Raw genomic sequence first — 106,626 nt, 5'->3', positions numbered from 1 at the left:
TTTAAAGAAGTCGTTAAAAATATATAGAAGAGATGAGTTATCTGGAAACTACAAGAGATGTCTACCGGGAAGCTGCATTAACGCCCGATGTTGGGCTTTGCTGTACTACCAATCCTGTGTGGGAACTTCCCGGCTTAAAAATTCCGCAAATAATGCAGGAAATGAATTACGGATGTGGGAGTACAGTGCATCCACGGGATTTGGGAAACAATCCTAAAATCCTTTACGTGGGAGTGGGGGGAGGAATGGAATTACTACAATTCGCCTATTTTTCTCGTCAAAAGAAGGGAGTTATTGGCGTAGATTCTGTTTCGGAAATGTTAGATGCTTCCAGAAAAAATTTCACCGAAGCCGAAAAGCAAAACCCCTGGTTTAAATCAGAATTTATTGATCTTCGAAAGGGTGATGCACTTTCTTTGCCCCTGGAAGATGAAAGTATTGATGTGGCAGCACAGAATTGCCTGTTCAATATTTTTAAGGCTGAAGACTTGAAAAAGGCGCTCGAGGAAATGTATCGGGTTTTAAAGCCTCACGGACGGTTGGTGATGAGTGATCCCGTTTGCGAACAAGGGATGAACGATGAACTTAGAAATGATGAGCGCCTGCGGGCTTTATGCCTTAGCGGAAGCCTTCCGCTTAATGAATATGTGAAAGCCCTCACCGATGTTGGCTTTGGAACTATAGAAATAAGAGCGAGAAAACCATACCGAATTCTTGATCCAAAGAATTACCCAACTTCAGAATTGATTTATATTGAAGCGGTGGAAGTTGCGGCTATAAAAGACCCTATGCCGGAAGACGGTCCTTGTGTGTTTACAGGAAAAGCTGCGATCTATTACGGAGAAAATGATTACTTTGACGATAAAAAAGGACACATCCTGCTAAAAAATCAGCCGCTGGCTATTTGTGATAAAACAGCCGGAGATTTGGCAAAGCTTGGCAGAGACGATATTTATATCAGTGAATCCACCTTTCATTATGATGGAGGAGGTTGCTGCTAAAACCGAAAAATGGAGCATATAGTCATTATTGGCAATGGGATTTCAGGGATTACCTGCGCCCGGCATATCAGGAAAAACTCTGATAAACGTGTTACGGTGATTTCTGGGGAAAGTGATTATTTCTTTTCTCGTACCGCTTTGATGTATGTGTATATGGGCCATATGAAATGGGAGCATCTTAAACCCTATGAAGACTGGTTCTGGGAAAAAAATCGGATAGAACTCAAAAAAGCCTGGGTTGAAAAAATAGATTTTCAGCAAAAAAGACTTTATTTCTCTTCTGAAGAAACTTTGAATTACGATAAGCTGGTACTGGCAACCGGTTCGGTTTACAATAAATTTGGTTGGGAAGGTCAGGATTTAAAAGGTGTACAAGGTTTGGTTTCCAAGCAGGACCTGGAACTCCTGGAAGAGAACACTCAAAATTGCAAAAAAGCCGTTATAGTTGGCGGTGGACTTATAGGCGTTGAACTTGCTGAAATGCTGAAAACCAGAAATATTGAGGTCACTTTTTTGATTAGGGAAAAGGCCTTTTGGCAAAATATACTGCCTATGCAAGACGCCAAAATGATCTCAGCACACGTGAGATCTCATGGTGTTGATCTTCGTCACGAAACCCATCTCGATAAAATTATTGGTGATGAAAACGGTCGAGTGAAAGGGGTGATCACAGACTCAGGCGAAGAGATTGAATGCGATTTGGTAGGCCTCTGTGCCGGAGTAAGGCCCAATATTGATTTTTTAAAAGATTCGGAACTCGAAACCGAAAGAGGATTCCTGGTGGATGAATATTTAGAAACTAATATCAGTGATGTTTATGCCATAGGTGATTGTGTGCAACTAAAAGAGCCCCAATCTAATCGGAATTCGATTGAAGCTGTTTGGTACACCGGAAGGATAATGGGGGAAACCCTTGCTCAGACCCTTACCGGAAATCCAAAAAAATATAATCCCGGGAATTGGTTTAATTCGGCGAAATTTTTTGATATTGAATTCATGACTTATGGGAAGGTTTCGGCAGATCCTCCAAAGGGCGAATTACATTTTCACTGGCAGCATAAAGATAATACCAAGGCCATTACTATTGCATTTGAGTCAAATAGTAATAAATTCTTAGGTATTAATACTTTCGGGATTAGAATGCGTCACGCTGTTTTTGATAAATGGCTGAATGAGAACCGAAAGATAGATTATGTTCTGGCCAATTTAAAGCAAGCCAATTTCGACCCTGAATTTTATGATAGTTATGAAAAGGAAATTTTCAATAGTTTTAAAGAAGATCTAAAGCACGTATGAGTAAAATACAGCGAAATATGTCTTTAACAGGTGAGGCCCCGGCTAAACTTTCGGGAACTCAGAAACTGGCTAGTGCAATAGGCCTGATAGGCTTATTTATTCTGGTACTGGCCCTGGTTAATGTGAATTTTCCGAATAAAACTTTATTTTTAAGTCTCTCGCTTATCTTGATGACTGTCGGGACCGTGATCTTCGCTAACGATCTGTATCGCGGGAAGCACATGGGGATAAAGAACGACGGCGTGTGGTTCAAGTCCATGACAGGCCGCGGCCTTTGGGCCTGGATTACTGGAATCGCGCTTACCTTATTTTATATTGTACTGTACTGGTATCCTGAATTTTTAGGCCTTACGGCAGAGGGTTCTAATACCGGAGTGATCTCACTTTTCGATCCTTTAAGTCACCTTATTAATGGTGGTCCGGCGAGTCAGTGGTTTGTTTACGGAACGCTTTATACGCTTGCTATTTTCATCTTTGGCTATAAGTTTATTCTGAAATACCGTCATAATCGCTACGAAGTTCTTCGTACATACTCTGTGATGTTCTTTCAACTGGGATTTGCCTTTCTGATTCCCGAAATTCTTGTCCGGCTAAATCAACCTTATTTTAATCCTACTAATATCTGGCCTCTAAATTATGATCTTTTTGCCGGATATAAGGTTGACGAATTCCTTTCCGCCGGAAATCTTGGAGTGTTTATGCTGGTTTTGGGGCTGTTAGCTATTTTCGTGATCACCCCGATTTTAACTTATAAATACGGAAAACGCTGGTATTGTAGTTGGGTTTGTGGTTGCGGTGGTCTGGCCGAAACGGCTGGGGATCCTTATCGACATCTTTCAGATAAATCCCTTTTTGCCTGGAAGGTAGAACGTTGGGTAATACATAGTGTGCTTGTTTTCGTAGTTGTGATGACCATAGCGGTGGTGTATTCATTTTTGGGAGAAAATTCCGGTGAATTCTGGTTGACCCGGGATGTTTTCCTTTGGGGAACTGCCGGCTTTCTTACCTTATTATTTGCGGCTATCATGATCTTCAAGCGAAAAGAATTGGCTAAGGATGCTAAATATGGCGCTGTGGGTTATCTTGTTATAATTCTCTCCATCATTGGGATTAATTATTTTAGTGGAAACGGGAATATCTTTTTCTTCCCCGGATACCAGCTTCGGCAATGGTACGGATTTTTAATTGGGGCAGCCTTTTCTGGGGTAATTGGTGTTGGCTTTTATCCTATCTTCGGAAACAGGGTTTGGTGTAGATTTGGTTGCCCTATGGCGGCAATCCTTGGAATGCAGCAGCGTTTGTTCTCAAAATTCAGGATCACCACCAACGGTGGCCAATGTATTTCCTGCGGAAACTGTTCCACCTATTGTGAAATGGGAATTGACGTACGCGCTTATGCACAAAAAGGCGAGAACATTGTGCGTTCCAGCTGTGTAGGCTGCGGAATTTGCTCTGCAGTTTGCCCTCGCGGAGTGCTCAAACTTGAAAATGATTCCCCACAGGGAAGAATAAATTCAGAAGAGGTTCTGCTAGGAAATGACGTAGACCTGCTCGATCTGATAAATCAAAAAAGTCGGTAAGCTCCCTACCTTTACCGGGCTTTCAGTTTAAATTTTTGTATTTCCGGAGTCCCTTTGTTGATAGGGCCTCCCGAACATCTTTGTTGTTGTTTTGTTAAGACATGATGTGGGTTACAAAAAAATTGATATACTTTTGCAACTTTAAAATGCAGTATTATGGCAAAAAATTTAGTGATCGTTGAGTCCCCGGCAAAGGCCAAAACTATAGAAAAGTTTCTTGGTAAAGACTATAAAGTAGCTTCGAGTTTTGGGCATATCGCCGATTTGCCTACCAAAGAACTTGGGGTGGATACAGAAGGGGATTTTACGCCTAAATATATTGTCTCCAAGGATAAAAAAGACGTTGTTAAGAAATTAAAGAGCCTTGCCAAGAATGCCGAAATGGTCTGGCTGGCAAGTGATGAGGACCGGGAGGGAGAAGCAATCGCCTGGCACCTTGCTGAAGAGCTCAATCTTAAGGACGAAAAAACTAAACGTATAGTTTTTCATGAGATAACGAAATCAGCTATTCTTAAAGCTATCGATAATCCGCGGAAAATAAATTATAACCTGGTAAATGCTCAGCAAGCCAGAAGGGTTCTGGACAGGCTCGTGGGGTACGAACTTTCACCGGTATTATGGAGAAAGGTGAAAGGGGGACTTTCAGCCGGAAGAGTGCAATCGGTGGCTGTTCGATTGATCGTGGAGCGGGAAAGAGAAATCCAGGATTTTACTCCGGAGGGCTCCTTCAGAATAGATGCTGAGTTCACTACGGAAGACGGAAAATCCTTTAAAGCAAAACTTCCGAAGAATTTTGAGACCAGGGAAGAAGCTGAAGCTTTTTTAAAAGAAAACCTCGGTGCTAACTTTAAAGTAGCCGAACTCACTACCAAACCCGCTAAAAAATCACCGGCACCGCCCTTTACCACTTCTACATTACAACAGGAAGCCGCCCGAAAGCTTTACTTTTCGGTAAGTAAGACGATGACGATGGCCCAAAGACTTTACGAGGCAGGTCATATAACTTATATGAGAACCGATAGCGTTAACCTTTCAGACGACGCTAAAAAAGGTGCTAATGCTGAAATTCTTAAGGCTTACGGAGAGAAATACGCGAAAACACGGAATTTTAAAGGAAAGACAAAAGGTGCACAGGAAGCTCACGAGGCCATTCGCCCAACCAGCTTCGAAAATCATACGGTTAATGCCGACAGAGATCAGCAGCGTTTATATGAGTTGATCTGGAAACGTGCAATCGCTTCTCAAATGAGCGAAGCCCAATTGGAGCGTACCAACCTTAAAATAGAAGCCAATAAACACGATAAACAGTTCACAGCGAATGGTGAAGTGATCAAATTTGACGGTTTTCTAAAGGTTTACCTGGAAGGACACGATGATGAAGAGACCGAGGAACAAAGCGGAATGTTGCCGGCTTTAAAGGAAAATCAGAAGCTTTTAAATAATTACATAACCGCCACCGAAAGGTTTACACGTCCACCATACCGATATACGGAAGCCTCTCTTGTTAAAAAACTGGAAGAGCTTGGAATTGGCCGGCCGTCAACTTATGCGCCTACAATTTCTACTATTCAGAACAGGAATTATATCGATAAAGGCTCGGTAGAAGGAACAGAGCGCGATTATACTCAGTTTGTTCTTTCTAAAGAGAAGATCTCAGAAAAGAATTTAACCGAAACCGTGGGCAGCGATAAAGGCAAGCTGGTCCCTACGGCAGTGGGAATGGTAGTGAACGATTTCCTTGTTAATCATTTTGCGAACATCCTGGATTATAATTTCACCGCGAAGGTGGAACAGAATTTTGATGATATTGCTGAAGGTAATGAGGAGTGGACCAAGATGATGAAGGATTTCTACAAAACCTTCCATCCGCAGGTTGAAGATGTTGCCAAGAACGCTGATAGAGAAGTAGGGGAACGAATTTTAGGAAAGGATCCTGAAACCGGAAAACCCGTGAGTGTGCGTTTAGGAAAATTTGGGCCTATGGTTCAGATTGGATCAGTTGAAGATGAGGAAAAACCCAAATTCGCCAGCCTGAGTCCAGATCAGACTTTAGATTCCATAACCTATGAAGAAGCCATGGACCTATTCCAGCTTCCGAAGCATTTGGGAGAATATAAAGGAGAAGACGTTGAGGTGAATAACGGCCGTTTTGGACCTTATGTGAGATTCGGCAAAAAATATGTTTCGCTGGCAAAAGGAGAAGATCCCTTAAGTGTAGAGTTTGATCGTGCTATGGAACTTATTAAGGAAAAAGAAAAAGCCGATGCTCCAATTTATGAATACGACGGAATGCCTGTGCAAAAAGGAGTAGGTCGATTTGGTCCATTTCTAAAATGGAACGGAATGTTCATCAATGTAAATAAGAAATACGATTTTGATAATCTCTCAGACAATGACATTGAAACTCTAATTGAGGACAAGATTCAAAAAGAAAAGGATAAAGTGATCCACAATTGGGAAGATGAAGGGATAAGGGTAGAGAAGGCTCGCTGGGGGCGCTCTAATATTATTAAGGGGAAGACGAAAATTGAACTTCCTAAAACGGTGGATGCTACTAAACTAACACTTGAGGAAGTTAAAGATATCCTGGAAAAAAAGGGAGGAAAAAAGAAAACAGCAAAGAAAAAGGCTCCGGCGAAAAAAGCAGCTACTAAAAAGACTGCTGCTAAAAAGAAAACTACCAAAAAGAAATAATTTATGGATTTAGAATTTCTGAGTCCCGTCAACCCTGAAATAATTGAAGAATTGTCAGGGGGAAACAACCAGGCTATCAATGGTAGTCTGCAAATACATAGTGAAAGTGCTGGCTTACCCGAGCTGGAAAATGTACAGATAGCACTGGTAGGTGTTAAGGAAAACCGGTTGAGCGAGGAAGGCGAAAATCCGCTTCATTTTAATAATATCCGAAGAGCATTTTATAGTCTTTATCCCGGGAACTGGCATTTGAATATGGTTGACCTTGGAGATATTGAAAAAGGTGATTCTGTAGAAGACACCTATTACGCTCTTCAGAATTTGGTGTCCGGTTTGGTGAAAAAGGATATTATTCCAATAATACTGGGAGGAAGCCAGGATTTAATTTATGCTCAATATCGCGCCTACGACACCCTGGATCAAATGGTGAACCTGGTAAATATAGATCATAGATTCGACCTTGGCGATGCCGAGCAGCCTATAAGTAATCATTCTTATGTAGGAAAAATCGTAGTAAATCAGCCTTATAATCTTTTTAATTATTCTAATTTGGGATATCAGACCTATTTCAATTCGCAGGATGAAATAGAATTAATGGATAGGTTGTTCTTCGACGCTTATCGCCTGGGAGAAGTAGTTAATAATATAAGCCTCGTTGAGCCGGTAATGAGAGATGCCAATTTGGTAGGAATAGACCTGGGTGCGGTTAATGCTGCAGATTTAGGTGCCGGAATTTCGCCGAATGGTTTTGATGGCAGAGAAATTTGTGCGCTATCCAGATATGCTGGAATCAGCGATAAAGTTTCCTCCTTTGGGCTGTATGAATATAGCCCTGGAATGGGGAGTCAGGGTGATATGCTGGTAGCCCAGATCCTGTGGTATTTCATTGAAGGAGTAAATTACCGTACCAATGAAAATACTATTTCGGCAAAAAAAGAGTTTATTAAATATCAGGTACCTATAGATGATGAGGTTCTGGTGTTTTATAAAAGCCCTCTGAGTGGGAGATGGTGGATAGAAATACCTTTTCTTGCAAATGTCAATACTAAATTAAAACGCCATACGTTATTACCTTGCAGCGAAGAAGATTACATGGAAGCTTGCAACCAGGTGATCCCCGAAAGATGGTATAAAGCCAAGAGAAAAAACGAAGTTTAAACAAATTTCAGACACTAATTGTATTTACTGTATTTTTACCGAAATTATTGTTTTTTAAAAAATAAATAGATAGGTTTACTGCCGTAAAAGCAATATGTCTTAACCTTAAGAGAAATTATGAAGAAGTTTATTTCGCTAATTGCTGTTCTTGCCTTGCTTTTTAGTTGTGGCCGGGGAGACCGTGGGCAGCTGGTGGGTGCGAAAGGGAAAAAATGGAATCCGGAGAAACCTTACGGTATGACATTAATCCCAGGTGGAGCTTTTATCATGGGGAAATCTGATGATGATATCGCAGACCAAAAGAACGCACCTCCAAAAACTGTGACCGTTCGGTCATTCTATATGGATGAAACCGAAATCACTAATGCGGAATACCGCCAATTTGTAGATTATGTAAAAGATTCAATCGTTAGGGTTCGTTTAGCAATAATGGCTGAAGAAATGGGAGAAACTCCCGGGAATGACGGAATTGGGGAATATGCTTTTGCAGATGCAGATACCGATGACCTTAGCCCCTACGAGGAATATATGCTTAATTCCTATGGTACAGGTGGCCCTACCGATGATTATGAAAATCGAAAACTTAATAAGGATGTGGATATAATCTGGGATACCGAAGATTATCCTGATGTTTATTATGCCGAGGTGATGGATACTATGTATATTCCGATGGAGGAAGTATACAATGGCCAGCGTACAATTGATGTTAAAAAACTTAAGTTCAAATATTCCTATATGAATATTGAGCAGGCGGCAAGAACTGAAGGGAACAGAAGTGATTTTATTCAAAGCGAAGAAATTGCCATCTATCCTGATACTACTGTCTGGATAAAAGACTTTAACTATTCCTATAACGAGCCTATGCATAATGATTATTTCTGGCATAGTGCTTTTGATGAATATCCCGTGGTAGGAGTTTCCTGGAAACAGGCCAAAGCCTTCACCCAGTGGAGAACTTTTTACCATAATGCCTACAGGCGATCTAAAGGAGACCACAATGTGCCCTTATATAGACTGCCAACTGAGGCGGAATGGGAATATGCAGCCCGGGGCGGCCTAGAAGGAGCAACATACCCATGGGGTGGTCCTTACGCAAAGAATGACCGCGGATGTTTTATGGCAAACTTTAAGCCTTTGCGGGGCGATTACGCCGCAGATCAGGCGCTTTATACCGTAGAGGCTAAATCTTACGACCCTAATGACTACGGGTTGTATAATATGGCAGGGAACGTATCAGAATGGGTGAACTCCTCTTATGATCCTGCATCCTATCAATATATGTCTTCAATGAACCCTACCGTTAATAACGAAGAAGACATGCGCAAAGTGGTGCGCGGAGGATCCTGGAAAGATGTTGCATACTTCCTGCAAGTTAGCTCCAGGGATTATGAATATGCAGATTCTGCAAGAAGTTATATTGGCTTCAGAACTGTACAGGATTATTTAGGTACAGATGTTACCCTCAACCAACCCAACACTAATTAACCCGGAACTATAACCTATTTTAAAATAAAGAAAATCTAAATCCCTCTTAATTATGGCAAATTCAAGATCCTCAAAAAAAATAACCAATATGGTGTACGGTTTAGGTGCATCTATTGTAATATTAGGAGCGCTTTTTAAATTAATGCACTGGCCTGGTGGTAACCCTATGCTTATTGCAGGACTTATTGTTGAAGCTCTGGTTTTTGCATATTCAGCATTTGAACCGGTAGACGATGATCTTGACTGGTCTTTAGTTTATCCTGAATTGGCAGGAGCAACTGCCGCCGATAATAGAAAGCAATCCATGGTTGTTGAAGAAGAGAAAGAAGCAGAAGGCCTTTTATCTAAAAAGCTTGATGAAATGCTTCGGGATGCTAAAATAGATGCAAATCTGATGAGTAGCCTCGGAGAAAGTATTCGAAACTTTGAAGGAGCAGCTAAAGGAATTGCTCCTACAGTGGATGGTATGGCTTCACAGAAAAAATACAGTGAAGAGCTTACCATGGCTGCCGCTCAAATGGAAACTTTAAACAATATTTATAAAGTGCAGGTTGAATCGGCCTCACGACAGGCTGAGATCAACCAGGAAGTTGCAGAAAACGCTGGTAGGCTAAAAGATCAAATGGATTCGCTGGCAACCAACCTGTCTTCTCTTAACGGAGTTTACGGTGGAATGCTTACAGCTATGAATGGTAGGGTGACCACTAATTAGTTTAATTAAACCCAACGAGTTATCCGAAATTTTAAACAACAAAACTAATTAGCACATGGCGTCTGGAAGACAAACACCAAGACAAAAGATGATTAACCTAATGTATCTGGTTTTCATCGCGATGATGGCATTAAATATGTCTAAGGAGGTTCTTACGGCCTTCGGACTTATGAACGAAAAATTAAATGCATCAAATATATCTACCACTGAACGTAACAATGCTTTTATGGCAGGCCTTGACGCCAAAGTCGATGAGCAACCTGAAAAATACGTAGAGATTAAAGAAGATGCTGAAAGAGTTCACGAACTCTCGCAAAACCTTAATGATTATATCGAAGGCATAAAGAACGAATTGCTGGCAGAATATGATGAAGAAGGGAAAAGCAATTATGAGGCTATGGACAGGTCAGATAAACTGGACAATATGTTCTTTGCCAGTGGAAGGGTTAGTCCTAAGGGAGAAGAGTTCCTGGAGCAGATAAGAGTCTACCGTGAAGGAGTAATCGAAATAATAGGAGATGATTATCAACAAATTGCTGAAGAGGTTGCTGAGGAATTTTCTACTGAGGAAGTAACCAATAGAGAGAACGTAACTCAACCATGGCTAATGTATCATTACCAGGGTTATCCTTTGATCGCTTCTTTAACCAAGATGACGCAAACCCAATCTGATATTAAAACAACCGAGAATGATATTCTTTCGGCTATGTTGTCCGGGCAGTTACAGAGTGAGGTCGCAATGACCAACTATACGACTTTGCTTGAGACTCCAAGGTCTGCTTATTACCAGGGAGAAACTTTTGATGGCTCTATTGTACTGGGAAGAAAAGATGCTACCACCAAACCTAACAGGGTTGAATTAAGCCTTGATGGACGTGAATTAAGCGAATCTGACTATACCATCGAAGATGGTAGGGTAGTGTTAAATGTGGATGCAGGAAGTGCCGGGCAACATAAACTTGAAGGGAGTCTTATTTTTGTGGAAGGCGGAGAAGAAACTGTTGTTCCTGTAGAGCAGGAGTTTTCTGTAATTCCAAAACCTAATGCGGCTACAATATCTGCTGACAAGATGAATGTTCTTTATCGTGGGGTACAGAACCCGCTTACCATTTCTATGGCTGGAGTGCCGGATAATAACGTGAGTGCATCAGCTCCAGGTTTAAGAAAGACTTCAGGAAGCAGCTATATGATGGATGTTACCAGTCTTCAGGCAAGAGAGGTTAAGATTAATGTTACGGGAACTATAGATGGGGAAAGCTATCCTTCAAGTTCGACTTTTAGAATAAAAGATATTCCTCGTCCTGTTGGTACAGTGCGTGGTGAAGACGGCGCAGTAAAGATGCAACGTAACAGTCTTGAAGTGTCCAGCATTGGAGCCGCTTTACCTGATTTTGACTTTGACATCGATCTAAATGTTTCCGGATTCAGCTTTAAAGTTCCTGGACAACCAACTATCCAGGTTAATGGAAGTCGTCTTGATGACAGAGCAAAAGCTGCCTTGAGACGTGCAGGAAGAGGAGAGAACGTCACAATATTTGATATCAATGCGCGTTTATCTAATAATTCCGGATATATGCTGAAGAAAGTAGCTCCTGTAGTAATTGAGCTTACTAATTAATAAAAATTATGACCATGAGCTGGAGAGGATTATTTGCTATAACACTGGTGTTTTTCACCACAGTTTCCTTTGGGCAAACAAACATTCTGAACGCTAAAAGCCCTGATGAGATCGGTGAACCAACCGAAGCTCAGCTTTTAAGCGATCTTAATGATGAACCCCTGGAATATGGCTATATTGAAGACAGAGATGTACTTTGGTCTAAAAATGTATGGGAGATCATTGATCTTGATGAGCGGGTAAACTTCCCATTGTTTTACCCAATAGACACTAATAATATTGGTGGAAATCGTCGAGCTCTTTACGATGTTTTGATGAAAGGTATAAAGGATGGTACAATTGAAAATATATATGCCGATTCTTATTTTACCGAAAAACGCTCACTTAAGGACATTGAGGCAACTCTTTCTAAGGTTGACACTACTGATCTCGGTATTGAACAATATAATGCCGGTGAACAGGTAGACGAACAGTTTATAGATAGACGTGATCTTACCGCTGCTGATATTGCTGAATATCATATCCGTGGGATGTGGTATTTCGATAAGCGTCAGGCTGAATTAAAGTATCGTTTACTCGGAATTGCACCGGTTGCGCCAGATGTAAACTTCATCGATTCAGGCCAAACTGACCTTGTTGAGCTTTTCTGGGTTTGGTTCCCTGATGCCCGTGAACTGCTACACGAACACCAGGCGTTTAGCGGAGGTAACAGCTCACAAAGTTTAAGCTTTGATCATTTGCTTAATGCAAGGCGGTTTAACGGGATTATTTATCAGGAAGAGAACGTCCAGGGAGACAGGCAAATTAACGATTATATTGTAGATAATGCCTTCATGCAGCTTCTGGAATCTGAACGTATAAAAGAACAAATTCGGAATTTCGAGCAGGATATGTGGAACTACTAATGAAGTTCCTTATCAATATAAAAAAAGCGTCCTTTTTACGGACGCTTTTTTTATTGGGATAAATATTAAGTTTCGGAGTTTCCCTGAGAAGTTTTATTTTTAAGCTATGTTAGACTATATAATTGTTGGTTTAGGGCTGAGTGGGATTTCTCTCTGTGAGCGACTTGAGGAAAACGGATTAAGCTATAAGGTATTCGAAGGGGGTACTCAACAAGCCTCTGTGGTAGCAGCCGGGCTAATTAATCCGGTTATTCTGAAACGATTTACTCTGGCCTGGCAGGCCGATAAGCAACTTGAAATTGCAATTCCATTCTACAGGAAAATCGAGGAAAAACTTCAGGTTAGATTGTTTTATCCCCGGAAGATTTACAGAAGATTCAATTCAGCCGAAGAACAGAACAACTGGTTTTCTGCCGCCGATAAGCCTGTGCTTTCAAAATTCCTGAACACTGATCTTAAACAGAAATTAAATCCCTGTATTGAATCTGATTTTGGATTCGGGGAAGTTCTGCATACAGGAACGGTCGATACAGAATTAATGATATCAGAATACGGAAATCATCTGAAAAAGCAAAATGTGATAAGTTTTGAGAATTTTGACCATCAGGCCTTAAAAATTGAAGAAGACCATGTGGATTACAATGGTTTAAAGGCCAGGAATATAATTTTCTGCGAAGGTTTCGGTTTAAAAAAGAACCCCTATTTTAATTATCTTCCATTAAATGGCAATAAGGGAGAATACATTATAATTTATTCAGAAGAACTTCAAATGCAGGAAATTGTAAAATCCTCAGTATTTATTATTCCAATGGGGAATAATCTCTACCGGGTTGGAGCGACCTATAATAATGGCGATAACACTCCTGAAACTACTGAAAGTGCAAGAGAGGAATTAACCCGGAAAATTACCGCACTATTTAATTGCAAATTTGATGTGGTAGACCAGGTTGCGGGAATAAGACCCGCGAGTAAGGACCGTAGACCACTTGCGGGACAGCACCCTGAGTATAAGAATTTGTATTGTTGCAATGGTTTTGGAAGCAGGGGGATGCTTATAGCCCCAATGCTTTCAGAAGAAATGCTTCACCTAATGGAAAAAGGAAAAGCACTACCGGGAGAATTTGATTTGGCCCGATTCACAAAAAAGCATTATTCAGTCTGATGTGTTTTACCTGCGTCTTTTTTATAATTCATAAAGAAATTGATCCAGATATTTCTGGAAAGACGCATTATCACCGGCATAAAAACCACCAGTGTTCCAATGATTGCCCAAAATGAGACCAGGAGTCCGGCATCAAAAAAAATGTGGGAAATGATAAATGCAGCCACTGCAAAAGCAATTCCTACCGCATAACTTACGTACATGGCACCATAAAAAAATGAAGGCTCTATCTTATATTTTGTGCCGCAGTTGGAACAGCGTTCATGCATCTCAAAAATACGGTTTAGTATGTATGGGTTGTTTTCTTTGTACATACTTTCCTCGTGACAAACGGGGCAAACACCAAATAAAATACTATATAACTTTTTGCCTTTAAGGAATTTCATGTGTTTGTAATTTTTTTCCCAAATGAGGAATTAGGCACAGGCTTATAATCATATTCCTGTGTGCTGCCAATTTTGGGTCCAGCAGCATGCTGGATTCATCTCGTTTTTTTTGCAAGGTAAATTTAGGCATATTTGCAAAAATAAAAATCATAAATGCTTAATATTCATAATCTGTCCGTTTCCTTTGGCGGCGAGTACCTTTTCGAAGAAGTAACCTTTAGATTAAACGGCGGTGATCGCGTTGGTCTGATTGGAAAAAACGGTGCCGGGAAATCTACGATGCTGAAGATCCTGGCAGGAGAACAGGAATATGACGGCGGGCAGATAGCAAAGGATAAAGAGCTCAAAATAGGCTTTTTAAAACAGGATATAGACTTTGTTCAGGGTAGAACTGTAGTGGAGGAAGCCCAGCAGGCTTTTGTGGAGATCAAGGCTCTTGAGAAAAAAATAGATCACATCAATAACCAACTTGCTACAAGGACCGATTATGAGAGCGATTCTTATTCAGATCTCATTCAGGAGTTAAGCGAAGTTACTCATCAGTATGAGATCATTGGAGGATACAACTATCAGGGAGATACTGAAAAGGTACTGTTGGGACTTGGTTTTAGCCGGGATCAATTTGATAAGATTACCGATACTTTTTCCGGAGGGTGGAGAATGAGAATAGAACTGGCAAAGATCCTGCTTCAGAATAATGATATTTTATTGCTGGATGAGCCTACCAACCACCTCGATATTGAAAGTATTATCTGGTTGGAAAGCTTTCTTAACAATTATCCGGGATGTGTGGTAATTGTATCACACGATAAGATGTTTCTGGATAATGTAACCAACCGAACCATTGAAATTTCACTGGGAAAGATCTATGATTTCAAGAAACCATATTCACAATACCTTGAGCTTCGCAATGAACTCAGGGAGCAACAGCTGGCTGCCCAGAAAAATCAGCAAAAAGAAATTGAGCGAAATGAAAAGCTTATAGAGAAATTCAAAGCGAAGGCATCAAAAGCCTCTATGGCCCAATCGCTCGTCAAAAAGCTGGATAAATTAGATCGTATTGAAGTAGATGAAGATGATAATGCTGTAATGAGTATTAATTTCCCGGTTTCAGTGCAACCAGGAAAGGTGGTTATTGAGGCTGAACATGTTGGAAAAGCTTACGGCGAAAACCAGGTCTTAGAAGATATTAACCTGCTCATAGAGCGCGGTAGCAAAATAGCTTTTGTAGGACAAAACGGCCAGGGTAAAACCACCCTGGCAAAGATCATCGTGAATGAAATCCCTCATACTGGAAAATTAAAATTAGGGCATAATGTACAGATTGGGTACTTTGCCCAGAACCAGGCCGAATACCTGGATGGAGAGAAAACCGTACATGATACCATGATCGATGCGGCAAATGAAAAAAACCGAAGCAAGGTTAGAGATATTCTTGGTTCCTTTTTATTCAGAGGAGAGGAAGTAGATAAAAAAGTAAAGGTCCTTTCGGGAGGGGAGCGCAACCGCCTGGCGCTTGCAAAATTATTGCTTCAACCCTTCAACGTGCTGGTAATGGATGAGCCTACCAACCACCTTGACATCAAATCTAAAAATGTATTAAAGCAGGCTTTAAAGAGTTTTGAAGGCACCTTGATCCTTGTTTCTCACGACAGGGATTTTCTCCAGGGACTTTCAAAGACAGTCTATGAATTCAAAAACAGGAAAATAAAGGAATATCTTGGCGATATCGACTTTTACCTGAATCAGAGACAGGTCGAAAATATGCGTGCTATAGAGAAAAAAGATGAAGTTGCACGGGTAGCAAAGAGCAATCAGCCGGATGAAGGAAAGCAATCTTACAAGGATCAGAAGAAATTAAAATCCCTTCAGAATAAACTCAGTAATACCGAATCCAGGATCGGAAAACTGGAGAAAGAGATCAAGGAAAAGGATGCTGAGCTTGCCACAAATTATGAAGAGGTAATGGCCAAACCAGATTTCCTTGAAAAGTATAATAAGACGAAGAAGGAACTGGAAGAACAGATGCAAAAATGGGAAGAGCTACAGGAAAAACTGGATCGTTATGCATAATTTATAAATTGTTTATTAAACTATCTAAGGCTTTGTAAGTCTAACCGCCGTATGGATTTAAGAAAAATTATTCTTTCGATTTTAGGGATATTGCTGATTATTCTGGCAGTATTTGGAGCTAAAGCTATTATAGATAGTAATGTACAGGAGGTTCCCCCCGCAAGGAAAACTGTGAAAAATGTATTTGTTAGTACGGTGAAAAATGGGCCGGTACCCATAATTATTCCCGCTAACGGAAATGTAACTGCTCTGAAAAAACTCGAACTTTATGCTGAAGTACAAGGCGTATTCCGGTCAAGTAGTAAAGACTTCAGACCGGGTCAAAAATATTCCCGTGGGCAGGTGCTTTTAGATATTGATTCTGAAGAATATTACGCTGGAGTCCTTTCTGCGCGGAATGAATTATACAACGCCATTACATCTATAATGCCTGACTTAAGGATGGATTATCCGGAAGTTTTTGAAAAATGGCAAACTTATTTAAGTAATTTCGACATTAATAAATCGGTGCCGCCATTACCTGAATTAGATTCTGAAAAGGAAAAGTACTTCATCACCGGTCGCGGCATTGTTTCAGCTTACTACGAGATTAAGAATCTTGAAGAGCGTTTAGTTAAATTTACTATGCGTGCCCCTTTTGATGGAGTTTTAACCGAGGCTACTGTTAACCCCGGAACTCTCATTCGTTCAGGACAAAAATTAGGGGAGTTTATAGATCCATCGGTTTATGAACTTGAGGTAGCCGTTCCAAAAAGATTTTCAGATCTCCTGGAACAAGGAGAGGATGTTAAGCTACAGAACCTGGAGAAAACCCAGACTTATACCGGAACCGTTAGCCGAATAAATGCAAGGGTAGACAGAGAATCCCAAACCATTCAGGTTTTTATTCGCGTAGAAGATCCCGAAGTTAAAGAAGGAATGTATCTGGAAGCGAGTTTGGATGCCCGTGAAGAGGAGAAAGCTATAGAAATTCCCAGGGAACTTTTAATAGATCGTTCTAAAGTTTATGTGGTAAGAGACAGTATTCTGGCCCTTCAGGAAGTTGAACCTGTATATTTTGCTTCAAAAAGCGTTGTGATCAAAGGGCTTGAGGATGGAACCAAACTGATCTCTGCCCCGGTACCCGGAGCTTATCCCGGGCAGGTAGTGCAGATTCAGCAGGAAGAAGACACAACTAAAACCCTTTAGTGGTGAGAAAATTAATTAGTTACTTCATAAAGTACGAGGTTGCCGTTAACGTGGTTATCCTCGCCTTTGCGATTTTTGGCTTGGTTGGGATCTTCAGTTTGAATTCCTCTTTCTTTCCTCTGGAAGATTCAAGAATCATAAATATTAGTGTGAACTATCCCGGATCTGCTCCTGAAGAGATCGAAGAGGGAATAATTCTTAAGATCGAGGATAACCTTAAGGGGCTTGTTGGGATTGACAGGGTTACCTCTGTGGCTCGTGAAAGTGGAGGCTCGATCACTGTAGAGATAGAACAGGGAGAAAATATTGATGTGATGCTCACCGAGGTGAAGAATGCAGTAGATCGTGTCCCCACTTTTCCCGGCGGGATGGAGCCACTGGTTGTTTCTAAACAGGAAAGGGTGCGCCCTTCCATAAGTTTTGCTATAAGTGGGGAAGATGTGCCATTGGTGACCTTAAAACGCATTAGCGAGCAGATAGAGAACGATCTTAGAAGAATAGATGGGATTTCCCAGATAGAAATATCAGGTTTCCCTGAAGAAGAAATTGAAATTGCCGTTAGCCAGAATGATCTTTTAGCCTATAACCTTACTTTTGCGGAGGTTGCACGTACAGTTGCTTCGGCTAATATATTGAGCACCGGTGGAACAATTAAAACCGATGCTGAAGATTATTTAATTAGAGCAAACAGCCGTTCCTATTATGCCGATGCTCTTAATGATCTTGTGGTGCGTTCTTCGGAAAGCGGACAGATCACAAGGCTTAGCGATGTAGCCACCGTACGTGATCAATTTAGTGAAACGCCTAACGCTTCTTTTTTCAACGGAAATACTGCGGTTAATGTTTCAATTAGCAACACCAACAACGAAGATCTTTTATCTGCAGCTTCGGCAATAAAAAAATATGTAGCCGATTACAATTCCAAAAGTAGTAACATACAGTTGGATGTGGTTTCAGATTCCTCTATCACTTTGGGGCAGCGTACCCAACTTTTATTGGAAAACGGGGCGGTGGGAATTCTTTTAGTAATTTTCTTCCTTGCTCTTTTCCTAAATATCCGCCTGGCATTTTGGGTGGCCTTTGGTCTTCCTATTGCCTTTCTCGGGATGTTTATTTTCGCCGGCCAGTTTGGGGTAACTATAAATGTACTTTCCTTATTTGGGATGATCATCGTGATAGGAATTTTGGTTGATGATGGGATTGTAATAGGGGAGAATATCTATCAGCATTACGAAATGGGGAAATCACCAGTTCAGGCTGCCCTCGATGGAACTATGGAAGTGGTGCCTCCAATTATTTCAGCGATAATAACTACGATTCTCGCTTTTTCGGCCTTCCTGTTTCTTGATAGTCGGATTGGAGAGTTCTTTAGCGAAGTTTCGACAGTAGTGATCCTCACATTAGCTGTTTCTCTGGTGGAGGCGCTGATAATACTTCCGGCTCACATTGCACATTCAAAAGCACTACAGCGAAAAACTGAAGAACCCGGCAAGAAAAAAACAGGCTTCTTCAGCAAAATGCGCGAAATAAATAAGATTGGAGACCGCATTATGCGTTACAACCGGGATAAATTTTATAGCCCGGTCTTAAGATTTGTATTACGACAGCAAATTCTTTCCCTGGGAATATTGGCCTCAATTCTAATCCTGACTATTGGTGCAATTGGAGGCAACTGGATTAAAGTAAGTTTGTTTCCCAGTGTTGCCAGTGACAGAGTGAGTATTGATCTTTTAATGGCTGAGGGTGTTAATCCGGCCAGGACAGACTCAATTATAACCATGGTGGAAGAAGCTGCCTGGCGTGTGAACGAAGATTTTACTGCAAGACAAACCGATAATATTTCGGTGATCGAAAATATAATAAAAAGGGTAGGACCAGGAAATAACAAAGCTTCTCTGCAGGTTAATTTATTACCCGGGGAGGAAAGAGATTTTAGTTCTCCTGATATTACAAATGCCATTAGAGAAGAAGTAGGGCCGGTTTTTGGGGTGGAGAACCTCACCTTTGGTTCCGGTGGAAATTTTGGGGGAGATCCGATATCGGTTTCCTTGTTGGGTAACAATCTCGATGAACTTGAAGCCGCGAAAGAGGAATTAAAAGCAAACTTTGAAAATAACCCTCTTTTAAAAGATGTTAAAGACAACGATCCCAAAGGGATTAAGGAGATCAATATTCAGTTAAAAGATAACGCATACGCCCTTGGTCTTGACCTAAGTGAGATAATGCGACAGGTGCGAAATGGATTTTTCGGAACCCAGGCACAACGTTTTCAGCGGGGACAGGATGAGATAAGGGTTTGGGTTCGCTACAACCGTGAAAACAGGTCGTCTATTAACGACCTTGATGATATGCGAATTACAACAACTTCCGGAAACCGGGTGCCTTTTAATGAGATCGCTACCTATGAAATTATAAGGGGAACAGAATCCATAAGTCACCTCGATGGGATGCGCGAAATAAGGGTGAGTGCAGATATGGAGGATCCAAACGGTAGCTCTACAGATATCCTTTCTGATATTAGAAATAATGTGATGCCGGATCTATTGTCAAAATATCCCAGTCTGGGAGTTTCTTATGAGGGTCAGAATCGAGAGGCCAACAAATTGACGAATTCTGCAAAAGGTGTACTTCCGGTAATTCTATTTCTGATATACGCCACGATCGCCTTTACCTTCAGAAGTTACAGTCAACCGTTTTTACTGATGCTAATGATTCCTTTTAGTATTATAGGAGTGGCCTGGGGCCACTGGATCCATGATTTCCCTGTGAATGTACTTTCGGCTTTAGGAATTATTGCTTTAATAGGGATTATGGTGAATGACGGACTGGTACTTATCAGTAAATTCAATGGTAATTTGCGATCGGGAATGAAATTCGAGGATGCCTTGTACGAAGCCGGAAGAGCAAGATTTAGAGCTATTTTTCTTACCTCGGTAACCACTATTGCAGGAATGGCGCCTCTGTTACTTGAAAAGAGCAGACAGGCTCAATTCCTTAAACCTATGGCCATCTCCATTTCCTACGGAATAGCTATCGCCACGGTTTTGACTCTTTTGCTACTGCCATTGCTATTATCAATCAGTAATAATATTAAAATTGGAGGAAAATGGCTGGCAACCGGAAACAGGGTCTCGAGTGAGGAGGTTGAACGTGCAATTAAGGAACAAAAAGAAGAGCATGAGCATGAAGAAAGAACTTAGGTTTACATTTTTTATTATTTTTTTAGTTGTATTCCAGGTTTCAGCTCAGGAACAGGAGGTTATTACCAAAGAGGAAGCTATTACAAGAGCCCTGGAGAATAACTTCGGAATAAAGATCGCCAGGAATCAGGTGGAGATCGCAGAGAACAATCAGGGGATACTTAATTCTGGGTATTTGCCCAGGCTTTCCGGACAGGCCGGTGCAGGTTATGATCTTAATGATAGGCTTACAGAACCTGAAGATCGTGAAAATGTAGATCAGCAAGGTATTGAAAGTAACAGGTATAATGCCTCTATTAATGTTGATTATACACTGTTTGACGGTCTCGGAAGGCTTTACAATTTTAAAAGTCTGAAAGAACAGTATGATCTCTCGCAGCTTGAAGCCAGGGAAACCATAGAAAACACCATCCTGCAACTCATGAGCGTATATTATGAGATCGCTCGTTTAACGGAGAATATCGAAGTTCTGAAGGATGTATTAGAAACTTCAGAAGAACGTGTCACCAGGGCGCAGTACCAGTTTGAGTACGGCCAAACTAACAACCTTGCAATATTAAATGCCAGGGTAGATGTTAATAACGACAGTATTAATCTTTTGGAAACCCGGCAGCAACTTCATAATACTAAACGAGACCTGAATGTATTGCTTGACAGGGAAATTACGGATAAGGAATTTGTGGTAGATACCACGGTTAATTTCTTTCCTGAACTCCAATTGGAGGCTTTCGTAGATGAAGCCTCTTTAAATAATGTGTCTTTGTTGCAGATAGAGAAAAATCTGAACATCAGCGATTATGATATTAAGATAAGCCGGTCGGGCTACCTGCCCACAATTGATCTTACCGGTTCTTACGGCTGGAACAGGAACAGAAGTGCTGCAACTGCCTTTTTTCCTGGAAGCACCACCACCACCGATGGTATTTCAGCCGGGGTTAGTCTTAACTGGAACCTCTTTGATGGAGGAAGAACCAGCGTTCAGATTCAAAACGCAAAGATCAATTATGAGAACCAGGAGCTGCTTAAAAATCAAATTGAGCTTGAGGTAAGACGTAATATAGCAAATGCCCTGGGGAACTATGAGAATAAACTTTATATCTACCGGGTTCAGGAAGAAAATGTAGCTACCAACCAGGATAATTTTGAACGCTCGGAAGAACAATTCAAACTCGGACGCATCACTTCAATTGAATTCCGACAAGCCCAGGTCAATCTTCTTGACGCACAAACCAGTAAGAACCTTGCCAAATATGATGCTAAACTCGCAGAACTGGAATTGCTTCAGCTTACCGGGCAGTTACTAAATATTGAGTTATAATGTTTGAACAATTTTTTCAATGTCCATATTGCTGGCAGGAAATTTCGGTATTGCTCGATCCTTCGGTTAGCCGCCAGACTTATATTGAAGACTGTGAAAACTGTTGTAATCCAATTGAGATTAAGGTTTCATTCGTGGATGGAGAATTAATTTCTTTTGAAGCGATGAATATTGAGCAGTAAAAGTTTAAATTATTCTTAAGCAGTCTTAGATTTGGTTTTCTTTTTTTAACTTCGGAAGCATCCTAACCATTTGTATTACAATGGAAAAAACTTTCGAATTTGCCCAAAATGTTGTTGGTTTCATTATTAATGAAGAAATTAATCAACAGAAAATAGAGGAGATCCTATCAACGATAAAAAACCGCTTAGAAGTGGTGTCTCCCATTTGCTTGTACCTGGAGGACGAATCTGACCAGGGTATTTCAGTAAAAGCTTTTTTGAAGGCTTTAGAATTCAACTATTCCCATTCGCGGGATTTACAAAAGATCGCGGTGGTTACGGATGATAAAGTGTTTCAAAAATCAATGGAAATAAAAGATCTGTTGGTTTCTTCGAAGGTGAAATCCTTTGAAAAAAAGGAACGACTAAAGGCGATGAATTGGGTGATGGAATAATTACAAAAAAAGCTTTGGAGAATTATAAAATGACTGTATATTTGCAGTCCAATATCGCGGGATAGAGCAGTAGGTAGCTCGTCGGGCTCATAACCCGAAGGTCACTGGTTCGAGTCCAGTTCCCGCTACTGTAGAAGACAAGCCACCCTTTCGGGTGGCTTTTTTACTTTTAGAACCTTTCTCGCCCTTTGCTATATCTGCGATTACAGAGATTAAACTGTTCTTTTTTTTTTGATTCCATATTGCCTTGTTTCAGAATTTATGATTAAACCATCCCTAAAAGATATTTTATTCACAGCAGAAAAATGAGGGGGTTATAATCTTCGTTCTTCAAAAGTTTGAGTTTAAGAACTTTCTGTACATTTGTTGGTCTAAACAATTTATTTAGAAAACTGCTCGAACCCATGACTCAAAATCTACCAGAACAAATTCTCCGGCAGTTTCAGAACGGGTTAAACCATCTTCCAGATTTTAAAAACGAAGAAGAGGAAAAGATTTTTCTTCAGTTACAGAAATACAATTTATTGTATGTAACCCCCGATGGTCAATTTAAGATAACAAAAAGAGGGCAAGAGGCTTTAAAAGGCAACATTGAAAAACATCTTTCTTTAGAAAGATTTGAAGAAAGATTAATTAGAGACTCCTTCAAAAAAAGTTCAGAGCAAAAAATTCTATTATTAGTCATTCTTCCTGTAATTATTCTCATTGTAATTTTTATTTTATTATCCAATTTCTTTAATTGGGAAATTAGTTAATTTGATTAAACTGAATTGACCAACAAGAGTTTTCCGGAAACCAAAAAACCGCTATTTATAAAAGATATATTTGATACCTACGTAAATTCGCAAATGATGAGATATGCCATTTCCTATGTAAGTACTGCAAATCCTAATCTTAATGAAGAAGATATTGCAGACCTATTTGAGCAAGTAAATAAGTTTAATAATAGTCATGATATAACTGGTGTTCTTCTTTATGCGGAAACTAATTTTTTTCAATTAGTAGAAGGTGAGAAAGAGGTGGTTAAGAGTCTTTATTCTCAAATTGAAAAAGATTCACGACATAATAATATTATCAAGTTTGTTGATAGGCCCGTTGACAAGCCCGCATTTGATGGTTATATAAGTAGATTTGTTACCGATACCAGCAAATTAGATAGTTCAAATTTAGACACCTATCAACGCCACGTTGAGGTTTTAGGCCCAGCTGAACGGAAAGCTGTTGAAAGAGTACTTCAATCAATAGCAGGAGAATAACTATTATTACTGCTTTAAAAGTAGAAAGGTGAAAAACACGTCACCGTTTTGGAGTTTAATCCTCTTGGTGGTTGGCTACGGTGGCCTTGTAATTCTTTTAACCGCACGAATCAAATATCCAATTCTTATCTCTAACCACTGATAATAATAAGTGATTCTAGAAATACTTAATCTAAAATTCTGGTTCGACAGTAATTTCCTTATACTCTTTCTCCATTTCGAATAAGTTTATAGGCTGCTTATTCAAAAGGTATTTATCGAAAAAATTGGTTAAAAGTGAATTTGTAATCTTATAAGCCCTGAATGGAGCTATACTTCCCGCCTCATTTATAGCAGAAAAATTGACCATCAAAGGGAGATCCATAAAATTGGAATGTCCAGAATTTTCAATTTTAATATTATAAAAGTCGGCATTGCTTTTATTTCGGAACGCATGTTCATTAAAATTTGGTTGCTCCTCAGGCCAGTCTGAAGATATATAGGCAAAAGGTTTATTTAAAGTGCTATTTACCATAGGGCCCCATTGAGTACCATCTATATTTATTGCAGCTTTAACTCGATTGTCCTCAAGTAAAACCTGGCCTGCTGCAGCTCCGCCATGCGAATGACCCAAAACACCAATATTTGAATTAATAATTTGATTTCTTAAGAATGAGAAGCTCTCATCATTTTCTAAATGATCTATGACCGAAGAAATATCTTTACTCCATCTTTTAATACTTTCAGCTGCAATGTAATCCTCCAGTAAGTCTTTAACTGCCTTAAATTCTTCTTCAGGATTTTCTGCCTGTTTAAATTCCTGGGTGGCATTCCACGCCATTTCTGCCATTTTCTGGTTATTATTTAAGCTGTCATAGGTAGTATTATAAAGCTTTAAATTTCCGTCTGGAAATACTGAACCTGTGCTTTCATAAGTATGATTGATGTTTACAACAATGTAACCCTGGCTTACTATTTCTTCAATAAGCGCATAGTAACCAAAGGCTTTAGAATAGTGTCCGTGAGAAAAAATTATTACCGGAAATTTCCCTTTTGCAACTTCCGGACTTCTATAGGTGTTAGTTTTTATAAGGTCTAAATAATTCATGGTCCATCCGGGTAAACCATATTTCTCAGCAAAGCCAAGTCTATTTCCTTCATCCAGGTATTTTTCCTTGCTTTCATCTGCACTCTGGGCGGGATACCAGACTTTAACTATTAATTCCCTCTTATCATCTTTATTAAGAGTTATTAATTCCGGCCTATCGGTTTTTATATGAATATACTTTGAGCCAATCTCAAGGTTACCGGTGGGCGTGGGTAATTTGAAAACAGGTAAAATAATAGGTAAAAGCCAACTAAGTATTAAAATAATTACCAAGCCGGACGTAAGAAATATCTTTACCAATAAATTAAATTTCCCAAATATTGGTTGTTTCAGCAATACAAGTAGAACTCCAAGGACTATTAAATATCCCGGAGTCATTTGCCATCTGGCTCCTTCTAAAACTAAATGCAAAAGGAAAATAATTCCTATAAATAATGCAAAAATTTTCTTCTTTGGAGTTTTGAGCTTAAGTAAAAATAAAATTGGATAGGTAGTAGTAATTACCAGTAAAATAATCTCGAAAAATCTCATCGTTCTTGTTTTAAACAAACATACTGAGGAGTTCTCCTAATTTTATATAAATGATAATGGACAAATAATGGACAGGATTTTAATCGGTTGAACTTGATATATTTAAAAGGTAAATATCTAAATCATCCTTAGCTTGTAAGCCAATTTTTTTCCTTAATCTATAACGTGCTTTATTCACACTTTCCGGGGTGATGTTTAAAAGCTCACTCACTTCTTTTGCGCTCAAATTCAAACGGAGCAGTGCGCATAGCTTTATTTCATTCGATGTAATATTTGGAATAATTTTCTGAAGGGATGATGTAAAATCAGGATATATTTTTTCAAAATCTGAAAAGAAAGTAAGCGTCTCAGGTTCGTGCCGGTTGTTTTTTGCTATTTCTCTGAGAGATACCCTTAGATCAGATTTTAACTTCTGATTGTTCTTCTCTAATTGAGTTTCCCTACGTTGTGAAATTTTCTTTTCTATTTTGTCAAAGCGATCACTCTTTCTATCAAATTTGAATTGCAGCCGTTCCATTTGTTTTTTCCGGAGTAAATAAGGGATAGCTATAAAGCCTACTATAAATAGTCCCAATCCGCTAATAAACAAGATGCTAAAAACAAACCAGGTATCGGGATCAACTCTAAACTCCATTCTTAATATCAACGTAGATTTTCACCAAAGTAGGAGTTCTGGAGGAATAGCAACTATTTGGCAAAAGAATCGGATTCACTTTCAATATAGAAAAAAATAAAGCAATTTTCTCTTTCATTCTTTTTTATCAGATAATAAACTCAAGCACTTTTTTTTTCGAATCAACCTGCACCCGATTAACGAAACATTCAAAAAGGAGAAAAGAAATACAAAATGAACAAGTGCTGTAACTGTGAGCAAGCCGTTTTACAGTTGGCCGCAAAAAATAAACAAACGCGCTATCGCGCCTAAACATGATCAAACTTCTGCCAGAAAGTTTTTTTATTCAAAATAATACAGATTATCATTCCGAACAAGAAGGATTCTGAATTTTCAGTAATTCTGTAGCCGCATTTAACGAAATATAAATATTTTCCTTATCAGGAAATATTAACTTTAGGTGTTTTTCTCCTGAGAAGTTTACTTTTTCAGAAGGAATAGTCCGAAGCAGTTTAATTTTTTTATGGAAGATATATTAACCTTTCTCGATTCCCTTTTTGGTATTGAAGCCGATGAGCTGGAAACAGTTCATGTGCTCAGCAGAACTGTAGTGATCTATATTGTTGGTATCGCATTGGTAAGGATTGGTAATAAACGTTTCGTAGAAAAAATGACAGCCTTCGATTTTATTCTCTCTATTATAATAGGATCTTTATTAAGCAGAGCAATTACCCGCTCTGATCTTTTTTTTAAACTGATTCTTGCAACCCTTTTACTTATTTTAATCCACTGGGTGTTTTCAATTTTATCAGTGAAATTTACGCGGTTTGGAAACTTAATAAAGGGCGCTGAAAAGATTGTAGTTGAAGACGGGGAAATTAAATGGGAGGCTTTAAAAAGCAGCCACCTTAGTGAACAGGACTTAATCCAGTCACTCAGGCTGAATACAAATAGTGGGGATATCACCAAAGTAAAAATTGCCCGGTTAGAGCGCAATGGAGACATTAGTTTTGTGCTTAAGAAAGAACAAAAATAAAATCATAATATCTAAAGAGTACAAGCACCTAAATGGTACTTTTTTTTTATTTACAAATGCTGATATGATCTGAGGATGATTTTTTATTAAAGGTTTTTCATTTGTTAAAAAACTAGTTATCAGTAAATTAGGGGAAAATCACCCTTGTATTGAATTTGTTGATTTTATACTTTTAAGGAGCTTGTTAATTTGTAATCACTAAAGTTCTTTTATTATGAAAAATTTCATCCACAAAATCGCAGTCCCCCTGTTTTTGATGACATGTCTTCTAGTAGGCTGTAATAATGATGACGATTCATTACAACTTATGGATGAAGAAGAATTTTTAACCGCCAAAGTAGATGGAGTAGATCTGTTTGTGCAAGGTATGGAAGGAATTATTTCCTGTGAAAAATATGTTACTCATACTGGTAGTACGGATATCCTGTTCAAAGTTGGAACGGTATCCGATGAAAGTATTGAATTTCGGATTTCTAATTACATTGGGAATAATTTCTATTCTTTGGGCAGCAGCTCTTTCCAGAACAGCTGGATTAAGTACCGACAAGGAGATGGAGAATGGCTTAATGTTAAAGGAAATTCTCAGGATATCATTGAGATTATAGAAGACGACGGGAATTATCTTACCGGTAGGTTTTCTTTCCAGGGACATAACCAGACTGATCTTTCAAGAAAGCTTATTTCCGAAGGAAATTTCAGAGTAAAAATTGATTTCTAAGGCAGGATAAAAGTAGTATTAAGCCCATGATCATATACGATCATGGGCTTTTTTTATTCCATTAAGTTAACAAAATCCTATTTTTCACCTTAAGAAGTATAAACCTGATTTAATATTACCTTTTTCTTAATGATAAACTCTAAATTAGAGAGTAAATTTTAAACTTACCTCTATGAGCAATTCATTACAAGATAAAATTTCTATACGGCTTCCGGTTAAGATTGGCTTTAATGTTTTGGATAAGGCCTTAAGGGATAAAATGATAGGCGAGCGAATAGAAACTGAGGATAAGGATGGCGAGGTAACCAGCTATGCAGAAATCCTGGATGCGGCCCTTATAAAGAGCGGGAAAGAAGGCTATGATCTCGCGTTGGATATTAAGTTTAAAACTCTCACTTCGCTATTTAAAAACAAAGAAGGACGCATCCATCTTCACTTAGCAATTGAATTTGATACCGGGGAACAGGAAATAATGGTCAAAGACTTTAAACTCGAAGGGAAAAGTAACAACTGGCTAATGGATAAGAGCCTTCAGGCGGTGGCCAATACTTTCATATACGATAGAATAAAAAATAAAATGAAGCTGGATTTCTCTCCACACATCGAGAAACAATTAAGGGAGATTAATCAAAAACTGGAGGAGAAGATAAAACCATCTGAGGAAATTAGCCTGTCTGGTTACCTTGAAAATTTTAAGATTGTTGATATTATCCCCGGAGAAAGTTTATTTCTTATTTCAATAGAGATCGAAGGTTTTGCCATTGCGGAACTTATTAAAATCCCTGCCGACAAAATGTAAATTTGGAGGTATAAAAAAGAGCCGCATTAGCGGCTCTAATAATTATTCTTCCCTTACCTGGGAAATTCTTTCGTCTATATACTTAAGCGGTTCATCCCCCATAAGGTCAAATATTTCCAAGGCTCTTCGCATAGTTTGTTCTTCTTCCATTTGCTCATTTACAAACCACTGCAGGAAGTATTCAGTTGTAAAATCGTTTAGTTTCCTGGCTTTTTGAACTAGGTTGTGTATACTTTTGGTAATTTCTATTTCCTGGTCGAGGGCAGCTTCAAATATCTCTTCGAGCGAATTGAAGTCGTGCATCACTTTTTTTATTTCAGGAGAATAGGCAGTACCACCGTTATCATTTATAAACTTGAAGATCTTCAACATGTGCTCCCGCTCTTCTGAAGATTGATTATAAAAAAAGCTGGCACTATTCAACAATCCGTTATGATCACACCAGGAGGCCATTGCCAGGTATGCAGAAGAGGAAACTGCTTCCTTTTCTATCTGCTTATTAAGCATATCCATAATTTCTACATTGATGCTTAATTTCTGTCTTACAATATCTTTCATAATACTTTTTTCTAAAATTAGCCAAAATGCAATTAAGCACCTAATTTTCAATAGAATTTAGAAAGATTCTAAAGCAGGTTTAGGCTGTAGCGGTAAGAAGGGAATTGAGCTCAAGCATAGCAAAAGTACCTTGCATTAATTCTTTTAGTGCAATACATTCAAGAGTACCAAAAATGAGAATATGGGAACGGTTGCACAAAACCAGAATTTCAATACCGTGTTTGTTTTTTCCGCTAAAATGAGCATCGAGGTCTATGTTTTTGACTTGTTCCCTAAAGGCAAGCAATTGGCAAAAGCTAAGCTTAACTGTTTTATGCTCAAACTCAATATAAAAAACCCGCGAATTATCGCATTGGAAAGAAGTGAATTTTTGGGCCTTATAAAGTGTGTTCATTCTAACGCCAAAATTAAATCTTATTTAGAATTATTCCAAATATTAGATCTTAATTTGCCGCTTAATTTGTTGATTTAACGAAATAAAAGTTTCGGTTCTGGAAACCCCGTCAATAGCCTGAATATTTTTGTTTAAAACCTGCATTAAATGTTCGTTGTCCCTGCATAGTATTTTCAGAAAAATAGACCAGTTCCCGGTGGTATAATGGCACTCGATAACTTCTGGTATTTCATTGAGCTTTTTTACCGCCTGTGGGTTACTCACGGCCTTATCTAAATAAACCCCCACGAATGCCATGGTTTTGTAGCCCAGCACGCGGGGGTCTATAATAAGTTTAGAGCCTTCGATCAAGCCACTTTTTTCCAATTTTCGTAAACGTTGATGAATAGCTGCTCCCGTAATACCAATACTCCGGGCAATTTCCAGGATAGGCTTTTTGGCATCTTCCATTAAATGATTCAGAATGGTCTTATCGATACCATCTACAACTACATTTTCGTTTACTACTTTCATTAAAAGTGATTTTTAGTAAGGCTAAAATAACTATTAATTGCCTACTTCTCCAAAGGGGTTATATCCCAGGTATTCAGATTCTTTCTCCTTGAAAATAATATCATGCTTCTCAAGTTCTTTTAGGATAGGTTCATAAACCTCTTTTTTAATTGGCAATTGAACCCCAGGAGTGCTAATTTCTCCATTTAAGATCTTGATGGTCGCAATCGCCACAGGTAATCCCACAGTTTTGGCCATGGCGGTTTCGGTTTGATTTCTACCAATATGTACCATGGTAGAATCTATCTGTTTTTTCTCTCCGTTTAATTCATAACCGAATTTATGATACATCACGATCATATCCTTATCGTCGGGAGCAAGAGACCACTTATCCATAAGTATCTTCTGAAGTGCCTGTGCCGGGGTGGCGTTTTTAATTCCTATTTTCTTTTTATCGTTGAAGATATCCAGTTCAAGCAATTTCTCCCACATCACATCGTCCTGATCGATCTTTAAATTATGCCGAAGCTTAAGCTCTACAGAATCGGTTGGAGAGTAGGGTAAAAAGGAATTCACGAAGTCACGATAGCTCATATTTTCAGAATCGTGCATCGTAAAACTATCATCGGTCATACCTAATTGAACAAACATATTCCAGGCACGGCTAAAGCCTACTCGTCTAATAGTTCCGCGGTAAAGCGTTAAGATATCTTCCAGTCCGTAAATGCTCATATAGTCCAGGGAATTTCGGTTAGCATATCCCTCAAATTTCCCATAGCCATCAATATGAAGAAATTCAGTTCTTCTGAATAATCTATGGTAAGGAATGAATTTGAATTTTCCTTCCTGAATAAATTCGGCAACCCCACCTTGACCTGCAACCACAACATTTCTGGGGTTCCAGGTAAATTTGTAATTCCAAAGGTTGGTGTCGCTTTCAGGGGCCACAAGACCTCCGGTAAATGACTCAAACATGAGCATTTTCCCGCCTTTATCCCGAATTCGGTCTATAACCTGCATAGCACTCATGTGATCTATGCCTGGATCAACTCCAATCTCATTCATAAAGACCAGGTTGTTTTTCTTTACCTCCTCATCCAGGGCTTTCATCTCTTTGCTAATGTAAGAGGCGGTGACCATGTTTTTTTTGAATTTCACACAATCCCGGGCTACCTCTATATGAAATCGGGCCGGGAGCATGGATATTACAATATCGGCATTTTTAATGGCAGCTTCCCGGCTCGCAGGGTCAAAGACATTCAGGGCAAGGGCTTCACAGCGTTTATGGTTTTGGGTGGCTTTTTGTGCAGTTTCAAGATCCATATCTCCAATTCTTAGAAAAAGATCTTGTGATTCCGCATTTTCAAGCAGGTGGTTGATAAGCACGGAAGTAGATTTTCCCGCACCAATTATTAAAATTTGTCGCATAAAATAAGTTAATTTTGTGTAGTGGTAACGAATGTATTAAATCTTTACTTCATAAAAAATTAAAGGATGAACAAGCAATTTTTGGTTGCCGGAAGTATTTTTGGATTTCTGGGTGTTATAATAGGTGCTTTTGCCACTCATGGGCTAGGTCCGTTACTGGAGGAGGCTTCGCTAAAATCTTTTGAAACAGGAGTGAAATACCAAATTTATCATGCGCTCTTACTCCTGATTATTGGTGGGTTTAAAATTCCCGGTCTTAAAAAATTAACAGGTGTTTTTTATCTCCTGGTGGTCGGGGTGATTTTATTCTCGGGTTCCATATATCTTCTGGCCACAAATGACCTCACACTCATCGACTTCAGAAGCATTGCTTTGATTACGCCAATAGGGGGGTCGCTGCTTATACTTGCCTGGTTGATTTTAGGGATAAAATTTATTTCGTTAAAAAATGAATAAAATAAGAGAGCAGACTCCTTATTCCGCATAAGATTTATAATTTTGTAAGCCTAAACAAACCACACACTTAATAATTTATGTTCGCAAACACCCAAATTACGAAAACGATTTCGTTAGAGGAGTACGGGATCAAAGACGCAAAACTTCACTATCAATTAAGTCCGAAAGAATTACATCGAATTACAGTTGAAAAGGGACAGGGCGTTGAATCCAGTTCTGGAGCCTTAGCCGTGAACACCGGGAAATTTACCGGTCGTTCTCCAAAGGATCGGTTTATTGTAAAAGATGAAATTACCCGAGACAAAGTTTGGTGGGGAGATATCAACATCCCGTTTGAACCACAGAAGTTTGACCAGCTGTATAAAAAGGTCACAGAGTATTTGTCTGGAAAAGAAATTTATGCCAGGGATGCCTATGCCTGCGCTGAAGATAAATACAGGTTGAACATCAGGGTGGTTAACGAATATCCCTGGTCCAATATGTTTGCCTACAATATGTTTTTAAGACCTGAAGAAAAGGAACTTAAAGATTTCAAGGAAGATTGGCTTATTCTGAATGCTCCGGGCTTTGAAGCCGATCCGGAAGTGGATGGTACCCGGGCAGAAAATTTTGCTATTCTGAACTTCAGTAAAAAGATCGCTTTAATTGGAGGTACCGGTTATACCGGGGAGATCAAAAAGGGGATTTTTTCAGCACTTAATTTTATTCTTCCTGTAGATAAGAACGTGCTGCCAATGCACTGCTCGGCGAATGTTGGGGATGATGGCGAAACAGCTATCTTCTTTGGTCTTTCAGGAACAGGAAAAACCACACTTTCTGCCGATCCGCAGCGAAAGCTTATTGGTGACGATGAGCACGGCTGGACCCCGGAAAATACTATTTTCAATTTTGAAGGAGGATGTTATGCTAAAGTGATCAATCTTACCGAGGAAAACGAACCGGATATTTATAAAGCGATTAAACCGGGAGCCATTCTGGAGAATGTAGTTTTGGATGAGAAAGGGGAGGTAGATTTTCAGGATACTACAATAACTCAAAATACAAGGGTAAGTTATCCAATATATCATATTAAACATATCAAGGAGCCTTCTGTTGGAAAGAATCCAAAGAATATTTTCTTCCTTACTGCCGATGCTTTTGGTGTGCTTCCTCCTATTAGTAAATTAACTCCTGGACAGGCTGCATATCATTTCATTAGTGGATATACCGCGAAAGTTGCAGGAACCGAAGCAGGAATTGATGAGCCCTTACCAAACTTCTCAGCATGTTTTGGAGCTCCTTTTATGCCGCTTCATCCAACACGCTACGCAGAAATGCTTAGTAACAAAATGAAAGAAGAGCAGGTTCACGTTTGGTTGGTAAATACCGGCTGGACCGGCGGCCCTTATGGCACAGGAAACCGAATGAAACTTCAATATACTAGAGCTATGATAAGCGCTGCCCTGGAAGGAAAACTTGAGGAGGTGGAATATACCAAACATGAGATTTTCGGTTTGAATATGCCGGTAAGCTGTGAGGATGTTCCTGCCGAAGTCCTTAATCCGCGGAATACATGGAAAGACAAAATGGCTTATGATAAAAAGGCTAAAGAGCTCGCCAATTCTTTCAAATCGAACTTTAAGAAATATGAAGAGAACGCCAATCCTGAGATTCTTGCAGGAGGACCCGTTTCGTGATTTTTTAATTAGTTAAATGGATAAAAAAATCCGGTGTCATCAATGATACCGGATTTTTTATTAAGAATAAATGGAAGCTAATTAAGCGTGTTTCTTATTAACCTCATTAATATATTTTTGAAGCGCCATAGTCATTGAAGGAGTTTCGGGAGTTGGTGCTTTAATATTTACCGTTAAACCATGGTCCTTGGCTGCTTTTATAGTAGTGTTCCCAAAAACCGCAATGCGGGTATCATGTTGCTTAAAGTCAGGGAAATTCTCAAAAAGTGATTTAATTCCGCTAGGACTAAAGAAAACCAGAATATCATAAGTTACATCCCGCAAGTGAGAAAGATCGCTCACCACGGTTTTGTAGAAAGTAGCCTGTTTCCAATCTACCCCAAGTTTATCAAGAGTTTTTGGAACATCTGGTTTCAGCATGTCTGAGGAAGGCAGGAGAAACTTTTCGTTTTTATATTTCTTTATGAGGGGAGAAAGTTCGGCGAAACTTCTTTTCCCAACATAGATCTTCCGCTTACGGTATACCACATATTTTTGCAGGTAATAGGCTACGGCCTCGCTCAAGCAGAAGTATTTTAAAGTATCAGGAACTTTAAAGCGCATTTCTTCAGCTATTCGAAAGTAATGATCCACAGCATTACGGCTGGTAAGGATGATCGCAGTATATTTTGTTAAGTCAACTTTTTGTTGCCTTACCTCTTTGGAAGATACTCCTTCTACGTGGATGAAGGGAATGAAATCAATTTTTACACGCTGTTTTTCCTCAAGCTCAAAATAAGGTGAATTTTCTACTTTAGGTTCTGGCTGAGAAACCAAAATTGTTTTCACTTTCATATATCAGTACTTTAATTTGATCCTGTTTAAATTGTAAAAAGCTTATACAAAATAATATAAGGGGCAATTTCAAGAGTGCAAAGGTACAAAATAAAATAGAACCAATTAGCGCTGATAAGACTTTGATTTTGTTTGTAAATGGTACTTAAGCTAACCACATTCATTAAAATCAGTAATCCCAGAAGGCTGTACATCAAAATTAATGGCGGGGTAAAAGCATAGAAAAAGAATATTAAGGGGATGAACAGCAGCAAGGCTATAAAATTTCGGTATGCTAGTTTCTGGTAAAGATAATAATCTATTATCCTGTCAAGATCAAAGATATTGGCGATAATCTTCTCAATGCCGAATTTCACCAGTACGAAACTGGTGTAACCGGTTGCTATCCTTATAAAAAGTACCATCTGGTTATCTACAGTTTCTATTGGTGAGAACAATTGAAAAAGCAGAAATAAAAACAAAGAAACCGATAAAATATTCAGCAGAAACATTAAAATGTTAAAAGGATGAAAAGCCTTATACTCCTTTCCTCTAAACACCATAAATTTGTTCGAAGTTAACAGGGAGATAAATTCCTCAAACCGCTGTGGATAAGTGGATTTTACAAGGCTCAACAGAATAAAGGCACCCAGCAGGATAAGGCTTATCCAGTCTAATGATTCTACGTGTCGTTCTATTGCCTGCAATTGAAATTTTTTACAAATGTAAAATTTTGAGGTTAACCCGGGGATTATAAAACTGAAGAAAATGAAGATTTAAAATGCATACATTTGTGCAAAAAGTTTTAGGATGACGAAGGGGATAATCATTATACCCACCTATAATGAGATTGAAAATATTGAGCGCCTGATTAGAAATGTCTTCTCTCAAAAGCACAAATTTGATATCCTGGTGGTAGATGATAATTCACCCGATGGTACTGCCGATAGGGTGAGGACGCTACAGGCTGAATATCATGATAACCTGTTTTTGGAAGAACGCAGAGGAAAGCTAGGATTGGGGACTGCATATATTCATGGGTTTAAATGGGCATTAAAAAAAAATTATGATTACGTTTTTGAAATGGATGCCGATTTTTCCCATAATCCCAACGATTTAATTAGATTGTATAATGCCTGCAAAAGGGGAGGATATGACGTGGCTATTGGATCGCGTTATGCTACAGGCGTGAATGTGATAAACTGGCCAATGAGCCGTGTTCTTTTGTCCTGGGGAGCTTCAAGGTATGTGAGGTTAATTACCAGGATGAATATTCAGGATACTACCGCCGGCTTTGTTTGTTATAATAGAAAGGTTCTGGAAAAAATTAACCTGGATCGAATCCACTTTGTGGGGTATGCCTTCCAGATCGAGATGAAATTTAAAGCACATCTGCTTGGGTTTAAAATAACTGAAGTGCCCGTGATCTTTACAGACAGGACTCAGGGGACTTCTAAAATGAGCGGTGGAATTATTTCTGAAGCCGTATTTGGGGTAATAATTATGAAAATAAAAAGTCTTTTTAAAAAAGATAAATTGTAATGAAGAAGGTTTTAATTAAGAATGCTCGTGTTGTTAACGAAGGGAAAATAAAGGAAGCTGACGTTTTCATCGAAAATGGAGTGATTGCAGAGATAGGAGAAAGCATTAGTCCGAAGTCTCCTGATGTTAATATTTATGATGCTGAAGGCACTTATTTATTACCTGGTCTTATAGACGATCAGGTGCATTTCAGAGAGCCGGGCCTAACTCATAAAGATACCATTGAATCAGGATCAAAAGCTGCAGTTGCAGGAGGAATTACCTCTTTCTTTGAAATGCCTAATACCCTACCGCAAACCACTACTGTAGAGCTGCTGGAAGAAAAATTCCAAATGGCGGCCGAAAGTTCTTATGCCAATTACTCTTTTATGTTTGGGGGTACTAATGATAACCTGGAGGAAATATTAAAAGTAGATCCCAAAAAAACGGCTGCTTTAAAATTATTCCTTGGTTCATCTACCGGGAACATGCTGGTTGATGATGAGAAGGTTTTAGAGGAGATCTTTTCTAAATCTCCACTGTTGATTGCGGTTCATTGTGAAGACGAAAAAACCATTCAGGAAAATCTTCAGGAAGCCATAGAGCGCTATGGAGAGGATATTCCAATGGAGCTTCATCCTAAGATAAGAAGTGAGGAAGCCTGCTACCTGTCTTCTTCAAAAGCAGTAGCCCTTGCCAAAAAGACTGGTGCCAGATTGCACGTTTTTCATCTTTCCACAGCTAAGGAGATCGGACTTTTTAGCAATAAAAAACCTCTAAAAGATAAAAAAATTACTGCTGAGGTTTGTGTTCATCATTTATGGTTTAATGATTCAGATTACGCAAAAAAGGGAACACTTATAAAATGGAACCCTGCAGTGAAAACGAAAAAAGATCAGGAAGCCTTGCTTCAGGGTCTTTTAGATGGTCATATTGATGTGCTGGCTACAGATCATGCCCCACATACCAAAGAGGAAAAGAAGAACAAATATACCAAAGCCCCAAGTGGAGGGCCATTGGTGCAACATGCACTTCCGGCAATGTTACAATTTCACCATCAGGGAAAAATTTCCCTTGAGAAAATTGTAGAAAAAATGTGTCATAATCCTGCAATTCTTTATCAGATAAAGGATCGTGGGTATATTCGTGTAGGTTATAAAGCCGATTTGGTTTTGGTAGATCTAAATGCCCCCTGGGCAGTTCAACCAGACAATATTGTATATAAATGTGGATGGTCTCCCTTTGAAGGTGTTACTTTTAAATCGAGGGTAACCCATACCTTTGTAAACGGAAACCTGGTTTACAAGAATTTCAAGCATCAGCCTTTTTCTAAAGTGGCAGAAAGAATAGAATTTGATCGATAAGATGAAAAGCAGGCTATATTCTATAATTTTAATATTGGTCTTTGCGAGTTGCCAGAATGTGGAGAAAACTGAAAAACCGGATAATCTCATTGCTGAAGATAAAATGGTTGAGGTACTAACTGAAATCTCCATCATGACCTCGGCACGCAATTTCAATAAGCGAAAGTTTGAAGCGACCGGGATAGAACCGCAAGAATATATCTATGAGAAATTTGGCATAGATAGTCTGCAATTTGAGCGAAGCAATGCTTTTTATGCTGAAAATTATACCGAATATGAAGATATCTATCTCCGGGTAAAAGAAAATCTTCAGGGAATGAAAGTTAAACTGGACTCTATTAGGGATGTAGAAAGGAAGATTAATGATTCTATCCTTGCTGCTGATGGCGGAATTGATAGCCTTCAGATAGATTCTTTAAGATTAGAAAACGATTCCCTTGAACTTGAACAAGAAGTACTAATAGATAGCCTGATAAACCCACGCTCTATCGAGGTGCAGTAATTTCTTTATTATAAATAACTGCCGTATCAGCAATTACCTTTTCCATAGGCGTAAACTCGTAATTTAGCTCGCTTCTTATTTTTTCATTGTTGTAATGAACATCTTCAGAAAGATTTTTAATGGTAATGGTTGTGATCTGGCGTTTGCCTCCGAAAATGCTTTTTACTTTTGAAAATGTCCAACCCACCCAAAGCATCCATTTTTTTAATTTTTTCTTCGGCTCAGGTTTATTCAGTTCCTGGGCGACTTTGTTCATCACCTTTCTGAAATTTATACTTTCAGCAACAACGATGAATTTCTCATTTTTAATTTCAGATTTCATAAGGAGTTGCATAGTTTCAACTACATCATGTACTCCAACAAAGCCGGTGATTTTTGAGATATAATAGTTCAAGCCCTTGTGTATTCTGCTGAAAATTGGTCCGCTTCCCGAATCCCAGTATCCCGGCCCAATAATTATCCCGGGATTTACAATCACTATTGGTAAACCTTCCTGTGAACCGCGCCACACTTCTATTTCAGCTCCATATTTTGAAATGGCATAATCGCTGTGATTTTCTTCCGGGTTCCATTCTATAGCTTCTTTTATCTCCGGTTTTTTATTATCCTTTCCAAGGCTTGCTACGCTGCTAACATGGCATAATTTCCTCACATTATGAGCAATACATAAGTTCACTACATTTGCTGTGCCGGTGATATTTGTTTTGCGAAGTTTCTGTAAATCAGCGGGATCAAAGGAAATTAGAGCAGCACAGTGATATACCTGTTCTATCCCCTGGAAAGCCTTCTCCATGGCCGGGATGTCATTGATATCTGCCCTTACCCATTCAATAGACTCAAAATATTCAGAAGCCTTTTCCGAAGAAGTATAATAGGAAAAAACTTCCTTTACACGATTCAGTTTGCTTTTGCTTCGGAACAATGCCCTGACTTTTTCGCCATTTTTTGCAAGCTCAAAGACCAAATGTGAGCCAACTAAACCGGTTGCACCTGTGATTAAAATCATGTGGTAAATATAGGGAAAGCACTTAGGAAAAATAAGAGTTTATGGTATCTTTACGGCTCTTTTTGCGTACAAAAAATATTATTATGACCAAGAATTTTATAGAGGAACTTACCTGGCGTGGGATGGTTCACGATGTGATGCCGGGCACCGAAGAACATTTAAACGAGGCGATGAGAGCTGCATATGTGGGAATAGATCCAACCGCCGATTCATTGCATATAGGCCATTTGGTGAGTGTGATGATGCTTCGGCATTTCCAGCTATGCGGCCATAAGCCTTTCGCGCTGGTTGGAGGTGCTACGGGAATGATTGGAGACCCGTCTGGTAAATCGGCAGAAAGAAATCTTCTGGACGAAGCCACCCTGAGGCATAATCAGGATGCCCTTAAGAATCAGCTTGCTAAATTTCTGGATTTTGAGAGTGATACTGAAAATTCGGCCGTAATGGTTAATAATTACGACTGGATGAAGAATTTCTCATTTCTTGGTTTTATCAGGGATGTGGGGAAACATATCACCGTCAACTATATGATGTCTAAAGATTCGGTTAAGAAAAGACTTTCCTCAGAAGCAGCTGAAGGGATGTCTTTTACTGAATTTACTTATCAGCTTGTACAGGGTTATGACTTTCTTCACCTGTTCAGGGAGCATAATTGCAGCCTGCAGATGGGTGGAAGCGACCAGTGGGGAAATATTACAACAGGTACCGAATTGATCAGAAGAATTGCAAACGGAAAAGGTTACGCCCTGACCTGCCCTCTTATCACTAAAGCAGACGGTACTAAGTTCGGAAAGACTGAAAGTGGAAATATTTGGTTGGACCCAGAACGCACCTCCCCATATAAATTCTACCAGTATTGGGTAAATACCAGTGATGTTGATGCTGAGAGATATATCAAGATCTTTACTTTTCTAAGTCGGGAGGAAATTGAAAAACTTGTTGAAAATCACAAAGAAGCTCCACATTTAAGGCAATTACAAAAGACCCTGGCTGAAGAGATCACAGTGACGGTTCATTCCCGTGAAGATTTTGAGAATGCCGTAAAAGCTTCTGAAGTTCTCTTCGGAAAAAGTACAGCCCAGGATCTGAAAGATCTAAATGAAGCAACCTTTCTGGATGTTTTTGAAGGCGTTCCGCAGGCAGAAGTTTCAAAAGAGGCGATAAATAATGGTCTTGATATGATTGCTGCTCTTTCTGCTGAAACCGGATTTCTTAAATCAAACGGAGAGGCGAGGAGAGCACTCAAGGAAAATTCGGTTTCTGTAAATAAAGAAAAAGTGAAAGAAGATTACCAGTTAACTTCAGAAGATCTTATAAACGGGAAATACATCATCCTGAATAAAGGGAAGAAAAACACTTACATCATAAGAGCGGTTTAGTTTATAATACAAAACCCCGTAAACAGGGCGTCTACGGGGCTTGCAACTAACTAACCAATCTAATATGAAAAAATTTCACTTAGCCTGTAAGAATCAATAGATCTTATCCTATTTTCAACTTACATTTATTAAGTCGATAGAATTTCAAAAAATTACACCCTAAATTGGAATTTAACGTAAAATTTACATTTTTTAGGTTTATTTAATTCTTGTGGAGGACTCGTTTGGTAATCAGAGTATTAGAAGATTGCAGCCTCGGATGTCGCTATGATCGAAACGGCCTAGAATTTCAGTTTTTCCCCTGGCTTTATTCCTTCCTAAGTCCTGAGTAGCGATAAATGAACAAGAGTTAAAATTGGCTAGATCTATCACATTAATGCCCCCTGTTTTATTGAGTGGAAGGAGGCTGAGAGCGTCTTCAGAATCCCGAATAAGTATCTTCATCCATGGCGGGCATTCGAATATTCCCTCTCCGTAAGAATAAGCCTGGGATAAAAGTTCGGTCATTCCATATTCGCTGTGAATTACGGAAACACCAAAACCTTTAAAGAGAATTTCGTGGAGCTCTGTTCTAATCATTTCCTTTCGGCGGCCTTTCATTCCCCCGGTTTCCATTACTATGGTATTTTTCAGGTTGAATTTATAACGTTCCACCAGGTCCAGTAAGGCAAAGGATACACCAATGAGGAGGGTCTTTTTTCCGGCTTTTTCTGTTTTTTCTAAAGTTTTGTGTAAGTCATCCAGGTTATGGAGATAAAACCCGCTTTCGGCTTGCTTGCTTTTTTTGATAAGGGCATCGGCCATGAAGATTAGCGAAGATCCAGTGCGTTCCAGATAGGAAGGTAAAAGAGCCAGAATTACCATTTCTTCCGGTTTTCCATAGAATCTTTCAAAAGCTGTTAAAAAGCTTTTTTCATAAAGGCTAAGATCTGTTACATAATGTTTACTGGTTTGATTTCCGGTAGTGCCACTACTGGTGAAAATAATCTCCGGGGAGTTTTGGGTGGAAACTATTTTATGTGATTTAAAGAATTCTATAGGCAGAAAAGGAATTTCCTGCAGGCTACTTACGTTGTTAGGATTTTTATTCAGTAGCTCACAAAACTGCTTGTAAACCTTATTGTTTTGGTACTGAAATTTGAACACTCTCAACGCCAGACCCCGGAATTCTGTCTCGTTCTGTACTGAAAATATTTCCTCTGATAGCATAAGCCGAAATTAAACCGAAAAGCACAATAAAAAAAGCTTCTGTTTTCCAGAAGCTTTAAAATATTTAAAAAAGTGATTTTTATTTTATAACCAGTTTTCTGGTTGCTTTTTTACCGTTTTCTGTAATCTTAAAAATATAAATCCCGGGAGACAAAGAAGAAACATCCATTTCTCGACTATTCAGCCTGGTTCTGTGAATAGGCTTTCCTATTACATTATAAATTTCAATCTCCTTTTCAAGGTTTAAATCGGTGGTGATGTAAACTTTCCCGTTAGTTACCGGGTTAGGATAGATAGATAATCCATCTATAGAATGTTCTGTCTGACTTTTCCCATACGTCGATTCCTGAGCCACAGCCGGTGCTGAAACCCAAAGAAAAAATACCAGGAGAAAAGTAAATAAGTAGTATTGCTTCATTCTTTTATATAGACGTTATTACAAACTTACAAATAAAATTTCAAAAATCCTGCCAGAAAATGAGGCTATTATGAATTAAAGTTTTATAAAAAAAGGCTGCCTTGAAAAAGACAGCCTCTGGCGGCTAATTTATTTACTGTAAGAGGATTAAAACTTGTAACTATAACTTAATGAAATTGGGATTCCGGGTTTTCTGAGTGAATAGATTTGGTCTTCTGCTCCGAAGGATTGGAACCTGCTTTCTACCGCATCATCCAAAATATTTGATACTTTAAATGATAGGGTAGAGTTCTTTTCTTCACCAAAAGATTTATTCACGTTAAGATTAAGACTGTGAAATGGCATAGTGTAAACATCAGGCACGGTTCCCAGGCCTACAAGCTCCAGAGTTTTTCCCTGTGTGTTGTAGAAAATCCCGGCTTGCCACCCACTTTCAGGGTCGGTGTAATCCAAACCGGCATTTATTAGGAATGGTGATTGTCCCTGTAATTGCCTGGTGCCATCAAATTCTTCATCAGGTCTAAGGTTGCGCTGTCGCGATTCGTACTCCCCACTTGGGCTTCTATCCATTTCAACTTTTGAATCTATAACAGATATGTTGAGGTTTGCACTTAATTTTCGTAAGCCTTCAGTAACAAATCCAAAATTCTTTCTCAATTCAATTTCTGCTCCAACTACTGTTGCATCATTAACATTTCTGGGTTGGAAGTTATCTGCTGAAAAATCACTATAAACAGAAAGTTCAATAGGATCCGTAAATTTTTTGTAGAAAGCACTAACAGCAAAAAGCTGCGCATCGTCGCCATAGATTTCGTATCGTGCGTCAACATTGTCTACATAGGTGGGTTGCAGGTCTATATTACCAATAAAAGTCCTGTTGGTTAAGGGGTCGTAAATTTGAGCAATTGAAGCCTCCTTAAACGATGGCCTTGCGGTAGAACGACTATAGGAAAGTCTAAGATTACTATCATTATTAAGGCTGTAGATTAAGTTTGCTGAAGGAAAAAGATCGGTTTTATCTATAAGTTGTTCATCTTCCAGAACCAGATCCCCCAGGTTGTTTTGCCCTGTATAGAAAAGATCAAATTTTTCAAGCCTTACCCCAAGGATTGCTTTTAGATTTTCGGTTACTTTAAATTCTTCTGAAACATATGCCGAAGCATTCGCATTATAGGCATCATACGTGTTTGCAGGCTCGTAAAATCCATTTATATAAGAACCTGCCTGGTTCTCTGGCGTCCAGATATTTCCGGGTGCAAGCACCTGGTTCGGATCGCCTTCAAAACGCTGGCTAATTGAGCCCTGGATAAGGGTCTGGTACTGGTCTATAGTAAAATCCCTTTGCTTGTAGGTGTAGCCTCCACCAAATTTGAGACTTGCATCTCTTCCAAAAAGCTGATGTTTTTTTGTGAAATCTACTTTCCCGGCCAGGTTGATCTCCTCCAGGTTTCTCCAGATTCTTGTAGGACTTTCTGAGGAGCTTGGGCGTATACTATAAGTGTTATTGCTTGGGTTATATTCAAAAGCAGTAATCCTTACATCTTTATCATAAACCCGGGAAAGGCTTGGTGAAAGTTTCCATTCGGTAGTCCAGCTTGCATCTTTGTTGGTGTGTTTCCCACTTAATAAAGCATTGGTTATAGAACGTTGGGTATATTCAAGGTTGTCTCTAAAAACCGTAATGGCATCAGAAACAAGGATTTCTTCTCTAAAATTACCGGCCGTAGATTCTCCATTCTGAATATGAAGTAAATTAAGCTGGTATTTAGATTGTTCGGTTTTAAAGGCAAGCCCGGTTAGTGCGCTAACCAAAGCGTTTTCTTTTCCCACATCACCGCTCAGTAATCTTGAGGGGCGAAGCTCAAATTCTGAAGTTTCCCTTGGTTTTAACCAGGAATTGTTTTCAAAATCTTCAAAATACTCTGAAGTATTTTTGTAAGAGAGCGAGGCAAAATATCCCAGTTTATTATTTTCCTTACCAACATCATATTGGTTACCCGCGGTAAAACCAACGCTATAATCCATATTATTTTGTTGTCTTGTACCACCTAAAGTTGGGTTGAAGCGTTCGGTAAGTCTGGTAAGGGCCGCGTCATTATCAAAAGGTCTTGGGAAAGTCTGGTTTCTATTAACGGGAAGGTCTCTGGTACCATCGTCAAAACCAAGAAAATCGGTGTCTCCCCCATCATACTGAAGGAAATCTGAATTGAAGTGCATAGATGGATTGTAAGTGCCACCAAGTGAAACACTATATTCTTCCTGGCTAGGGAAATCTTTGGTGATAATATTAATCATTCCCCCGGTGAAATCGGCGGGATTATCGGCGGTAAGTGATTTCACAACCATAACATTATCCAGAATGTTGGTAGGAAAAATGTCCATCTGTAAGGTGTTACGATCTGGATCCAGGCCGGGAACGTCCATTCCGTTCAGTATAGATTTGGTGTAACGATCTCCCAGTCCTCTTACATAAACATATTTCCCTCCCTGAACAGAAACCCCGGGAATAGTTTTTACTGCTGAAGAAACCTCTCCTGCCCCTATTTTATCGAAAGTCTGCGAAGAAAGTCCATCGGTTAAATTAACCGAATTTTTCTGCATGGTTAATACGGAAGCTTCAGTGTCTCTGGCAGTTGTGGTAGTAATTATAACTTCGTCCAGGGCTCCGGCTGAAGATTTCATTTCTACATTTAGAGTTGTTACTTCTTCATCTTCTACAACAACATCAGAAACTTCTAAAGTCTCATAACCCACAAAAGAAAAAACTACAGTGTAGGTTCCCGGGGCCGTATTTAAACTGAAATCTCCTTCAAAATCTGAAGTGGTTCCGGTATTTGTTCCTTTTATGGAAACATTGGCAAAAGGCAAAACATCATTGGCTTCAACATCGTAAATGTTTCCTGAAATCTTTCCGGTTTGTGCCTGTGTTAAACTTATGAAAAAACTAAAAAATAAAACTAGTGAAAATTGGGTTTTCATATAATAATAATTAAAAATCTGAATACTAAATTGCCCGCCTTAAAAAAGGCGAGCAATTTGTAAAATGTGCTATTTCGGTTTTTGCTTCTTAATTAGAATGCACCTTTAAAACTTGCATAAGTCCACCCGAAAACAGAAACATCTGCACCAGTGGTTTCCTGATCCTGATCTACAGCGGTGGCAAATTCTTCAGCATCACTTGAAAGATCAGTACTATTGGTGGTGTCGTTAAATAGTTGAGAAACATTATCTACACCTTCGGGAAGTACAATTTCCCAGTTGCTAAAGCTTAATTCACCGTCATTGTAATTTGTAGCGGTAGCATCACCGTCAAGCTCCAGGTCCTGATCGGCATTAAAACCGCGAACAAAAACATTGTTTACCTGGCCGCGTGCACCATCTCTAAAATCTGCAATCTCACCGGAAGGAGCATTCGCATCTCCAACTATTGTTAAGTCTTCCAAAACAAAAGCATCTTCAAATGTTCCTTCTGGTCCATCAATTTCTAAAGCATGATCAGATTCAGCTCCCTGAATAACTAATGCGTTTGTAATAGTTCCAGAGTAAGCCTGGTCAATATCCAAACCATCATCTCCACCGGCGAAAGCCACAAGGTTACTAGAGTTTACGGTACCACCAAACCATTCAAAGCCATCGTCTACGTTTCCAACAATTTCAACGTGATCGATAACTGTACCGTTACCAACACCTCCCATTGTAAGTCCGTTAATTTCGTTACCGGAACCGATAAGTGCTCCACCGTGACGAATAGATACGTATTTAAATACTCCTGAATTATCTTCAGGGTCATTACCTCCATATCTTCCGAAGTCATCATCTGCAGGAATCCCTTCAATTTGTGATTCATCAGAATCACCTTCAAATGAGCTTGGTGCGCGTCCCAGAATTAATACTCCGCCCCAAAGGCCACGGTCATTTTCGTCGAGGTTCGATCCTTGTTTTTCACCAAGGTCGATATTGTCATTTATGGAAGTAAAAATAATTGGCTCGTCAGCAGTACCTTCAGCCATGATTTTGCCCCCACGGGCTACAATAAGGGCCGAGGCTAAAGAACCTGTTCCTTCTGCTCCTTTAATAATGGTTCCTGGTTCTATAGTAAGGGTAGCTCCATCACCAACAACAAATTTTCCGTTTATTTCCCACATAACATCATTGGTTAAAGTGAAGTCTTCTGTTAGTAGTCCGGAAAGATCTTCATCTACTGGAGTTTGACCATCTCCGTCTCCATCTCCTTCACATGGCGCACAAGGCCCGCCACAATCAACACCTGTTTCGTTACCGTTCTGGATTCCATCTGTACAGGTTGCAAGTGGTTCTGTTGGTACATCATCATCTTCACTACAGCTGGTAAGACCTAAAGTTGCGATAGCGAATCCTGCAATAATTAGTTTTTTCATAAGTCAAAAAATTTAGTTTTTGTTTCAGTATTTTAATTTGAAGCAAATAAACGAGCATAGTTTAAGTGTGATCTTAGCTTAAGTTTAAGCTTATGTTATTCTGAAACTTTTAATATTAAATTTAGGTTTACTACTAAGCTGTTTTCGGCCTGAACTGCGGTATATATTGGACTCAATTTTTTACCTGTGCTTTGAAAAGGCTTGATTATAAATGCTTTTGAAGAAAATTCTTTATATTACCTTAAGGTTAAGACTTCGCGAGGGTGAATTATCGGGTAGGAATTTATACTTACTTTTACTTCAAAATAAGAACACAATTAAATACTGATGAAAAAGAGTGAAATTAAAATTCTGTTGGTAGACGATGAGCCGGATATCCTTGAAATAGTCGGTTACAATTTAAGGACAGAAGGCTACCAGGTAATCACTGCTGAAAACGGTGCAGAGGCAGTTAAACTGGCAAAAAAGCACAAACCACAGCTTATCATCCTGGATGTAATGATGCCTGAAATGGACGGGATAGAGGCCTGCGAACAGATTAGAAATATCGCCGGCCTTGAAGACACCATCATCACCTTTTTAACAGCAAGAGGAGAAGACTATTCACAAATGGCAGGATTTGATGCCGGAGCCGACGATTATATTACAAAACCTATCAAACCCAAGGTTTTAGTGAGTAAAGTAAAGGCGCTTTTGAGACGCTTTAAAGAGGATTCAGGTTCTACAAATATTCTGAAAATCGGGGAGTTGGTTATTGATCGCGATCAGTATAAAGTGATTAAAAATGATCAGGAATTAGTACTGCCACGAAAGGAATTTGAATTACTTTCCCTGCTTACCTCAAAACCGGGGAAGGTTTTTAAAAGAGAAGATATTCTTGATAAGGTTTGGGGAAACGAAGTAGTTGTTGGAGGGCGCACTATTGATGTGCATATTAGGAAATTACGTGAAAAGATAGGAGATGAATCTTTCAAAACCGTGAAAGGGGTTGGCTATAAGTTTGTGATTTAATGGCAAAAAAATTTAAACGCTCATATAAATTTGCGATTAAAACTTCAATCTATATTACCGTTTTTCTTTCGGTAGCTGTAGGCTTGTATGCTCATTTTACTACAGGCTTTGAGTGGTTTCCGGTCCTGATTCTAGGGCTTTTAACTTACCTTTTTTCCTTTTTCATCATACAATACAGAGTAGAGCATTTTATCTATAAACGGATTAAAAAGATCTATGATAATGTTTCCCTGCTGGACTCAACTACACTTAACCCCAGCCAGGTCACTACAGATATGGCGTCACTTACCCGTGAAGTAGAAAGATTTGCCGAGTATAATAAACTCGAGATCGAAACTCTTAAAGTTAGGGAGGCTTATCGAAAGGAATTTATGGGAAATGTCTCCCATGAATTGAAAACTCCTTTGTTTACGGTTCAGGGGTACATCCTTACGCTCCTGGACGGGGCGATTAAGGATAAGGCCGTTAGAAAAAAATATTTGCAACGTGCTAACAAAGGTGTAGAACGCCTTATCTATATCGTAAAAGATCTGGATATGATCACCAAACTTGAGGCGGGAGAATTACATCTTAATATGGAAGATTTCAATATCGTTGAGCTTGTTCAAAACTCCTTCGACCTGCTCGAGATGAAAGCTGCAAAGAAGAATATAACCCTTGTTTTCGATATGCCTTACGATCGGCCGGTGATGGTTCGAGCGGACCGCGACCGGATTCAGCAAGTGGTTTCCAATCTCATTGTGAATTCAATTAAGTACGGAAAAAAAGGAGGGACCACCGAGGTTAGCATCGAAAATCTCATTAAAAATAAGGTGATTGTGAGAATTACTGATAACGGTGAAGGAATAGAAAAAGAAAATATTCCCCGGCTTTTTGAACGATTCTATCGGGTGGACAAGAGCGGAAGCCGTAAGGAAGGTGGCTCCGGCTTAGGTCTTTCTATCGTCAAACATATCATTGAAGCGCATAACGAAAAAATCTATGTGGACAGCGTCTTTGGTGTTGGAAGTGAATTTTCATTTACCCTTGAAAAGAGTAAAAAGATCACCAAAGTCGGTAACAAACCCAAAGTCTCGAAAACCGCTAAAACTCTTTAATCTTTCTAATTCGGAAATCTTAAATTTGCTTTGAGTGCAAAACGGAGCAACTCCCAGTTTATCGAGACGCTCTGCTAGGTATTCCTGTTCGAATTGCCCGGGTGTGGGGATCAAAAATGCTTTTTTTTCAAGCTTTGAAAGGTCCATTATGCTAGTGTAACCAGATCTGCAGACTATTATTTCACTGGAGTTTAGGTCCTTTTCCAACTCTTCTCCAAAAAGATAATTTCTGATCTCCAAATTAGGGTTGTTCATTTGAGTAATAAACTCGCTCTCTTCCAAAACACCTCTCACAAAAAGAGTTTTTTCTGAAGTCTCCTTAAATTCCTGAAGTAAAATCTTTTCCAGAATGGAACGTTGAGGTTCCGGGCCTGAGAGAAGAATCATTATTTTAAAATTTTTCGGAATATCTTTTTTGCTGAACCTGCTTAACGGGCCCATATATTTTACTTCTTCGGGAGTCTTTTTCATATGGCCCAAAAATCCGCTCAGGTTTTTTGAGCCGGGAAGATCAGGCACCCAACATTCATCAAATTTCCGAATATACTTTTGGTGGAGTTTACTGCTTAACCAGGTTGTGTTGCCGGAAAGCACATTGAGCTGGTGCGTGATAAAAACACATTTAAGATGCCTGTAGCGCACTCCCAAACGATTATCAGAAATTATTCCGTTTAAGTTGTATTTTTCTACCAGCCTTTTTGTTTCCTTTTTTTCAGCCTTAATGACCTTTATTATTCTGGGGCTTTCTAAAAACAGTTTCCATTTTAACAAATTAGGCGCGGCGGAATATTCAATATTATATGAAGGGAGTTCTTCTGCCTGGAGATCAGGAAACTCCTTTTTTAGCAAGGAAAGAGCAGCCCCATCTGAAGCTATTATTGGTTCATAACCATGAGCGATCAATCCGTTGATAATTGGAATACAACGCGTGGCGTGACCTAATCCCCAGTTAAGCGCCGCAACCAAAATTCGCTTCTTCTTCATATATATTATTATATATTACTTCTGTTGGCTAATTTCCTTAATTTTGTCAAAATTTCAAACAAGCTGTGGGTAGTAAAAATAAATTAAAACGATTTAAGGAAAACGAAAGCTTTGAAAATGTTATTCAGCCATCCAGAGATATATTGGAAAAGGATGATTTCAGTTTAAAAGGGAAATGGCGAAAAGAATTCTTTAAAAATGACAATCCTATTGTTTTAGAACTGGGATGCGGAAAAGGCGAGTACAGTGTAGGACTTGCAGAATATTATCCCGATAGGAATTTTATAGGGATAGATATTAAGGGTGCCCGGTTTTGGAGAGGAGCTAAAACTGCAATGGAAGATAAACTGGGGAATGTCGCTTTTGTGAGAGCTCAAATAGAACTTATCGACAAGATCTTTGCCGAAAATGAGATCGATGAAATCTGGATAACCTTCCCTGACCCACAGATAAAATATAAGCGTACCAAGCATCGGTTGACTAACGCTGCATTCCTGGAAAAGTATAAGCATATTTTAAAACCAGAAGGGCTCGTGAATTTGAAAACCGACAGCGAATTTATGCACGGCTACACCCTGGGGCTGTTACACGGGCAGGGCCAGGAGATACTTTATGCTCATCATGATATTTATAAAAACGAATACTCTCCAAAAGAGGTAAGAGACATCCAGACTTTCTACGAAAAACAGTATCTTGAACAGGGAAAACCTATTACCTATATTCAATTTAGGATAAAATAGCGCCTTTTGGAGGAAACTAAACTCTTTCTAATCACCTATTTTGCTGCCCTTATCGGAGTAATACCTCCAGGTCTTGTTAATATGACTGTTGCCAAAACCTGTGTGGAACATGGAAAGCGCAACGGTCTTTATGTGGCTTTAGGAGCTTCCAGTGTTGTATTATTACAAGCTCTGATTGCCGTACTCCTTGCTAAATATATTTTTGATAACATTTTCGTACAGAGCATACTATTGCGGGCTGGCCTTGTGATTTTTATTCTGTTAGGCATATATTTTTTGTTAATGGCTAAAAGGCGCGGAGAAATAGAACACACTACCCATAAAGCAAATGCCAATAGTATTTTTAAAGGCATGTTGATATCTGTTCTTAATTTGTTTCCCATCCCATATTTTGTTGCTATTGCAGGAGCGCTTAATTTGGGAGTGGGAGTAACCTATGAATGGTCTTTGATCTTTGCCTTTGTCTTAGCGGCGGCCCTTGGAAGCTTCACTACACTTTATTTGTATGTCCTGTCTTTTATTAAAATTGAAAAGTACGCTGAACAATTTTCAGAATATTCCAATTATTTCATGGCCAGCCTGATGCTTATCTTAGTCATTATAACAATTCTCAGAATTTATTATTTATGATCTCCGGGGAAAAGAATTTCTTTGAGAAGGTCTACGAACTTGTTCGGCAAATACCTTACGGTAGAGTAACTTCTTATGGAGCCATCGCTAAGGCAATCGGTTCGCCGCAAAGCGCCAGGATGGTTGGCTGGGCGATGAATGCTTCTCATAAACTTGAAGATGTTCCGGCACATCGGGTGGTAAACCGCATTGGACTTCTTAGTGGAAAACATCATTTTGGAGATAGTAATGCCATGCAAAATTCCCTGGAAGCAGAAGGTGTGCTCGTAAGCGATAATAAGGTGGAGGATTTTGATAAATATTTCTGGGATCCGCCGGTTAATTTGAATCCATAATTCGGGCTTATTACACCATAAATCAATTATAGTCAAATACTTCGTTTTCTTAGCTTTTCCACCTATATTTGCATTTAGAATCAGTCTACATAAGGTTGATTCCTGTTGACTTTATTAATAGAATTGATTGTAAGGACTGGGACATTTATGCGGCAAAGCACAGACCTTATGCTTAAAATATATCAAGATGAAATTAGATAGAAAAGATATCCTTAAAGCCCTTGAAACTATAAGCGTTGCCGGTGAAGGCAAAAATATAGTAGAAAGCGGTGCTGTTCAAAATGTCATGACCTTTGGGGACGAGGTGGTTGTAGATCTTGTGATCAATACCCCCGCGCTTCATATTAAAAAACGTGCTGAGGTGGATGTGCTGAAAGCCATTCATGAGCATGTTTACCAGAAAGCCAAAGTGAAAGTAAATATAAAAGTTGATGCTCCTGATAAAAAACCTGAGATTAAAGGAAAACAAATTCCTGGAATCAGTAATATTATTGCTGTAGCCTCAGGAAAAGGCGGCGTTGGGAAATCTACGGTTACTGCAAATATGGCGGTAACATTGTCTAAAATGGGCTTTAAAGTGGGTCTTTTGGATGCTGATATCTACGGCCCTTCAGCACCGATTATGTTTGATGTAGAGGCTGAGAAACCTCTTTCTGTAAATATTGACGGGAAATCTAAAATGAAACCCGTTGAAAACTATGGCGTAAAAATACTTTCCATTGGTTTCTTTACACAGCCAAATCAGGCTGTAGTCTGGCGTGGTCCTATGGCTGCCAAGGCCCTTAATCAAATGATCTTTGATGCGGCCTGGGGAGAACTTGACTTTCTGTTAATCGACCTTCCTCCAGGTACAGGTGATATCCACCTTTCTATCATGCAGTCTTTGCCAATTACGGGAGCAGTAGTGGTTAGCACCCCGCAAAATGTTGCTTTAGCCGATGCCAGAAAAGGAGTGGCTATGTTCCGTCAGGATAGCATAAACGTTCCTGTTTTAGGAATAGTTGAGAATATGGCATATTTCACACCTGATGAGCTGCCGGAAAACAAATATTATATCTTCGGAAAGCACGGTGCAAGAAACCTGGCTGAAGATCTTGAAACTCCGTTCCTCGGTGAGATCCCGTTAGTACAGAGCCTGAGAGAATCTGGAGATATTGGAAGGCCTGCTGCTCTTCAAACTGCAACCCCAATTGAAGCTGCATTTGAGGAGATTACCAGGAATATGGTTCAGCAAACGGTAAATCGTAATCAGAGTTTGCCACCTACCGAAGCAATTAAAATCACCACTATGGCCGGTTGTAGTGCCGTTAATAAAAAATAGATGACAAGCGAAGAAATCAGACTAAATGTAGAAAAAGCTCTTGCTGAAATTCGACCCTTTCTGGAAAGTGATGGAGGCAATATTTCTTTGGTCTCTATCGAAGATGACCGGTTGGTGAAAGTACAGTTAGAGGGGGCCTGTGTGGGTTGTACGGTAAACCAAATGACCCTAAAATCTGGTGTGGAAATGACCATTAAAAAATACGTTCCGCAAATTGAGCAGGTTGTAAATATTGAAAGGTAAGCCGCTAGGTTTCCTAAAATGAAAAAGAAGAATGATTAAAACCGATATACTTATCATTGGTGCCGGACCAACAGGACTTTTTGCCGTTTTTGAAGCCGGATTATTAAAATTAAAATGTCATCTAATTGATGCATTAGCTCAACCTGGCGGCCAATGTTCAGAGATCTATCCCAAAAAACCTATTTACGATATTCCCGGATTTCCAGAAATACTCGCAGGGGATCTTGTAGATAATTTAATGGAACAAATTAAGCCTTTTGAACCCGGCTTTACTTTAGGGGAAAGGGCAGAAACCATAGAAAAACAGGAAGACGGTAGTTTTATCGTTACCACTAGTAAAGGCACAAAACACCATGCTCCCGTTGTGGTTATAGCCGGTGGTCTTGGTAGTTTCGAACCTAGAAAACCCCCAATTACTAACATCCAGCAATACGAAGATAAGGGAGTAGCTTATATTATCCGTGATCCGGAGATATACCGTGATAAAAAAGTTGTAATTGCTGGGGGAGGAGATTCAGCATTAGACTGGTCTATTTATCTTGCTGAAATTGCTTCGGAAGTTTCCCTGGTTCATCGCCGAAAGGATTTCCGTGGCGCCTTGGATTCTGTAGAAAAAGTAGAGAAACTCTCCAAAGAAGGAAAGGTTAAGCTCATCACCGAAGCGGAGGTTACTGACCTTAAGGGAGATGAAACTCTTGAAAGTGTTGTAATTACACGTCGTAGTGAGGCTTCAGAAAAGGAAATTAAAGAAACCGATTATTTTATTCCATTATTTGGCCTTTCGCCTAAACTTGGCCCAATCGCCGATTGGGGACTGGAAATTGAGAAAAATGCCATCAAGGTTGATAATACTTACGATTATCAAACCAATATCCCCGGCATTTATGCCATTGGCGATGTGAATACCTACCCCGGAAAGTTAAAACTTATTCTTTGTGGTTTTCACGAAGCCGCGATAATGTGCCAGAGTGCCTATCAGCGTATTTTTCCAGAGAAAAAATATGTAATGAAATACACTACGGTGAGCGGGATTAATGGTTTTGATGGAAGTAAAAAAGAGGCTAAAAGAGAGGTTGTAAAAAGCATAAATTAAGGAATGTCAGATATTAAGATCACCATAATTGATAGGAAAGGTGAGGCTCACCGGGTAAATGCTCCTACTGATATGAATATGAACCTGATGGAAGTTATTCGCTCTTTTGAGTTGGCTCCGGAAGGTACTATTGGGATTTGTGGCGGAATGGCTATGTGTGCATCCTGTCAATGTTATATGCTTAATTACGAACATTTGTTACCTGAAAAAAGCTACGAAGAGGAAGATATGCTGGATCAGGCTTTTTTTGTTCAGGATAACAGCCGCTTAAGCTGCCAGGTGCCCATTACCGAAGAGCTTGATGGCCTGGAAGTGAAAATAGCTCCTGAAGTACCTTAATTGAATTGATTAAAACGATTGAGGATTTTTTCAAACGTTTTTTATAGAAGGTTATTAAAGTAAATGAAAAGGCAGGTGATGTACTCTTTTAATATCCTGGTATTCTATTCCAACAAATCAAAGGATTATTTGCAGTTGGATGGAGTGGTGGCAAAAGAGCCAAAAGCTCTCAAAACCGAGTGCTGTGAAAAATACAAAAAGGGCAAACGCTGTAAGCGCTGCCCTTGTTTTGACCTATTGGAAAATTCTGAAATTTCTGATTAAAAAGCCGGCATGCCGGTAATATCCATTCCGGTAATTAGTAGATGAATATCGTGAGTACCTTCGTAAGTAATAACGCTTTCCAGGTTCATCATATGACGCATAATACTGTACTCGCCGGTAATTCCCATTCCACCTAAAATCTGTCTTGCTTCTCTGGCAATGTTAATAGCCATTTCTACATTATTCCTTTTTGCCATGGATATCTGGGATGAAGTAGCTTTGCCTTCATTTCGCAAAACCCCAAGTCTCCATGCCATTAGTTGAGCTTTTGTGATTTCGGTGATCATTTCAGCCAGTTTTTTCTGCTGTAGTTGTTTTCCCGCAATGGGTTTATCGAATTGAACCCGCTCTTTGGCATACCTCAAAGCGGTGTCATAACAATCCATCGCAGCGCCTATTGCTCCCCAGGCAATTCCGAACCGCGCTGAATCAAGACAACCGAGTGGGGCACCAAGTCCACTTTTATTCGGCATTAAATTTTCTTTGGGAACCTTCACGTTGTCAAAAATAAGTTCTCCGGTAGCACTGGCGCGTAGCGACCATTTGTTGTGGGTTTCAGGAGTAGAAAAACCTTCCATTCCACGCTCTACGATAAGGCCGTGGATACGCCCTTCTTCGTTTTTAGCCCAAACTATGGCGATATCGGCGAATGGGGCATTGGAGATCCACATTTTCGCTCCGTTAAGTAAATAATGATCACCTTTATCTTTAAAGTTAGTAACCATTCCGGCAGGATTAGAACCGTAATCGGGTTCGGTAAGGCCAAAACAACCCATCATCTCGCCGCTGGCTAGTTTAGGCAGGTATTTTTTCTTTTGCTCTTCGGTACCGTATTTAAAAATGGGATACATCACCAGGGAAGATTGTACAGATGCGGTAGAACGCACTCCGCTGTCGCCACGTTCAATTTCCTGCATGATGAGTCCGTAGGAGATCTGGTCGAGTCCGGCTCCACCGTATTCTTCAGGAATATAAGGGCCAAAAGCACCAATTTCAGCTAAACCTCCTATTATAGATTTTGGAAATTCGGCTTTTTGGGCTGCGTCTTCAATTATTGGGGAAACTTCGCGCTTTACCCATTCCCGGGCAGCATCGCGAACCATTTTATGTTCATCGGTTAAAAGCTCGTCGAGATTAAAATAATCGGGAGCCTGAAATAAATCTGGTTTCATGTTGTGTAGTGTTTTACACAAATGTAGCCAAGCTTTTTATAGCAAACAATTTTAAGATTATAATTTAAGATAGAAGTCTTTTACCAGATTTTTGTAGGCTTCTGTATAATTATGACGTGAAATTTCAATAATAAGTTCATTCTCTTCTATAGGAATTTCTCTGAAACTAAAACTCATTAAACTTCTTTTTATTTCTGAAGTTTCAGTTCCCCGTACTCTGGTAATTCGCTTCGGAAAAAGACCAACCTTTCTGGCTAAGGCTAAAAAACCTGTTTCTTCTTTATACGGAATAATGACACTGAATTCCCCTTTCGGACTTAATAATTTTGAGACTCCTTCTACTAATTCTGAAAATGGCAAAGCTTCAACAAAACGAGCTTTATTTCTACTTGTGCTTTCTGAAATATAATCTTCAGCATAAAAAGGCGGATTGGAAACAAGGAGATCATATTTTTCTTCGTCCTGCATTTCTTCAACAAATTCATCAAAGGCAGCGTGATAGCAGAAGAGTCGGTCACTCCACTCGCTGTTCTCAAAATTTTCTACGGCTTGTTCGTAAGCATCATCATCTATCTCCATGGCATCAATAAGCAGGGCATGGGAGCGCTGTGCGAGCATTAAAGCGATTATACCTGTTCCTGTTCCAATATCGAGGATGCTATCCGGTTGATGCTCCAGGGAGGTCCATGCGCCAAGGAGGACTCCGTCAGTTCCAATCTTCATCGCGCATCGATCCTGCTCTATTTTGAATTCTTTAAACTGAAATGCTTTGTTGGACATTGTGAAAATTAATGGATTATGTAAGCCTTCCGGAATAGATTAAATGTAATTATTTTCCTGAAACCATTGAATACTTTCCCTTATGGAGGAATCAATATGCGTTTCCGGCATGTTTAGTTCTTTTTTGGCCTTTGTGTTGCTGAAATAATTATTTGAAAACAACATTTGAATATTTGTTATGAGTAACAATAGCTTTTTATTTGGAATAATGCGATACAGACCTTCAACTGGTTTGAGTAAACTTTTTGGGATAGGAATCAGGAAGTGGTTTTCTTCTGAAAATCTGGTAATTTTTTCAAAATATTCTTTATAAGTGAGGTTGACCCCCGAAAGTAAGTAGCTTTCTCCGGTCTCGCCCATTTTCAATGCATTTATACAAGCCGTCGCAGCAGCCGTTACTGCAACAAAACTTTTACCGCCCTTTGGATAGAAAACCAGTTTATTTTTTAATAAATAAAGCATTAACCTCCCGCTGGAAGGTTTAATGTCGTAAGGTCCAACCATAAAAGTGGGCGCTACTACAATAGCGGGGAAGTTGCTTTCTTTTGTTTCTTCTAAAATTAATTGGTGCGCTTTGTATTTGCTATGTGCATAACCGGAATTCTTTAAAAAAGACATAAAACCTGAATCTTCTTTACCGGGATTGGCTTTGCTTCCCATAGTAAAGGCATTGGCGCTACTTACGAACACAAACCTGCTGATTTTTTCTTTTTTTGAAGCTTCTATCAGCAATTTTGTACTGGTGATATTTGCTTCCCTGTAATCTTCAAAATCAGAAGAATCCTGACTTGTTTTTGCAGCGGCGTGAATTACGAAATCACAACCTTTAATGGCTTTTCCGATATCCTTAGTGCTACTTAAACTACCTCGAATTATTTTGCAATTTAGGTTTTTAAGTAACCTCGTGTCGCTCTTTTCCCTTATCAAGGTAACTACTTCATAATTTGCCTGTAAAAGCTGTTTGGAAATATGAAAACCCAAAAATCCACTTGCACCTGTTACCAAAACTTTTTTAGCCATTAGATTGAATTTCTGAAGCTTCAGGTTTTAGCTTACCATTGAGGATTTTAAGTTGGAGGGGGATGGGTAAAAAACGCAATAAAAGTGAATTGAACCAATTGAATTTTCCGGGGATGATTACCGTTTTTTTCTGCAGTAATTTTTCAAGGCATATTTCAGCTGTTTCCTTGGGAGTTAAAACCGAGTACTTTACCATTCCGGTTAAAGCTTTTACTCTTTTAGTGACATTTTCATTGGTAGGCATAGGGCCGGGGTGGGCTACTGCCACATGAATATTGCTATATTCTAATTCAGATTTAAGACCTCTGGAAAAGGAGTATACGAAAGCTTTACTTGCGGGGTAAACTGTCTTAAAAGGCATAGGTGCAAAGGCCGCAACACTGGAAATATTAAGGATATAAGCCTCTTCCTCTTGTTTTAAAACAGGCAGCAATTGGTGGGTTAACGTTACCAGGGATAAAATATTTAAGAGTACCATATCACTTAAATAAGTAAGGGTGGCATCTTCGAATCTTTTAGCTCCGCCAATTCCCGCATTGTTAATTAGCATGTTTATCCTGTAGTTTTTTACGAAAGCTATAACTTTATATAAATCTTCTTTTTTAGTAAGATCTGCTTCATATTGAATGGCTTTTATTCCATATTTCTCCTCTAACTCTTTTGCTAATTTCCCGTTGTTTTCGTTAGGAAGGGAGATTAGGATAAGATTTTGCATTTTTTTAGCGCAAATTTCAGCAAAGGCTTTCCCCAGGCCCTGGCTGGAACCAGTGATTAAAGTATATTTCTGGTTGGTTTTTTTCATATAATTATTTGAAGAATATTTCAGAAATAAGTGAAAATTTTTGGAATATGTTGCGTTTACAAGATACACCAGATAGAATTTTGACACAAAACTTTTCGTAAAAAGAGACAGATTAAACTCTTTAGATCCTGAGACATTTTTTTAACATAAAAAAACCGCTTCTGATTAAAGAAACGGTTTCATTGTTTATTGGTTTCCCGTCTTCACGGAAAATAACTGTTATTCGCCAAGTGCAACTCTTTCGAAACCTACAACTTCAAGGCTTGAGTCTACAGATTTTACATAATCTGAAACGCTTTGCTTGCTGTCTTTGATGTAAGCCTGATTAACAAGGGTATTATCTTTAAAGAATCTCTTGATCTTACCTTTTGCGATATTATCAAGCATTTCTTCAGGTTTACCTTCCTGACGAAGTTGATCCTTAGCGATCTCGATCTCTTTTTCAACAGTGCTCTGGTCCACACCTTCTTCGTTAAGGGCAACAGGATTCATCGCAGCGGCTTGCATAGAAACATTTTTAGCAGCTTCTTCAGCTCCTTCAACGTTTTTAGAAAGTCCGGTGATAACAGCGATTTTGTTTCCAGCATGGATGTAAGAACCTACGAAAGGAGCCTCAAGGGTTTTGAAAGCACCAATCTCGATCTTTTCACCGATAACACCGGTTTGCTCGGTTAGCTTCTCTTCTACAGTGATCCCTTTGTAATCTGCCTTAAGGAATTCATCTTTAGAATTATAATTTAAAGCAAGATCTGCGAAATCGTTTGCCAGGTTTACGAAATCATCGTTCTTGGCTACGAAATCAGTCTCACAGTTAAGTGAAATGATCACTCCTTTGTTGTTTTCGGCGTTGGTTTTTGCAATTGCAGCACCTTCAGCAGAATCACGGTCGGCTCTTTTAGCAGCTACCTTCTGTCCTTTTTTGCGAAGAACTTCAATAGCTTTGTCGAAATCACCATCGGTTTCAACCAAAGCTTTTTTGCAGTCCATCATTCCGGCACCGGTAGCTTTTCTTAATTTGTTTACTTCTGCAGCAGTTATCTTAGCCATAGTATTATATTTTATTAAAAAGTCGTTTAGAATCTAACTCAGAAAGAAAGGACTAAACGACTTTTAGATTTTATGAAAATATTGGTTTATTCTTCTTCGTTAGATGATTTAGCCTTATCAAGAGTTTCCTGCTTGTCTTCAAGCTTAACTTCTTCCTGGGCTTCTTTCATCGCTTTTTTATCTTCAGCGTCTTTAGAAGGAACTTCTGCATCTTCGGTTTTAGCTACTTTAGCTTTTGGCTCTTTAACAGCTTTTTCTTCGGTTTCTTCTTTTTCAGCTTTCTTGGAATCCTTGCTGGTTTTTCTTTCAGAAAGTCCTTCAACAATTGCGTCAGAAACATAAGAAACTACCTTACTGATGGATTTTGAAGCATCATCGTTGGAAGGGATTACGTATTCTACCTCACGAGGGTCTGAGTTGGTATCTACCATTGCAAAGATTGGAATGTTTAATTTCTGTGCTTCTTTAATGGCGATGTGTTCACGGGTGATATCAACTACAAACAGCGCTCCTGGAAGTCTGCTCATTTCAGAAATAGAACCAAGGTTCTTTTCTAATTTTGCTCTAAGACGATCTACCTGAAGACGTTCTTTTTTAGAAAGGGTGTTGAATGTACCATCTTTTTTCATTCGGTCTATAGAAGCCATTTTCTTAACGGCTTTACGAATGGTTACGAAGTTGGTAAGCATACCACCGGGCCAGCGCTCGGTGATGTAAGGCATGTTTGCTTTTTCAGCTTGCTCGGCTACGATCTCTTTAGCCTGCTTTTTGGTAGCTACAAAAAGTATTTTTCTGCCGCTGGCTGCTATTTTTGCTAGAGCCTCTCCGGCTTCCTGCATTTTTGCAGCACTTTTATATAGGTTGATAATGTGAATCCCGTTGCGCTCCATATAGATATATGGGGCCATATTTGGGTTCCATCTTCTTGTAAGGTGTCCAAAATGTACACCTGCATCAAGTAATTCTTTTACTTCTACTTTGTTTGCCATTTTTGTAATAGTTTACGTTCTGTTGAAGATAGCAACAAGTAAGTGGCTATTTTTAGGAAAAATACGGCCTTACCTGTTTAGATGCTAAACTAACTTCCGCGGCAAGCGGAATAACAACAAAATTCTTTTTAGTATTAAATGAACTTCCGGGAAATTACCCCGATAATAATTAACGTTTAGAGAACTGGAATTTCTTACGGGCTTTCTTCTGTCCGAATTTCTTACGTTCTACCATTCTTGGATCTCTGGTCATTAAGCCTTCTGGTTTTAGCAGGGCTCTATTCTCAGCATCCAATTCTACCATTGCTCTTGCTACTGCAAGACGAATAGCTTCTGCCTGGCCGGTGATTCCTCCTCCGAAAACATTGACTTTAATATCGAAGTTACCTTCGTTGCCGGTAATGTTCAGAGCCTGGTTTACTTTATACTGGAGTGTACCTGTAGTGAAGTAATCCTTAAGGTCTTTTTTGTTAATGGTAAAGTTTCCGCTTCCTTCAGAAACGTAAATCCTTGCAACCGCTGTTTTTCTACGGCCAATTTTGTGAATAACCTCCATTACTTAAGATCGTTTAAGTTAATAGTTTTAGGTTTTTGTGCGCTGTGATCATGTTCAGATCCAACATAAACCTTTAAATTTCTGAATAGTTCTGCTCCAAGTTTGTTCTTTGGTAGCATCCCCTTTACTGCTTTCTCAACAAGACGCTCTGGCGCTTTGTCGAATAATTCAGAAGCTGTTAAACTTCTCTGTCCCCCTGGATAACCGGTGTGGCGAATATATTCTTTCGCATCCCATTTCTTTCCGGTTAAGTTGATCTTTTCGGAATTGATAACAATGACGTTATCTCCACAATCAACGTGTGGGGTAAAATCAGGCTTATGCTTACCTCTTAGTAGCTTGGCTACTTTAGATGAAAGGCGGCCTAAAGTCTGTCCTTCAGCATCAACAAGAACCCATTCCTTAGAAACGGTGGCCTTGTTTGCCGATACTGTTTTGTAGCTTAATGTGTCCACACTAATTAAATTTACTTATTATTAAACATTCCATTCCCGTTCCCTACATGAATCATGGCGGGAAAACGGGGTGCAAATGTACAATTATAAATTCATATAGCAAATATGTGTCTTATTAATTTATTACTTTGGAAGTCACTGGGGTTCAAGACATTTTGTTAAGCTTTATTTCACAATTTTAATCATTGATCTCTTCAGAAAATCGGATCAGCAGATTCCTACAATAAATTTATTTTGAAACACCGGAAATGCCTGTCTGTGGCGACAAGGGGTTCAAAAGCAACGATTAACGGTAAATTAAGTGTTAAAAAAGTCACAAAATACCTTAATAATTTTTTAAATTTGCACCTACAATAATGAGTGCTATGAAAAAATTTACAAATCTGGTAGGCGGAATGATGTTGATTGGGATCACGGTTTTTTTTCAGTCTTGTGAACCGGAAACAATGAGCCTTAATGAGGAGCCTATAACAACAGTAGATGCCACTATTGAACGAAGTTCATTAGTAGGTCGTTGGGAATTAGAATCCATGGATTCTGATGTTGCCGTTAATTTAAATTTTGATGAGTCTTCCAGTACAGATATTTTGTCTGAAACCCGTTGTTTCGACAATATGTTTTATACTTTCCAGGCGAATGGAGATGTCACCACCGGACAAGCAAAACTTGATTTTGGGCCTGAAGATGATGAGTTTAAATGTAATTATGGTGAATATTCAGCCAGTTATGATGTGAACGACCAGAACGAATTGGAGGTTACATTTGAATATAATGGTTCTACTTTAACTGAAACCAAGAGCATTTCACTTTACGAGGAGGGAACCGAGGAATTTATGAAAGTTACCCTTTCTGAAATGGAAGCCTCAGCTTATGTTGATGATCCGGGAACTACAGTTGCTTCTGAAATCGAAGAAATAATTATGGTTTACAAAAAAGTAACTATCCAATAATATTAAAAAATATTAAAAGAGGCTGTTCCGCAAGGACAGCCTCTTTTTTATATTCCATTTTTAAGAATTGCTAATTTATAATTCGTATCCTAAATCCTCTAGCGCATCTACAATTAAATCTGCATAATAAGATGCGGAAGCCGAAGGAGTTACCTCGTAGTTGTAACCAAATTCAGTTCTATCAGATAGACCAAAGCTATCGCTGTAATTACCGGTACCATTTTCAACATAGCCTATTAAAGATTTAAAAATCCCAAAAGCTTCATGACCTGTAGTTTCCACCTGGAATATTATCCCTCGGTAATAATTTGCAGGAAATGAGTTTAGCCTGCTTCTAAGCGTTGTAATATCTGTATCATATGTTGCGGTTCTAGGAGAGTTCTGATCCCAGGGACCAGAAGTGGGATGGTAAATGTACTCAGCCTCGTCCTGGAAAACCATGGCGATTACATTTCCGCTGGGAGTCTCACCCTGGATATTTAACATGTTGAAGGTTCTTTCATCAGGAACTGAAATTACCTTTACCTTATCATCGTAAGCATCTTCATCATTATCATATAAAGCGATTAAAGCATCTTTTAATAAGGTATTTCGCATTTCCTGAAGTGGAGATAGGGTCGCGTCCATAGAACCTGAGGAATCAAAGTAAATATAAATATTAGTATCTACATCAATTACGGGAGGTGTCCCATTATCAGTTAAGGGTGGTGTATCTGTAGCGCAACCAACCCCTTCTCTAAAGTGCCAGTAGTCTAATGCATCCTCTCCATCAAATAAGGACCTTACCTGAACATCAGTAAGTGTAAAGCTTCTTATTACCTCTTCCGTTACATCACCGTAGGCATCAGAATTAAGCAATGTTATCTCTACATAGTAATTGTCCACTGTATCTTCTCCTCCAACATCAGGTAATGCTACACAAACAGTAGTGCCTGAATAATCACCGTTAGCATCCATTTCAACTGTATTGCGGACATCAGAATGTATTACATCTCCCGTATTATCATCTCCACTCCAGATATTCACAGAATATTCGGCAGGATAATGTCTTCCGTTATCATCGCAATAATTCCCGAAAATACAGAACTCTATAGCTTGGGTTGGATGAAGATCAAAGAATAAATAGCCAAATTCATTCACAGTACGATCATCAAAACACAGTACTTCTACATCTACGTATTTTTTTGTTCCCGCTCCCAGGTCGAAGTCCATTGGTAGTGCTGAACCTACCCATGTTGTATATTCACTTTCCCCATAAGGAGCAAGCCAGATTAAAACATCATTTTCATCGTAAACAGCAAAATAATCCAGGCTATATGGGCCAGGAACCAGTTCGAGATCCGAAGACTCAACGGTGAAATATTCTTCGGTTCCATCGTCATCATAGTCGCCGGGAGTAGGATTTACTCCTACTTCTAAGGGTTCTTCGTAACTACCAACATCAGTAGTACCGCTTAATACCACATGCACATAGGACGGAACTAACTCCGAACAATCTGGTAAAGTCATCTCCTGTCTGGTCTGTGAATCTTCCAGCAGATCATTTAAAACAGCTCCAAAATTAAGAGTGGCCATTTCAGGATCATCGGTTGGGATGGAGTCAACTTCATCTTTACTACAGGCAGTCATCAACATAGCCAGAACAGCCATGTACATCAGGTAATTTTTAAATCTTTTCATAATTAAAAGTTTTTGGTTAAATATTGATTGATTAATAAATCCAAAGTCAGTTAACCATAAAAGGAGTAGGTGTCCAAAAAGGACATAGTTGATCTGGGAGGGAAGGAGCTAAAAAAATGTAGGGGATAAATCAAGACCGGGTTCTAAAGGTGTCCGGTATATTGATTTTTTCAAATATAGAATTATAAAAGGTGTGAAGACAATGGGGGAATGCCCGTAAAAAATGGCTTAATACGGGAATTAGTAAGATATAGCGTAAAATTTAATGGGCCTCAAGCCAGTTCTGGCCAATGCCTACCTCAACATCCAATGGCACTTCAAGTTTATAAGCGGTCTCCATTTCGGTCTTTATCATTTTTCTGATCTCATCCAACTCGGCTTTATGAGCATCAAAAACCAATTCATCATGCACCTGAAGCAGCATTTTGGTTTTGTAATTCCCTTTAGAGAGTTTTCGGTGAATATTGATCATCGCAAGTTTAATGATGTCTGCTGCACTTCCCTGGATTGGAGCATTCACAGCATTTCTTTCGGCTGCCCCTCTAATCACGGCATTTTGCGAATTGATATCCTTTAAATAACGTCTTCGGCCTAAAATGGTTTGGACATAACCGTGTTCACGGGCAAAAGCTACCTGGTCTCCAATGTAATTGGTGAGTTTGGGATAAGTTTTATAGTAGGTATCAATAAGTTCTTTGGCCTCGCTGCGGGTTAAATTGGTTTGATTGCTTAAACCAAAAGCCGAAACCCCGTATACAATTCCAAAATTAACCGTTTTTGCATTACTACGTTGCTCTCTGGTTACTTCTTCCAGAGGCACGTTGAATACTTTTGCCGCTGTTGAAGCGTGAATATCTTCCCCATTCTTAAAGGCATTTATCATATTCTCTTCATTGCTAAGCGCAGCAATAATTCTCAATTCTATCTGGGAGTAATCGGCCGCGAGCAGGATAAAGTTTTCATCCCGGGGAACAAAGGCCTTTCTCACTTCTCTCCCGCGCTCGGTTCTTATCGGGATATTCTGCAGGTTGGGATTGTTGGAACTTAACCTTCCGGTTGCAGCAGTGGTTTGCACATAATCGGTATGTACTCTACCGGTTGTCTTCTCGATCTGGTTCGGCAGGGCGGTCACATAAGTATTTAATAGTTTCACCAGTGCCCGGTAATCGAGTACGTATTTTATAATTTTATTTTCTTTAGCTAAAACCGAGAGCACATCTTCACTGGTAGAATACTGTCCTGTTTTTGTCTTCTTGGGTTTTTTAACCAGTTCCATTTTTTCAAAAAGGATCACTCCCAGTTGTTTTGGGGAACTGATCTTGAATTCCTCACCTGCCTCAGTAAATATTTTCTTCTCCAATTCTGCAATATCATTTTGCAAAGCTTCGGTAAGGGAATTGAGGAATTTTTCGTCCAGGTTAATTCCTTCCAGCTCCATGTCTGCCAGAACTCGAACCAGGGGAATCTCTATATCATCAAAAAGTTTTCTGGTATTCGCTTCTTTTAATTCCGCTTCGAAAAATTTCTTTAGCTGAAGAGTGACATCAGCATCTTCCACACCATATTCTGTTTGCAACTCCAGCGGAACATCCCGCATAGATTTTTGATTCTTGCCTTTTTTTCCAATTAACTCTGAAATGGGCTGCGGACTATAATTCAAATAGGTTTCTGCAAGGACATCCATATTGTGGCGCATATCGGGATTAATGAGATAATGCGCGATCATAGTGTCAAAAAGCTGGCCTTTGATCCTTATCCCGTATTTTGCAAGAACTTTAATATCGTATTTTAAATTCTGTCCGGTTTTTTCAATGCTTTCATCTTCGAAGAATGGTCTTAACTCCTCGATGAGATTTTGTGTTTCATCCCGGTTTTCGGGGAAAGGCAAATAGAAGCCCTTTCCGGTTTCCCAGGAAAAACCAATTCCAACCAGTTCGGCTTCAAGAGCATTTAAACTAGTGGTTTCGGTATCAAAACACACACTTTTTTGCTTCATCAGGTTTTTTAGGAAGAGGCTTCGTGCCATTCCTGTGGTGAGGCTCTGGTAAACATGCGGAGTATCTTTTAATGTTTTTCTTCCCGAAGTTGTTTCTATAATTTCCTCGGAATTAGCTCCAAATAGTGAAAACTGACCTTCCCCGGCTGTCTTTGCATTCTGTCGGGCCGAAGGTGAGTTGGTAACCTGTGTTTGGACAGGTTGCTGCTCTCCACTAAATAATTTTAAAAACTGATCTTTAAGCCTTCTGAATTCCAGCTCATCAAATATCTTCTGAACTTTTTCAGCATCAGGCATGGAGAGTTCATAATCTTCGGCATGGAATTTTACATCGCAGTCGGTTAAGATCGCAGCTAGTCTTTTAGACATAAGACCTTGCTCTTTATGAGCTTCCACTTTTTCCCGCATTTTACCTTTTAGCTTATCGGTATTTGCCAGCAGATTTTCCATGCTTCCAAATTCCTTGATAAACTTTTTAGCCGTTTTCTCACCTACCCCCGGAAGTCCGGGAATATTGTCTACTGCATCGCCCATCATCCCGAGAAAATCGATAACCTGATCTGGAGTTTCCACCTCAAATTTCTTTTGCACCTCCGGGATTCCCCAAATTTCGATACCATTTCCCATTCTTGCCGGGCGGTACATAAAAATGTTTTCGGTTACCAGTTGTGCAAAATCCTTATCGGGAGTTACCATATAAACCCGGTAATTTTCTTTTTCAGCTTGCTGAGCTAAAGTACCAATGATATCATCGGCTTCACAACCGGGTAGCACCACCACCGGAATGTGCATAGCATTAAGAATATCCTGAATTATGGGAATAGCCTCTTTTATGGGTTCCGGAGTTGCATCCCGGTGTGCTTTGTATTCCGTAAACATCTCGGTGCGTACTATACTGCCTTCTTTGTCAAAACAAACGGCCAGATGATCTGGTCTTTCCCTTCTTATTACATCAAAAAGAGAATTCATGAAACCCATGATGGCCGAGGTGTCAAAGCCCTTAGAATTGATCCTGGGGTTCTTTATAAATGCATAATAACCACGGAAAATCAACGCATAAGCATCAACGAGAAACAGACGTTTTTGATCAGACATATAGAAGGAAATTTATTTTTTCTAAGAATATTCCAAAACTACAAAGATAAAATCATACCTCATCTGAGCCGGATATAAAAATTGAGAAACAAAGGCAGGCTTTTTGTCAAAAGAAGTTATGGCTATTAAATTTTTCGGCTTATACAGGAGTTAAAACTTCTGTTAACGAATCTTTTAAAGTAGAAGTTAAAAGTATATTTGCAAAAAAAAATTCAGAAGTTCAATGCGTTGGCTCATTTTCATAGGTTTTTATCTCATAATTGATATTTATGCCTTTCAGGTTTTACGGAATTTCACCCGTAGTAACCTGGTAATTATCATATATATATTTATTTCGGTTGCCGTGGTAGGAAATTTCATCTATCAGTGGATGCAACCCAGCGAAGGTAGTGTTCTCTCGGGGGCGCGTGGATATGCCTTCGGTTTTCTTCTGGCTGTAATGCTGGCAAAATTACTGATGACTCTTTTTATGCTGGGCGAAGATATCTACAGGATTGGTGCCGGGACAGTAAATAAATTTTCTGAAGATAGTTTTGATATGCCTTCACGACGGAAATTTATCGGTCAACTTGCTTTGGGGATCGCGGCTATTCCGTTTGCTTCTGTTTTATACGGGATGTACCAGGGGCGTTATAATTTTAGGGTCCTGCGATACACGCTTTACTTTGAAGACCTGCCTGATGCCTTTGATGGCTATAAACTTAGCCAGATAAGTGATGTGCATAGCGGAAGTTTTGACAATAAGGATAAAATAAAGTATGGAGTAGACCTTCTGAATAAACAGGAAAGTGATCTCGTTGTTTTTACCGGGGATCTGGTGAATAATATAGCTTCGGAAATGGAGCCGTGGAAGGAGATGTTTTCATCTATCACAGCAAAAGATGGAGTATATTCAGTTTTGGGGAATCATGATTACGGGGATTATAAGAATTGGTCATCCCAGGAAGAAAAATCAGAAAATCTCGAAAAATTAAAGAATACCCATGCTGAAATGGGTTGGAACCTCTTGCTAAATGAGCACCGTTTCATTGAAAAGAACGGTCAACGCCTTGCACTCGTGGGAGTGGAAAACTGGGGGATAGGCGGATTTAAAAAAGCGGGAGATCTTGAAGCGGCCGCAGACGGACTTTCGGCAAAAGACTTTAAAGTACTGCTTAGCCATGACCCTTCTCACTGGCAGGAAATGGTCAAGAACGACGATAAAAACTTTCATTTAACTTTAAGTGGCCACACCCACGGGATGCAGTTTGGGATTGAGATCCCCGGTTGGTTCCGATGGAGCCCTGTGCAGTATCGCTATAAAAACTGGGCGGGTATTTATGAGGAATTCGGCAGGTATATTAATGTAAACCGCGGATTTGGTTACCTCGCTTTCCCCGGTCGGGTGGGCATATGGCCTGAAATAAGTGTGATTGAGCTTAAAAAGGGCAGTAAGCCCGCTTAATTAGAAGAATTTGCTATATTTGAGTAAGCCGATGCAGTACTAACTAAAATTAAAGCTGATGTCTAAATTTGGTGAATTAGTTGATCTTAAAATCCCTGTTTTATTGGATTTTTATACTGAAGGTAATAGCGCATCGGTTTCCATGAATCCCGTTTTACGAGATGTTGCTTCGGCCCTTGGTAATAAGGCCAAGGTTATAAAAATAGATATTGATAAGAACTCCCAGTTAGCTGAAGCCCTTCGGGTAAAAGCACTTCCAACTTTAATGATCTATAAATCCGGGGAGATGAAGTGGCGCCAAAGTGGGGAGCAGGATGCCCCAACCCTTATTGGCCTGTTAAAGGAGTACATCTAAATACTCCGAAATTCATATCCTTTTTCCGAAAAATATTTAAGAACTTTCGGTAAGGCATAACGAAGATTTTTAGAGGCTTTCCGGCTATCATGAAAAACGATAAGGCTCCCTTCTGAGGCATTTTCAACTACGTTTTTATAACAGGTTTCTTTTTGGACATTATTGTCAAAATCCCAGCTTATCACATCCCACATAACGATTTTAAAACCCTCTTTGCTGAGTTTCCTTGCCTGGGAATTTTTTATTTTTCCAAAGGGCGGCCTGAATAATTTCGGGAAAGGTTTTACAGGGTATTTCTTGCTTAGTAAATCTTCAGTTGAAAGCACATCATGTACGTATTTTGAAGTTGAAGTTTTCCACCCGTTTAAATGATAAAAACTGTGATTTCCAATTGCATGCCCTTCTGAAATTACCTGCTGAAAGACCTCCGGATTTTTTTTGATGTTTTCACCAATACAAAAAAAGGTGGCTTTTGCTTTATATTCTCTTAATTGATCAAGAACCCATGGTGTTATTTCGGGAACCGGACCGTCATCAAAAGTGAGGTAAATACTTTTAGGATTTTCAATACGTGTGATTCTATCAGGATAAAACCATCTTAGCACTGAAGGATATTTTACCAGTAACCTATTCATCTTATACAGTAAAAGCCTGCCTGTAAATTCTGGATCCCGAAATAAATTATAAATCCAGCCCAGGAATTTACAGGAAGGCTCTTTGTTTTATTCAGTAGTATCCAGCTGCGGGCTCTGGGTTTCTTCGTCTAACGGCTGCATGACGTCCTGTTCTATAGTTTCTTCCAACGGAACGTCGCCAGCTTCCATTTCCTCCTCGTCACCATAGAAATGCCTGAACATTTTCAAGTGATCATTAAATTCATCGGCCTTTTCCTGTATGATCTCTTCATCCTGATTCCTAACCAGGATATCTACCAGGCTTCGGTAGCGCTCCATATTTGAGATTATTTCGTCAGCATACCGGTATTGTCGGTCTACTCCCCAGGTGCTGAACCAATTGAGGTTTTCCTGGTATTTTGTGGCAACCTGCTCCCAAATTTCACGGGCACGTTCCGGCTCACCTACTTTGTAATAGCCGTCTATATATGGTTCTACCAGACTGTAATAGCCGTAGTATTCTACAGGAGTGTGCTCCATCGCCAGATCAAGGATTTCTTTGGCGCGGGTGGTATCTCCTTCATTCAGGAGATTTTCTACAAGACGAGCCAGGTTGCTGCGATAAGTAATAGAATTCTTACGGGTTTCCGGATCATGGTAAATGTCTTCGCTTCCCATATTACCCCAATCCCAGCTTTTCACGATATCGTACATCTTTTCGGTGTTGACCTTACCCATATCGTATGGATTTCTGGGGTCAATTGGAGTTTCTATCGGTACCAGTTTGTATGCGAGCCCTTCCAGTTGCAGATAATCCTTCATCCAGAGATAATCGTCGTCGCCGTAACTTCCACCGGTAAAATAGATGGGGCGTTCCCAGTTATTGTTGGCCACAATATCCAACATCATCAATCGGTTTTTGTAAAGGACCTGACCGCCAATTTCCAGATCGATATGATCTACAATCTGGTCGGCAAACTCTTCTCTTACTATTCCGTTTTCAAGAACGGTTTGTTTATCAACCGGTATCCTTGCATATTTTGATGGGAAAGTATTCACGAACTGGCCGCTTTGTAATTCAGCTTTCGTACGGGAATCATCATTTTGTATGTAATCCAATATGGTTTTAAGTGCTAAAGTATCCTGGGTGATCTCCCTAAAGAATACCGCGTCATTTTTCCCGGTATAATCCTCGGGTTCAAATTGGGAAGGGATTGGGTCACTTTCAAAGGCCTTTCGTTTCATCTGGTCTATATACCAGTCGGTAGCGAATAAACTGGTGTTGACTACCCGAACATCGGTTCTGTAGCGTTCAATTTGTTGCGCATACCATAAGGCAAAAGTGTCATTATCCCCAATGGTGAAAATTATACCATTTTCGTCAACCGAATCCAGGTACATTTTGGCCATGGTTAGGGTAGTATCTCTGCCGCTTCTGTCGTGATCATCCCAATTTTCCGAAGCTAGAATTACGGGTACAGCAAGCAGGGAAACAGCCGTAACAACGGGCGCCACTATTTTTGGAGTCAGGAATTTTTTCGCCCAATCAAAAAGGGCATAAACCCCAATTCCTATCCATATTGCAAAGACATAAAATGATCCTACGAGAGCATAATCACGTTCCCTGGGTTCGAAAGGTCGTTCGTTGAGGTAGATTTTCAAGGCTATTCCCGTAAAGAGGAAAAACACCAGTAAGACCCAGAAATTATTCTTATCCCGTTTAAAATGAAACACCAACCCAATTAAGCCCAGAATTAAGGGTAAAAAGTAATAGGTGTTTCGCGCTTTATTGTTCTTTACATCCGAAGGCAGGTTATCCTGGGGTCCCAGTCGCATTTCATCTATAAAATCGATTCCGCTTAGCCAGTTTCCATGCAAGTCGTCATATTTCCCCTGAATATCATCCTGGCGGCCTACGAAATTCCACATAAAATAGCGCCAGTACATATAACCTATCTGGTATTCAAGCAGGTAGGCTATATTTGCAGCAAAAGAGGGTTTCTCTACATTAATATAATCTCCAAACTGCTGTAAAAACCTGTGATAATCGGTATTATCAAGCCTGCCCTGGGCATATTCATTTTTAAATTCCTGTATGGCCTGCATGAGCTGTTCTTCACCCTGGTATTCTCTCTTTACCGAGAAATCAAGGGGACCGGTAAATTCCATATAATTTGCGGCGTGTTCACTGCTCCACATCCTGGGAAGAATTGCCTTATGACTGTCATCCAAATTTTGACGGGCATTTTTATAATCGTTCACAATAACATATTCCCCTTTTTCCTCATCTTTTTCATAATGAGGCTTGCCGTCTTTATATGGATTGTCTGGATCTAAGCCACTGTAAATTTCTGAAAACTGAGGACCGTAGAAAAGATGGGTTTCGCCATATTGTTCCCGATTATAATAGGCCAGTAATTCCCGGGCGCTATCAGGGCTGTTTTCGTTGATTACTGTTGGCGCATTAGACCTTATAGGTAACATCACCCAGCTTGAGAAACCTATTAAAATGAAAAGAATGCACAAAAAGAGGGTGTTTAGTTGGAAATACCTCTTTTTACGGGTATAATTTATTCCGTAGTAAAAAGCGATCACTATTAATAAGAAAGCAACTATGGTTCCGGTATTAAAAGGCAGACCAAGTGAATTGGTGAAAAATATTTCTGAAGCACCAAAGAAAGTAAGGGTATAGGGAAGCAGCAACTTGAAGATGAACATTAGCACAGCTACAACTACGATATTGGCGATGATGAAATTCTTAACTGTAACCTTCTTATAATGCTTGAAGAAATATAAAAATCCTATTGCGGGAATGGTTAACAAGCCCATAAAATGCACTCCAAAAGAAAGGCCTATCACAAGGGAAATAAGGATAAGCCAACGGTTTCCACGGGGTTTAAACATATCCCGTTCCCAAAGTAATCCCAGGTAGAACATAAGTGCCATGAGGCATGCCGCCATGGCATAAACTTCTGCTTCCACAGCGCTAAACCAAAAACTATCTGTAAAGGTAAAGGCGAGAGATCCTACGGCAGCACTACCAAGTACGGCGATTTTCTTTGCTGTACTTAATTTTTCGGTGGGCCCAGCAATTTTCAGAACCAGTATACTAATTGACCAGAACATAAAGAGTACCGCGAAAGCACTTGCGGTCCCAGACATGAAATTCACCATTAGCGCTACCTTGCTTTCATCGGTTGCAAACATTGAAAAGAATGCACCGGCCATTTGATAAAAAGGAGCTCCTGGAGGATGTCCTACTTCAAGGTTTGCCGAAGTGGCAATATATTCCCCGGCATCCCAAAAGCTAGCGGTTGGTTCTAAGGTTAAAGTATAGGTGGTTAGTGCAATTAAAAATACCAGCCATCCCAGTATTTTATTCCACTTTTTAAAGCTGAAATCCCTCATTATATTCTTTAATTGAATCTTGAATGGCGAATTTAGTAATAAAATTGTGAACCCCTCAATAGGAGGCTTTAAATGCTTTTATTTTTTAATTAGACTGTAAATGTGAGTACTAAGAAAAAGGTTTCAATAACTGACAAAATCAGTATTAAAAATACTCTTCGAATTTATTGTAAAAAGTTTGTGTAAATAAAAGTTTGTTTTAAATTTGCATCCGCATTTAAGCATTGGCCTATGGTGTAACTGGCAACACGTCTGGTTTTGGTCCAGAAGAGTCTAGGTTCGAGCCCTAGTAGGCCAACAAAAATGTAAAACCGAATTCTGAAAAGAATTCGGTTTTTTTGTTTTTATTAGAATAGCCGTGGGGCGAGAAGTTTATCCTGAGCGCAGCGCGATGAAAGAGGGCGTAGTCGAAGGGCCTGTCCCGGTTGGAGCGCTAGCGGAATATCGGGAAGCCCTGGTAGGCCAACAAAATGTAAAAACCGAATTCTGAAAAGAGTTCGGTTTTTTGTTTTTATTAGAATAGCCGTAGGGCGAGAAGTTTATCCTGAGCGCAGCACGATGAAAGAGTGCGTAGTCGAAGGGCCTGTCCCGGTTGGAGCGCTAGCGGAATATCGGGAAGCCCTAGTAGGCCAACAAAAATGTAAAACCGAATTCAGAAATGAGTTCGGTTTTTTTGTTTTTAGAGAGAATTTGCTGGGCGAGAAGCCTGTCCCGATTGGAGCGCTAGCGGAATATCGGGAAGCCCTAGTAGGCCAACAAAATGTAAAAACCGAATTCTGAAAAGAGTTCGGTTTCTTGTTTTACGAGAGGCTGCTGAGCGAGCCACTTTCTTTCCTAATTTTTACGACCGATTTTATTCATAGCCCCGGGAAATTTAGGAGATTCTGGTCTATGGTATATTATTCAAAATATTTGGTCACTTCATCTCTATTTCGCTAAATGCTTTGTAATTTAGTTTCCGTAAATTTTAAACTCAAATCGTGGCCAGAGAATTTTTTAAGGAAAATCATAGTGTCTTTAATACCCTCTTCGAAGCAGCCTCAGAAGGGGTGATCGTAGTAGATAGTAATCAGATAATTGTGACGGTAAACCTTGCTGCTCACGAGATGTTCGGCTACGAGAGTGGTGAGTTGGTTGGGGAGCATCTTAATATCCTTATCCCACCAAATTATAAACCAGATCATTCAAAACATTTCAAAGATTTTCTTTCCCATAGCGAAAAAAGACAAATGGGTCACGGGAGGGAGCTTTTTGGGGTGAGAAAGGATGGGAGTCAGGTTCCGGTGGAAGCAGGCTTAAATCCTTTCAGTATTGATGGAGAAGATTTTGTTATGTCTCTAATTGTAGATATAACCGTAAGGAAGGAAAATCAGCGTCGCATCAGGGAACTGAATGCTGAGCTGGAAGATAAAATTAAAATTCGTACCAAAGAACTTCGGGAAACTGTTGAAGACCTTGAGAAAGAAATTAGCAAAAGAAAGGAAGCCGAAAAACGAATTAAACTAGCCCTGAAACAGGAAAAGGAACTCAATGAGTTGAAAACAAAATTCCTTTCCCTGGTTTCTCATGAATTTAAAACGCCCCTTAGCGGGATTCTGACTTCGGCCACCCTGGCCGGAAAATATGTTACCGGAGAACAGCAGGAAAAACGGGAAAAACACCTTCGAACCATAAAGGATAAGGTGCATTATCTCAATAATATCCTGAATGATTTTCTTTCTCTCGAACGACTGGAATCGGGTAATGTGAATTATAAGTACAGCAGTTTTAGCCTGAATAAGGTGATAAACGATGTGGTTTATAATGCCAATGTCACCTTAAAATATGGGCAGGAAATTGAGTACCCTAAGGATCTTGATGAAGTGACCCTTTATCAGGATGAAAAAATTCTGGATCTGGTATTGTCAAATCTTATAGGTAACGCCATAAAATATTCTCCCGAAAATTCTACTATCCACTTTAAGATTGAGAATAACGATAATATGGTTATTTTTGAAGTTTCTGATGAAGGAATGGGAATTCCTGCCAAAGACCAGAAGCATATCTTTGAACGTTATTTCAGGGCCGAAAATGCCTTGCTAAATCAAGGAACAGGGATTGGGCTCAACATTGTTAAGGTTCACGTAGAAAATATGGGTGGAAAGATTCATTTTGAAAGTGAGGAAAACAAGGGTTCCACCTTTACAGTACAACTGCCTAATTACGAACGTTAAATAGTTTTTATTAAATTTACAGCCATTTTAGATGGTACTTGAACTTTATATTGATGAAGAAAATATTGCTTATTGAAGACGATGTTACGGTAAGAGAAAATACCGCCGAGATTCTTGAATTATCAGATTTTGAGGTGGTGACCGCTTCAGATGGAAAGCAGGGGATAGAAAAGGCGAAAAGCGAATTGCCCAATATAATTGTTTGCGATATTATGATGCCGGAAATGGATGGTTATGATGTATTGACAGAGCTATCTAAAATTCCTGAAACCAGCGGGATTCCCTTCATATTTCTTTCAGCAAAAACTGAGCATAAGGATGTGAGACGCGGAATGGACCTTGGTGCAGACGACTATTTAACCAAGCCTTTTGAAGAATCTGACCTCTTAAGCGCCATTGAAAGCCGGCTTGCTAAAGTGCAAATTTTAAAAAGCGACAAATCGGAACAGGCTCCAAAGGAGCAACAACAAGTTCCAAACCTGGCCGCCTTTAGAGAGTTGATGAAAAAAGGCGAACGTCAAACCTATAAATCAGGGGAAAGCGTTTATGAGGAAGGAAAGACTTCGGTTAACTTTTATATGGTAGACCGTGGCGTTGTAAAAGCCCATAAATTTGATTCCCGCGGAAAAGAAATTATCACCCAGTTATATAAAGATGGAGATTTCTTCGGAAGCCTCAGTTTTAACTCTAATTCTTCATACCGTGAATTTGCCACAGCTATAGAGGAAACTACCCTCTACACACTTTCCAGGGATAAATTAAGAGATATTCTTCATGAGAACAGCCGGCTGAGTATGGAACTTCTTGAGGTGATGAATGAAGATCTCTTCGGAATAAAAGAACAGCTTATCGATATTGCTTATGCTTCAGTGCGTCGGAAAACTGCGAAAACTATTCTGATGTTTGCCAGGGAGATAAAAAAGAATCCTTTGCACAGTATCAGGATCTCCAGAGCTGATTTAGCGGGCGTTGCAGGAATCGCTTCAGAAACATTGATCAGAACTCTTTCCGACTTTAAAAAGGAAGGCCTTATCGAAATTGAAGGGAGAAATGTAAAAATCCTCGATGCCGATAAGCTTGAAAAAATAAACTAAACTGCTTTTTTGAACTAAGCTGACTGCCGTCATATTTGGCTGCGGACTTTCTCTATAATTTTACCACAAATTAGAAAAGGAAATCCATGGCCATTAATGTTTTAATCTTAACCGATTATTCTGCACATGCTTATAATGCAGCCAGATATGCCCTGAATTTGCCCGGTGTTCCTTCGAATTTTTTCATTTTACACGCGGGAGATTCTAACAAAGAGGGCTTAGAGGTATGCATCGAAAAGCTTCGTAAAGAAGCCACAGCGGACGGCCATAAATTTCATTCAATCCTTAAAAATGATAATTTGATTGATGCCACACGAAAAGTAGTGGCCGAGAAGGATATTGATCTAATAGTTATGGGCGCGTCGGGCAGAAGTTCCGATCAAATCAAAGGAATCGGGACGAATACTTATAATGTGTTGAGAAAGGTGAAATGTCCGGTACTTACGGTAACCGAGAACCAGGAATTCAAACCCTGGGAAAATCTGTTCTTCCCTATTGATTATTCAGTGATGTTACACGGCGATATGCTAGAGGTATTTAAAAAGCTGCCTTTGCTGGCTGCTTCGGTTTTCAATGTGTGGGAAATAAATAAACAAAACCAAAACCAACTTGGCGTTATTCGCCAGGAACTCAATACGAGATTAAGCCCCAGAGCTGTAAACTTTAATACCATCGATCAAAGTACCCAACTTGGCGGGCAATTTTGGAAAGATGCTAAATCTTCTGCAAATCTTGTCGTGCTTATGGCGCGTAATTTGAAGATTTCAGATGAATTGTTATTGCATCCTCCAATTAAAGGTGGTGCGCAAGCCTCCAGACCGCCAATTTTAATCCTTCACGGATAACAAAAGTTTCATTCATTTTAGAATCAAACGAATTAGCCCCAAAAAACCTGTTCTTATGAGCAGGTTTTTTATTTTTATTCTCTTGCCTGAAAGATCTTCAGATATAAATGCGAAGACATTTTTCGGGCATTATTCTTTGCACGGTTTGCTAGTTCACCTTCAAAAAGTTCATCGATGGTTTCAAACCAAAGGTTAAGCCACACCCCAAAATGTTTAGATCCTATCTGGTTGTTATTTTCCCGGTCTACTTTTATGTGAGCTTTCTGGGGATTACCACTATACAAACCCTTAAAGAAAAGATTACTCTCCCAGAAATCTGTAAGCTTCTCCAAATGTTCATCCCAGTCATCAATAGATTCGTTGAAGAAATAACCAATTTCCTCATTCCTTCTTACTTTGGAGTAGAAACGGGAAATAAGGGAAAAAACGTCTTCCCGGTTCTGAATATCGTTTCTCATTTGCTTAGATAATATTAATCAGGATAAAGGTCGTTGAGACTGCTAAGCTAAGCAATAAGGAATTGAAGATGATTTTGGGTTTAAATTGTACGAGAATCATGGCGTTAAAGCCCATGCAAATGCTTACCACTGCAAAGAGCTGTAACATGTCTAAAAACCCGTGTCCCTGCATTAAAATTAGCATGGCGGCCACTGAGCCCAGGCAACTGGAAGCGATTATCCCGATGGTGGAATAGCCCATGGGCATTTCTTCAAAATCTGCAAGCAGGTTGTTATAAAGTTTCATTTTAGTGATTTTAAGTTGAAGAAGTAAATTTATCCCGCTTGCTGCCCGATACTTATGACTCAAATCATAAGCAAAAAGCCTTAAAGCCCGAAAACATAATGTTTCCGGGCTTTAAGGCTAAAAATTTAAGTTCTTTATTTTTTGAACCTTAAGAAAGTTTCTTCTTCCAGGTTCTCCCGGTGGTCGGGATGAGCGATGGAGATAAGTGCTTTTGCTCGCTGTTTGAGATTTTTTCCGTAGAGATCTACTATACCATATTCTGTGGCGATATAATGCACATGAGCCCGTGTAGTGGTCACTCCGGCGCCTTCCTTTAGAAAAGGGACAATTTTAGAAATTCCTTTTGTAGTTACCGAGGGCATTGCGATAATAGGTTTTCCCCCTTCTGAAAGTGATGCGCCACGAATAAAGTCCATTTGCCCGCCAACTCCGGAATACTGATATTTTCCAATAGTATCGGCGCAAACCTGCCCGGTAAGATCTATCTCCAGGGCACTATTGATGGCCGTAACCTTTGGATTCTGACGTATTATCGCGGTATCATTGGTATAGCCAGCTTCCTTAAAATGTACTATTGGATTATCATCGATGAAATCGTAGAGCTTCTGCGATCCCATAGCAAAACAAGTCACCAGTTTCCCGGTTTTTACCTCCTTCATTTCGCCAGTGATCACTCCGGATTCTACAAGCGGTAGGATCCCGTCTGAAAATAATTCGGTGTGAATTCCCAGGCGTTTGTGATTTTTGAGATTGTTTAATACCACGTTGGGAATTCCGCCAATACCCATTTGCAGGGTTGCACCATCTTCAATAAGCCCCGCAACATGCTTTCCTATTTGAGTCTCAACTTCTGTTGGCTCGGTAAAATTTAGGGTAAATATAGGATGATCTACCTCACAGGCAGCCTCGATACGACTGATATGAATATTTCCATCGCCATGACTTCTTGGGACCTGCGGATTGATTTGGGCAATAACTTTTTTTGCTGTTTGAATGGCCGGCAGAGTTATGTCTACTGAAACTCCCAGGGAGCAATACCCGTGCTTATCCGGTGGGGAAACCTGAATAAAAGCCACATCCAGTGGCAAAATACTTCTTCGGAAGAGCAGGTGCATTTCACTAAGAAAAATCGGAATATAGGCGCCAATTGAAGAGTTTACCGCCTCTCTCACGTTTCCGGCTACAAAACAGCTGTTGGTTATAAAGGAATCGCTAAAAGGTTTTTGAGTGTATTTAGCATTTCCTTCAGTATGAATTTGGATGATCTCAACCTCGCTTATTTCCTTGTGTCTTTCGCTTAATGCATCTATCAAAGTGTTAGGAGTCATTGCGGCTCCCTGAAAGAATACCCGATCCCCCGATTTTACTACCGAAACCGCTTCAGCAGGAGAGACAATTTTGAGATTGGCCATATATTTATGCTTTTATATTAAATTTGAAATTAATGCTTATCTCTTCTTCGATAACAATTAATCCAAACATTTTACTTGGAGCTTCCAAATCGAAATCTTTGATATTTAATGCAAGATTCCCTTCAAAACAGAGTTGTTCATCGCCGGTGACCTTTACCGGGAAACGGTAATTTTTATTCTTTCCTGCAATTTCAAAATTTAAAGTGACATGAGCATTTTCTTCGTCGTTCATTTCAATTTTCTGAATTCTCAGAAGTATTTCCGGATGGTTCTTGGTTTTGAGAAGTTCCCTGAAGTCTTTATTGATCCTTTTGTTTCCGCAGTCAAAATTCCTGTTCTTCAAAGGAAGTATGCTGTTTTTGAAATTCAACATATCATTATTATTAGAAAAATGTACGGTTAGAATCTGGTTTTCAAAATACAGGGTGTTGAACTCACATTCAAACTGACTAACATTGGTGTTTCCCGAAATACTTAAATTGCTCTCGGGCAGAATTTCAATTTCGCGGGTTTCCAAATTGGGTTGTGCAATACCTGCCAAACTTGAAATCAGAAGACTAAATAGTAACAGGTAGGTTTTCATTTCTTTCTTTTTTAGCGATTTTTATTAAGGCAAAATATCATTATAATATAGCGAAATCCTTGCCAAAATGATATAAAAAACCCCGGGATAACCTTTTGAAGGTTAAGCCCGGGGCTACTCTCAACTTAAAAACTAATGGCTGCTTCTACCATTAACCCGTTGAACTGTCCTCCATGTAATGGGTTGCTTACACTGTAACCGTCATAGTTTTGGTTAACATACTCTAACTTGGCAACAATGTTTTTAGTCATAAACCATCCTGCAGATAGTTGAACTCTATCGATATCAATATCGTCACCGTTTGAATGATCACCACTTACAGTGTTGTATCGTCCGGCGATGTAAAGATTCTCGTTTTGTCCAAAACGGTAGATCAATTCTCCGGCAAGTTGGGTGAAAGTACGATCCTCTGTTTGAGAAGCTTGTTTTCCACTTGAGGTTTCAAAAGTTCCGAAGAATTCAAGTCCACCATACTTTAAGAATGGGTTTACCATAAAGGCAGTTACTTCATTTCCAAAACGTGGGTTGTATCTACCAGAGGCAAAACCTTCTCCCATAACATGATAGTATCTTGAACCTGCACGGTCTGCACCGTAAAGGTAAGAGCTGGCTACTTTATTAGTGTGGTAAACAGATCCGGTTAATCTTAATCTAAGATCATCTGGAGTTGCAGTTTCATAGTTATCATAACCTAATTTGGCTAACCAGCTTACTCCGTTTGCATCTGGATTAACAACAGACTGATTTAATTTTCCGTTGGAAGCACCAACCATCCCTATAAATCCATTAGTTCTGTAGTAAACTTCAGCACCAACTTCAGTGGTAAAGGAATCCATGATATAGTTTCCAACAAATGGGTTCTGTAGGGCTTGAGCGTTATCTGTTCTTCTAAAGTGTGCATCACCATAGTTGTTCTCCATGTGACCAATCTTCACGGTAACCTTGTTCATCAGGTCTTCCATAAATCCGGGGCGGATGAATTCTAATTTGTCAATTTGGATATAACCATCTTTTACGTATGGTTCCGGGTGGTGACGTGAAGACAGGTAAGTTCTCAAGTGCATTCTTACACCTTCGTATAACTGTACATCAAGATCCAGGTTAGCAGTAGGCAGGTTAAAGTTCGCGCCTATTTCTGGTAATCTTCCGGGAGTTCCGTCTTCGTTAGTCCATTGTCCTGCAGATTCGTGATCTAAAGCCTGGAATTGTACGGTAGAAGCTCCGCCTACTCTTACTCTTACTCCATCAAAAGTACTTACTGTATCTTTTGGTGCCTCGAACATATTGATTCCTCTTTGATCTAGTGGTCTCCAGTTATCAACATCTCTAAGGAGGTCCTGCGCTTGTGCTTGAAAGCCAAACACTGCAAGCAAAATAAAGCCGAAATATTTAATTGAATTTTTCATTTTTTTAATTGTTTAAATTTAATAGATTGATTATTTAGTAAAGTTTGTATTGAATTTAATTATTACATCTTCTCCTGTTGTAATAGTCCCGAACATAGCAGTAGGAGGATCTATTTTGAAATCGGTCATGTTTAAAGGTTTCTCTCCTGAAATCTTGATGCTGTTCGCGTCAACTTTCATGGTGAAATCAAGCGGAATTTGCTTAGAGACTCCGGCGATCTTCAAGGTTCCAACACCTTTTACATTATAAGTGCCGTTTCCGGTGTCCTGGAAATCTTTAACCTCATCCAGTTTGAACTCGATGTTTTTGTGCTTATCGGTATTTAAAGCTTTGTAAGTGTTCTTGTCCATACCACCTTTTCCGCTTTTCAAACTTTCAGCCGGAATAGTTGCCTGTAGACTTTGAAGACCGGTGATTTTTCCATCCTCAGATTCTAATACAGCACTTCCTGATTTTTTTTCAGCATTTAATTCCCAGTCGTGAATATTAGATGTTCCTTCAACTTTTATATCGGAAGAGGATTGCATTTTGAAATTCTGACTTTGGGCTGTGCCTAATACGAATAGAAAGAGTACTAGGGCGATTGATATTGAACTTCTCATGATATTAGGTTTTTAAGTTTGGTACAAAGTTGCACCAGAAATCCTGCGGAATTTATGACGGCAGTCAGATTTTTGAATATTTAAGCGGCAATTTGCTGGAAAAGGGGATTTTCAGGAAGGATTTTTAAACAATTAGAAAAGACATAAAAAACGGAAATAGCATTCAAGTAGCTGTAAATCAGTATATTATGATGTTTTTTGCTCTTTGTAAGTGTGTAACATAAGTGTCATTGTATATGACTAATAAATTGTATGCAAGGAAAAAGAGGATTGAGATTCCTTTTTTTAATAATAAAGTTCGTCTGTCTTTAAATTTAAGAAGCGGGAAGTGGCAAAGAAAGTACTAAGCCAGGTAATAAGTATACCGGTGAAGAAAACTCCAATAAATAAGGCAGCAAGTATCTTTACATCTCCGGCAAGGTTGAGTTCAGGGAAACTGCTGTCTAAATAGAATAGCATTGCGGCCATTCCTATGAGGGCAAGTACAGCCCCTATCATTCCTAATTTTATACTTTGCCAGATAAACGGCCTGCGAATAAAGCCCTTGGTGGCGCCAACCATTTGCATGGTCTTTATAATGAACCTTTTTGAATAGACCGAAAGTCTTATGGAGCTGTTTATAAGCAATACTGCTATAAAAGTGAAAACCCCGCTAGCGATAAGTACCCAAAAACTAATCTTCTTTACGTTATCATTTAATAAGGAAATTAGTGGTTTATCGTATACCACTTCATCCACGAAATTCCTGGCAGTAAGTTCGCCGGCTATCTCGTCTACCTGTTCTGCCGAAACATAATCGGCATTCATATATACATCTATAGAATTCTGCAAGGGATTATAACCGAGAAAGTCCATAAAATCCTCGCCAATTTCCTTGCTGTGAGCCTCTGCAGCATCCTCCTTGGAAACATAGGTGGTGGATTTTGTGTATTCAGCCATAGCGAGGCTCTTCTTGAGCTCTTCTATTTCCACCTCTTTCGCCGAGTCTTTAAAATATACGGTAAGAGCGATCTGTTCCTTAAAATGATCGGCTACTTTTTTGGTATTGAGTACCAATAATCCCAGCATCCCTAATAAAAACAGGACCAAACCAATACTTATAACAACTGAAAAATAAGAAGAAATCAACCTGCGTTTCTGGTACTTTTCAAAAGATGTGCTCATAGGGCGACCCGGGTATTTTTTGTAAAAATAAAAAAGTTAAGCGTTCAATTTCTTTAAAACGTTTAAAGTTTGGAAAAATTAGTAGAGAATAAAATTTTTTACCACGAAACCTCGGTTTTTTAGGTTCGTTCCCTTGGTAATTTTACTTTTATAAGGGAAAGCATGAATGATATGAATATTATAATCTTCGGAATTGGAGGTGTGGGTGGTTACTTTGGCGGGAAACTCGCCCAGGCGGGTTTTGAGGTGACTATGATTGCCCGCGGAAAACACCTGGAAGCGATAAGGCAGAACGGGCTCGAAGTGGAAAGCATCAACGGAAACTTTAAAGTAAAGCCCAAACTCGCTACCGATAATTTAGCTGAAATTCCTGTTCCAGATTTCGTAATCCTGGGAGTGAAATCCTGGCAAATTCGGGAAGTGGCAAAACAGCTAAAACCCATCATTTCAGCTGAAACGATGGTCTTGCCGTTACAAAATGGTGCTGATAATGTTGAAAAGCTCCTGGAAATCCTTCAAAAGAAAAACGTGCTGGCAGGGCTTTGCCATATTGTGAGTTTTGTAGAAAAACCTGGTAAGATCAAACATGTTTCTTTTGAACCGCGAATTACTTTCGGAGAGATCGATAACTCAGAATCAAAAAGAATTCAAGAATTGAAATCGGTTTTTGATAAAGCCGGGATCACCAGTTTTAATCCAGACAATATTCAGCTGGAGATCTGGAAGAAGTTTTTGTTCATCACCACCATCAGCGGCCTCGGCGGATTAACAAGAGTTTCCATAGATAAAATAAGGGAAAGTGACTATTTGTATGAGCTTTTACAAAAAACCGCGCAGGAAATTAAGTTGGTAGCCAATGCTAAGGGAATCCCTTTAGTAGAAGGACATTTGGAAAAAGCTTTTGAGATTATTCAAAAACAACCTCCGGGAACAACTGCTTCTACCCAGCGGGATATTATGGCCGGCCGGCCTTCAGAATTAGAAAATTTCAATGGTTTTATCGTGAAAGAAGCCAAAAAATTAAAGATTTCAACACCCGTAAATAAAATGATTTACGAGTGTTTACTGCCTATGGAAAGGGAAGCAAGGAATAGTTAACTATTCCCCATTTTCCCCGTTCAAATCCAGTTCTGTAAAATATTCATCGATAATCATAGTGAGGCACCCGTTAACCTGCAAATGCTCCAAAGATTTCGTTTCATTATCCAGTTGTATAGTTTTAATTTCGAACGGCAAGCCGTGGATTTGCAATTTGAAATTTTTACAATCGGAGTCAAAAGACCCTTCCTTATGCTGCTGAATGATCAGTTGGTTTTTTCGGCCGGTAAGTTTAAAACTTCTTAAGCAAAAACGACCTTTGGTATAGTCGTAGCCATCCTGGGCATCTTCAAAGAATTGTGAATCTTCTTTGCCCTCTTTATAATAAACATCTAAAGTTACTTCTTCTATCTTTTTCTCCCCAACATGCTGCTGAACGGGATACTTGGGAATAATTGCACCTTCTTTAATAAATACCGGCATGCTGTCTATATCTGCATCTACCCACATTTCCTTGCCGCCTTTTACCAGTTCATCGGTCCAGTAATTATACCAGTTACCTCTCGGGATATACATACGTCTTCCTCTTGCATTAGGCTCCAGAACGGGGCAGGCAAGAATACTATTACCAAATAGGAACTCATCTATTCTGTAATGGGTGTTTACGTCTTCCTGGTCAAACATCACCAAAGATTTTATCATTGGAACGCCTTTTTCGGTATAATCCCAGAAAGCAGTGTATAAATAAGGCAATAGCTGGTAGCGCAGTTCAATAAATTTGCGCACGATATCGGTTATATCTTCATCAAAAGTCCAGGGTTCCTGGTCGCCGTGATCTCCCGATGAATGCACCCTGAAAAAAGGGTGAAAAGTCGCCAGCTGAATCCACCTGGCAAAAAGTTCCCCGTGGGGTTGTTCAGCAAAGCCCCCAACATCACTGCCGGAAAATGAAAAACCAGACATCGCCAGGCGCTGTACCTGAACGTTGGCAATCCACAAATGCTCCCAGTTTGCGATATTATCTCCGGTCCAGGTTGAGGTGTAACGCTGGGTCCCGGAATATGCCGCCCTGGTGATTACAAATGGCCTTTTTGGATGGGAGAATTTCTTCACGCCCTGGTAGGTCGCTCTTGCCATCTGCATCCCGTAAATGTTATGAGCCTTTCTATGGCTGCATGGGTTTCCGTCGTAATCGTGTCTTACATCATGTGGAAATGTTTTATTCGGAACTTCCATCACGGCAGGCTCGTTCATATCGTTCCAAATGCCCTTAACCCCAATGTCTTCAATTAATTCTTTGAAAAGTCCTGACCACCATTCCCTGACTTTCTCGTTAGTGAAATCGGGGAAATAACATTCGCCCGGCCAAACTTTTCCTTTAATATAAGGTCCATCTGCTCGTTTACAGAAATAGTCATTTTCCAGCCCTTCTTTATAGACCCAGTAATTCTTATCGATTTTAATCCCCGGATCTATGATCGCCACGGTTTTAAAACCATCTGCTTCAAGTTCCTTTACCATTCGTTTTGGGTCTGGGAAATATTCTTTGTTCCAGGTAAAACACCTGAAACCTTCCATATAATCAATATCCAGGTAAATTGCATCACAAGGGATTTTCAGCTCCCTAAATTTAGAAGTGATTTCCTTCACCTTACTTTCGGGATAATAACTCCATTTGCATTGATGAAAACCAAGAGCCCAAAGTGGAGGTAAATCTGGTTTTCCGGTGAGATCGGTATAATATTCTACAACATCGGTCATTTTAGGACCGTAGATAAAATAATAATTCATCTCGCCACCCTGCGCCCAAAAACTGGTTACAAATCGTCGTTCCTGTGCAAAATCAAAATAAGACCTGAAGGTATTGTCAAAGAAAATTCCGTAGGCTTTCTTGTTGTGAAGCCCGGTGTAAAATGGAATGGTTTTATAGATAGGATCGGTATCTTTTCCGTAGGCATAAGAATCGGTTACCCAATTTTCGAAGCGTTTCCCCTTCATGTTTAAATGCCCCGGTTTATCACCCAGGCCAAAATAGCTCTCTCCGTCGTGGGAAACCTTGCTCATTTTTACGATATCGCCACCAAACTCATAGCTCTCTTCCCAATGAAAACCAAATTCATCTTCATTGATCAAGGTTCCGTCTGCACGATCATAAATCTTAACTCTTAAACCCTTCTTGGAAACTTCACAGATTATCTTGGTAGTGGTGATACTGTAAAAATCCTCTTTTTCTTCAATATCCAACTGGTTGTATCCAATGCTGGCATATTTAGAAATGGCATAAGAAAAATCGTTCGCAAACATCCCTGTAGTAGAATATCTAAAACGCAATAAACCATCCCTGAGGATGGTGATTTGTAAAGCGACATCATTTTCGGTGGTAAAATATAGGGTATCAACATCCTTCCGGAAGGAATTTACCCTCGATGGAAAAGTATTTCCTTTTTGTTCTAACTCGGTATTTGTGATCATAATTTATAAAATTACTCACTAAGTGAGATTTAAAATATGCTGGTGCCTACTTTCTTTAGAGTAATTGATGGCCCGATATTCAGAGTTTTCTGGTAACGTATAAAGTGGTAAAAGAACTGAATAGTTTCCATATATAAGTTGCTGTTCACAAAATATTTATAAGCGTTTATTAACTATAACTATGTAGTTGATTTAATTAAGACGAATATTTAAAAGCCAGCATCGCCAATGGCGGAATATCTATTACTGCTGAATATTTCCTGGAGTGCCAGGCATTGTTGGTAGTTGTTTTATTTGAATTTGTATAATTTCCTGTTCCGAAGAATTGCTTCTTATCGCTGTTGAAAACTTCTTCAAGCTTACCCTCTTCCGGCAGTCCTATTCGATAATTTTCCCGTGGAATGGGGGTTAAATTGCAAACAATAATCAGATTGTCTTTAGGCTCATTTCCTTTTCTGATAAAACTCATAACCGAATTCTCGGCATCTTTGTAATCGATCCACTCAAAACCCTCGGGCACGAATTGTTTTTCATATAAAGCCGGCTGGGATTTATAGAATTCATTCAGAGCTTTTATCAATTCCTGAATTCCTTTATGAGAGTCATATTCCAGTAAATGCCAGTCTAAACTCTTCTGAAAATCCCATTCCTCACTTTGCCCAAATTCACAACCCTGAAACAATAATTTTGTCCCCGGATGAGTGAACATATACGAATAAAGTACCCGTAAGTTGGCAAAACGCTGCCATTCGTCTCCCGGCATTCTTCCTAAAATAGAATGTTTGCCGTAAACCACTTCATCGTGAGAAAGCGGAAGCATAAAATTTTCGGTAAAGGCGTAGGTGAGAGAAAAAGTAATATTGTTCTGGTGATGTTTACGGTAAATAGGCTCTTTGCCAAAATACTGAAGCGTATCGTGCATCCAGCCCATCATCCACTTCATCCCGAAACCGAGTCCGCCGAGAAACACGGGTTTTGAAACCCCGCTGTGGGCGGTAGATTCTTCGGCAATGGTTTGTACATCGGGGAAAGAAGCATAAACTTCTTTGTTGAGTTCTTCCAGGAACGATATCGCCTCCAGATTCTGATTTCCACCAAACTGATTGGGTTCCCATTCGCCTGCTTCCCGTGAATAATCAAGATAAAGGATGGAAGCCACTGCATCTACCCGTATCCCGTCAATATGAAATTGCTCTAACCAGTATAACGCATTGCTGATCAAAAACGCCCTTACCTCGTTTCGGTTGTAATTAAAGATCAAACTTTTCCAGTCGGGATGATAGCCTCTTTTTGGGTCTGGATGCTCATAGAGGTGAGTTCCGTCGAAATAACCCAAGCCGTGGCTGTCTTCCGGAAAATGAGAAGGCACCCAATCCAGGATCACCCCAATATCATTTTCGTGGAGTTTATCTACCAGATATTTGAATTCATCCGGATATCCAAATCGTGAGGTTGGCGCGAAATACCCGGTAATTTGATATCCCCAACTTGGGTCGTAGGGATATTCCATAATAGGCATGAATTCCACGTGCGTAAAGCCCATTTCTTTAACATAGGAAACCAGCTCACTGGCGAGTTCCCAGTAAGAAAGCGACCGGTTTTCTTCAGTTTTCTTCTTCCAGGAAGATAAATGCACTTCATAAACTGAATAAGGAGCATTTAAGGAATTATGTTTTTTACGTTTTTTCAGCCAGGATTTATCCTTCCATTTATAATCGTCTTCCCAGACAACAGAAGCTGTATTTGGCGGATGCTCACATCGCCTGGCATAAGGATCGGCTTTTTCGGTAATAATCCCGTTGTGGTGGCTGTGGATTTTATACTTGTATAAATTCCCTTTTTCAACATTCGGAATAAAACCTTCCCAAATTCCGCTACCGTCCCAACGCACATTTAACTGATGCTTGCCATCTTTCCAGGAATTGAAATTACCAATCACCGAAACCTGTTTGGCGCCGGGAGCCCAAACCGAAAAATACGTCCCTTTAGCCTTATTGAGCGTGATGGGATGGGAACCAAATTTCTCGTACAGGCGAAAATGTTTACCCGATTTAAACAGGTTAATATCAAATTCTGAAAATAAACTATGCGTTATAACTTTTGTCATATTATCCTATGGTTGTTCCGGGTGGAAGTACCGCTTCTTTCTTAAGCACTACAATTCCCTCTTTTATTACGTAAGCATCCGTTTCTGCATCCTCTAAATGAGGACCGCCGTTAATAGTTGTATTATCTCCAATTCTACAACTCTTATCGATAATGGCATTAGTTATTTTACAATTTTCTCCTATTCCTGCAAGGATTTCAATCTTATTCCCTTCAATTTCTTCCAAAGATTCATAGAAATCGCTTCCCATCATGTAACAGTTTTTAATAACCGAACCTTTGCCTATCCTTGACCTGATCCCTATTACTGAAGATTCAATTTCATCGGCATGGATGATACAGCCTTCAGCGATTACCGCTTTTTTCAGTTTTGTTCCTGAAATTTTGGAAGTGGGGAGAATCCTCGCCCGGGTGTAAACCCTGTTCTCCATATCGTAAAGGTTAAACATCGGAATATCCTCGGTTAAACCAATATTTGCTTCGAAAAAAGACTCTATATTTCCAATATCTGTCCAGTAACCTTCAAATTGGTAACCACATACTTTTTTGTTTCCTATCGCCTGCGGAATGATCTCTTTCCCGAAATCTACAGTATTGGGGTCGGCCATTAGGTCTTCCAGCAATTTGCGATTAAAAACGTATATTCCCATAGAACCAAGGTAGGATCGGCCTTCTGACTCCATTTCCGGGCCGGTTGGCGAAGTCCAGTCGGGTAAAAGTTCAGATTTCGGTTTTTCAATAAACGAAGTAATATTATTATCATTATCGGTTTTCATAATCCCGAAACTCGGAGCTTCTTTCGCATTTACCGGAACGGTACCAATGGTAATATCGGCGCCGGTATCGATATGCTGTTGGATCATTTTATTATAATCCATATGATATAATTGATCCCCGGAAAGGATAAGGAAATAATCAAATGTATGTTTCTTGAAATGGTGCATTCCCTGTCTAACGGCATCTGCAGTGCCCTGGTACCAGGTTTTGTTGTGGGGAGTTTGTTCTGCCGCTAAAACATCTACAAAAGCGGAACTGAAAAAACTAAAATGATAAGTATTTTTAATATGCTTGTTTAAAGAAGCCGAATTAAACTGCGTTAACACATACATCCTTTTTAGGTTTGCATTAATGCAGTTGGAAATAGGAATATCTACCAGGCGGTACTTACCGGCAATAGGTACTGCGGGTTTAGATCTGCTTTCTGTTAATGGGTGGAGCCTGGTGCCCTGACCGCCACCAAGAATAACTGATAATACTTTGTCGTTTAACATGTTTAGCCGCTTTTTAATGAGTTATACAAATCGATATACTGTTGAGCCGACACATTCCAGGAATGGTCAATGCCCATAATATATTTTCTGGTTTTTTTAAATGCAGGCTGGTCCTTATAAAATACCATAGCCCTGGTTAAAGTTTTTTGAATATCAATTTCTGAAGCTTCCCGGTGGGTAAAACCAAAGCCGCCTTCTTCAATATCTATCACCGTGTCTTTTAAACCGCCAATACTTCGCACTACGGGAATGGTACCATAACGAAGGGAATAAAGCTGATTCAATCCGCAGGGTTCTACCCGGGAAGGCATCAAGAGGAAATCGGCGCCGGCGTAGATGAGGTGCGAGAGCTTTTCATCGTAACCAATAAAAGTATTGTAAACACCTTTGTGTTTTTTCTTCAGATTTTCTAATGCGCTTTCAACTTCTGGATTGCCGGAACCTAAAATAAGGATACTGCATTCCTTTTTTGAAAGTATTTTATCTAAAACTGCCGGTAGGAGATCGGCGCCTTTTTCATAGACCAGCCTTCCAATAAAAGCGAATAGAGGCTTTGAAGCCGAAAATCCAAACTCCTTACACAACCATTTCTTGTTGGCTGTTTTCCCGGTTTGAATATTCTTAGCCGAATAATTTTTTACGATAAACTCATCGGTTTGGGGATTCCATACGTCTGAGTCAATTCCGTTTAGGATACCAACACATTTTTCATGTTCGTGGCTGAGTAAACCTTCCAGGCCGTTTGCAGCCTGTTGCAATTCCTCCATATAACTCGGCGAAACTGTGGTCACGCGCCAGGCGCATTTTATTCCTGCTGCTAAGGGATTTATAACTCCATCCCAATCGAGCAAGCCAATATGATTAATGTCAAAAGCAGGGAGATAATGGACTTTATCGTGCGAAAACCACCCCTGGTACTGCGCGTTGTGAATGGTTAGAATGGTAGGAATTCCATTCAGTGACTCATATTTGAAACATTCCTGAGCCATAAAGGGAATTAATCCGGTGTGATGATCGTGACAGTGAATTACGGAAGGTTTTTCTTTTAAAGTAAGTATCCAATCCATCACCGCGATCTGAAAAGCCGTAAAACGCGCGGTATCATCTTCAGAATAAACAAAATCCTTAAATAGAAGTTCCGGAATATCCACAAACAGGACTTCGATATCTAAAACCTCTTCTTTTAATTTCAGGATTTCATACTGGTAGGTGTTTTCCCCCAGAATCAATTCCGACTCGTAAACACTTTTGAATTTGTGAGCAGCGGTGAATTTATTATCATAAAAAGGCGTCACCACCCGGGCGTTGGCTCCGGCCTCCTGCTGGTATTTTGGCAAAGAACCCACAACATCACCCAGACCTCCAACTTTTGCGATTGGGTAACATTCGGCGCTTACGTGTATCACGTTCATATTGAAATCTTTGAAAGATTATTGAGTTAGTCAGGTTTTTTTGATGACTATAAGGTTGTTGTATTGTAAAAATTCAAAATAATAAACCTTGTTATCACCATTTCCCTATAAATCTACTGAAATAATAGGATAAGCTACATTAAGGAAGTCTTAAATCTCATTTGATTTCTATAGGAATAGAACCTGAATTAGAAAGGATTAAGTTTATCTCTACAAATCTTTATATAACCTATTGGGGTGTTGCCGGGTATCAAACAATGTGACTATCTTAATTTCAGAGGTGTTAAACCGGTAAAATATGGTAGTTTGTTTTGTGATTACGGCGCGATGTAATCCAGGTTTTGCATCGGATTTAGGAAATATTTCAGGATAGATTCTTATGATCTCAAGATTGTGGTCTAATTTTTTAATAAGTTCCTTTTTTATCCTTTCAGACCAGTTTTCACCCAAATAATCAATTAGCTCATTAAGCTTCTTCTCAGCAGTTTTGGTGATAACTACCTTTCGGGACATTATCTGTGCTTTTTAATGAATTTTTCATAAGAAGTTGTCTCCTCTCGGGCTATTTCGTTATCAGCCGCTTCAATTTCAGCTTTTTCTTCAGGTGAAAGCTTCTCCCAGAAATCTGTTGGCTCTTTTTTGCTCAAAATCTCACGAATAGATTTAATAATATCAGGATCATTAGTCTCCATTAGTAATTGAGCAAGGCTTATTTTTTCTTCCTGGATATTCATTAAAGTAATTTTAGAAGTATACTAAGATAATAAATTCGATCTATTTAATTTAAAAACTAATATTTTAAAAAGGAATTTTCAGGTAAAATCTTATCTGCTAATCCCTTCTTCCTAAATTCCCATAAGTGGTTTAAAATTGTAAATTTGCAGGCATTAATGTGGAGTCGCTTTGCGCTTAACCTGCAGGTAAGAAAAACAAAACAATGAGTTACAACTTTAACGATATTGAAGCCAAATGGCAAAAATACTGGGCCGAAAATCAAACTTTTCGCGCCAGCAATTCATCCGATAAACCTAAGTATTACGTGCTGGATATGTTTCCTTATCCATCAGGCGCCGGACTTCACGTTGGGCATCCTCTGGGTTATATTGCCAGCGATATTTATGCGCGTTACAAACGCCATACAGGTTTCAATATTTTGCATCCGCAGGGTTACGATAGTTTTGGTTTGCCTGCAGAGCAATACGCTATCCAAACCGGCCAGCATCCTGCGCTTACCACGGCGAAGAACATAAAAAGATACCGGGAACAACTCGATAAGATAGGTTTCTCTTTCGATTGGAGTAGGGAAGTGCGCACCAGCGATCCCGAATATTATAAATGGACACAGTGGATATTTATCCAGCTTTTTGAATCCTGGTATGATCTGGAGGCCGATAAATCCCGACCCGTTTCTGAATTAGAAGAAATTTTCGCTTCGGAAGGGAATTCCCGGGTAAATGCCGCTTGTGATGATGATGTGGAAGAGTTTTCTGCAGATGACTGGAATAATTTTTCTTCTGAAGAGAAACAAAGAATTTTACTTAAATACCGACTCACTTATCTCGCTGAAACCGAAGTAAACTGGTGTCCGCAGTTAGGAACTGTTTTAGCCAACGACGAGATTGTAAACGGCGTTTCTGAACGTGGTGGCTATCCCGTGGTTCGTAAAAAGATGACGCAATGGAGTATGCGGATTTCAGCGTTTTCTGAACGTTTGTTGCAAGGCCTGGATCAACTTGACTGGACCGAGAGCTTAAAGGAAAGTCAGCGTAACTGGATTGGAAAATCTGTGGGTGCGATGGTGCACTTCAATTTGTACGGTGAGACCCTGAAAAAGGTTAAGGAAGACGGAAGTCTTTCCGAACATCAGGCGAGGATATCTGCTTTTACTACACGTCCCGATACTATTTTTGGAGTAAGCTTTATGACTTTGGCTCCTGAACACGATTTGGTTCAAAAGATCACTACAGCAAAGCAAAAAGAGGTAGTTGAGGCCTATGTTGCGGCCAGTTCCAAACGCAGTGAACGCGAACGTATGGCCGATGTAAAGAGCATTACCGGTGTGTTTACCGGGGCTTTTGCCGAGCATCCTTTCACTAAAGAACCTATCCCAATCTGGATTGGTGATTACGTGCTTGCGGGTTACGGAACCGGGGCGGTTATGGCTGTACCTTGTGGCGACCAGCGGGATTATGATTTTGCAAAACATTTTGAAATTCCGATTCCTAATATTTTTGAAAACATTGATATTTCCCAGGAAGCCTTTTCAGGAAAAGAAGGCACCGTGATCGCGAATTCCGATTTCCTTAGCGGACTCGAATATAAAGAAGCGCTGCAAAAAGTGATTCTGGAGCTGGAAAAAACCGGGCACGGTTACGGTAAAACCAATTACCGTTTGCGCGATGCGGTTTTTAGCCGCCAGCGTTACTGGGGGGAGCCCTTCCCGGTTTATTACGTAAACGGAATGCCGCAAATGATAGATGCTCAACATTTACCTCTACGACTTCCCGAAGTTGAAAAATACCTGCCTACCGAAACCGGCGAGCCACCGTTAGGAAACGCAACTACTTGGGCCTGGAACACAAAATCCAACGAGGTAGTGAGCAATGAAATGATAGATGATAAAACAGTATTCCCACTGGAATTAAATACAATGCCCGGTTGGGCCGGGAGTTCCTGGTACCTTTTCCGCTATATGGATGCCGAAAATAACAATGAATTTGTTTCTAAAGAAGCTCAAAAATACTGGGAAAACGTAGATCTGTATATAGGCGGAAGCGAACACGCTACCGGTCATTTATTGTATTCCCGTTTCTGGACAAAAATTTTGCACGATCGCGGATTCCTCACGGTTGATGAGCCTTTTAAAAAGCTGATTAACCAGGGGATGATACTGGGACAGAGTGCTTTTGTGTACAGGTTAGAAGGAGAGAATGTGCTGGTTTCTAAAAATCTGGTTGGAAAGAATGAGGTTCAGCCTATTCACGTAGATGTCTCCTTAGTTAACCACTCTGATGAATTGGATATCGAAGGCTTTAAAGAATGGCGTCCTGAATTTAAAGATGCTAAATTTTTAACCGAAAAAGATGGTTCTTATATAGTAGGTCGCGAAGTCGAAAAAATGTCGAAATCCAAGTACAACGTGGTAAATCCCGATGATATTTGTGAAGATTACGGCGCCGATACGCTTAGAATGTACGAAATGTTCCTTGGGCCGCTGGAACAGGCAAAACCCTGGAATACCGCGGGAATCACGGGAGTTCATAATTTCCTAAAAAAGCTTTGGAAACTGTATCATAATGGAGAACAATTTGAAGTTTCCGAAGAAAAAGCTTCAGCCGAATCTTTAAAGACTCTTCATAAGACCATCAAAAAAGTAACTGAAGATATCGAGGAATTCAGTTTTAATACTTCGGTTTCAACTTTTATGATTTGCGTAAATGAGCTTTCGGCACAAAAGTGCAATAGTCGGGAAGTGTTAGAACCACTTGCTGTGCTTATCGCGCCTTACGCGCCGCATATCGCCGAGGAATTATGGAGTAAATTAGGTCATTCAGAATCTGTAGTAACAGCTGAATACCCCGTTTATGAAGAAAAATACCTGGTAGAAAGCACCAAAAATTACCCGATTTCCTTCAACGGGAAAATGCGATTCACCATGGAACTTCCCTTGGATATGCCAAAAGATGAGATCGAAAAAACCGTGTTAGCCGATGACCGCACCCAGAAACAACTGGATGGCCGTGCCCCTAAAAAGGTGATCGTAGTCCCCGGGAAGATCGTGAATGTGGTAGGTTAATATTGATTTGAAAATATGAAGATTTGAAAAATCCGTTATCCCGTTTTGGGGGCGGATTTTTTGTTTTATAAAGTTTCGTCACCCTGAATTTATTTCAGGGTCTAGGTGGAATTAAAGTTTATTATATTTAATAGTGCAGAAAAGCTATATTTATATACTTTCAAATTCCACCCGGAATATGCTCTATATTGGTGTGACTTCAGATTTGAAAAAACGTATTTCAGATCATAAAAATGAAATTGGTTCGTCATTTACGCAAAAATACCATCTCAAATACTTGATTTATTTTGAAGAATTTACTGCTATTGAACAAGCAATTGCAAGAGAGAAACAATTAAAAAATTGGCATAAAGACTGGAAATGGAATTTGATTAAATCTATAAATCCGGAGTTGAAAGATCTTTATGATGAATTATGAATAGTTTGATTATTTCACACAAGTTAGATGCTGAAACAAGTTCAGCATGACGAGTAAAGACAAATAGTTTTCAAAGAAATAGGATCACGGCCTACTACTACCCAAGATACATTTCCACTAAACCCTCAGGGGTGTTTAAATAGATAGTTTTGTTGTCCTTATCTATTTTCTCGATAAACTCATCATTCATGGGGATAAGAAGGTCTTTGTCGCCCTTTTTAATCTCAAACAGGGCCTGTGCAGTAGAATCGTTGATCCCGGTTATTTTTCCAATGTTCCCGTGGATTGAATCGATAACGTTAAAACCAATGATCTCGTGGAAATAAAACTGGTCTTCGTCGAGTTCAGGGAGCATAGTTAGGGGTAGGTAAGCGTGCGCTCCTATAAGATCTTCGGCATCCTGCTCGGTATCTATATCTTCAAATTTCACACGAAGTAGTGTGCTTTTTTGCAGGTTACTGCGTTCAATAAAAAATGGAACCAGATTCTCATTGTATTCAATGAGAACCGATTCCATTTCTGTGTAAGCTTCGGGTTCGTCGGTGTCCAGTTTGATGAGCACCTCCCCTTTAAAACTAAATTTAGCAACGATCTTTCCTAAATAGAAACATTCATCTTTAGTCATCGCCGCCTGAGAATTAGTCTTTTTTCTCTTCTGTTTTTGCTTCTTCGGCAGTTTGTGCATCAGATGCGTCTTCAGCCTGGGCTTCTGCAGTATCTGCAGCAGCTTCAGCTTCTTGTTCCGCTTCCTCGGCAGCCAGAGCTTCATTAGCTTCAGCTTCGCGTTTTGCATTAGCTTCTTTCTCGGCCTCAAGAGCTTTAGCTTTTTCAGCTTGTTGCTCCTTAGTAAGGTTTTCTTTCTTAGCGTTGATCTTAGCCTCTTTTTCTTCTAACCAGGCCTGGAATTTCTTCTCAGCCTCCTCTTCAGTTAAAGCGCCTTTTTTCACTCCGCCTGCAAGGTGTCTTTTAAGCATCACCCCTTTGTAGGAAAGAATTGCACGAGCCGTATCTGTTGGTTGCGCCCCGTTTTCTAACCATTTTACCGCTCCGTCAATATCAAGTTCGATAGTTGCAGGATTGGTGTTTGGATTGTAGATCCCTAGTTTGTCTAGAAATTTACCATCTCTCTTTGAGCGCGCATCTGCGGCTACGATCCAGAAAAAAGGCTTCCCTTTTTTACCGTGTCTTTGTAATCTTAATTTTACTGGCATAAAAATTAATTTGTGGGGTTCCCGACCCCGATTATTAATAAGGCTGCAAAGATACTACAAATTTCTAATTTACAAGTCTTTGCCTGAGCAATTGTTATTTCTGCCGTAAATCATAATTATTCTGAAGATTTTATCTCCAAAATCCTACTTGCTGTTAAAAGCAGTTAATTAGTGCTAAAGCCTGTTAAACAGCTTGTTGAATAGGCTTTGCGACTCTATATTTATACTTAATAAAAAATTAAAATGAGCTATGAGTTACCCCGAGGAAATTGCAGAGAAACTCAACCGACTTCTTGAAAAAAATATTGATGCTGAAAAGGGATATCGTTTTTCTTCTGAAAACGTAAAGGACCCTCAGTTAAAAGCATTTTTTGCTGAACGGGCAGAAGAGCGTTACGATTTTATTCATCAGCTAAGAACTGAAATAAGAAATTTTGGTGAGGCTCCAAAGGAGGAGTCCAGTATTGCCGGTGATGCTCACCGTACCTGGATGAATTTAAAAACTGCATTCTCCCCTAATAAAGCCCAAACCACTCTGGAAGAAGCTGTGAGAGGCGAGAAAGCTGCGGTTGAGGAATATGAAGAAGTATTAGATAACCCTGAGCTGCCGGCGAGTACCGCAAATATTTTGCTGAAGCAAAAAAATGCGATCGTAGCAGCTTTAAATAAAGTGAAAAGCCTGAAACTTCAGGCTTAAAAAAAAATTAATTATGCAAAGAACAAAAGAAGAAATGGGCGAAAAGCTCAACGACTTACTAGAGAAAAGTTATGACGCCAAAAAAGGCTTTCAGACTGCTGCAGATAATGTAAAAAATGATCGGCTAAGGGATTTTTTCCATCAAAAAGCAGAGGAAAGAAAAATGTTTATAAAGGAATTGCGTGAAGAAATTACCGGGTATGGGCAGGTTCCTGAAGATGGAGGGAGTGCTTCTGGTAAAATGCACCGCACCTGGATGGATATGAAATCTGCCCTTTCGGGAAATGATGAAAAAGCCGTTCTGGAGGAAAGTCTCAAGGGTGAAAAAGCTGCCCTGGAAGATTACGAGGACATCACCAGTGAGACCGATCTTCCCCCGACGCTAAGCAGCAAGCTTAGCCAGCAGCAACATCATATACAAAATAGTATTAATAATGTAAAGATGTACGAACAGATGTTTGATTGAAGTAGTAGTAGTTTTTAGTGTTCGTACAGACCTCACGGGTTACGCTCTGCGCTGCCTGTGAGGTTTTTTTTATTTTGAAGGTTTGTTTACTTCTTCCTGGATTTAAAGACAGTTAATAAATCCTAAAAAGTTTCTTTTTTGTCAAGATTAAAATTCCATATTTTTAACCTCCTGATATTTTTTTGAAATACTTATTCTGAAGGCTGGAAATCAGCTGGATGCCAAAACTGCTTACTGCCCATGTACCTGATATTTGACACCGAAACTACCGGATTACCCAAACGCTGGAATGCACCTCTTAGCGATACCGATAATTGGCCAAGGTGTATACAGATTGCCTGGCAGTTACATGACGAAATGGGAAACCTGGTAGAGAGTCAGGATTACCTGGTTAAACCCGAAGGTTTCAACATTCCCTTTGACGCTGAAAAGATTCATGGGATCTCTACAGAACTTGCCGAACAGGAAGGAATAAGTCTGATGGAAGTCCTGGAGAAATTTCAGGCAGCACTGGATAAAACCAAATTTGTAGTTGGCCAGAATGTAGGTTTTGACCTGAATATCATGGGCGCTGAATTTTTCAGAAAAAATGTGGAGAATACTTTACAGGAGCTACCCGTGCTGGATACCTGTACCGAAATCACCGCCGATCTATGTAAAATCCCGGGAGGCAGAGGAGGTAGGTTTAAGCTTCCCACCCTTACCGAGCTTCATGAATATCTTTTTGACGAAGCCTTCGGGGAAGCCCATAACGCTACTGCCGATGTTGAAGCAACTACGCGTTGTTTTCTTGAACTTATCAGAAGGCGAGCCTATAGTACTAGCCAATTAGGAGTACCTGCCGGATATTTTGAGCGCTTTGAAGAGCAAAACCCGGAGCCCTTTAAGCTTATTGGTTTAAAGCATATCAATTTAAAGAAGGCTTCAGAAAGAATAAGGAAGGAACTTGAGAAACAACAACCTACCGAAGATATTACCACAGAGGAGATCGAGGAGAATCTTCAGAAACTCGACGAGGTTCCCTTTGCACATTTACATAACCATTCGCAATTTTCCATTCTTCAATCCACCATCAGCATAAAGGACCTGGTGGAAGTTGCTGCCAAAGAAAATATGCCTGCCGTAGCACTAACCGATCATGGAAATATGATGGGAGCCTTTCATTTTGTAAAGGAGGTTGGGGATTACAATAAATCGGTAAAAACAAAAAACGAAGAGGCTCTTGCCAATAATGAACCACCGGTAGCAAAAGAGTTAAAAGCCATTTTAGGTTGTGAATTCTTTGTATGTGAGAATCACGCCGATAAATCCCGGAAAGACAACGGCTACCAGGTCGTATTGCTGGCCAAGAATAAAAAAGGCTACCATAACCTTGCAAAAATGTCTTCCCTGGCATATACCAATGGATTTTATTATGTGCCAAGGATCGATAAGGACATCATAAAAAAATATAAGGAAGATATTATTGTGCTCACCGGAAACTTATATGGAGAAGTGCCCGGCAAGATATTGAATGTTGGTGAAAATCAGGCAGAAGAGGCTTTGCTGTGGTGGAAACAGGAATTTGGTGAAGATCTTTACATCGAAGTCATGCGTCACGGGCAGGAGGAGGAAAACCGTGTGAATGAAGTGCTCATTCAATTTGCCAAAAAACACGAGGTTAAACTGGTAGCTTCTAACAATACATACTACTGTGCTAAGGAGGATGCCAACGCCCATGATATTCTTCTTTGTGTAAAAGATGGCGAAAAGCAAGCTACACCTATTGGACGGGGTCGTGGTTACCGGTACGGCCTGCCAAACCAGGAATATTATTTCAAGAGTTCAGAAGAGATGAAAAATCTCTTCAAGGACCTGCCGGAAGCAATTTCGAATATCAACGAGGTCATTGAAAAAATCGAGCCTTTCGAACTGGCACGGGATGTATTGCTTCCTGCATTTACCATTCCTGACGAATTTCTTCATGCGGAAGATAATCTTGATGGAGGGAAACGTGGAGAAAACGCCTACCTGAAACACATTACTTTTGAAGGTGCCAAAGAGCGTTATGGTGAAATCACCCCGGAAATAAAGGAAAGGCTGGATTTTGAGCTCTCAGTTATAGAAAACACCGGGTATCCGGGCTATTTCCTTATCGTGGAAGATTTCATTCGGGAAGCTCGGAATATGGATGTTTCGGTAGGACCGGGCCGGGGTTCTGCTGCAGGAAGTGCCGTGGCTTATTGTCTTAAGATCACCAATATTGATCCGATTAAATACGATTTGCTTTTTGAGCGTTTTCTGAATCCTGACAGGGTAAGCATGCCCGATATCGATATTGATTTTGATGATGAAGGCCGAAGCCGGGTTATGGATTACGTAATTGAGAAATACGGAGCTAATCAGGTGGCCCAGATCATTACCTACGGAACCATGGCCGCTAAGTCCTCCATAAGGGATACCGCCAGGGTGCTCGACCTTCCACTTATGGATGCCGACAGAATTTCGAAGCTTATTCCGACTATGTCTAAGTTGAGTAAGATCTTCGGAATGGATGAAAAAGAGCTGAAAAAGAAATTCAGAAGTGAGGATCTGGATAAGGTAAATGAACTCCTGAATATTTCAGAAGGAGATGACCTGGAGGCACAAACCGTAAACCAGGCCAGAATCCTGGAAGGTTCTGTGCGTAACACCGGAATTCACGCCTGCGGGGTGATCATCACTCCCAGTGATATTACCAATTATGTGCCGGTTTCAGTCGCAAAAGATTCTGATCTGTATGTTACTCAGTTTGATAACTCGGTGGTGGAAAATGCAGGTCTGCTAAAAATGGATTTCCTGGGTCTTAAAACCTTAACTTTAATTAAAGACACGGTAAAGATCGTCAAAGGTCGCCACGATATAGATCTTGATCCCGATAGCTTTCCGCTGGATGATGAGGAAACTTATAAGCTTTTCCAACGCGGGGAAACAGTAGGGATATTTCAGTATGAATCCCCCGGGATGCAGAAGCACATGAAAGATCTGAAACCCACGGTTTTTGATGATCTTATCGCTATGAATGCCCTATACCGTCCAGGCCCGATGGAATATATCCCCAGTTTTATCGCCCGAAAACACGGCCAGGAAGAGATTGCCTACGATTTACCCGATATGGAGGAGTACCTTCAGGAAACCTACGGGATTACGGTTTACCAGGAACAGGTGATGCTACTGTCTCAGAAGCTTGCGGGATTCACCAAGGGTGAAGCCGATGTACTTCGTAAGGCGATGGGGAAAAAGATCTTTGCTCTTCTGGAACAATTAAAACCAAAATTCCTGGATGGAGGAGAGGCAAAAGGTCATCCTCGTGATGTATTGGAGAAAATTTGGAAAGACTGGGAGGCCTTCGCGGCTTATGCATTCAACAAATCGCATTCTACTTGTTACGCCTGGATCGCTTACCAAACCGCTTATTTGAAAGCCCACTATCCGGCCGAATATATGGCGGCAGTGCTTTCTAATAATATGAATGACATTAAGCAGGTGACCTTCTTTATGGAGGAGTGCAAGAGAATGAAGCTCAATGTACTTGGTCCTGATGTAAACGAATCTTATTACAAGTTTTCGGTAAATAAAGAAAATGCGGTGCGTTTTGGGATGGGAGCTATAAAAGGAGTAGGCGCCGGAGCAGTAGCAACAATCGTGGAAAACCGAAAAACCGAAGAAGGACCTTATAAATCAATTTTTGATATGGCCAAGCGAATAGATCTGCGTGCGGCTAATAAAAAGGCATTTGAAAATCTTGCTCTGGCCGGTGGGTTTGATGGTTTTGGAGATACCCATCGCGCCCAATACTTTCATGATGTGGGAGATGGAATTAGCTTCCTGGAAAAAGTGGTGAAGTATGCCGCCAAATTTCAGGAAAATCAGAATTCTTCCCAGGTGAGCCTCTTTGGGGAAGCCAGTGAAGTGCAAATCCCCGAACCCGAAGTGCCTCCGTGCGAGGAATGGGGAACCATGGAAAAATTGCGTCGCGAGAAAGAAGTGGTTGGAATCTACATTTCAGGGCATCCCCTGGATGATTTCAAACTTGAGATGAAATACTTCTGTAACGCCGTGCTGGCCGATCTGGAAGACCTGGAGCGCTGTATCAACCGTTCCCTCACTCTCGGCGGGGTGATTAGTGATGTGCAGCACCGCACTACCAAACAGGGACAGGGCTGGGCGATCTTCACCGTAGAGGATTACCATTCATCCTATGAGTTCAAGTTGTTTAAAGAGGAGTACCTTAAATTCAGGCATTTTCTGGTGCCAAACTCCTTTGTGCACATAAAGATCAATATTAAAGAAGGCTGGCATAATAAGGAAACGGGCAAGAAATTTGATCCAAAAATTCAGTTTACAGATTTTATGCTCCTTCATGAGGTCATGGATACTTTTGCTAAAAAACTCACTATTCAGCTTGATATTGATGACTTGAAGGAAGATAATATAAAGTGGATGAAAGAGACCTTTAGAAATCACCGCGGAAACCATATTTTAAACTTCGTGGTCTATGAAATGAAAGAACAGGTAAAGCTTCATATGCCAAGCCGGAAACAGAAGATCCAGATCTCACAGGAATTGCTTAACGCCCTGGAAGAACAGCAGGTTTTATATAAGCTTAATTAGTTTATTGTATAGATAAACACCCCTAATGTGGTCATAATCAAATACAATATTCAGTTTGTAAGGAAAACGAAAATAATTGACTAATTTTACAATTGATTTAAAACGAATACAAAAAGTTAAATAATAAATATTATGGCAATTGAAATAACCGATGCTACTTTTGAAGAAAAAGTATTAAAAAGTGATAAACCAGTATTAGTAGATTTCTGGGCTGCATGGTGCGGGCCTTGTAGAATGGTTGGACCTATCATTGAGGAAATAAGCAACGAATATGAAGGTAAAGCTGTGGTAGCAAAACTGGATGTTGATGCAAACCAGGAATTCGCCGCCAAATACGGAGTACGTAACATTCCAACTGTCCTTATTTTCAAAAATGGAGAAGTTGTAGGTCGCCAGGTTGGAGTAGCTCCAAAAAACACTTATGCTGAAGCTTTAGATCAATTAGTATAGTTGACTTAAAGTAAAATATAACTTGAAAAATCCCGGTTTTCCGGGATTTTTTTATGCCTAATCCTTACCTTAGATTAATGGACTTAAAACAGGAAATACATAACATTTCAGGCTTCGGAAATTTGGATCTGCTGGCGCGACAAGTGGTAGAAGGTTATATTTCCGGGATGCATAAAAGTCCGTTTCATGGTTTTTCTGCGGAATTCGCTGAACACAAGATCTATAATGCGGGTGAAAGCACCAAGCATATAGATTGGAAGCTCTATGCTAAAACTGATAAGCTTTATACCCGCCGATATGAGGAGGAGACCAATTTGAGATGTCATTTCATTATAGATAATTCGGCCTCGATGCATTATCCGGGAGTGGAGAAATTCAGCATAGAATCATTGAATAAGATCGGATTTTCAGCTTTGGCAGCGGCTAGTATCATGCAAATCTTAAAAAGGCAGCGTGACGCTATGGGGCTAAGTATATATAGTGATGAATTTGAATTTTATGCTCCTGAAATGGGGAGTGAAAGGCATTACTTTATGCTGCTTAACGCCCTGGAGCGAATGCTTACCAAACAGGCTGAACGAAAAACAACAGATACTTATACCTATCTGCATCAGATCGCAGAGAAATTGAAACGGCGATCGCTGGTTTTGCTGTTTACAGATATGTTTCAGGCCGATGCTGAAGAAGCTGAACTTTTTGAAGCCCTAAGACATTTAAAATATAACAGGCACGAGGTGGTGCTATTTCATATTGTTGATGGCAAAAGAGAGCTTAGTTTTGATTTTGATGATGCCCCCCGCCGCTTTACCGATGTAGAAACGGGTGAGCAGATAGATCTATATTCTGAAAATATTCAAGAGAACTACAGGAGAGCGATGGAAGATTATGTGAATGATCTCAAACTGGAATGCGCAAAATATAAGATTAGCTATGTGCCGGCCGACATAAATAGAAATTTCGAAAATGTTTTAACTGCTTATATGCTTGAAAGACAAAAGCTTGTCTGAGGTGAAAAAAATAAGCATGAAAAAAGTAAAAAAAAGGTTGGTGTAATCTAAAATCAGTAGTATATTTGCCCTCGCAATAACGCACCGGTCTGGTAGTTCAGTTGGTTAGAATACCTGCCTGTCACGCAGGGGGTCGCGAGTTCGAGTCTCGTCCAGACCGCAAAGTTGCAAAGAAGCTCCTCTAATCGGGGAGCTTTTTTTGGCACTAATGAGTAGTTGTGTTGTTTGTCCCGATTTTATCGGGATTGTGTAGTTAGCCATTGAAATTCCTGGAACTCCAGGATTTTATGGCCGACTGATGAGAAGCTTTTTTCCGCTTTGCGGGAAGAGGCTTTTTTGTTTTTAGGGCTATTCTGAATTCTCTTCTTTTCGTCAAGTTGTCAAGTTTTTTTTACTAAAAGGGACTTTTAAGGGACCCCCTACAGAATAAAAAGGGACCCTCTCTTAACATAAGGGCTACTCCTGTGATAAAGGCAATTCTACAACAAATACGGTTCCTGTACCCGCTCCGCTACTTAAAGCATAAACTTTTCCTTTGTGGGCATTTACTAGTTTTTTTACAATAGAAAGTCCTATGCCAGTAGAGTCTTCGCCTCCCGTGGGCTCCGCACTTAATGAGATGTCCTTTCGAAAAAGATTTTTTTTATCATCTTCGGTAAGACCTGGCCCCTGATCTTCTACAGAAATAACTGCCATGTTTGTTTTCTTTTTTACTGCAACTGCGATACTTTTTTCATAAGGAGAATATTTTATAGCATTATTAATGAGATTATCTACCACTGCAGTTAAATGTTGGAAATCTCCAAAAATATTTCTTGTTGATTCGATTTGAAGATCAATTTTCTGTCTTTTGTTTTTTGCAAGGTGAAGATTTGTAGCCACCACACCTTTCACTAATTTTCCCAGATCTAGGGATTTTAGTCGAAGATGAATACTTTCATCATCCTGAAGGGCCGAGTCTAATAAGTCGGTAATAGTCTTTGTCATTCTCTTCCCTGCGTCCCTTAATTGTTCTGCCATTTTATCAATCGCTTCAGGATTGTTTTTATTTTTCTGAATCATCTCGGCCATCATAGGTAAAATGGATAGCGGATTTTTAAGGTCATGTGCCGTGATATTCATTAATTCGTGTTTATCCCGAATTGCAGTTCTAGCCTCTAGACGTAATTCCATTTGAACCATTACCAGATCGGCTAAATCCTGTAATACTTTCTTTTTTCTCGCTGAAAGCTTTCGGGGGTTTTTATCTATTATACAAAAGGTTCCTAAATTGTAGCCCTCTCTAGTTGCTAATGGAACGGCAGCATAAAACCTTAATCCAAATTCACCCGCGACTAATGGATTTGCCAGGGTTCTAACATCTTTTTGTGCATCTTCTACAAGATATAATTCATTTGAAAGAATAGCTGAAGCACATAATCCAGGGGTTTTATCTATCTGCTGCACATCAAGGCCATGCTTACTTTTGAACCAAATTCTATCAGAGTCTACTAATGATACAATAGCAATAGGCATTTCCAGAAGTTCTGCTGCCAACCTGGTGAATTTATCAAAAGCACCATCGGCTGGTGTATCCAATACCTCGTATTTCTTTAAATTGGCTACTCTATCCTCTTCCCTGAATGATTTCATGGTGCACTTCTAAGTTTCAATAAAGTTAATAAAATATTAAAGATTAGAATGAGCATCTCAGAAGTTGTGCTATGTCTTGTTGCTCAACTAGTTTCAAGGATAAAGCAATGGCTTCAACGGTGTTGATCAAAAAGCTTTTCTTGATTCAGGTGTGATCTGCTTCTCTTATGTATATTTCCATTTCTCCTTTCCTCCATTTCCATTAATGTCTAGCATAAAGATGTTTTTTTAAATGAGCCTTTCGAGGGACCCCTTATTGAACCGAGTATTTATCCAAAAACCAATTATATATGAAAACATTATTTTTAATCAAGAAACAAAAGCTGAACAGGGCAGGATTAACCCCAATTGTTGGGGGCTAAGCAAAAATATGGATCAAGAGTAATTGTTTATGAGTTATAATATCAAGGGAAATACGATACTTTTGTAGCTACTAAAATAGTATGATTAGAGCTTTAGTAAGATATAGATACAGTGCTTTTGGAAGGTATGTTATTCGCAATCGAAAGTACGCTCCCATTCTTTTTTTTATGGGTGGTTTTATTTTTGACACGTTGACTTTAGGGCGAATAGACCGCGTTTATGATACGGTGGTACTTTGCTCGCATATGACCTTATTATCGTTAACGCTTTATTTGTATAATTTAGCGGATGATGGTAAATGGAAAAACACTTTTATCGATCGTTATTCTGAATATTTTCCGCTAGCCATACAGTTCTTCTTTGGAGCACTTTCAAGTGCTTTTGTCATCTATTTTTTTAGAAGTGTGTCATTGTCAAAAACTATGGTTTTTTTCATACTGCTGGTTCTACTCTTATTTGCAAACGAGTTTCTTAAAAAGAAAATCTCCAATAAATACCTCCAGTTCAGTGTTTATTTTTTTATAAGTTTTACCTTTTTCACCTTTATGATTCCCACGCTGATAAAGGAGATGAACACCTTTGTTTTTATTATTTCGGGCTTTGTAAGTTTAGCTTTTACGCTGGCTCTCATCCTATTTATTTACAAGTCAAGCCCAAGCACAAGAACAGAAATAAGTCTAAAAAAACTGATCAGTATGATCCTTTCTATCTATTTAGTAATCAATGTTTTTTACTCTTTCAATCTTATTCCGCCAGTACCGCTAGCTATGGAAACCGGGTTGGTGGCTCATGATGTCCAGAAAAAAAATAATGAATACATCGTGACTTACGAGAGTGATGAATGGTATATATTTTGGCGTACGCATAACATCAATTTTCATCGTCAGGCTGATGAAAGGGTATATGTGTTCACTTCTGTTTTTGCACCTACAGCTATAAAAAAGTCAATTTTTCATCGTTGGCAATGGTACAATCCCGAAACCAGGAGTTGGGAAATAACCGAGGACATTGGCTTTGAAGTCACTGGTGGACGTGATCGTGGTTTCCGTGGATATACCTATAAAAATAACCTTAGGGAAGGCGAATGGAAAGTTGAAGTAATTACAGAAGAGGAACTGTTACTTGG

At 39.6% G+C, this 106,626-nt stretch carries 97 protein-coding genes and 3 tRNA genes; 57 read left to right on the top strand and 43 right to left on the bottom strand.

The window, feature by feature from the left end; all coding sequences use genetic code 11:
- The first annotated feature begins 32 nt into the window (after nucleotides 1-32).
- From arsM to ACESK1_RS00600, 10 genes are all read left to right on the top strand, one after another.
- Nucleotides 33-1,001, top strand: coding sequence for an arsenosugar biosynthesis arsenite methyltransferase ArsM (gene arsM / locus ACESK1_RS00645; RefSeq protein WP_372916862.1), 969 nt, complete (start codon nucleotides 33-35; stop codon nucleotides 999-1,001).
- Between the two features lie 9 nt (nucleotides 1,002-1,010).
- Nucleotides 1,011-2,297, top strand: a complete 1,287-nt coding sequence (locus ACESK1_RS00640) for an NAD(P)/FAD-dependent oxidoreductase (RefSeq protein WP_372916860.1) — start codon at nucleotides 1,011-1,013, stop codon at nucleotides 2,295-2,297.
- Nucleotides 2,294-3,877 (top strand): 4Fe-4S binding protein, encoded by a 1,584-nt coding sequence (locus tag ACESK1_RS00635; RefSeq protein WP_372916858.1) that lies wholly within the window; start codon nucleotides 2,294-2,296, stop codon nucleotides 3,875-3,877. Before ACESK1_RS00640 ends, ACESK1_RS00635 begins: the two co-directional genes overlap by 4 nt.
- A gap of 156 nt (nucleotides 3,878-4,033) precedes the next feature.
- Entirely contained in the window at nucleotides 4,034-6,571 is a 2,538-nt protein-coding gene (gene topA / locus ACESK1_RS00630) for a type I DNA topoisomerase (RefSeq protein ID WP_372916856.1), read from the top strand.
- A gap of 3 nt (nucleotides 6,572-6,574) precedes the next feature.
- Nucleotides 6,575-7,729: a formimidoylglutamase gene (locus tag ACESK1_RS00625; protein WP_372916854.1), complete on the top strand. Its 1,155-nt coding sequence runs from the start codon at nucleotides 6,575-6,577 to the stop codon at nucleotides 7,727-7,729.
- A gap of 117 nt (nucleotides 7,730-7,846) precedes the next feature.
- Nucleotides 7,847-9,214 (top strand): gliding motility lipoprotein GldK, encoded by a 1,368-nt coding sequence (gene gldK / locus ACESK1_RS00620; RefSeq protein ID WP_372916852.1) that lies wholly within the window; start codon nucleotides 7,847-7,849, stop codon nucleotides 9,212-9,214.
- A 52-nt stretch (nucleotides 9,215-9,266) separates the two neighbouring features.
- Nucleotides 9,267-9,926, top strand: coding sequence for a gliding motility protein GldL (gldL, locus tag ACESK1_RS00615; RefSeq protein ID WP_372916850.1), 660 nt, complete (start codon nucleotides 9,267-9,269; stop codon nucleotides 9,924-9,926).
- A gap of 55 nt (nucleotides 9,927-9,981) precedes the next feature.
- Nucleotides 9,982-11,544 (top strand): gliding motility protein GldM, encoded by a 1,563-nt coding sequence (gldM, locus tag ACESK1_RS00610; RefSeq protein ID WP_372916848.1) that lies wholly within the window; start codon nucleotides 9,982-9,984, stop codon nucleotides 11,542-11,544.
- Between the two features lie 14 nt (nucleotides 11,545-11,558).
- A complete protein-coding gene (gene gldN, locus ACESK1_RS00605; protein ID WP_372916846.1) occupies nucleotides 11,559-12,449 on the top strand; it encodes a gliding motility protein GldN in 891 nt (296 codons plus the stop codon).
- Between the two features lie 106 nt (nucleotides 12,450-12,555).
- Nucleotides 12,556-13,611, top strand: a complete 1,056-nt coding sequence (locus ACESK1_RS00600) for an NAD(P)/FAD-dependent oxidoreductase (RefSeq protein WP_372916844.1) — start codon at nucleotides 12,556-12,558, stop codon at nucleotides 13,609-13,611.
- Here ACESK1_RS00600 and ACESK1_RS00595 read toward each other — a convergent pair.
- Entirely contained in the window at nucleotides 13,599-13,997 is a 399-nt protein-coding gene (locus tag ACESK1_RS00595) for a DUF983 domain-containing protein (protein WP_372916842.1), read from the bottom strand. The two genes, ACESK1_RS00600 and ACESK1_RS00595, sit on opposite strands and share 13 nt — an antisense overlap.
- A 153-nt stretch (nucleotides 13,998-14,150) precedes the next feature.
- Between ACESK1_RS00595 and ACESK1_RS00590 the strand changes: the two genes are divergently transcribed.
- From ACESK1_RS00590 to ACESK1_RS00550, 9 genes are all read left to right on the top strand, one after another.
- On the top strand, nucleotides 14,151-16,070 hold the full coding sequence (locus ACESK1_RS00590; protein ID WP_372916840.1) for an ABC-F family ATP-binding cassette domain-containing protein: 1,920 nt from the start codon (nucleotides 14,151-14,153) through the stop codon (nucleotides 16,068-16,070).
- Between the two features lie 51 nt (nucleotides 16,071-16,121).
- A complete protein-coding gene (locus ACESK1_RS00585) occupies nucleotides 16,122-17,258 on the top strand; it encodes an efflux RND transporter periplasmic adaptor subunit (RefSeq protein WP_372916838.1) in 1,137 nt (378 codons plus the stop codon).
- Between the two features lie 2 nt (nucleotides 17,259-17,260).
- The gene (locus tag ACESK1_RS00580; RefSeq protein WP_372916836.1) at nucleotides 17,261-20,458 is read left to right on the top strand and encodes an efflux RND transporter permease subunit; all 3,198 of its coding nucleotides are present in this window, start codon (nucleotides 17,261-17,263) and stop codon (nucleotides 20,456-20,458) included.
- Nucleotides 20,436-21,776 carry a TolC family protein gene (locus ACESK1_RS00575; RefSeq protein ID WP_372916834.1) on the top strand — a complete coding sequence of 447 codons (1,341 nt, stop codon included), beginning with the start codon at nucleotides 20,436-20,438 and terminating at the stop codon, nucleotides 21,774-21,776. The genes ACESK1_RS00580 and ACESK1_RS00575 overlap by 23 nt, the downstream gene beginning before the upstream one ends.
- A complete protein-coding gene (locus ACESK1_RS00570; protein WP_372916832.1) occupies nucleotides 21,776-21,958 on the top strand; it encodes a CPXCG motif-containing cysteine-rich protein in 183 nt (60 codons plus the stop codon). Before ACESK1_RS00575 ends, ACESK1_RS00570 begins: the two co-directional genes overlap by 1 nt.
- An 80-nt stretch (nucleotides 21,959-22,038) precedes the next feature.
- Entirely contained in the window at nucleotides 22,039-22,392 is a 354-nt protein-coding gene (locus ACESK1_RS00565; protein ID WP_372916831.1) for an STAS/SEC14 domain-containing protein, read from the top strand.
- Nucleotides 22,393-22,447: 55 nt separating this feature from the next.
- Nucleotides 22,448-22,520, top strand: a tRNA-Met gene (locus ACESK1_RS00560).
- 276 nt (nucleotides 22,521-22,796) lie between these two features.
- Complete coding sequence (locus tag ACESK1_RS00555) at nucleotides 22,797-23,147, top strand: hypothetical protein (RefSeq protein ID WP_372916829.1); 351 nt, start codon at nucleotides 22,797-22,799, stop codon at nucleotides 23,145-23,147.
- Nucleotides 23,148-23,243: 96 nt separating this feature from the next.
- Nucleotides 23,244-23,648, top strand: a complete 405-nt coding sequence (locus ACESK1_RS00550) for a BLUF domain-containing protein (protein ID WP_372916827.1) — start codon at nucleotides 23,244-23,246, stop codon at nucleotides 23,646-23,648.
- 172 nt (nucleotides 23,649-23,820) lie between these two features.
- On the opposite strand, the gene ACESK1_RS00545 is transcribed toward ACESK1_RS00550, so the two are convergent.
- Together ACESK1_RS00545 and ACESK1_RS00540 are read right to left on the bottom strand one after the other, a co-directional pair.
- Nucleotides 23,821-25,266, bottom strand: coding sequence for an alpha/beta hydrolase family protein (locus ACESK1_RS00545; protein WP_372916825.1), 1,446 nt, complete (start codon nucleotides 25,264-25,266; stop codon nucleotides 23,821-23,823).
- Between the two features lie 79 nt (nucleotides 25,267-25,345).
- Entirely contained in the window at nucleotides 25,346-25,900 is a 555-nt protein-coding gene (locus ACESK1_RS00540) for a helix-turn-helix transcriptional regulator (protein WP_372916823.1), read from the bottom strand.
- 502 nt (nucleotides 25,901-26,402) lie between these two features.
- Here ACESK1_RS00540 and ACESK1_RS00535 point away from each other — a divergent pair.
- The 3 genes from ACESK1_RS00535 to ACESK1_RS00525 all read left to right on the top strand — a co-directional run bounded on the left by ACESK1_RS00535 (nucleotide 26,403) and on the right by ACESK1_RS00525 (nucleotide 28,432).
- Complete coding sequence (locus ACESK1_RS00535) at nucleotides 26,403-26,915, top strand: DUF421 domain-containing protein (protein WP_372916821.1); 513 nt, start codon at nucleotides 26,403-26,405, stop codon at nucleotides 26,913-26,915.
- Between the two features lie 214 nt (nucleotides 26,916-27,129).
- Nucleotides 27,130-27,633: a hypothetical protein gene (locus tag ACESK1_RS00530; protein WP_372916818.1), complete on the top strand. Its 504-nt coding sequence runs from the start codon at nucleotides 27,130-27,132 to the stop codon at nucleotides 27,631-27,633.
- 172 nt (nucleotides 27,634-27,805) lie between these two features.
- Entirely contained in the window at nucleotides 27,806-28,432 is a 627-nt protein-coding gene (locus ACESK1_RS00525) for a DUF4403 family protein (RefSeq protein ID WP_372916816.1), read from the top strand.
- Between the two features lie 42 nt (nucleotides 28,433-28,474).
- Here the strand turns inward: ACESK1_RS00525 and ACESK1_RS00520 are convergent, their stop codons facing one another.
- The 4 genes from ACESK1_RS00520 to ACESK1_RS00505 form a co-directional block, all read right to left on the bottom strand.
- A complete protein-coding gene (locus tag ACESK1_RS00520; protein ID WP_372916814.1) occupies nucleotides 28,475-28,990 on the bottom strand; it encodes a ferritin in 516 nt (171 codons plus the stop codon).
- A 79-nt stretch (nucleotides 28,991-29,069) separates the two neighbouring features.
- On the bottom strand, nucleotides 29,070-29,384 hold the full coding sequence (locus tag ACESK1_RS00515; protein ID WP_372916811.1) for a hypothetical protein: 315 nt from the start codon (nucleotides 29,382-29,384) through the stop codon (nucleotides 29,070-29,072).
- A gap of 42 nt (nucleotides 29,385-29,426) precedes the next feature.
- A complete protein-coding gene (locus ACESK1_RS00510) occupies nucleotides 29,427-29,897 on the bottom strand; it encodes an Lrp/AsnC ligand binding domain-containing protein (RefSeq protein ID WP_372916809.1) in 471 nt (156 codons plus the stop codon).
- Between the two features lie 33 nt (nucleotides 29,898-29,930).
- Entirely contained in the window at nucleotides 29,931-31,304 is a 1,374-nt protein-coding gene (locus ACESK1_RS00505) for a saccharopine dehydrogenase family protein (protein ID WP_372916807.1), read from the bottom strand.
- Nucleotides 31,305-31,370: 66 nt separating this feature from the next.
- On the opposite strand from ACESK1_RS00505, the gene ACESK1_RS00500 reads away from it, so the two are divergent.
- Both ACESK1_RS00500 and pckA read left to right on the top strand, forming a co-directional pair.
- Nucleotides 31,371-31,760, top strand: a complete 390-nt coding sequence (locus ACESK1_RS00500; protein ID WP_372916805.1) for a DUF423 domain-containing protein — start codon at nucleotides 31,371-31,373, stop codon at nucleotides 31,758-31,760.
- A gap of 77 nt (nucleotides 31,761-31,837) precedes the next feature.
- Complete coding sequence (gene pckA / locus ACESK1_RS00495) at nucleotides 31,838-33,436, top strand: phosphoenolpyruvate carboxykinase (ATP) (protein ID WP_372916803.1); 1,599 nt, start codon at nucleotides 31,838-31,840, stop codon at nucleotides 33,434-33,436.
- 81 nt (nucleotides 33,437-33,517) lie between these two features.
- On the opposite strand, the gene ACESK1_RS00490 is transcribed toward pckA, so the two are convergent.
- Both ACESK1_RS00490 and ACESK1_RS00485 read right to left on the bottom strand, forming a co-directional pair.
- Nucleotides 33,518-34,270, bottom strand: a complete 753-nt coding sequence (locus tag ACESK1_RS00490) for a uroporphyrinogen-III synthase (protein ID WP_372916801.1) — start codon at nucleotides 34,268-34,270, stop codon at nucleotides 33,518-33,520.
- 26 nt (nucleotides 34,271-34,296) lie between these two features.
- On the bottom strand, nucleotides 34,297-34,956 hold the full coding sequence (locus tag ACESK1_RS00485; protein ID WP_372916798.1) for a DUF4271 domain-containing protein: 660 nt from the start codon (nucleotides 34,954-34,956) through the stop codon (nucleotides 34,297-34,299).
- A 103-nt stretch (nucleotides 34,957-35,059) separates the two neighbouring features.
- Here ACESK1_RS00485 and ACESK1_RS00480 point away from each other — a divergent pair, with 103 nt between their 5' ends.
- Genes ACESK1_RS00480 through ACESK1_RS00470 form a run of 3 tightly spaced genes read left to right on the top strand, consistent with a single transcriptional unit; the run spans nucleotide 35,060 to nucleotide 37,636 of the window.
- Nucleotides 35,060-35,791, top strand: a complete 732-nt coding sequence (locus ACESK1_RS00480; protein WP_372916796.1) for a polyprenol monophosphomannose synthase — start codon at nucleotides 35,060-35,062, stop codon at nucleotides 35,789-35,791.
- A complete protein-coding gene (locus ACESK1_RS00475) occupies nucleotides 35,791-37,134 on the top strand; it encodes a dihydroorotase (RefSeq protein WP_372916794.1) in 1,344 nt (447 codons plus the stop codon). Before ACESK1_RS00480 ends, ACESK1_RS00475 begins: the two co-directional genes overlap by 1 nt.
- A 1-nt stretch (nucleotide 37,135) precedes the next feature.
- The gene (locus ACESK1_RS00470) at nucleotides 37,136-37,636 is read left to right on the top strand and encodes a DUF4296 domain-containing protein (RefSeq protein ID WP_372916792.1); all 501 of its coding nucleotides are present in this window, start codon (nucleotides 37,136-37,138) and stop codon (nucleotides 37,634-37,636) included.
- Here ACESK1_RS00470 and ACESK1_RS00465 read toward each other — a convergent pair.
- The gene (locus ACESK1_RS00465; RefSeq protein WP_372916790.1) at nucleotides 37,620-38,642 is read right to left on the bottom strand and encodes an NAD-dependent epimerase/dehydratase family protein; all 1,023 of its coding nucleotides are present in this window, start codon (nucleotides 38,640-38,642) and stop codon (nucleotides 37,620-37,622) included. The two genes, ACESK1_RS00470 and ACESK1_RS00465, sit on opposite strands and share 17 nt — an antisense overlap.
- A gap of 83 nt (nucleotides 38,643-38,725) precedes the next feature.
- Here ACESK1_RS00465 and tyrS point away from each other — a divergent pair, with 83 nt between their 5' ends.
- Nucleotides 38,726-40,021, top strand: a complete 1,296-nt coding sequence (gene tyrS / locus ACESK1_RS00460) for a tyrosine--tRNA ligase (protein ID WP_372916788.1) — start codon at nucleotides 38,726-38,728, stop codon at nucleotides 40,019-40,021.
- 231 nt (nucleotides 40,022-40,252) lie between these two features.
- Here the strand turns inward: tyrS and ACESK1_RS00455 are convergent, their stop codons facing one another.
- The 4 genes from ACESK1_RS00455 to ACESK1_RS00440 all read right to left on the bottom strand — a co-directional run bounded on the left by ACESK1_RS00455 (nucleotide 40,253) and on the right by ACESK1_RS00440 (nucleotide 46,045).
- Complete coding sequence (locus tag ACESK1_RS00455; protein WP_372916786.1) at nucleotides 40,253-41,230, bottom strand: acyl transferase; 978 nt, start codon at nucleotides 41,228-41,230, stop codon at nucleotides 40,253-40,255.
- A 79-nt stretch (nucleotides 41,231-41,309) separates the two neighbouring features.
- Nucleotides 41,310-41,648 carry a T9SS type A sorting domain-containing protein gene (locus ACESK1_RS00450; RefSeq protein WP_372916784.1) on the bottom strand — a complete coding sequence of 113 codons (339 nt, stop codon included), beginning with the start codon at nucleotides 41,646-41,648 and terminating at the stop codon, nucleotides 41,310-41,312.
- A gap of 147 nt (nucleotides 41,649-41,795) precedes the next feature.
- On the bottom strand, nucleotides 41,796-44,627 hold the full coding sequence (locus tag ACESK1_RS00445) for a TonB-dependent receptor domain-containing protein (protein ID WP_372916782.1): 2,832 nt from the start codon (nucleotides 44,625-44,627) through the stop codon (nucleotides 41,796-41,798).
- A 92-nt stretch (nucleotides 44,628-44,719) separates the two neighbouring features.
- Complete coding sequence (locus ACESK1_RS00440; RefSeq protein WP_372916780.1) at nucleotides 44,720-46,045, bottom strand: hypothetical protein; 1,326 nt, start codon at nucleotides 46,043-46,045, stop codon at nucleotides 44,720-44,722.
- A 327-nt stretch (nucleotides 46,046-46,372) separates the two neighbouring features.
- Between ACESK1_RS00440 and ACESK1_RS00435 the strand changes: the two genes are divergently transcribed.
- Both ACESK1_RS00435 and ACESK1_RS00430 read left to right on the top strand, forming a co-directional pair.
- On the top strand, nucleotides 46,373-47,056 hold the full coding sequence (locus tag ACESK1_RS00435; RefSeq protein WP_372916778.1) for a response regulator transcription factor: 684 nt from the start codon (nucleotides 46,373-46,375) through the stop codon (nucleotides 47,054-47,056).
- Nucleotides 47,056-48,153, top strand: a complete 1,098-nt coding sequence (locus tag ACESK1_RS00430) for a sensor histidine kinase (RefSeq protein ID WP_372916776.1) — start codon at nucleotides 47,056-47,058, stop codon at nucleotides 48,151-48,153. Before ACESK1_RS00435 ends, ACESK1_RS00430 begins: the two co-directional genes overlap by 1 nt.
- Here the strand turns inward: ACESK1_RS00430 and ACESK1_RS00425 are convergent.
- Nucleotides 48,073-49,137, bottom strand: coding sequence for a glycosyltransferase (locus tag ACESK1_RS00425; protein WP_372916774.1), 1,065 nt, complete (start codon nucleotides 49,135-49,137; stop codon nucleotides 48,073-48,075). The genes ACESK1_RS00430 and ACESK1_RS00425 overlap by 81 nt on opposite strands.
- Nucleotides 49,138-49,202: 65 nt before the next feature.
- Between ACESK1_RS00425 and trmB the strand changes: the two genes are divergently transcribed.
- From trmB to ACESK1_RS00385, 8 genes are all read left to right on the top strand, one after another.
- A complete protein-coding gene (gene trmB / locus ACESK1_RS00420; RefSeq protein ID WP_372916772.1) occupies nucleotides 49,203-49,877 on the top strand; it encodes a tRNA (guanosine(46)-N7)-methyltransferase TrmB in 675 nt (224 codons plus the stop codon).
- A gap of 6 nt (nucleotides 49,878-49,883) precedes the next feature.
- On the top strand, nucleotides 49,884-50,507 hold the full coding sequence (locus ACESK1_RS00415) for a LysE family translocator (RefSeq protein WP_372916770.1): 624 nt from the start codon (nucleotides 49,884-49,886) through the stop codon (nucleotides 50,505-50,507).
- Nucleotides 50,504-50,842 carry an MGMT family protein gene (locus tag ACESK1_RS00410; protein WP_372916768.1) on the top strand — a complete coding sequence of 113 codons (339 nt, stop codon included), beginning with the start codon at nucleotides 50,504-50,506 and terminating at the stop codon, nucleotides 50,840-50,842. The genes ACESK1_RS00415 and ACESK1_RS00410 overlap by 4 nt, the downstream gene beginning before the upstream one ends.
- Before the next feature lie 187 nt (nucleotides 50,843-51,029).
- Nucleotides 51,030-52,163 (top strand): P-loop NTPase, encoded by a 1,134-nt coding sequence (locus ACESK1_RS00405; RefSeq protein ID WP_372916765.1) that lies wholly within the window; start codon nucleotides 51,030-51,032, stop codon nucleotides 52,161-52,163.
- Complete coding sequence (locus tag ACESK1_RS00400; protein WP_372916763.1) at nucleotides 52,164-52,406, top strand: NifU family protein; 243 nt, start codon at nucleotides 52,164-52,166, stop codon at nucleotides 52,404-52,406. It abuts the gene before it with no gap.
- Between the two features lie 31 nt (nucleotides 52,407-52,437).
- Nucleotides 52,438-53,499: an NAD(P)/FAD-dependent oxidoreductase gene (locus ACESK1_RS00395; protein WP_372916761.1), complete on the top strand. Its 1,062-nt coding sequence runs from the start codon at nucleotides 52,438-52,440 to the stop codon at nucleotides 53,497-53,499.
- A 3-nt stretch (nucleotides 53,500-53,502) separates the two neighbouring features.
- The gene (locus ACESK1_RS00390) at nucleotides 53,503-53,838 is read left to right on the top strand and encodes a 2Fe-2S iron-sulfur cluster-binding protein (RefSeq protein ID WP_372916759.1); all 336 of its coding nucleotides are present in this window, start codon (nucleotides 53,503-53,505) and stop codon (nucleotides 53,836-53,838) included.
- A 78-nt stretch (nucleotides 53,839-53,916) separates the two neighbouring features.
- The gene (locus ACESK1_RS00385; RefSeq protein WP_372916757.1) at nucleotides 53,917-54,102 is read left to right on the top strand and encodes a hypothetical protein; all 186 of its coding nucleotides are present in this window, start codon (nucleotides 53,917-53,919) and stop codon (nucleotides 54,100-54,102) included.
- Here ACESK1_RS00385 and ACESK1_RS00380 read toward each other — a convergent pair.
- The 8 genes from ACESK1_RS00380 to rplM all read right to left on the bottom strand — a co-directional run bounded on the left by ACESK1_RS00380 (nucleotide 54,099) and on the right by rplM (nucleotide 60,923).
- Nucleotides 54,099-55,274, bottom strand: a complete 1,176-nt coding sequence (locus ACESK1_RS00380; RefSeq protein WP_372916755.1) for an acyl-CoA dehydrogenase family protein — start codon at nucleotides 55,272-55,274, stop codon at nucleotides 54,099-54,101. The genes ACESK1_RS00385 and ACESK1_RS00380 overlap by 4 nt on opposite strands.
- Before the next feature lie 57 nt (nucleotides 55,275-55,331).
- Nucleotides 55,332-56,054 (bottom strand): tRNA1(Val) (adenine(37)-N6)-methyltransferase, encoded by a 723-nt coding sequence (locus ACESK1_RS00375; RefSeq protein WP_372916752.1) that lies wholly within the window; start codon nucleotides 56,052-56,054, stop codon nucleotides 55,332-55,334.
- A 39-nt stretch (nucleotides 56,055-56,093) separates the two neighbouring features.
- Entirely contained in the window at nucleotides 56,094-57,074 is a 981-nt protein-coding gene (locus ACESK1_RS00370; protein WP_372916750.1) for an NAD-dependent epimerase/dehydratase family protein, read from the bottom strand.
- Nucleotides 57,067-57,876, bottom strand: coding sequence for an SDR family NAD(P)-dependent oxidoreductase (locus ACESK1_RS00365; RefSeq protein WP_372916748.1), 810 nt, complete (start codon nucleotides 57,874-57,876; stop codon nucleotides 57,067-57,069). The genes ACESK1_RS00370 and ACESK1_RS00365 overlap by 8 nt, the downstream gene beginning before the upstream one ends.
- Before the next feature lie 219 nt (nucleotides 57,877-58,095).
- Complete coding sequence (tsf, locus tag ACESK1_RS00360) at nucleotides 58,096-58,923, bottom strand: translation elongation factor Ts (protein WP_372916746.1); 828 nt, start codon at nucleotides 58,921-58,923, stop codon at nucleotides 58,096-58,098.
- Nucleotides 58,924-59,009: 86 nt separating this feature from the next.
- On the bottom strand, nucleotides 59,010-59,912 hold the full coding sequence (gene rpsB, locus ACESK1_RS00355; protein ID WP_372916744.1) for a 30S ribosomal protein S2: 903 nt from the start codon (nucleotides 59,910-59,912) through the stop codon (nucleotides 59,010-59,012).
- A gap of 169 nt (nucleotides 59,913-60,081) precedes the next feature.
- Nucleotides 60,082-60,468: a 30S ribosomal protein S9 gene (rpsI, locus tag ACESK1_RS00350; protein ID WP_372916743.1), complete on the bottom strand. Its 387-nt coding sequence runs from the start codon at nucleotides 60,466-60,468 to the stop codon at nucleotides 60,082-60,084.
- Nucleotides 60,468-60,923, bottom strand: a complete 456-nt coding sequence (gene rplM, locus ACESK1_RS00345) for a 50S ribosomal protein L13 (protein WP_372916741.1) — start codon at nucleotides 60,921-60,923, stop codon at nucleotides 60,468-60,470. The genes rpsI and rplM overlap by 1 nt, the downstream gene beginning before the upstream one ends.
- 365 nt (nucleotides 60,924-61,288) lie before the next feature.
- On the opposite strand from rplM, the gene ACESK1_RS00340 reads away from it, so the two are divergent.
- A complete protein-coding gene (locus ACESK1_RS00340) occupies nucleotides 61,289-61,873 on the top strand; it encodes a hypothetical protein (protein ID WP_372916739.1) in 585 nt (194 codons plus the stop codon).
- A 75-nt stretch (nucleotides 61,874-61,948) separates the two neighbouring features.
- On the opposite strand, the gene ACESK1_RS00335 is transcribed toward ACESK1_RS00340, so the two are convergent.
- On the bottom strand, nucleotides 61,949-63,553 hold the full coding sequence (locus ACESK1_RS00335) for a hypothetical protein (RefSeq protein ID WP_372916737.1): 1,605 nt from the start codon (nucleotides 63,551-63,553) through the stop codon (nucleotides 61,949-61,951).
- 262 nt (nucleotides 63,554-63,815) lie between these two features.
- Nucleotides 63,816-66,644, bottom strand: coding sequence for a DNA polymerase I (polA, locus tag ACESK1_RS00330; RefSeq protein WP_372916735.1), 2,829 nt, complete (start codon nucleotides 66,642-66,644; stop codon nucleotides 63,816-63,818).
- 223 nt (nucleotides 66,645-66,867) lie between these two features.
- On the opposite strand from polA, the gene ACESK1_RS00325 reads away from it, so the two are divergent.
- Together ACESK1_RS00325 and ACESK1_RS00320 are read left to right on the top strand one after the other, a co-directional pair.
- A complete protein-coding gene (locus tag ACESK1_RS00325) occupies nucleotides 66,868-68,088 on the top strand; it encodes a metallophosphoesterase (protein WP_372916733.1) in 1,221 nt (406 codons plus the stop codon).
- A 58-nt stretch (nucleotides 68,089-68,146) separates the two neighbouring features.
- Nucleotides 68,147-68,443 carry a thioredoxin family protein gene (locus ACESK1_RS00320; protein ID WP_372916731.1) on the top strand — a complete coding sequence of 99 codons (297 nt, stop codon included), beginning with the start codon at nucleotides 68,147-68,149 and terminating at the stop codon, nucleotides 68,441-68,443.
- Here ACESK1_RS00320 and ACESK1_RS00315 read toward each other — a convergent pair.
- Together ACESK1_RS00315 and ACESK1_RS00310 are read right to left on the bottom strand one after the other, a co-directional pair.
- A complete protein-coding gene (locus ACESK1_RS00315) occupies nucleotides 68,440-69,078 on the bottom strand; it encodes a polysaccharide deacetylase family protein (RefSeq protein WP_372916729.1) in 639 nt (212 codons plus the stop codon). The two genes, ACESK1_RS00320 and ACESK1_RS00315, sit on opposite strands and share 4 nt — an antisense overlap.
- 87 nt (nucleotides 69,079-69,165) lie before the next feature.
- Nucleotides 69,166-72,465 carry a protein O-mannosyl-transferase family gene (locus ACESK1_RS00310; RefSeq protein WP_372916727.1) on the bottom strand — a complete coding sequence of 1,100 codons (3,300 nt, stop codon included), beginning with the start codon at nucleotides 72,463-72,465 and terminating at the stop codon, nucleotides 69,166-69,168.
- Nucleotides 72,466-72,690: 225 nt separating this feature from the next.
- On the opposite strand from ACESK1_RS00310, the gene ACESK1_RS00305 reads away from it, so the two are divergent.
- The 6 genes from ACESK1_RS00305 to ACESK1_RS00280 all read left to right on the top strand — a co-directional run bounded on the left by ACESK1_RS00305 (nucleotide 72,691) and on the right by ACESK1_RS00280 (nucleotide 76,617).
- Nucleotides 72,691-72,763, top strand: a tRNA-Gln gene (locus ACESK1_RS00305).
- Nucleotides 72,764-72,823: 60 nt separating this feature from the next.
- A complete protein-coding gene (locus ACESK1_RS00300) occupies nucleotides 72,824-72,955 on the top strand; it encodes a hypothetical protein (protein ID WP_372916725.1) in 132 nt (43 codons plus the stop codon).
- A 68-nt stretch (nucleotides 72,956-73,023) separates the two neighbouring features.
- Entirely contained in the window at nucleotides 73,024-73,245 is a 222-nt protein-coding gene (locus ACESK1_RS00295) for a hypothetical protein (protein ID WP_372916723.1), read from the top strand.
- Between the two features lie 200 nt (nucleotides 73,246-73,445).
- A complete protein-coding gene (locus ACESK1_RS00290) occupies nucleotides 73,446-74,678 on the top strand; it encodes an ATP-binding protein (protein WP_372916721.1) in 1,233 nt (410 codons plus the stop codon).
- Nucleotides 74,679-74,731: 53 nt separating this feature from the next.
- Nucleotides 74,732-75,772 (top strand): response regulator, encoded by a 1,041-nt coding sequence (locus ACESK1_RS00285; protein WP_372916719.1) that lies wholly within the window; start codon nucleotides 74,732-74,734, stop codon nucleotides 75,770-75,772.
- 86 nt (nucleotides 75,773-75,858) lie between these two features.
- Complete coding sequence (locus ACESK1_RS00280; protein WP_372916717.1) at nucleotides 75,859-76,617, top strand: universal stress protein; 759 nt, start codon at nucleotides 75,859-75,861, stop codon at nucleotides 76,615-76,617.
- Nucleotides 76,618-76,691: 74 nt separating this feature from the next.
- Here the strand turns inward: ACESK1_RS00280 and ACESK1_RS00275 are convergent, their stop codons facing one another.
- From ACESK1_RS00275 to ACESK1_RS00245, 7 genes are all read right to left on the bottom strand, one after another.
- Nucleotides 76,692-77,075 carry a group III truncated hemoglobin gene (locus tag ACESK1_RS00275; protein ID WP_372916715.1) on the bottom strand — a complete coding sequence of 128 codons (384 nt, stop codon included), beginning with the start codon at nucleotides 77,073-77,075 and terminating at the stop codon, nucleotides 76,692-76,694.
- Nucleotides 77,076-77,079: 4 nt separating this feature from the next.
- On the bottom strand, nucleotides 77,080-77,361 hold the full coding sequence (locus ACESK1_RS00270) for a hypothetical protein (protein WP_372916713.1): 282 nt from the start codon (nucleotides 77,359-77,361) through the stop codon (nucleotides 77,080-77,082).
- Nucleotides 77,362-77,495: 134 nt separating this feature from the next.
- Nucleotides 77,496-78,773 carry an acetyl-CoA hydrolase/transferase family protein gene (locus ACESK1_RS00265; protein ID WP_372916711.1) on the bottom strand — a complete coding sequence of 426 codons (1,278 nt, stop codon included), beginning with the start codon at nucleotides 78,771-78,773 and terminating at the stop codon, nucleotides 77,496-77,498.
- A 4-nt stretch (nucleotides 78,774-78,777) separates the two neighbouring features.
- On the bottom strand, nucleotides 78,778-79,356 hold the full coding sequence (locus ACESK1_RS00260) for a YceI family protein (RefSeq protein ID WP_372916709.1): 579 nt from the start codon (nucleotides 79,354-79,356) through the stop codon (nucleotides 78,778-78,780).
- A 125-nt stretch (nucleotides 79,357-79,481) separates the two neighbouring features.
- On the bottom strand, nucleotides 79,482-80,762 hold the full coding sequence (locus ACESK1_RS00255; protein WP_372916707.1) for a hypothetical protein: 1,281 nt from the start codon (nucleotides 80,760-80,762) through the stop codon (nucleotides 79,482-79,484).
- A gap of 30 nt (nucleotides 80,763-80,792) precedes the next feature.
- Nucleotides 80,793-81,365 (bottom strand): YceI family protein, encoded by a 573-nt coding sequence (locus tag ACESK1_RS00250; protein WP_372916705.1) that lies wholly within the window; start codon nucleotides 81,363-81,365, stop codon nucleotides 80,793-80,795.
- Between the two features lie 285 nt (nucleotides 81,366-81,650).
- Nucleotides 81,651-82,529: a cell division protein FtsX gene (locus ACESK1_RS00245; RefSeq protein WP_372916703.1), complete on the bottom strand. Its 879-nt coding sequence runs from the start codon at nucleotides 82,527-82,529 to the stop codon at nucleotides 81,651-81,653.
- 171 nt (nucleotides 82,530-82,700) lie between these two features.
- Between ACESK1_RS00245 and ACESK1_RS00240 the strand changes: the two genes are divergently transcribed.
- Nucleotides 82,701-83,627, top strand: a complete 927-nt coding sequence (locus ACESK1_RS00240; RefSeq protein WP_372916701.1) for a ketopantoate reductase family protein — start codon at nucleotides 82,701-82,703, stop codon at nucleotides 83,625-83,627.
- On the opposite strand, the gene ACESK1_RS00235 is transcribed toward ACESK1_RS00240, so the two are convergent.
- From ACESK1_RS00235 to ACESK1_RS00210, 6 genes are all read right to left on the bottom strand, one after another.
- Nucleotides 83,628-86,039 carry a glycoside hydrolase family 31 protein gene (locus tag ACESK1_RS00235; RefSeq protein WP_372916699.1) on the bottom strand — a complete coding sequence of 804 codons (2,412 nt, stop codon included), beginning with the start codon at nucleotides 86,037-86,039 and terminating at the stop codon, nucleotides 83,628-83,630. It abuts the gene before it with no gap.
- Between the two features lie 196 nt (nucleotides 86,040-86,235).
- Complete coding sequence (gene glgB / locus ACESK1_RS00230; RefSeq protein ID WP_372916697.1) at nucleotides 86,236-88,146, bottom strand: 1,4-alpha-glucan branching protein GlgB; 1,911 nt, start codon at nucleotides 88,144-88,146, stop codon at nucleotides 86,236-86,238.
- A 1-nt stretch (nucleotide 88,147) separates the two neighbouring features.
- Nucleotides 88,148-89,416: a glucose-1-phosphate adenylyltransferase gene (locus ACESK1_RS00225; RefSeq protein WP_372916695.1), complete on the bottom strand. Its 1,269-nt coding sequence runs from the start codon at nucleotides 89,414-89,416 to the stop codon at nucleotides 88,148-88,150.
- A 2-nt stretch (nucleotides 89,417-89,418) separates the two neighbouring features.
- Nucleotides 89,419-90,828: a glycogen synthase gene (locus ACESK1_RS00220; protein WP_372916694.1), complete on the bottom strand. Its 1,410-nt coding sequence runs from the start codon at nucleotides 90,826-90,828 to the stop codon at nucleotides 89,419-89,421.
- Between the two features lie 210 nt (nucleotides 90,829-91,038).
- A complete protein-coding gene (locus ACESK1_RS00215; protein ID WP_372916692.1) occupies nucleotides 91,039-91,341 on the bottom strand; it encodes a type II toxin-antitoxin system RelE/ParE family toxin in 303 nt (100 codons plus the stop codon).
- Nucleotides 91,341-91,562, bottom strand: coding sequence for a hypothetical protein (locus tag ACESK1_RS00210; protein ID WP_372916690.1), 222 nt, complete (start codon nucleotides 91,560-91,562; stop codon nucleotides 91,341-91,343). Before ACESK1_RS00210 ends, ACESK1_RS00215 begins: the two co-directional genes overlap by 1 nt.
- A 203-nt stretch (nucleotides 91,563-91,765) precedes the next feature.
- Between ACESK1_RS00210 and leuS the strand changes: the two genes are divergently transcribed.
- The gene (gene leuS, locus ACESK1_RS00205; RefSeq protein ID WP_372916688.1) at nucleotides 91,766-94,624 is read left to right on the top strand and encodes a leucine--tRNA ligase; all 2,859 of its coding nucleotides are present in this window, start codon (nucleotides 91,766-91,768) and stop codon (nucleotides 94,622-94,624) included.
- Nucleotides 94,625-94,757: 133 nt separating this feature from the next.
- Nucleotides 94,758-95,042 (top strand): GIY-YIG nuclease family protein, encoded by a 285-nt coding sequence (locus ACESK1_RS00200; protein ID WP_372916686.1) that lies wholly within the window; start codon nucleotides 94,758-94,760, stop codon nucleotides 95,040-95,042.
- Between the two features lie 97 nt (nucleotides 95,043-95,139).
- Here the strand turns inward: ACESK1_RS00200 and rimM are convergent, their stop codons facing one another.
- Together rimM and ACESK1_RS00190 are read right to left on the bottom strand one after the other, a co-directional pair.
- A complete protein-coding gene (gene rimM / locus ACESK1_RS00195; protein ID WP_372916684.1) occupies nucleotides 95,140-95,667 on the bottom strand; it encodes a ribosome maturation factor RimM in 528 nt (175 codons plus the stop codon).
- Between the two features lie 13 nt (nucleotides 95,668-95,680).
- Nucleotides 95,681-96,253 (bottom strand): 30S ribosomal protein S16, encoded by a 573-nt coding sequence (locus ACESK1_RS00190; RefSeq protein ID WP_372916682.1) that lies wholly within the window; start codon nucleotides 96,251-96,253, stop codon nucleotides 95,681-95,683.
- A gap of 250 nt (nucleotides 96,254-96,503) precedes the next feature.
- Between ACESK1_RS00190 and ACESK1_RS00185 the strand changes: the two genes are divergently transcribed.
- From ACESK1_RS00185 to ACESK1_RS00160, 6 genes are all read left to right on the top strand, one after another.
- Nucleotides 96,504-96,950 carry a PA2169 family four-helix-bundle protein gene (locus ACESK1_RS00185; RefSeq protein ID WP_372916680.1) on the top strand — a complete coding sequence of 149 codons (447 nt, stop codon included), beginning with the start codon at nucleotides 96,504-96,506 and terminating at the stop codon, nucleotides 96,948-96,950.
- Between the two features lie 13 nt (nucleotides 96,951-96,963).
- Entirely contained in the window at nucleotides 96,964-97,416 is a 453-nt protein-coding gene (locus tag ACESK1_RS00180) for a PA2169 family four-helix-bundle protein (protein ID WP_372916678.1), read from the top strand.
- 240 nt (nucleotides 97,417-97,656) lie between these two features.
- Entirely contained in the window at nucleotides 97,657-102,048 is a 4,392-nt protein-coding gene (dnaE, locus tag ACESK1_RS00175; RefSeq protein WP_372916676.1) for a DNA polymerase III subunit alpha, read from the top strand.
- Between the two features lie 132 nt (nucleotides 102,049-102,180).
- Nucleotides 102,181-102,498, top strand: a complete 318-nt coding sequence (gene trxA / locus ACESK1_RS00170; RefSeq protein ID WP_372916674.1) for a thioredoxin — start codon at nucleotides 102,181-102,183, stop codon at nucleotides 102,496-102,498.
- A 77-nt stretch (nucleotides 102,499-102,575) separates the two neighbouring features.
- Nucleotides 102,576-103,505 (top strand): DUF58 domain-containing protein, encoded by a 930-nt coding sequence (locus ACESK1_RS00165; protein ID WP_372916672.1) that lies wholly within the window; start codon nucleotides 102,576-102,578, stop codon nucleotides 103,503-103,505.
- Nucleotides 103,506-103,591: 86 nt separating this feature from the next.
- Nucleotides 103,592-103,665, top strand: a tRNA-Asp gene (locus ACESK1_RS00160).
- Nucleotides 103,666-103,961: 296 nt separating this feature from the next.
- On the opposite strand, the gene ACESK1_RS00155 is transcribed toward ACESK1_RS00160, so the two are convergent.
- A complete protein-coding gene (locus tag ACESK1_RS00155) occupies nucleotides 103,962-105,137 on the bottom strand; it encodes an ATP-binding protein (RefSeq protein ID WP_372916670.1) in 1,176 nt (391 codons plus the stop codon).
- 443 nt (nucleotides 105,138-105,580) lie between these two features.
- Between ACESK1_RS00155 and ACESK1_RS00150 the strand changes: the two genes are divergently transcribed.
- Nucleotides 105,581-106,626 (top strand): DUF2914 domain-containing protein (locus tag ACESK1_RS00150; RefSeq protein WP_372916668.1); only part of this gene is annotated, 1,046 nt, incomplete at its 3' end.

This window comes from Salegentibacter sp. (genome assembly GCF_041642575.1).
Classification (GTDB): domain Bacteria; phylum Bacteroidota; class Bacteroidia; order Flavobacteriales; family Flavobacteriaceae; genus Salegentibacter.
This window is presented reverse-complemented; position numbering and strand designations above follow the sequence as displayed.

Excerpts from the sequence above, each read along its gene's own strand:
- arsM (WP_372916862.1), top strand. The coding sequence starts at position 33 with ATGAGTTATCTGGAAACTACAAGAGATGTCTACCGGGAAGCTGCATTA.
- ACESK1_RS00640 (WP_372916860.1), top strand. The coding sequence starts at position 1,011 with ATGGAGCATATAGTCATTATTGGCAATGGGATTTCAGGGATTACCTGC.
- ACESK1_RS00635 (WP_372916858.1), top strand. The coding sequence starts at position 2,294 with ATGAGTAAAATACAGCGAAATATGTCTTTAACAGGTGAGGCCCCGGCT.
- topA (WP_372916856.1), top strand. The coding sequence starts at position 4,034 with ATGGCAAAAAATTTAGTGATCGTTGAGTCCCCGGCAAAGGCCAAAACT.
- ACESK1_RS00625 (WP_372916854.1), top strand. The coding sequence starts at position 6,575 with ATGGATTTAGAATTTCTGAGTCCCGTCAACCCTGAAATAATTGAAGAA.
- gldK (WP_372916852.1), top strand. The coding sequence starts at position 7,847 with ATGAAGAAGTTTATTTCGCTAATTGCTGTTCTTGCCTTGCTTTTTAGT.
- gldL (WP_372916850.1), top strand. The coding sequence starts at position 9,267 with ATGGCAAATTCAAGATCCTCAAAAAAAATAACCAATATGGTGTACGGT.
- gldM (WP_372916848.1), top strand. The coding sequence starts at position 9,982 with ATGGCGTCTGGAAGACAAACACCAAGACAAAAGATGATTAACCTAATG.
- gldN (WP_372916846.1), top strand. The coding sequence starts at position 11,559 with ATGAGCTGGAGAGGATTATTTGCTATAACACTGGTGTTTTTCACCACA.
- ACESK1_RS00600 (WP_372916844.1), top strand. The coding sequence starts at position 12,556 with ATGTTAGACTATATAATTGTTGGTTTAGGGCTGAGTGGGATTTCTCTC.
- ACESK1_RS00595 (WP_372916842.1), bottom strand. The coding sequence starts at position 13,997 with ATGAAATTCCTTAAAGGCAAAAAGTTATATAGTATTTTATTTGGTGTT.
- ACESK1_RS00590 (WP_372916840.1), top strand. The coding sequence starts at position 14,151 with ATGCTTAATATTCATAATCTGTCCGTTTCCTTTGGCGGCGAGTACCTT.
- ACESK1_RS00585 (WP_372916838.1), top strand. The coding sequence starts at position 16,122 with ATGGATTTAAGAAAAATTATTCTTTCGATTTTAGGGATATTGCTGATT.
- ACESK1_RS00575 (WP_372916834.1), top strand. The coding sequence starts at position 20,436 with ATGAGCATGAAGAAAGAACTTAGGTTTACATTTTTTATTATTTTTTTA.
- ACESK1_RS00570 (WP_372916832.1), top strand. The coding sequence starts at position 21,776 with ATGTTTGAACAATTTTTTCAATGTCCATATTGCTGGCAGGAAATTTCG.
- ACESK1_RS00565 (WP_372916831.1), top strand. The coding sequence starts at position 22,039 with ATGGAAAAAACTTTCGAATTTGCCCAAAATGTTGTTGGTTTCATTATT.
- ACESK1_RS00555 (WP_372916829.1), top strand. The coding sequence starts at position 22,797 with ATGACTCAAAATCTACCAGAACAAATTCTCCGGCAGTTTCAGAACGGG.
- ACESK1_RS00550 (WP_372916827.1), top strand. The coding sequence starts at position 23,244 with ATGAGATATGCCATTTCCTATGTAAGTACTGCAAATCCTAATCTTAAT.
- ACESK1_RS00545 (WP_372916825.1), bottom strand. The coding sequence starts at position 25,266 with ATGAGATTTTTCGAGATTATTTTACTGGTAATTACTACTACCTATCCA.
- ACESK1_RS00540 (WP_372916823.1), bottom strand. The coding sequence starts at position 25,900 with ATGGAGTTTAGAGTTGATCCCGATACCTGGTTTGTTTTTAGCATCTTG.
- ACESK1_RS00535 (WP_372916821.1), top strand. The coding sequence starts at position 26,403 with ATGGAAGATATATTAACCTTTCTCGATTCCCTTTTTGGTATTGAAGCC.
- ACESK1_RS00530 (WP_372916818.1), top strand. The coding sequence starts at position 27,130 with ATGAAAAATTTCATCCACAAAATCGCAGTCCCCCTGTTTTTGATGACA.
- ACESK1_RS00525 (WP_372916816.1), top strand. The coding sequence starts at position 27,806 with ATGAGCAATTCATTACAAGATAAAATTTCTATACGGCTTCCGGTTAAG.
- ACESK1_RS00520 (WP_372916814.1), bottom strand. The coding sequence starts at position 28,990 with ATGAAAGATATTGTAAGACAGAAATTAAGCATCAATGTAGAAATTATG.
- ACESK1_RS00515 (WP_372916811.1), bottom strand. The coding sequence starts at position 29,384 with ATGAACACACTTTATAAGGCCCAAAAATTCACTTCTTTCCAATGCGAT.
- ACESK1_RS00510 (WP_372916809.1), bottom strand. The coding sequence starts at position 29,897 with ATGAAAGTAGTAAACGAAAATGTAGTTGTAGATGGTATCGATAAGACC.
- ACESK1_RS00505 (WP_372916807.1), bottom strand. The coding sequence starts at position 31,304 with ATGCGACAAATTTTAATAATTGGTGCGGGAAAATCTACTTCCGTGCTT.
- ACESK1_RS00500 (WP_372916805.1), top strand. The coding sequence starts at position 31,371 with ATGAACAAGCAATTTTTGGTTGCCGGAAGTATTTTTGGATTTCTGGGT.
- pckA (WP_372916803.1), top strand. The coding sequence starts at position 31,838 with ATGTTCGCAAACACCCAAATTACGAAAACGATTTCGTTAGAGGAGTAC.
- ACESK1_RS00490 (WP_372916801.1), bottom strand. The coding sequence starts at position 34,270 with ATGAAAGTGAAAACAATTTTGGTTTCTCAGCCAGAACCTAAAGTAGAA.
- ACESK1_RS00480 (WP_372916796.1), top strand. The coding sequence starts at position 35,060 with ATGACGAAGGGGATAATCATTATACCCACCTATAATGAGATTGAAAAT.
- ACESK1_RS00475 (WP_372916794.1), top strand. The coding sequence starts at position 35,791 with ATGAAGAAGGTTTTAATTAAGAATGCTCGTGTTGTTAACGAAGGGAAA.
- ACESK1_RS00470 (WP_372916792.1), top strand. The coding sequence starts at position 37,136 with ATGAAAAGCAGGCTATATTCTATAATTTTAATATTGGTCTTTGCGAGT.
- ACESK1_RS00465 (WP_372916790.1), bottom strand. The coding sequence starts at position 38,642 with ATGATTTTAATCACAGGTGCAACCGGTTTAGTTGGCTCACATTTGGTC.
- tyrS (WP_372916788.1), top strand. The coding sequence starts at position 38,726 with ATGACCAAGAATTTTATAGAGGAACTTACCTGGCGTGGGATGGTTCAC.
- ACESK1_RS00455 (WP_372916786.1), bottom strand. The coding sequence starts at position 41,230 with ATGCTATCAGAGGAAATATTTTCAGTACAGAACGAGACAGAATTCCGG.
- ACESK1_RS00450 (WP_372916784.1), bottom strand. The coding sequence starts at position 41,648 with ATGAAGCAATACTACTTATTTACTTTTCTCCTGGTATTTTTTCTTTGG.
- ACESK1_RS00445 (WP_372916782.1), bottom strand. The coding sequence starts at position 44,627 with ATGAAAACCCAATTTTCACTAGTTTTATTTTTTAGTTTTTTCATAAGT.
- ACESK1_RS00440 (WP_372916780.1), bottom strand. The coding sequence starts at position 46,045 with ATGAAAAAACTAATTATTGCAGGATTCGCTATCGCAACTTTAGGTCTT.
- ACESK1_RS00435 (WP_372916778.1), top strand. The coding sequence starts at position 46,373 with ATGAAAAAGAGTGAAATTAAAATTCTGTTGGTAGACGATGAGCCGGAT.
- ACESK1_RS00430 (WP_372916776.1), top strand. The coding sequence starts at position 47,056 with ATGGCAAAAAAATTTAAACGCTCATATAAATTTGCGATTAAAACTTCA.
- ACESK1_RS00425 (WP_372916774.1), bottom strand. The coding sequence starts at position 49,137 with ATGAAGAAGAAGCGAATTTTGGTTGCGGCGCTTAACTGGGGATTAGGT.
- ACESK1_RS00410 (WP_372916768.1), top strand. The coding sequence starts at position 50,504 with ATGATCTCCGGGGAAAAGAATTTCTTTGAGAAGGTCTACGAACTTGTT.
- ACESK1_RS00405 (WP_372916765.1), top strand. The coding sequence starts at position 51,030 with ATGAAATTAGATAGAAAAGATATCCTTAAAGCCCTTGAAACTATAAGC.
- ACESK1_RS00400 (WP_372916763.1), top strand. The coding sequence starts at position 52,164 with ATGACAAGCGAAGAAATCAGACTAAATGTAGAAAAAGCTCTTGCTGAA.
- ACESK1_RS00395 (WP_372916761.1), top strand. The coding sequence starts at position 52,438 with ATGATTAAAACCGATATACTTATCATTGGTGCCGGACCAACAGGACTT.
- ACESK1_RS00390 (WP_372916759.1), top strand. The coding sequence starts at position 53,503 with ATGTCAGATATTAAGATCACCATAATTGATAGGAAAGGTGAGGCTCAC.
- ACESK1_RS00385 (WP_372916757.1), top strand. The coding sequence starts at position 53,917 with ATGTACTCTTTTAATATCCTGGTATTCTATTCCAACAAATCAAAGGAT.
- ACESK1_RS00380 (WP_372916755.1), bottom strand. The coding sequence starts at position 55,274 with ATGAAACCAGATTTATTTCAGGCTCCCGATTATTTTAATCTCGACGAG.
- ACESK1_RS00375 (WP_372916752.1), bottom strand. The coding sequence starts at position 56,054 with ATGTCCAACAAAGCATTTCAGTTTAAAGAATTCAAAATAGAGCAGGAT.
- ACESK1_RS00370 (WP_372916750.1), bottom strand. The coding sequence starts at position 57,074 with ATGGCTAAAAAAGTTTTGGTAACAGGTGCAAGTGGATTTTTGGGTTTT.
- ACESK1_RS00365 (WP_372916748.1), bottom strand. The coding sequence starts at position 57,876 with ATGAAAAAAACCAACCAGAAATATACTTTAATCACTGGTTCCAGCCAG.
- tsf (WP_372916746.1), bottom strand. The coding sequence starts at position 58,923 with ATGGCTAAGATAACTGCTGCAGAAGTAAACAAATTAAGAAAAGCTACC.
- rpsB (WP_372916744.1), bottom strand. The coding sequence starts at position 59,912 with ATGGCAAACAAAGTAGAAGTAAAAGAATTACTTGATGCAGGTGTACAT.
- rpsI (WP_372916743.1), bottom strand. The coding sequence starts at position 60,468 with ATGGAGGTTATTCACAAAATTGGCCGTAGAAAAACAGCGGTTGCAAGG.
- ACESK1_RS00340 (WP_372916739.1), top strand. The coding sequence starts at position 61,289 with ATGAAAAAATTTACAAATCTGGTAGGCGGAATGATGTTGATTGGGATC.
- ACESK1_RS00335 (WP_372916737.1), bottom strand. The coding sequence starts at position 63,553 with ATGAAAAGATTTAAAAATTACCTGATGTACATGGCTGTTCTGGCTATG.
- polA (WP_372916735.1), bottom strand. The coding sequence starts at position 66,644 with ATGTCTGATCAAAAACGTCTGTTTCTCGTTGATGCTTATGCGTTGATT.
- ACESK1_RS00325 (WP_372916733.1), top strand. The coding sequence starts at position 66,868 with ATGCGTTGGCTCATTTTCATAGGTTTTTATCTCATAATTGATATTTAT.
- ACESK1_RS00320 (WP_372916731.1), top strand. The coding sequence starts at position 68,147 with ATGTCTAAATTTGGTGAATTAGTTGATCTTAAAATCCCTGTTTTATTG.
- ACESK1_RS00315 (WP_372916729.1), bottom strand. The coding sequence starts at position 69,078 with ATGAATAGGTTACTGGTAAAATATCCTTCAGTGCTAAGATGGTTTTAT.
- ACESK1_RS00310 (WP_372916727.1), bottom strand. The coding sequence starts at position 72,465 with ATGAGGGATTTCAGCTTTAAAAAGTGGAATAAAATACTGGGATGGCTG.
- ACESK1_RS00295 (WP_372916723.1), top strand. The coding sequence starts at position 73,024 with ATGAAAGAGTGCGTAGTCGAAGGGCCTGTCCCGGTTGGAGCGCTAGCG.
- ACESK1_RS00285 (WP_372916719.1), top strand. The coding sequence starts at position 74,732 with ATGAAGAAAATATTGCTTATTGAAGACGATGTTACGGTAAGAGAAAAT.
- ACESK1_RS00280 (WP_372916717.1), top strand. The coding sequence starts at position 75,859 with ATGGCCATTAATGTTTTAATCTTAACCGATTATTCTGCACATGCTTAT.
- ACESK1_RS00275 (WP_372916715.1), bottom strand. The coding sequence starts at position 77,075 with ATGAGAAACGATATTCAGAACCGGGAAGACGTTTTTTCCCTTATTTCC.
- ACESK1_RS00270 (WP_372916713.1), bottom strand. The coding sequence starts at position 77,361 with ATGAAACTTTATAACAACCTGCTTGCAGATTTTGAAGAAATGCCCATG.
- ACESK1_RS00265 (WP_372916711.1), bottom strand. The coding sequence starts at position 78,773 with ATGGCCAATCTCAAAATTGTCTCTCCTGCTGAAGCGGTTTCGGTAGTA.
- ACESK1_RS00260 (WP_372916709.1), bottom strand. The coding sequence starts at position 79,356 with ATGAAAACCTACCTGTTACTATTTAGTCTTCTGATTTCAAGTTTGGCA.
- ACESK1_RS00255 (WP_372916707.1), bottom strand. The coding sequence starts at position 80,762 with ATGAAAAATTCAATTAAATATTTCGGCTTTATTTTGCTTGCAGTGTTT.
- ACESK1_RS00250 (WP_372916705.1), bottom strand. The coding sequence starts at position 81,365 with ATGAGAAGTTCAATATCAATCGCCCTAGTACTCTTTCTATTCGTATTA.
- ACESK1_RS00245 (WP_372916703.1), bottom strand. The coding sequence starts at position 82,529 with ATGAGCACATCTTTTGAAAAGTACCAGAAACGCAGGTTGATTTCTTCT.
- ACESK1_RS00240 (WP_372916701.1), top strand. The coding sequence starts at position 82,701 with ATGAATATTATAATCTTCGGAATTGGAGGTGTGGGTGGTTACTTTGGC.
- ACESK1_RS00235 (WP_372916699.1), bottom strand. The coding sequence starts at position 86,039 with ATGATCACAAATACCGAGTTAGAACAAAAAGGAAATACTTTTCCATCG.
- glgB (WP_372916697.1), bottom strand. The coding sequence starts at position 88,146 with ATGACAAAAGTTATAACGCATAGTTTATTTTCAGAATTTGATATTAAC.
- ACESK1_RS00225 (WP_372916695.1), bottom strand. The coding sequence starts at position 89,416 with ATGTTAAACGACAAAGTATTATCAGTTATTCTTGGTGGCGGTCAGGGC.
- ACESK1_RS00220 (WP_372916694.1), bottom strand. The coding sequence starts at position 90,828 with ATGAACGTGATACACGTAAGCGCCGAATGTTACCCAATCGCAAAAGTT.
- ACESK1_RS00215 (WP_372916692.1), bottom strand. The coding sequence starts at position 91,341 with ATGTCCCGAAAGGTAGTTATCACCAAAACTGCTGAGAAGAAGCTTAAT.
- ACESK1_RS00210 (WP_372916690.1), bottom strand. The coding sequence starts at position 91,562 with ATGAATATCCAGGAAGAAAAAATAAGCCTTGCTCAATTACTAATGGAG.
- leuS (WP_372916688.1), top strand. The coding sequence starts at position 91,766 with ATGAGTTACAACTTTAACGATATTGAAGCCAAATGGCAAAAATACTGG.
- rimM (WP_372916684.1), bottom strand. The coding sequence starts at position 95,667 with ATGACTAAAGATGAATGTTTCTATTTAGGAAAGATCGTTGCTAAATTT.
- ACESK1_RS00190 (WP_372916682.1), bottom strand. The coding sequence starts at position 96,253 with ATGCCAGTAAAATTAAGATTACAAAGACACGGTAAAAAAGGGAAGCCT.
- ACESK1_RS00185 (WP_372916680.1), top strand. The coding sequence starts at position 96,504 with ATGAGTTACCCCGAGGAAATTGCAGAGAAACTCAACCGACTTCTTGAA.
- ACESK1_RS00180 (WP_372916678.1), top strand. The coding sequence starts at position 96,964 with ATGCAAAGAACAAAAGAAGAAATGGGCGAAAAGCTCAACGACTTACTA.
- dnaE (WP_372916676.1), top strand. The coding sequence starts at position 97,657 with ATGTACCTGATATTTGACACCGAAACTACCGGATTACCCAAACGCTGG.
- trxA (WP_372916674.1), top strand. The coding sequence starts at position 102,181 with ATGGCAATTGAAATAACCGATGCTACTTTTGAAGAAAAAGTATTAAAA.
- ACESK1_RS00165 (WP_372916672.1), top strand. The coding sequence starts at position 102,576 with ATGGACTTAAAACAGGAAATACATAACATTTCAGGCTTCGGAAATTTG.
- ACESK1_RS00155 (WP_372916670.1), bottom strand. The coding sequence starts at position 105,137 with ATGAAATCATTCAGGGAAGAGGATAGAGTAGCCAATTTAAAGAAATAC.